We start from the raw sequence: 89,271 nt of genomic DNA, 5'->3' as shown, positions 1-89,271 counted from the left end.
CCACTCCGTCGAGCTTCGCTCGACACCTCTCCCCCGATCAACGGGGGAGAGGAAGGGCTCCCTTCCGCAACCGCTGCGGAGGATGGGCAGGCAGGTGAGGGGCAGCGCAAACGTCCGCAGGAGATTCAAACCCTGAAGCGCTGCCTTAGACCGATATGCGAGATTGATCCGAGCTGGCGCGCCAGCGCCACTTATGTCCAACACGGTACGAATCCGGCCGATGCAAAATCGTTACCTGCCCTATTTATTGACCTTGCCCAGCCTGTTTCTGGCCGCAGTCGTCATCTTCTGGCCGGTCTGGGACCTGATCCAGATATCGACGCATGATGTCAGCCGTTTTGGGCAGCTGCGGGACTTCAACGATTTCGCCAATTATTCCGCCTTCCTCGCCGATCCCGATTTCCTGGCGGCACTCTGGCGCACCGGCCTGTGGACCGTGCTGGTGGTCGGCGGCGCGCTGCTGTTGTCCGTCCCCGTGGCGATGATCCTCAATACCGATTTCTACGGCCGCGGCATTGCCCGCGTCATCATCATGCTGCCCTGGGCGGTGTCGCTGACGATGACGGCGGTGGTCTGGCGCTGGGCGCTCAACGGCGAAAGCGGGATGCTGAACTCGGCGCTGATCGGGCTTGGCCTGATCCATGAGAACATCCAGTGGCTGGCGCGCGCCGAGACGGCATTCCCGATGCAGGTGCTGATCGGCATATTGGTGACGGTACCGTTCACCACGACCATCTTCCTCGGCGGCCTGTCGTCGATCCCCGACGACCTCTACGAGGCGGCGGCCCTGGAGGGGGCGACGCCACTGCAGCAGTTTCGCGAGATCACCTTTCCGCTGCTGAAGCCGTTCATCAACATCGCCATCGTGCTCAACACCATCTACGTCTTCAATTCCTTCCCGATCATCTGGGTGATGACGCAGGGCGGGCCGGCCAACTCGACCGACATATTGGTCACCCATCTCTACAAGCTGGCCTTCCGCATCGGCAAACTGGGGGAAGCATCGGCAGTGTCGCTGCTGATGTTCGCCATCCTTTTGATCTTCACCATGATCTATGTGCGCCTCGCCATGCGGGAGCAACGCGCATGACGCCCAAGCTGAAGCGCACGATCATTGCCTGGCTGCTGCTTTCGCCGCTGCTCGTGGTGACGATCTTTCCGTTTGCCGTGATGTTTTTGACCGCGGTCAAGCCAAGGCAGGAGGTGCTGTCGCCGACCTGGTGGCCAAGCGAATTCGACTGGTCGAATTTTGCCGACATGTGGTCGGCGACCGGCTTTGGCCAGGCGCTGGCCAATTCGCTCTATGTCTCTGTTATCGCCACCGTCGGCGCCATCCTGATCTCGGTGCCGGCCGCCTATGCCATGTCGCGGTTTCGCTTTGCCGGCTATGGCGCCTTCCGCCAGTTCCTGCTGATCTCGCAGATGATCTCGCCGATCGTGCTGGTGCTCGGCCTGTTCCGGCTGATGGCGGCCTGGGGTCTGATCGAATCCACGACCGCGCTCGGCGTCATCTACATGGCTTTCAACGTCGCCTTCACCGTGTGGATGCTGCAAAGCTATTTCGACACCATCCCGCGCGATCTCGAGGAAGCAGCGTGGATGGAAGGCGCCGGCCGATGGCTGACCTTGCGAAAAGTGTTTCTGCCGCTTTGCCTGCCGGCAATAGCGGTGACCGCCATCTTCACCTTCATCAACGCATGGAATGAGTTCGTCGTCGCGCTCACAATGCTGCGCAGCCAGGAAAGTTACACGCTGCCGATCCAGGTGTTCTCGCTGGTCGCCGGCCGCTACACGATCGAATGGCACCATGTAATGGCGGCGACGCTGCTGGCGACGCTGCCGGTGGCGATTCTGTTCATCTGGCTGCAGCGCTATCTCGTCCGCGGGCTGGCGCTCGGGGCGGTCAAATAACGGCGCCATTCACAACGGAGCTTTCATGCGCATCTTCACCGCCTCGCTGGCGACCGAAACCAACACCTTCTCGCCGGTGCCGACCGACCGGGCGTCGTTCGAGATGGCGTTCTATGCCGGGCCGGGCAAGCATCCAGACACGCCGACCTTGTGCTCCTCGCCGATGGTCGCGCTGCGCCGGCGTGCGGCTGCCGAAGGGCTGACCGTCATCGAAGGCACCGCCACCTGGGCGGAGCCGGGCGGGCTGGTGCAGCGGCAGACCTATGAGGCGTTGCGCGACGAGATTCTCGGCCAGTTGAAGGCAGCCTTGCCGGTCGACGCCGTCATCCTCGGCCTGCACGGCGCCATGGTGGCGCAAGGCTATGACGATTGCGAAGGCGATCTGCTGGAACGGGTTCGCGCAATCGTCGGGCCCGACGTGGTGATCGCGGTCGAGCTCGACCCGCACAGTCATCTGACCCCAAAGCGCGTCGCGGCATGCAATGTCATGGCCTATTTCCTCGAATTCCCGCACACCGACTTCTATGAGCGCGGCGAACATGTCGTCGAGCTTGGATTGGCGGCGGCGCGTGACGAGATCAAGCCGGTGATCTCGACGTTCGACTGCCGCATGATCCAGGTGCTGCCGACCAGCCGCGAGCCGATGCGCTCCTTCGTCGACCGCATCAAGGCGCTGCACGGCAAGGACGGCGTGCTGTCGGTCTCGGTCATCCATGGCTTCATGGCCGCGGACGTGCCGGAAATGGGCACGCGCATCCTGGTCGTCACTGACAATGACAAGGCCAAGGGCGATGCGCTGGCGGAGAGGCTAGGGCACGAGCTTTACGCCATCCGCGAAAGGACGGCGATGACGATGCTGAACGCCGAGGACGGCATCGCGCGGGCACTGGCCGTGCGCAAGGAAAATCCCGGCAAGCCGGTTGTGATTGCCGACATCTGGGACAATCCCGGCGGTGGCGTCGCCGGCGACGGTACGGTCGTGCTGCGCGCCATGCTGGAACAGGGCGTGGACAATTTTGGCGTGGCGACGATCTGGGACCCGATTGCTGTCACATTTTGCCAGGCGGCAGGCGAAGGCGCCGTCATCGACCTGCGCTTCGGCGGCAAGGCCGGGCCGCTGGCCGGCGAACCGATCGATGCGCGCGTCAAGGTGTTGAAAGCCGTCCCCGAGGGCTGGCAGAGCTTCGGGCCAAGCCGGGTGACGCTCGGGCCGACGGCGCTGGTGCGGCTCGAAGGCACCGGAATCGACATCATCCTCAACACCAACCGCACGCAGACCTTCGAGCCGGATATTTTCTCCAACATCGGCGTCGATCCGTTGTCGAAGGACATATTGCTGATCAAGTCGACCAACCATTTCTACGCCGGCTTTGAACCGATCGCGGCGGAGATTATTTATGTCTCGGCGCCGAGTTCGTATCCGAGCAATCCGGCGGTGACGGATTACAGGAAGCTGACGCGGCCGGTGTGGCCACGGGTGGCTGACCCTTGGCGCTGGTGATCTCCCCGCTTGAGAGGGAGATGTCGCCAAAGGCGACAGAGGGGGTCCTCGCGCGTGAAGCGCCGACCTTCATCTGCCGCAGGAGGTCGAGCCCAGTCGGACCGACCCCCTCTGGCCGCTTTGCGGCCATCTCCCCCTCGAGGGGGGAGACAAGGCGGCGCTATAGCAATCCCCGCTTCACCATCATCGCTTCCGGCGAAGGCATCTTGCCGCGGAACGCCGTGTACAGCTCCTCCGGATCCTTCGACCCGCCGGCGGCATAGATATTCTTCCGAAGCCGTTCCGCCAGCGCCGGGTTGAAGGGATCGCCGGTCTCCTCGAAGGCGGCGAAGGCGTCGGCGTCGAGCACTTCCGACCACATGTAGGAATAGTAGCCGGCTGAATAACCGTCGCCTGAGAAGATATGGCCGAAATGCGGGGTGCGATGACGCATGGCGATGGTGCCGGGCATATCAAGCTTTTCCAGCGTTTCGGCTTCGAAACGCAGCGGTTCCGCCGGCGCATCCGGCCGCGCGTGATACGCCATGTCGATCAGCGCCGACGCTGTGAACTCGACCGTGGCGAAACCTGCGCCGAACGTGCGGGCGGCCAGCATCTTGTCGAGCAGCGACTTCGGCATCGGCTTGCCGGTCTTAACATGCAGCGCATGCTTTTCCAGCACTGCGGGCACCGTCAGCCAGTGCTCGTAGAGCTGCGAAGGCAGTTCGACGAAATCGCGGGAAACCGAGGTGCCCGCCACCGACGGCCAGGTGACGTCGGTCAGCATGCCGTGCAAAGCATGGCCGAATTCGTGGAACAGGGTCTTGGCCTCATCGACCGACAGCAGCGCCGCTTCCCCCGCCGGCGGCTTGGCGAAGTTCATGATGTTGTAGATCACCGGCTTTGAGCCATCCCCAAGCTTGTAGCCAGACTTCAGCGCGCTCATCCAGGCGCCAGAACGCTTCGAGGATCGGGCGAAATAGTCGGCGAGGAACAGGCCGCGCTCGCTGCCATCGGCGTTCTTCACCACGAAGACGCGCGCGTCGGGATGCCAGGCGGCGATGCCCTTCTTCTCCTCGAAAGTGATGCCGAACAGTTTTGTGGCGACGTCGAAGCAGGCGTCGATGACCCGGTCGAGTTGCAGATAGGGTTTCAGTTCCGCCTCGTCGAAGTCGAATTTTTCGGCGCGCAATTTCTCCTGGTAGAAGCGCCAGTCCCAGGCGGCGAATTTTTCGTTGCTGCCTGCCTTGGTCGCCAGCCGCTCCAGCTCCTTCTGGTCGGCGGCGGCCTTCTCCAGCGCTTTCTCCCAGACCGGGTCGAGGAGGTCGTGCACCGCCTTCGGCGTCTTGGCCATGGTGTCGTCGAGCTTCAGCGCGGCGAACGAGGCATAGCCGAGCAGCCTGGCCTTTTCGGCGCGCAATTTCAGCATGTCGCGCACCACTGCGGTGTTGTCGCTGGCGCCACCGTTCTGGCCGCGCATGGTGAAAGCGCGGAAGGCGGTCTCGCGCAGGTCGCGGCGTTCGGAGAAGGTCGTGAACGGCTCATAGATAGAGCGCGACAAGGTGACTGCGTAGCGGCCTTTCTGGCCGCGCGTCTCGGCGGCTTCGGCCATCGAACTCTTCACGAAGTCCGGCAGGCCCGCAAGATCAGCCTCGTCGAGGAAAAGCGCCCAGTCGCGCTCGTCGGCCAGCACGTTCTGGCCGAAGGTCGTGCCGAGCGAGGACAGCTCCTCGCTGATGTTGGCCAGCCGCTTCTTGCCGTCGGCGTCGAGTTTTGCGCCCGATCGCACAAAGCCTTTCCAGGTCTTCTCCAGCACCCGCAGCGTCTCGACGTCGAGTTTTAGCGTCTCCCGGCGCTGGTAGAGGTCGTCGATGCGGGCAAACAGTTTCTCGTTCATCGAGATCGCCGAGAAATGCCGCGACATCTTCGGCGAGATCTCACGCTCCAGCGCCTGGATCGCATCGTTGGTGTGGGCGCCGGCCCGGCACCAGAAGATCGACGAGACATGGTCGAGCGGCTCACCGGCGAGCTCGAGGGCTGCCAGCGTATTCTCGATGGTCGGCGCATCCTTGTTGCCGGCGATCGCATCGATTTCGGCCTCATGTGCCTTCAGCGCCGCGTCGAACACCGAGGAGAAATCGTCGTCGCCGATGCTGGCAAAATCCGGCAGGCCGAGCGGCCCTTGCCATTTGGTCAGCGGATGGGCGGCGAGATCGACGGTTTTCGTGGACGGCATGGGGGATCTTTCGATGATTGGCGGAGCTTGCTGACCGATGTAGGGCGATGACTGGCGCGGCGCAACAGCGCGGCCGTTCCAGCCCGCGTCAGAAGCCGTCGCAATTTTCCGCGATCGCCGCTTGCGAACTGGCGGTGATGCGGTTGCCGGTGACGCCGAACGTCTCCTGCATCAGCATGTCATTGTTGGGGAAATCATAGCAGGCGATGACAGTGGTGACGCCGGCCTCGCTCTTTTCGACGCGATGCCGGATTTCGGCGCCGGCGACCGCGCCCTTCCATTCGTCGATCGACGCGATGAACTCCTGCTTCGACTGCACGACGCCGAGATCGTCGAGCTTGATGCGGACATCGTCGGCGAGCAGGTCCGACAATTCGGTGCGATCGGCGACCAGCAGCGCCGAATACCAGCGGTCGATAATGGCGCCGTCATCGGAGCGGGCAGGGACGAGCGAAATCAGCAGCGCCGCTACGGCGAAAGCGATCGCAGGCCAAACCCGCATTCTTGCCTCCTCTTATTTGACCATGCCCTTATCCGAAAACCGGTTCCCACTTTTCGGGATCATGGGTCTACGTCAAATCCGGCCGCTCGAAGTCGCCAGTGTCCTTGTTCATCACCCAGAGCTCGCCGGTCGAGATGTCGAACCAGGCGCCATGCAGCGACAGCCGCCCCTTGCCTTCGAGGATGGAGACGCAAGGGAAGGTCCTGAGATTGGCGATCGAATAGCGGATGGAAATCCGCTCCAGCGCCGTCTGCCGTTCGGTTGCCGTCATGAACGTGCTGGACGAAACGGTTTCGGCCGCCGGCGCGATCAGGCTCATCCATTTGCCGATGAAGTCGCCGGGCGACAGCGGCGCCGAATTGGTGTCGAGCGCGGCGCGGATGCCGCCGCAGCGGCCATGGCCCATCACCACGATGTTTTTCACCTTCAGGCTCTGCACGGCGAATTCGAGCGCGGCCGAGGTCGAGTGGAACTCGCCGTCCGGTGCATAGGGCGGCACCAGATTGCCGACATTGCGCAGGACGAACAGTTCGCCCGGACCGGCGTCGAAGATCGCCTCGGGGGCAGAGCGGGAATCGCAGCAGGCAACGATCATGGTTTCGGGCGCCTGCCCTTCGCGGGCGAGCTCGCGATAGCGTCCGCTCTCGGTGAGATAGCGGCCATTCATGAAGTTGCGGTAGCCGGTCCAAAGATGTTCGGGGAGATGGGGCATGGGCTAGGGATGAAGCCTTTCGGGGTTAGCGACGGCAGCTCATTTCAAGTTAGAAAGGCTCTAACGGCAAATGCCCGTCGCGGGCAATGCCGAATTGCGGATGGCTTCGTCGCAAATCGCCATGCCGCACGCATGGCTCGCCGCTTGCCTCACGCCCAGATCGCCAGGGGAATGCCCAAACGGTCGGCAAGCGGCGGGTCGGGAAACGGCTTTGCCTCGCCGCCGGCAATGCGTCCGGCAATCAGCATCATCGCTGCGGCGTCGAGGAAATCGTCGGCGGCAGCACCGCGTTGCGGCGGCTGGTCAAGGAAAGCTCTGGTATAGCCGTGCCGGCAGAGCAGTGCCTTGCGCTCTTCCATCCCGGCAGGATTGACTGCGCCCTTGATCTTCTTCGGCAGCGTCATCGGTTTTTCGCCGTTCAGCCGGCAGAAGGCCACTTCGGGGTGCGATTCGAAGACGCGGCGGCGCAGTTGCGGACGTGCGATCAGCAGCGCGTCGATCTCGCGTATCTTGGCAAAGATGCCGAAGGCCTGGATCGAGACGCCGCGTGGCGGATCGGAGGTCGCCCTGGCCACCTCGCTGGCGCGCCGATGCGCCTCATACCAGGCCTCGACCGTGGTGAAGTCGCTGATGTCGGCGTAGAGGGCCGCGCCGGACGGGATAGAGAAGACGCTGGATTGCCGTGCTCCGAGCATTGGCCGTACCAAGGTCTCCGGCCCGCGCCCGCCTCTTTGCGAGACGTCCGGCAGGCCGATCGGCATGTCGACGGCCACTGTCGCATCGGCGGGCAAGGCGTCGAGCAGGGCCGCAAAGCTGGGAAAGACGCGGACTGACGGCGCGGCATCCAGATCGCGGCGGACGGCGATCCAGCCGGCCTTGCAGCCGTCGGCGCCGACGACCACGGTCGACGTCACGCCCGGCGGTCCCGCCCCGGATGCGTGAGGTGGCGCAGCTGCACCATCGCCATCGGGTGCGACAGGCTCTGGGCATCGGTTTCAAGCTGCAGCTCGTCGCCGCCACGCTTGGCGGTTCGCGCCAGGATTTCGTAGACGGCGGCGGTGGTCGATTGCAGCGCCTTGATCGGCGGCTGCCCCGACAGGATGCGGGCGAGGTAGACGGCCGCAGTCAGGTCGCCGAGGCCATTCGGCGGCTTGTCGATGAGGCGGTGTTCGGCCAGCAGCGCCTGGGTGCCGTCAAGCAGCAGATTGCCGGTGCCGCCGGTCATCATCGACTGTGCCGACGTCACCAGCATTGTTGACGGTCCGGCATGGAGGGCGGCCGAGATCACCGATTTCAGATCGGGCAAAGGCGCGCCGGCCATCCACTCCAGCTCATAGCGGTTGGGGGTGGCGATGTCGGCGATCGGCATCAGTCGATCACGCATGGCGGCGGCCGTCAGCTCGGGCACGTAGAGCCCGCCGGAATCGCCCATCACCGGATCGCATATATAGATCGCGTCCGGCGTCTTGGCCTTGACTGCCGCAACCAGCGAGGCGACGGCCTCGGCCTGGCCGGCCTCGCCGAGATAGCCCGACAGCACCGCGCCCACCTCGCCCAGCCAGGGCGCGCGCTCGAGATCGGCCATCAGCGCCTTGAACTGGTCGAGCGGCGGCACGATGCGCGTGGCGCGGCCATGGCCCGGATGCCAGGGCAGGATGACCGTCGGCACCGCCCACACCGGAAAGCCCAGCGTCTCCAGCGCAAACACGGCGGCGCGGTTACCGACCGAGCCGCGGGCGACATGGCTGGAAATGACGATGACCGCGCGCGGCGCGTCGGCTTTTTCGCTGTTCATGGAAAATCCTAGATACGGATAATTTTTCGTTGAATCGTCATCCTGATCTATCTCTTTGGTTGGAGCATGATCTCCGGACAAAACGGTTCCCGCTTGTCCGAGAAAACCGGTTCCCACTTTTCAGGATCATGCTCTAGCTGCCCCGGGAGACGTAGTACACGAGCCAGATCAAAAGGCCGAGGGCGACGATGAGCCCAAGTGTGCGGCCGATGCGGGTGCCCCAGACCTCGATCGGATCGGATCGGTCGGCCTCGGCTGCGGTAACATGATCGCGGGCGCCTTTCGCTGCCCGTGACACCAGCGATGCGCCGCCAAGGCCGCCCTCGTTCGCCACGCGCTCGATAATGCGGCGCGATTCGCTGTCATCGTCGCGGCGTTCCGCCATGATCCTGTCCTGTTTGCCGGCAACCATATCGTGTTCGCGCGATCAATCACAGGGCTTCGCCGGCGCATGAATGCGCGCCAGGAATGCGCGCCAGCGGCAGACATTTTCTTGAGCGCGGATTGTGCTAATGCTTCGCATGCAACTTCTGTCGAGGGACCTCACCATGTTTGCCCAGCGCCTTGCCTTCCCTTTCCGCAGTCTGCCGGCCGTGCTGATGATGGCCGTCGTGCTGCCTCTGCTCGCCGGCTGCGGCTTCAACACCATCCCGACGGCGGAGGAAAACGCCAAGGCGGCATGGAGCGAGGTGCTGAACCAGTATCAGCGTCGGTCCGACCTCATTCCCAATCTGGTCGAGACGGTGAAGGGCTATGCCTCGCATGAAAAGGACACGCTCGATGCGGTGGTCGAAGCGCGCGCCAAGGCGACGCAGATCACGGTGACGCCGGAAACGCTGAAGGACCCCGAAGCGCTCAAGAAGTTCCAGGATGCGCAATCAGGGCTGACCAGCGCGCTGTCGCGGCTGATCGCGGTGTCGGAGGCCTATCCCGACCTCAAGGCCAACCAGAATTTCCTGGCGCTGCAGGCGCAGCTCGAAGGCACCGAGAATCGTATCGCCGTGGCGCGGCGCGACTACATCCTGGCGGTCAAGGATTACAATCTGACGCTGAGGACCTTTCCGTCGGTGCTATGGGCAACCTTCTGGTTCCGCAGCAACGAGCCCTTCGCCAACTTCACCGTCGAAGAAGACAAGATGCAGCCGCCGAAGGTCGATTTCGGCACGAAGCAGGGCGGGTGATGACGTCTGGGTGAGCTTGGCCTTTGCCAGCCTTGCGTTCCTTCACACCCCCCTCTGTCCTGCCGGACATCTCCCCCGCAAGGGGGGAGATCGGCTGTCATTTTGGCTTTCGCCAATCGCCAACGTTTGAAGGGATGGGTCGACGAGGAAGCTGCCAATCTCCCCCCTTGCGGGGGAGATGCCCGGCAGGACAGAGGGGGACGCGAAGGAACGCCAACCTTGGTGTTCTTCTCGCCTTTCTGGCCGTCTTCCTGCCCCTCACCGCCTTCGCCGCCGACCTCCCCGCGCTGACCGCCCGCGTCGTCGACAATGCCGGGATCATCGATGCAAGCACCAAAGCCGCGCTCACCCAGAAACTCGCCGACTTCGAGACCAGAGGCTCCGACCAGATCGTCGTCGCAACCATCCCCAGCCTCGACGGCGAGGAGATTGAGCCTTACGCCAACCGGCTGTTCCGCTTCTGGAAGCTCGGCCAGGCCAAGGAAAACAACGGCGTGCTGCTGCTGGTGGCGCCGAACGACCGCAAGATGCGCATCGAGGTCGGCTATGGGCTGGAAGGCACGCTGACCGATTTGCACACCAAGCTGATCATCGAAAACGACATGGTGCCTGCGTTCCGCGCCGGCGATTTCTCCGGGGGCATTTCCAAGGCCGTCGACGACATGGTGATGGTGCTGGAAGGCAATCCGGAGGAATTGGAGGCGCGCGGCGAGCGCAACCAGAAGCCGCCCATCAATACCGACAATCTGTTCTTCGGCGTCTTCATCAGCATCTGGGCAATCATCTTCTTCGGCAGCATGGCCGCCTCCATCCTGCCGCCGATCTTCGGCCAAAAACTCGGTCCCGGCCGCTATCGCTGGCTCGGCATGACATTCGAGCCGGGCCGGCGGTCGTCCAGCGGCGGCTGGTCTTCGGGCGGGGGCGGCTGGTCGTCGGGTTCAAGCGGTGGTGGCGGCTTTTCCGGCGGCGGCGGTTCGTCCGGCGGCGGCGGCTCCTCGGGAAGCTGGTGACGAGATGACAACACGCATCGCCAATCCCTGGCATGGCCGCTTCGCCACGATGACCGGCGCTGCCTTGCTGGTCTTGCTCGTCAGCGTCGCGGCGCTGGCAGCGGAGCTGCCCGCCCTCGCGGGACGCGTGGTAGACAATGCCGACATCATCGATGCCGCGACCGAGGCGGCGCTCACCCAAAGACTGGCCGATTTCGAGACCAAAGGCTCCGACCAGATCGTCGTCGCCACGATCAACAGCCTCGACGGCGAGGAGATCGAATCCTACGCCAACCGGCTGTTCCGCTTTTGGAAACTCGGCCAGGCCGGCGAAAACAACGGCGTGCTTCTGCTGGTGGCCAAGAACGACCACAAGATGCGCATCGAGGTCGGCTACGGGCTGGAAGGCACGCTGACCGACCTGCACACCAAACTGATCATCGAAAACGACATGGTGCCGGCGTTCCGCGCCGGTGATTTCTCCGGCGGCATTTCCAAGGCCGTCGACGACATGGTCATGGTGCTGGAAGGCAACCCGGAAGAACTGGAGGCGCGCGGCAAGCGCAACCCGGCCGACCGCAGCACGCCCATCGATCCCGTCGTCGCGGTCTTCCTGATCCTGTGGGCGGCGATGTTCTTCGGCGGCCTGGCGATGGCCTTCCTGCCGCCGATCTTCGGCACCAAGCTGTCGCCGGGCGTGTATAAATGGCTGGGCATGACCTTTCGCTACGGCCAGGGGCCGAGCGGATCGTCCTCGGGCTCCAGCAGCTGGACAACAAGTTCGTCGTCGGGCAGCGGATGGTCATCGGGAAGTTCGGGCAGCAGCTGGTCTTCGGGCTCAAGCAGCGGCGGGTTTTCAGGCGGCGGCGGTTCGTCTGGCGGTGGCGGGTCTTCAGGGAGCTGGTGAGAGAAGATGGCAACACGACCGATCAGCCCACAGGACCATGAGCGCATCGCCACCGCGATCCGCGCGGCCGAGGCCAAAACCGACGGCGAGATCTACTGCGTCGTTGCGCATGCCAGCGACGGCTATTTCTTTCCCGCCGCCTTCATGGCGACATCGGGCATGCTGATTGCCAGCCTCGCCGTCGCTTATGGGCTGGAAGCCTGGTGGCTGTCGATCCGGCTGCCGCATTTCGTCATTGTCCAACTGCTGGCACTGGCCTCGGTGTTGGTGCTTTTGTGGGCGCTGCCGGGCTTGCGCATCCATCTGGTGCCGCGCCGGCAGCGTTATCAGGCGGCACATCACAATGCGCTCAGGCAGTTCCTCGCCCGCAATGTCCACCGCACCACGGCGCGCACCGGCGTGTTGGTCTTCGTGTCGATCGCCGAGCGTTATGCCGAAGTGGTCGCCGATTCGGGCATCGACAGCAAGGTCGGCCAGCATGTCTGGGACGGCGTGGTGCGCGATCTCCTGCAGCATGCCGGTGACGACCGGCTCGCCGACGGCTTCGTCAAGGCGATCGGGCAGGTCGGCGCGGTGCTGGCCGAGCATTTCCCGGTGACGTCGGGCGACGCCAATGAGCTGGACGATCATCTCGTCGAGATCTGAAGAGCCTGCACGCGCTACCCGGACGGACGCCTGACCGCGCCGGCTGGGCGCGTTTTCCAGGCAGGCTTTGCCCATTGTCAGCAGTGTCGCGATCGGCTGTGAGAAAGCGGTCGGCGGGCTGACCTCGACTCTTGCAAATGGCCGATGCGGGTTTATGGTTAACAAATCATGAATACGCTGAGCATCGACATCAGGAAAGCCGAACCGCGCGACGCCGGCGCCATTGCCGACGTGCACCAGCTGGCCTGGGAGGGCGCCTATTCCGGCATCATCCCGCATCGCTCGCTGACCTCGATGATCAACCGCCGCGGCGCCGACTGGTGGGCCAACGCCATCCGCCGCGCCGCCACCGTTCTGGTGGTCGAGATCGGCGGCACCATCGCCGGCTATGCCACGATCGGCAAGAACCGCGCCCGCGAGCTGAAGCAACAGGGCGAAATCTACGAACTTTACCTGCGTCCGGAATATCAGGGCATCGGGCTCGGCAGCCGGCTGTTCAAGGCGGCGCGGGCGCGGCTTGCCGACCACGGGCTGAAGGGAATGGTGGTGTGGGCGCTGGAAGACAACCAGAACGCACTTTCCTTCTATGCCGGCGCGGGTGGCCGTGACGTCGCCGAAGGCGTCGAGATTTTCGAGCAGAGGGCGCTCAAGAAGGTCGCCTTCGTCTGGGAATGACCGGTCTCGGTTACAAATCATCATAAACCGTGCGCTTCCGTTAGCGCTTCGCACCAATCGCCGCATTGCACCATGCCGCGCCGCCCGCTATCGATCTTGGACATCGAGAGAGGGATTTAAGCCATGCGAATCGAAGCCATTGCCATCGGAAAGAACCCGCCCGAGGACATCAACGTCATCATCGAGGTGCCGATCGGCGGCGAGCCGATCAAGTACGAGATGGACAAGGAGGCCGGCACGCTGTTCGTCGACCGTTTCCTGCATACGTCGATGCGCTACCCCGGCAATTACGGTTTCGTGCCGCACACGCTGTCGGGCGACGGCGACCCGATCGACGTGCTGGTCTGCAACACGCGCGCGCTGGTGCCGGGCTGCGTCATCAATGTGCGGCCGATCGGCGTGCTGGTGATGGAAGACAATGCCGGCCAGGACGAGAAGGTCATTGCCGTGCCCTCGCCGAAGCTGACGCTGCGCTACGAAAACGTCACCGAATACACGCAGCTGCCCGAGATCACCCGCGACCAGGTCCAGCACTTCTTCGAGCACTACAAGGATCTCGAGCCCGGCAAATGGGTCAAGATCGAAGGCTGGCACGATTCCAAATACGCCAAGAAGATGATCGTCGACGCGATCGCACGGGCGAAGGCGGCGAAGTAGCGCCGAGAGAGGCCTGCGTCTCGTTCAAGTAAGCGGCAAACGCCAGCGCGAGGCACCCCCCTCTGGCCTGCCGGCCATCTCCCCCTCAAGGGGGGAGATCGGATGTCGCAACGGCTTTCGTCAATTTTCAGCGCCGAAAGAAAAAGCGCCGCCAGCGAAGCTGCCAATCTCCCCCCTTGAGGGGGAGATGCCCGGCAGGGCAGAGGGGGGTGCCTTGCACCCACGTGGCTAGTTATCCACCCGACCAAACGCCGGCACGTTGCCGATGACGGTGTGCTTGTCCTTGCCACAGGCGAAACTCTTCGCCTTTTCGTCCGCCAGCTTGCGCGCCTGGTCGTTGGCCTGAGGGTTGCCGGTGGCGAGCACGAGGCCGATGGTGCAGCCGTCGCGGGCTTCCATCTGGGCGACCTTGGCGACGAGCAGCACTTCGGTCGGCTTGTTCTCATCCTCGGGATTGCTGATCGAGCGGCGGTGGATCACCGCGAAGGGAACGGCAACGTCGCCCTTGGTCTCGATGCGCCATTCGACCTTGGCGCCGGACGAGTTGAAGCCGGAAAAGCTCTCCCAGACCGAGGTCATCTCGCCGCCGGGCGGAAACCCGTAGAATAGCGATTCACGCGCATCGTCGTAGGCGATCAGCACGGGATAGCCGCGATAGCCGGAGCAGGCGAGTTCGGCCCAGTCGCCGTCACCTTCCTCGGCCTGCGCATAGGTGACGCAATCCTTTTGCGAGTCGAGGTCGGTGTAGACGCTGGATATTCCGTCGGCATGGGCGGTTTGGGATAGGGCGGCGAGGGCGAATGGAACAAGCAGCAGGGTTCGCATGCGGACGTCTCCCGTGAAGTTCGCCCCAGCCTATCGCCAAATCTGCGGCCGGCCTAGCGTGCCAATCTCAACGTTGGCGCCACCCACATCGCCCTGCCGGGCAATTCTCCCCCTGAACGGGAGAAAGTGGCCGGCTGCGCCGCTGGCGACAACCTTGCAACGCTGGCAATTGGCGAAATGGTGATGAGAGCGTTCCTCGCCCCATTTCCGGGAAAGGATGCCGGCAGGTGAGGGGCGGCGCCAACGTTAGAAAATGCTATTTCTTCAAGCTCGCTTCGATCAGCAGGTCGGCGTTGCGGGCCACCGATTGCGCCGGGCCGCCGAGGCCGAAGAGCTGGCCGCTGATATAGGCGCCTTCGATCAACAGCAGCAGGCCGTCGCCGAGCGTGTCAGGGTCTTTAGCGCCCATCGCTGCGGCCATCGCGCGCAGGCGGTGGCGCAACTCCTGCTTGTTGGCCTCGCTGACGACGCGCGCCGGATGGCCATGTTCGGGATATTCCACCGCCGCGTTGGTCATGCCGCAGCCGCGATAGTCCGGCTTTTGCGTGCGCTTGCCGACGCGAGTCAGGAAAGCCCTGAGCTGTGCCCGCGGGTCGCCGGGATGGGCAGCCACGGCTTCGTCGAAACGCTCCCAGTACTCACGGTCATATTGCCTGAGATAGGAAGCGGCAAGCTCGTCCTTGGAGGGAAAGCTGCGGTAGAGGCTGGGCTTGGTGACGCCGGCGCGCTTGACGATCTCGTCGACGCCGATCGCCCGAATGCCGCGGCGGTAGAACAGGTCGTAGGCCACGTCGAGGATTTTCTTGGCAGCCTTGGGCGGTGCGGCTGCATGACCGTCTTTGATGGTCAGTTCAATATTTTTGTCCGTTGGCATGGTATGACTCGATTGACGTGTTACCGATCGGTACGTATACATGTCCTCACCCTGCAACGTACCGGTCAGTAACATGATAGCTCAATCCCATCCCTTTGGCCAGCGCTACGCTTTCGTCGTGGTTGGCGTCATCTTCCTCTGCTTGTTGATCGCGGCCGGGCTTCGTTCCGCACCCTCGGTGATGATGCTGCCGTTGGATAAAAGCTTCGGCTGGGGGCGCGATACGGTTTCGATTGCCGCCGCGATCGGCATCTTCCTTTACGGCCTGACCGGGCCGTTTGCCGCCGCATTGATGGAGCGTATCGGCTTGCGCCGCACGCTGCTTGCCTCGCTTGTGATCATGTCGGGCTCGACCGCGCTCAGCCTGCTGATGACCGAGCCATGGCACCTGTTCCTCACCTGGGGCGTGTTTTCAGGTATCGGCTCCGGCGCGGTCGCCACCGTGCTCGGCGCCACCATCGTCAACCGCTGGTTCAAGACCAATCGCGGCTTGGTGATGGGGCTGATGTCGGCCTCCAGCGCCACCGGCCTCTTGGTGTTCCTGCCGCTGCTGGCATCACTCGCCCAGTCGGGCGGCTGGCAGCCCGTCGCTACCGCCGTCTCGATCGCCACCGCCTGTCTTCTGCCGCTGGTCTGGCTGTTGGTTCCGGAGCGTCCCGCTTCGATCGGCATGGTGCGCTATGGCGCCGGGGCCGATGACGTGCCGCCGGTATCGCCGGCATCGCAAGGCAATTTCCTGGCGCATACGCTCAACACGCTTCGCCGCGCCGCCGGCACCCGCGTCTTATGGTATCTGTTCGCCACCTTCTTCATCTGCGGCTTCACCACCAACGGGCTGGTCGGCACGCATCTGATCTCCTTCTGCGGCGACATGGGCATCCCCGAGGTACAGGCGGCCGGCCTGCTGTCGCTTATGGGCATTTTCGACCTGATCGGCACGACTTTGTCGGGCTGGCTCACCGACCGTTTCGACCCGCGCAAGCTGCTCGGCGTCTACTACGGCATTCGCGGTCTGGCGCTGATCTATCTGCCCTATTCCGGCTTCTCGGCGACCAGCCTGATCATCTTCGCCGTGCTCTACGGTCTCGACTGGATCGCCACCGTGCCGCCGACGCTCAGGCTCGCCAACGAGGCCTTCGGTGACCGCAGCGGCCCGATCGTGTTCGGCTGGATCGTAGCCGGCCACCAGGTGGGGGCCGCCACCGCCGCTGCCTTCGGCGGCACCATGCGCGAATTGCAGGGCAATTACGAACTGGCCTTCCTGATCGCCGGCTTGACGGCGATCGTGGCTGCGTGTCTGTCGCTGCTGATCAATACGAGCAGGCCGGCTTTCGATCCGGAGCCGCAAGCGGCGTAAGGCGCGGTACTAATCTCCCCCCTCAGGGGGGAGATGGCCGCGAAGCGGCCAGAGGGGGTCCGTGCGACCGGACTCAGCCTCTTGCGCATAGGAGGTCGGCGCTCCAAGCGAGGCGACCCCCTTCTGTCGCCTTCGGCGACATCTCCCCCCTCAAGGGCGGAGATCACCTGTCGATTGTTATCAAAGTTTCATCTTCCCGAGATGTGGCTGAAACATTGAAGCTGGAGCTTGCTGGCACCGTTCGAAGCCATCAGGAGACAGCCATGAACAAGATCTCGTTGACCCGCCGCGCTTTCGTCACCTCTGCCAGCGCCGCCGGTCTGCTCGGCGCATCGGGGCTCGCTTTGCCCTATTATTCGCGAGCCAGCCAGCGCCCGGCCTTCACCCATGGCGTCCAGTCCGGCGATGTCGATGCCTCAAGCGGCATGGTGTGGACGCGCACCGACCGGCCTTCGCGCGTCATGTTCGAAGTGTCGTCGACGGAAAACTTCGCCAATGCGACGCGGCTGGCGCCGCTCGATACCTCGCCGGCCAGTGACTTCACGGTCAAGCGCCTGCTCACCGACCTCGCCTCCGACCAGGATATCTTCTACCGGATGACTGCCGCCGACCTGTCGGATATCAACGCCGTTTCCGAACCGATCGTCGGCCGTTTCCGCACAGCACCCGCCTCGAAGCGCGACATAAAATTCGCCTGGTCGGGCGACACGGCCGGCCAGGGCTGGGGAATCGATGAGACCGGCATGAAAACCTACGCCACCATCGCCAGGCACACGCCGGATTTCTTCCTGCATTCCGGCGACACCATCTATGCCGATGGCGCCATGAAGGACGAGGTAGACCTGCCTGGCGGCGGCAAGTGGAAAAACGTCGTCCTGATCGACGGCAAGCGCAAGGTGGCCGAGACGCTGGATGAGTACCGCGACCAGTGGAAATACAACATGATGGACAAAAACGTTCTGGCCTTGAGCGCCATCTGCCCGACCTTCTACCAGTGGGACGATCACGAGGTGCTGAACAACTGGTCGGATTCGAAGAATCTCGGCGCCGACAGCCGCTACACCGAAAAATCCGTCCATGTGCTCGCGGCGCGTGCGGCGCGCGCCTTCCATGAGATGACGACGATCCGCTACGAGCCGTCCGAGCCCGGCCGCGTCTACCGCAAGATCGCGCATGGGCCGCTGCTCGACGTGTTCTTCCTCGACATGCGCTCCTATCGCGGCCCGAACGGCCCCGACATGCAGGAGGACATGACGCCGCAGTCACGCATGCTGGGCGAACAGCAGACGAAATGGCTGAAGCGCGAGCTGACGAATTCCAGGGCGACCTGGAAGATCATTGCCGCCGACATGCCGCTCGGCCTCGTCGTCTGGGACGACGGCGCCAAGAAGGTCGGCGCGGAAGCCATCAGCAATGGCGACAATGGCCTGCCCAAAGGCCGCGAGCTCGAGATCGCCGACCTGTTGCGCTACATCAAGACTGCCGGCATCACCAACACGGTCTGGTTGACCGCCGATGTCCACTACACGGCGGCGCACTATTACAACCCCGACAAGGCGCGGTTCCAGGATTTCAATCCTTTCTGGGAATTCGTCTCGGGCCCGATCCACGCCGGTACCTTCGGTCCCAATGATTTCGACATGACCTTCGGCCCGGAGCTGAAATTCATCAAGGCGCCGACCACCGAACAGGGCCAGAACCTGCCACCCTCGGCCGGCCTGCAGTTCTTTGGCCTGGTGGACATTTCAGGGGCGACAGAGCAGCTGACCGTGCGGCTGATGGATCGCGACGACATCGAGCTTTACAAGGTGACGCTCGATCCGGTGCGGTCGGCGTAAGCCTTTGGGTCGGTGCGAAGGATCGCTATGCCTGGAATGGGCAGCCGTCAGTCCGGGTAGCAAACCGTCGGAATCTTCGGCCACACCGCGCTGTCGCAGCCTGCAACCTGCTGCCTCTGCTTGAAAGAGGCGCTGACCGGGCCGGTGACCACGGGGTCGACGCCATCAGGGGCGTCGGCAAACATCTGCTCGGCCGTCCGGTCGGACGACGAAGCCGGATTGGCTTCCTTCACCGTGGCGGCCGATTGAGCGGCATTGGCCGCCAGCACGGCAGCGAATGCGACCGAAGCGATGAGGGGCCAAAATCGGTTGAGTTTGTCGGTCATGAATTTCGAACTACCCGGGCCCAGAAAGGTTCCCGCCTTGGTTAACAAAACCATCTCACACCGAGATGCTTAAGATTTGATGAGTATTTGGTGGTGCGCCTCCTCTTTCGCAATTGCGAAAAACCCTGTATGAGCCGCGCAACCGAAAGAGGCGGCGCCTTTTGGCCTGCTGCCTGCAACGCTCCCGAGACCACAAAATGAAAATTCGTAATATCGCGATCATCGCGCACGTCGACCATGGAAAAACCACCCTCGTCGACCAATTGCTGCGGCAATCCGGTTCCTTCCGCGACAATCAGCGCGTCGCCGAGCGCGCCATGGATTCCAACGACCTCGAAAAGGAACGCGGCATCACCATCCTGGCCAAGGCGACCTCGGTCGACTGGAAGGACACCCGCATCAACATCGTCGACACACCCGGCCACGCCGATTTCGGCGGTGAGGTCGAGCGCATCCTGTCGATGGTGGATTCGGCGATCGTGCTGGTCGACGCCGCCGAAGGCCCCATGCCGCAGACCAAATTCGTCGTCGGCAAGGCGCTCAAGGTCGGCCTGAAGCCGATCGTCGTCATCAACAAGATCGACCGTCCGGACGCCCGCCACGTCGAAGTGGTCAACGAGGTGTTCGACCTTTTTGCAGCGCTTGACGCCACCGACGAGCAGCTCGACTTCCCGATCCTCTACGGTTCTGGCCGCGATGGCTGGGTCTCGGAAAATCCGGAAGGCCCGAAGGACCAGGGCCTGGCGCCGCTGTTCGACCTCGTCATCAAGCATGTGCCGGAGCCGACCGTTCATCCCGGCCCGTTCCGCATGATCGGCACCATCCTGGAAGCCAATCCGTTCCTCGGCCGCATCATTACCGGCCGTATCGAGAGCGGCACGCTGAAGTCCAACCAGGCGGTCAAGGTGCTCCACCATGACGGCACGCAGATCGAAACCGGGCGCATCTCCAAGATCCTCGCGTTCCGTGGCCTCGAGCGCCAGCCGATCGAAGAGGCGCAGGCGGGTGACATCGTGGCAATTGCCGGCCTGTCGAAGGGCACTGTCGCCGACACGTTCTGCGACCTGGCGGTGACCGAGGCGTTGCATGCGCAACCGATCGATCCGCCGACCGTGACCATGTCTTTCCTGGTCAATGATTCGCCGCTCGCCGGCACCGAAGGCGACAAGGTGACCAGCCGCGTCATCCGCGACCGCCTGCTGCGAGAAGCCGAAGGCAATGTCGCGCTCAAGATCGAGGAATCGCCCGACAAGGATTCGTTCTTCGTTTCCGGCCGCGGCGAATTGCAGCTGGCCGTGCTGATCGAGACGATGCGCCGCGAAGGCTTTGAAATCGCCGTGTCGCGTCCGCGCGTCGTCATGCAGAAGGGCGAGAACGGTGAATTGCTGGAGCCGGTCGAGGAAGTCGTCATCGACGTCGACGAGGAGCACGCCGGCATCGTTGTGCAGAAGATGTCGGAGCGCAAGGCCGAGATGGTCGAGCTGCGGCCTTCGGGCGGCAACCGTCAGCGCATCGTCTTCCACGCGCCGACGCGCGGACTGATCGGCTACCAGTCGGAACTGTTGACCGACACGCGCGGCACCGCCGTGATGAACCGGCTGTTCCACGCCTACCAGCCCTACAAGGGCGAACTGCCGGGCCGCACCAACGGCGTGCTGATCTCCAACGAACAGGGCGAGGCAGTGGCCTATGCCATGTGGAACCTCGAAGACCGCGGCCCGATGGTCATCGACCCGGGCGTCAAGGTCTATCAGGGCATGATCATCGGCATCCATAGCCGTGACAACGACCTCGAAGTGAACGTGCTGAAGGGCAAGAAGCTGACCAACATCCGCGCCGCCGGCAAGGACGAGGCGGTGAAGCTGACGCCGCCGATCCGCATGACGCTGGAGCGCGCGCTGGCCTGGATCCAGGACGACGAGCTGGTCGAGGTGACGCCGAAGACCATCCGCCTGCGCAAGCTCTATCTCGACCCGAACGAGCGCAAGCGCTTCGAGAAGTCGGCCAAGGTTGTGGGCGCGGCGTAATCGTCTGATTGTCTAAATTCGAGAGGGGCGAAGCACCGGTGCTTCGCCCCTCTTGTCATTCACCCACGGCAGCCGAAATGATGGCTTCACGATCCGGCTCGTCGGCCAGGTCAATGCGAATCGCCGTGCCGTCGCGGGCCGGCTTGCGCAAAGCTCTGGCGCCTTCGGGAACAACAACCAGCAATCGTTTCTCCTCCAGCGCCTGAAGCCTTGATCGGGAGATGCCGAGTTCGCCGGCGAGCAGACGGTCGAGCCGCAGCGATGTCGGCATTTCCAGCCCAAGCCTGATTTCAAGCGCGGCTGCGGGTCGGCCTTCGCCGCCGAGCCGGTGTTTGTGAACGGCGACATCGGGAAACTCCTCGACGCGTCCGACCCGGTTTCGCAACGCCACGACATCGAAGGCATGGCGGCGGGCGAGGGCCGGATCGTTGCTTTCGAGCGCTGCCAGCAGCGCGGGTTCGATGTCGCGGCGGTTGCAGCGTTCGAAAATGCCGAAATTCCACGAATTGTCGCAGTCGATGCAGCGATAGATCAGCCAGACATCAATGCGTTTGCCATTGGCGTTGACGCGGAATTTGTCGCTGCAGCGATAGGCTTTCACGGCGCTGCAGCGGTTGCAGTGGACCAGGGGTCGAGGCGCGATTTCGGGCGTGATTGCCCAGTGGATAGCGAGATGTTGGGACAAGCCGGAAGACCTTCCAGTGTGGAAGTTCTTCAGGTCGGCAATGGCGAGATGCCCATGCGGGCACGGCGTGGCGAGAGCTAGCTATGTCGGAAATCAGCTGTCACGGGCGGCAAAGCGCGCGACAACGGTTCAGCAGTGCCAAACCGGTCTCGAACCGCCGCCTGAGGAACACGTGAAATGGAGCAGGCACCGCTTAATGCGGCGCCCTGCCAAGTGTGATCAGGGGAGTTGGCGAGACCGGCGGTTACTGAGGCAAAATGAAGCTCGAAATGAATGTCGGGACGGTTCTTCTAGCGGCAAGATGCCGAGCGGGCAAGGTTCATAGGGTGTCTCGCCGTGCTCAGGCGAAGGCGATCTGTACCTTCATCGATTTGTTGCGGTCGCCGGCGATCTCGAAAGCCGCAACCGCCTCGTCCATTGGATAGATGCCGGTCAGCAGCGGCTTAACGTCGACGCGACGGTTGTTGATCAGATCGACGGCCAGCGCGAACTCGTCATGGAAACGGAAGCTGCCGTGCATCTCGATCTCCTTGGCGACGATGAGATTCTGCGGCAGCGACATATCGCCGCCAAGGCCGAGCTGGACGAGCACGCCGCGCGGCTTCAGCACGTCGAGCCCAGCCCGCACCGCGCGTTCATTGCTGGAGCACTCGAACATCACGTCGAAACTGCCCTTCTCGACATTGTAGGCGGCGAGGCTGGCGCCGTCGGTGGCGACGTTGATGGTGCGGTCGGCGCCGATCTCGTTGGCCTTGGCCAGAACCGCGTCCATGACATCGGTGACGACGATCTCGCGCGCGCCGTGGACGCGCGCGGCCAGGATGCAGAGCGCACCGATCGGCCCGCTGCCTGTGACCAAGACCCGCTTGCCGAGCAGCGAGCCGGCGCGGTTGACGGCATGCAGCGTTACCGCGAACGGCTCGGCAAAGGCGGCTTCGTTGATGGAGACATGGTCGGCGATCTTGTGGCACTGCCAGGCCTCGGCGACGAGGCACTGGCGGAAGGCGCCCTGTATATGTGGCATCGGCATAGCGCTGCCGTAAAATCGCATGTTGAGGCATTGGTTCTGCACGCCCTGCAGGCAGTACCGGCACGCATTGCACGGCCGGCTGGGCGAAATCGCGACGCGGTCGCCGACAGCGAGGCTGGAGACGCCGGCGCCAAGCACCTTCACCGTGCCGGCGACCTCATGTCCGAGGATCATCGGCTCGCGCAGGCGCACCACGCCGAAGCCGCCATGATTGTAGTAGTGCAGGTCCGAGCCGCAGATGCCGCCGGCCTCGACCGATATTTCGACCTGTCCGGCGCCAGGCGCGCCCGAATCGGTCTCTTCGATGCGCAGATCTTTTGCGGCGTGGATGACGATTGATTTCACGGCCGCGATCCTTTCTCAAACCGCTGGCACGGGCAAGTCCGATCTCCGAAATGTGTCGCGTTCGTTGGCCCATCAGGCAGAGGGGTGCCAAATTGACGCCGATCGGATATTCTTCGCCATCCAACGCTCGAAGGCTCCGTCATGCACCTCACCTCGCTCCTGATCTTCGCCGCCGCTTTGTTCGTCGCCGCCGGTTCGCCCGGACCGTCGATCGCAGCCCTTGTCGCCCGCGTCATCTCGAAAGGCTTTCGCGACGTGTTCCCGTTCCTGCTTGCCATGTGGATCGGCGAGGGCATCTGGTTGTCGCTGGCGGTGTTCGGGCTGGCGGTCGTGGCGCAGACGTTTCATTTCGCCTTCGTCGTCGTGAAATGGGTGGGCGTCGCCTACCTCGCTTACCTCGCCTGGAAGATGTGGACGGCGCCGGTCGAGGCCAGGGAAGGCGAGATGCCGCGTGAGGATTCGCCGCTCAAGCTCTTCTTCGCCGGCATGGCGGTGACGCTCGGCAATCCCAAGATCATGATGTTCTATCTGGCGCTGCTGCCGACGATCATCGACCTCGCTTCGGTGAGTGTCATCGGCTGGGTCGAACTGACGGCGACGATGGCGGTGGTTCTGATCGCCATCGATCTCGCCTGGGTCGTCGCGGCCTCACAGGCGCGCAAACTGTTGAAGAGCAAGCGTGCGATGAAGATCGCCAACCGCATCAGCGCCACGACGATGGCCGGCGCTGCCGGGGCCATCGCGGCGCGTTGACCTCTCCTACGAGGAGAAGGAAACTTTCACCTCGCCATGGCGTGGTATTCGTCGTTCGGCCGCATGTCGATGGCCGCCGCCACGCGGTTCGACATGTTGAAGAAGGCGGCGGTCGAGGCGATGTCCCAGATGTCGCGGTTGGTGAAGCCGGCGTTGCGCAGTGCTTCCCTGTCCGCCTCGACGATCTTTGCCGGCTCTTCCGTCAGCTTGACGGCGAATTCGAGCATCGCCGTCTGTTTCGGTGAAAGATTGGCAGCGCGGAAGTTCATCACCATCATCTCGCCGAGAGCCGGGTCGCCGGAGAGCTGGCGCACCGCCGCGCCATGCGCGGTCAGGCAATAATAGCAGTGATTGATCGAGGAAACGACGACCGCGATCATCTCCCGTTCCAGCTTCGACAGGCCGGATTCACCCAGCATCAGATCATTGTAGGTGTCGGTAAAGGCGCGCAGCTTCTTCTCGTCGAAGGCATAGGCAAGAAGCACGTTGGGAACCAGGCCGAGCTTTTCCTCGCATTTAGCGAAATAGGCTTTTGTCGCCTCGCTCAGTTCCGCGATACCGAGGTCAAGTGCGCTGATTTTGCCGGACATGGGGTCTCCCTCCTGGTTCACCGCCGCCTGACCGTCGAATTCCTGTAATTCTTATCGAGCCGTCAAACCTTTGTCGCCAAACAGCGGTCATCTGCTACCATAGTCGTAAAAGCATGTGACGGGAGGACAACATGGCGAGCGTGAAATCCGCAGCTAAGCCGAAGAAAACAGCCACTGCCGGGGTGAAACCCGACGGGAAGCCGGCCAGGCTCGCCGACTATCTGCTGGCCCGCGCGCCGGCCGAAGACATTGCCGCCTATGACGCCGCCGACCTGGAGCGCGCCGCCGACCTGGCAGGACGTGCGGTCGCCGCCCACAAGAAGGGCCAAAGTGTCGTCGCCGTCGATGCCGGGTCGGGCGTCTCCCGCGAGGGCCGCCCGATGACGATCATCACCGTCGTCAACGACAACATGCCGTTCCTGTTCGATTCGATCCTCGGCGAGATCACAGAAACTGCCGGCGAACCGACTTTGGTCACCCATCCGGTCATCGTCGTGCGTCACGGCAAGGCCGGCGTCGACGAGATCCTCGGCGACGGCAGCGCCCTCAAGGACGATGGCAATCACGACCGCCTGAGCGTCGTCCATGTCCATATTCCGCGCCTGACGGCGGAGCAGGCCGACGCGCTGGCCGACCGCCTGCGCAAGATGCTCAACCAGGTGCGCGCCGCCGTCAGCGACTGGAAGCCGATGCTCGCCCGTCTCGACCAGGCGATTTCCGAATTCCGCTATTCCGCCGTGCCGCTCGACAAGAAGAGCGTTGCCGAGGCCATCGCCTTCCTTGAATGGCTGCGCGACGACAATTTCACTTTCCTTGGCATGCGCGAGTTCAAATATTCCGGCGGCGCGGAGAGCGGCAATCTGGAGCGCGCCGACAAACCCGGTCTCGGCATCCTCGCCGACCCGGATGTGCTGGTGCTCCGGCGCGGCACCGAGGCGGTGACGACGACGCCCGAAATCCGCGCCTTCCTGCATGGGCCGGAGCCGCTGATCGTCACCAAGGCCAACGCCAAGTCGCTGGTGCACCGCCGCATTTATCTCGATTATATCGGCGTCAAAACCTACACCGCCAAGGGCACGCTTGCCGGCGAGTTGCGCATGGTCGGCCTGTTCACCTCGACTGCCTACACGCGCTCGGTGATGAAAATCCCGTATCTGAGGTCAAAGGCCGAGACCATCATTGCCAAGTCCGGCTTCGACCGGCACGACCATTCCGGCAAGGCACTGATCAACGTTCTGGAGAGCTATCCGCGCGACGAACTGTTCCAGGTGCCGGTGCCGATCCTGAAGAAGCACGCCGCGGCCATTCTCGGCCTGGTCGAGCGGCCGCGGGTGCGGGCGCTGGTGCGCGCCGACCAGTTCGACCGCTTCGTCTCGATCCTCGTCTTCGTGCCGCGCGACCGCTATGACAGCGTCGTGCGCGAGAAGATCGGCACCTATCTCAAGACCGTCTTCGAAGGCCGTTTGTCGGCTTACTATCCGGCTTTCCCCGAGGGCGGGCTGGCGCGTGTGCATTTCATCATCGGCCGCTCCGGCGGCAAGACGCCGAAGGTCGAGCAGGCGGTGATCGAAGCGGCGATCCGCGACATCGTGCGAACCTGGGACGACGCGCTGGCCGAAGCTGCGGAAGCCGTCGGCGGCGATCCATCGCTGAAGGCGATCGCCGCGCGTCTGCCTGAGAGCTATCGCGATTCCTTCAGCGCGGCCGTCGCGCTGAAGGATGCGGGGCGCATCGCCGGCATCAGCACCGCCAACCCGATCGCCATCGACTATTACCGCCATGCCGAGCAGAAACCGCATCAGGCAGCGCTGAAGATCTACCACCACGGCAGCCCGGTAGCGCTGTCGCGTCGCGTGCCGGTGCTGGAAAACATCGGCTTCCGCGTCATCAGCGAGCGCACCTTCGAGGTTGGCGAGGACGGCGGCGACACCGTCTTCGTCCACGACATGGAGCTGGAGAACAGCTACGGCAAGCCGATCGACCTCAGCGATGGCGGCGCGCTGTTCGAGGACGCGTTCCTGTCGGTCTGGCGCGGCGACATCGACAATGACAGCTATAACGGGCTTGCCCAGACCGCCGGCCTGTGGTCGGGCGAAGTCAGCATTCTGCGCGCCTATGGCCGCTACCTGCAGCAAGCCGGTATCCCGCAGAGCCAGGATTTCATCGCGGCCGCGCTCAACCGCTATCCCGACATTGCGCGCGGCCTGCATGCACTGTTCGTCGCTCGTCTCGGCCCGACCGCCGAGACGGAAGGCGTCATCACCGCCAAGCACCTCAAGGCCAAGATCAAGGACGCGCTGGAGGAAGTCCCCAACATCGATGACGACACCATCATCCGCCGCTATCTCAACCTGATCGAAGCCTCGTTGCGCACCAATCATTTCGTTGCGGGAACGAAGGAGCGGGGCCAGTCACTGGCGATCAAGCTCGATTCGCAGGCGGTCGAAGGATTGCCGGCGCCGCGGCCGTGGCGCGAGATCTTCGTCTACGGTTCCGAGGTCGAAGGCGTGCATCTGCGCTTCGGCCCGGTTGCGCGCGGCGGCCTGCGCTGGTCGGATCGCGCCCAGGATTACCGCACCGAGGTGCTCGGCCTGGTCAAGGCGCAGCAGGTCAAGAACGCCGTCATCGTGCCGGTCGGCGCCAAGGGCGGCTTCTATCCGAAGAAGCTGCCGATGAGCGCCGGCCGCGACGCCATCTTCGAGGCCGGCACCTCGGCCTACAAGAATTTCGTTTCCAGCCTGCTGTCGATTACCGACAATATCGGGCTCGATGGCGTCATACCCCCAGCCGGTGTCGTCAGGCGCGATCCTGACGACCCCTACTTTGTCGTCGCCGCCGACAAGGGCACGGCAACCTTCTCCGACACCGCCAATGCCATTTCGGAGAAACACGGTTTCTGGCTCGACGATGCCTTCGCCAGCGGCGGCTCGGCCGGCTACGACCACAAGAAGATGGGCATCACCGCCAAGGGTGCCTGGGAAGCGGTCAAGCGGCATTTCCGCGAGATCAACCGCGACATCCAGACCACCCCCTTCACCGTCGTCGGCGTCGGCGACATGTCGGGCGACGTGTTCGGCAACGGCATGCTGCTGTCGCCGCAGACCAGGCTGATCGCCGCCTTCGACCATCGCGACATCTTCATTGATCCCGATCCAGACAGGGTGGCGTCGATGGCCGAGCGCGAGCGCATGTTCGCGCTGCCGCGTTCGTCCTGGCAGGACTATGACAAGACCAAGCTGTCGGAAGGCGGCGTCATCGTCTCGCGCAGCCAGAAGTCGATCACGCTGCCTGCGGCAGCGGCGGCGGCGATTGGCCTCGCCAAGACCACCGCGACACCGGCCGAGATCATGACCGCCATCCTCAAGGCGAACGTTGACCTTCTGTGGTTCGGCGGCATCGGCACGTATTTACGGGCCTCGGGCGAAACCAATGCCGAAGTCGGCGACCGCGCCAATGACGCCATCCGCATCACCGCGCTCGATGTGCGGGCCAAAGTGATCGGTGAGGGCGCCAATCTCGGCGTCACGCAGCGTGCCCGCATCGAATTCGGTCTCGCCGGCGGCCGCTGCAATTCCGACGCCATCGACAATTCTGGCGGCGTCAACTGCTCCGACGTCGAGGTCAACATCAAGATCGCGCTGGCGTCCGCCATGCGCAAGGGATCGCTGACCCGGCCGGCGCGCAACAAGCTGCTGGCCGAGATGACCGACGAGGTCGCCGGCCTCGTGCTGTCCAACAATTACGAACAGACGCTCGCGCTCTCCATCGCCCGCAAGCGCGGCCTTGCCGACATCGCGCACCAGAGCCGGTTCATGGCGGCGCTGGAGGCTCGGGGCCTGCTCGACCGCGCTGTCGAGACGCTGCCGTCGCCGGCCGCCCTTGCCGAGCGCGAGGCGCGTGGCGAGCCGCTGACCCGGGCGGAGCTTGGCGTGCTGCTCGCCTATGCCAAGATCGTGCTGTTTTCCGACATCGTCGCCAGCGACGTGCCTGACGACGCGCATTTCGACCGCGACCTGATGGGCTATTTCCCTGACCGGATGGCGAAGAAATATGCGGCCGAGATCCATGGCCACCGGCTGCGCCGCGAAATCATCGCCCGCGTCGTCGCCAACGATCTCGTCAATCGCGGCGGACCGTCATTCGTCAACCGGCTGCAGGAAGCCACGGGGCGCAGCGCGGCCGACGTGGTGCGCACCTTCGCCGTGGTGCGCGACGGCTTCGCGTTGCCGGCGCTCTATCGGGAGATCGATGCGCTGGACAGCCACATCGACGGCCAGGCGCAGCTCGATCTCTACCAGTCCGTCAGCCGGCTTATCTTCGTGACCAGCGGCTGGTATCTGAAGAACGATGCCGGCACCGCAGCGCTCGGCCAGCGCATTGCCGAACTGCAAGAGGCGCGCATGGCGCTGGAGCCGAAGCTGCTCTCGCTGCTACCGGCCTTCTCGCGCGAGCGGGTCGAGGAGCAGCGGCACGGCCTCTTCAAGGCCGGCGCCCCGGAAAAGCTCGCCGGGCAGCTGGCAATGGCCGATGTGGCGGGACTGATCCCGGACATCGCACTGACGGCGCGCACGGCCAATGCCGACGTCGTCGCCTCGGCCAAGGCGTTCTTCGCCGTCAGCGATGCCTTCCGCATTCCGCGCGTCGAAGAGGCGGCGCGTTCTATCACGCCGTCGGACTATTACGACCAGCTGGCGCTGTCGCGCGCCACCGACACGATCGGCGCGGCGCGGCGCGGCATCGCGGTGGCGGCTCTCGCCGGCCATGCCGGGACGGCGGATCCTGTGGCGGCCTGGCTGGAAGCCGGCGGCGAGCGCGTGGCGCGCATTCGCGAGCGGCTGCAGGCGCTGACCGAAGGCGGGGATATCACCGTGTCCAGGCTGTCGGTGGCTTCGGGGTTGATGAGCGATCTGACGGGGATGTGAGGCTCGGGACTTTACCCTCCCCCTTGTGGGGAGGGTCGCTGCGAAGCAGCGGGGTGGGGGTGCGGCACCGACCCCACCCGGACCTTCGGTCCGACGTCCCCACAAGGGGGAGGTAGAGGCGCGGCGCCTTTCTTCGCGTCTCTATGCAGGTAGACAGCGGCGACATCCAGGTGAGGGGCAGCGCGAATCTTTGGCGGTTTGCATGAGCATTCGAAACATGCAGACATGGCGTCCGACAAGCGCGGTGTCCGGGGGAATCATCATGGCGGCGGTAGAAACAGTGCAGCGGGCATCCGGGCGCGGCATCTGGGGATGGATGTTCTTCGACTGGGCGGCGCAGCCGTTTTTCACCGTCGTCACCACCTTCATCTTCGGGCCTTATTTCGTCTCGCGCATGGCGAGCGATCCGGTCTCAGGCCAGGCGGCCTGGGGCTACGGCATCGCTGTTGCGGGCCTGGTCATTGCCGTGCTGTCTCCCATCCTCGGCTCGATTGCCGACCAGACCGGGCCGCGCAAGCCGTGGATTGCGTTCTTCGCCTCGATCAAGATCATCAGCCTTTGCCTGCTATGGTTCGCCGCTCCCGGCTCGAACCTTTTCCTGGTGGTGCTGTTCTTTTCTCTCGCTTCGGTCGCGGCGGAATTCTCGACCGTGTTCAACGATTCGATGATGCCGCGCCTGGTGCCGAAGAGCGAGATCGGCCACGTCTCCAACATTGCCTGGGGACTTGGTTATCTCGGCGGCATGATCGCGCTGATCTTTGTCGTCGCCTGTCTGGCGGGTTCGTCGGAGACCGGCAAGACGATAATCGGCATCGACCCGCTCTTTGGGCTCGACCCGAAACTCGGCGAGGACGCGCGCGCCACCGGGCCGCTGTCGGCTGGCTGGTATTTCCTGTTCATCCTGCCGATGTTCTTCTTCACGCCGGACGCCATCAAAGGCATTCCGATCGGGCCGGCGGTGCGCGAGGGGCTGTCGGAACTGAAGTCGACGCTGACTGAAGTGCGCCGGCGCAAAGGCATCTTCCGCTTCCTTGTCGCCCGCATGATTTATCAGGACGGCGTCAATGCGCTGCTCGCTTTGGGCGGCACCTTTGCGGCAGCGATGTTCCATTGGTCGATCACCGAGATCGGCATGTTCGGCATTATTCTCAACGTCGTCGCCATCGTCGGCTGCCTGGTTGCCGCATGGCTGGACACCGCGCTTGGCTCCAAGACCATCGTGATGATTTCGCTCGTCCTGCTCAGCATCGCCACCATCGGCATCGTTTCCACCGGGCCAGGCTACACGCTGTTCGGCGCCTGGATGATGCCGGGAGCCGGTAGTGGCGGCCTGTTCGGCACGGCGGCGGAAAAGGCCTACATTTTCTATGGCCTGTTGATCGGGCTGGCGTTCGGACCGGTGCAGGCGTCGTCACGCTCCTACATGGCGCGCAGCGTGACCGCAGCCGAATCCGGCCGCTATTTCGGCATCTATGCGCTGGCCGGAAGGGCGACGAGTTTCCTGGCGCCGTTCATGGTGGCGTCGATCACGCTCGCCAGCGGCTCGGCGCGGCTGGGCATGGCGGCAATCGTGCTGTTCCTCGGCGTGGGGATCGCGATATTGATCTGGACGCCGTACCCGGCGGATCAGCCGGTGGAATAGCGCGGCTCTTCCTTCTCCCCTTGTGGGAGATGGTGTCGCCGCAGGCGACGGATGAGCGGTGTTCCAGAAGACACCAACGTCTCACTCCGCTGAAACACCCCTCATCCGCCTCGGCGCCTAATGCCTAAAATGCCTCACGCCCGCAAACACCATGGCGATGCCATGTTCATCCGCGGCGGCGATGACGTCGTCGTCGCGCATCGAGCCGCCGGGCTGGATCACCGCCGTGGCGCCGGCTTCGATGGCTGAGATCAGCCCGTCGGCGAAAGGGAAGAAAGCGTCGGAGGCGACCACCGAGCCCTTGGTCAACGGCTCCGCGAGGCCAGCTGCTTCCGCCGCGTCGAGCGCCTTGCGGGCGGCGATGCGCGAGGAATCGACGCGGCTCATCTGGCCGGCGCCGATGCCAACCGTGGCGCCGTCCTTGGCGTAAACGATGGCGTTCGACTTGACGTGCTTGGCGATGCGGAAAGCGAATTTGAGGTCGGCCATCTCGGCCGCCGTCGGCGCGCGCCTGGTCACCACCTTGAGCTCGAGATCGTCGACCACCGCGTTGTCGCGGCCCTGGACGAGCATGCCGCCAGCGACGGATTTCACAGTGATGCCGCCGGCGTGCGGATCGGGCAGACCGCCGGTGACCAGCAGTCGCAAATTCTTTTTGGCGGCGATGATGCGGACAGCGTCCTCCGACGCGTCCGGCGCAATGATCACCTCGGTGAAGGTTTTTACGATCTCCTGAGCCGCTTCGGTATCGAGGATGCGGTTCATGGCAACGATACCGCCAAAGGCCGAAACCGGGTCGCAGGCCAGCGCTCTCGCATAGGCAGCAGCCAGCGAAGCGTCCTCGGCGACGCCGCACGGGTTGGCGTGCTTGATGATGGCAACGGCGGCGCAGCGGTTGGGATCGAACTCGCCGACCAGCTCGAAGGCGGCATCGGTGTCGTTGATGTTGTTGTAGGACAGCTGCTTGCCCTGCAACTGGCGAGCCGTGGCGACCCCGGGCCGCTTGTCGCCATTGACGTAGAAGCCGGCGCTCTGATGCGGGTTCTCGCCATAGCGCATGACGCTTTCCAGCCTGCCGCCGAAGGCGCGCCAGGTCGGGTGCTCGATCTCAAGCGTTTCGGCGAACCAGCCGGAGATCGCCGCATCGTAGCTGGCGGTGCGGGCAAAGGCCTTGGCCGCCAGCTTCTGGCGGAAATCCAGCGACAGCGAGCCGATGTTCATCTCCAGCGCGTTCAGCACCGAGGCGTAGTCGCCGGGATCGGTGACGATGGCGACATAGGCGTGATTCTTGGCCGAAGCGCGGATCATCGCCGGGCCGCCAATGTCGATGTTCTCGACAACAGCGGCATAGTCGGCGCCGGAACGGCGGACCTCCTCGAACGGGTAGAGATTGCAGACGAGCAGATCGATCGGCTCGATGCGGTGATCGTGCATCGCCTTGGCGTGTTCGGGATCGTCGCGCACGCCGAGCAGTGCGCCATGCACCGACGGGTGCAGCGTCTTGACGCGGCCGTCCATGATCTCGGGAAAGCCTGTCAGTTCCGAGACGTCACGCACCGCCAGCCCCGCCTCGGCGATCGCCTTTGCCGTACCTCCGGTCGAGACCAGCTCGACGCCGGCCGCGACCAGCCCTTTGGCGAAGTCGGTCAGGCCGGTCTTGTCGAAGACGGAAAGCAGGGCGCGGCGGACCGGAACGAGGTCGGGTGCCGGAATGTTCTTGGCGGCGACGGCCATGGGCTGGCGGCCTTTCAGGGCTGATTGGAGAGCGTTGCCGGGCCGTAGCACATGAGGTCAGGAAATCAAGCCGGAAGCTCGATCAAGCCGGCGCCGGCAACGACGCTCAGCTGTTCTCGGGATAGCCGGCGATGCCGGTGCGCGTGAGCTGCCAATGCACCTCGGCGATCTCCGAGGCCTTGAAGGCGAGCACGATCTGGCGGCTGCGGCGCGGGCCGCCAAGGCCGGCGAAATAGATCGATTCCTCGACCTCCGGCACCACTTCGGTGCAGGTGAACACCCAGGTGTCGGCCTGGTCGGCGGTCAGCACCAGGCGGTCATGCTCGTCCTGCAAAAGGTTGATATCAGGGTGGATGTGGAAGCGCACCACGACGAAGTCGCGGCCATTGTTGCGGATCGCCGCACCGCCCGGGCGGAGGAAGCGATCCCTGCCGGCGAGCACATTGCCCTCGCTCGACAGTTTCAGCTCGCGCTCATGCAGGAAGCCGAAGCGCTGCACATAGCCGTCATGGCGGGCGATGAAGCCTTGCGTGCCCTTCTGGTCGATGCGCTTGCAAGGCACATGCTGCGGGCCGCCGAGCAAGGGTGAGCCGAGCAGGTCGTTGACGCGCAGCGAATGGGAAAACCGCGCCGACGAGGTGTCGTTGATGGTGGCGGTCGAATGCGCCGCGGTGGCACGGGCCAGCGGTCGGAACTCGGCGGCGCCATAGGTGTCGATGCCGGCATTGACGATATAATGCTGGCGACCGGACGAGAGTTCGAAGGCCAGGCACCCGGCATGCGCGGCGTTGGACACATCGACGGCCGGCGACGGGCCGGTATCGGCAATCACCGTCACGCCGCCCATCGACAGGCGCTCATAGCCGGAATGCGGCGCGTGCAGCAGCGGCGCGCCGGCGGTGTCGTCGTGGCGCAAGATGGTGGCAATGCGGTCGTGGATGGTCGCGCCCATGCCGTTGAAGCGGGCCAGGCTGCCATCCTGATGGCGGAAGAAACGGAGCGCCGGCAGCATGCGGTCGATGGCGCCCATCAGGGCTGCCGGTGGCGTTTCGGCCTGATTGGCATAGGTCTGACGCAGCGGCAGGAGATCGGCGAGCAGTTCGAGCACCGCCATCGGGTTGCGCGAAATATGGCCGCCGTCGGGAAGGATCTGGCGGTCGAGTTCTTCCGCCAGGTTGCGGGTGGCGCCGCGCAGTGCGGAGGCCGGCGCCGGCAGCGACAGCGCGGCGAAGGCAAGCGCGATGCGAGCGCGCAGCCTGTCCTTGCCGTCCGGCATCTCGCGCGCCATCGAGCGGAGATAGCGGATCTGCACGGCGAGCGATTTCAGGAAGGCGCGATAGAACGGAAATTCGGCCCCTTGTAGGACAACCGAGGAGTGTTGCAACCAGGCAATGACTCGCTTGGCGGTGGTGCCGGGCTCCCAGGCTATGCCGGAAATCTGGTTGCCATGCATGGCGATCCAGTCGGAGACAAGCGCGCGTGCATTGGCGGCGGCCAGCTCGGTGCCGGCGGCGCGCATATGGCGCAGCCAACGAAAGCCGTGCAGCGTCTTCACCCAGCCGCGATTGGCGACATCGATCTGGAATGGCGATTTGCCGCCGGTCTCGACGAGGTGTCCCGACAGCGGATAGCGGCCATAGTAGATCTCGAGCGCGATCTGCGGATCGGCGAGCCTGAGGTCGGGCGGTGCAATCAGGACGCGTTCGGGCGTGCGCCCGGAATAGCGCCAGCGATAAACTGGCCCCGCGCGAAGGCGCCGGCGCGTCTTGCGCCAAAACTCCTTAGCGACAAGCGTCCACAGACGTGTCGTGCTGCCGGCAGCCAGTGCCAAAACCCCTCCTCGTCGCCTGGAGATAGAGCATGCTGTCGCCCGAAAACCGCGTCACACTTTTCGGCATCATGTTCCGGTACCCCAGCACAAGCTTATATGATTCAAGAACTTATGCGAAGTCGAATTCCGCCGACGTGAAGCGCCTCACGCTGCCGGCCACCGACCCACCCCGAAAAAAGTCAAGCGCTTCGCGGGTTTAAGCCCGGCAATCCTGCACTCACTTGCGGTTGTGGCGAGACCGAAATTCGCTGGGCGAACAGTTTTCGCGGTCGCGAAACAGACGGGAGAAATAGAAGGCGTCGTGGATGCCGACGGCGGCCGCAATGGACTCGATGGGCGAATCGGAGGCGGCCAGCATCTGTTTGGCGCGGTCGAGCCTCGTGCGCAGTTGGAAGGCCTTGGGCGACATGCCGGCTGCCCGCGCAAATCTGCGCCGCAAGGTTGCCGGCGACATCGAGAACTTCGCGGCGAAGGCATCGAGATCGACCGGGTCGCACGCGCAGCGGCGCAATTCGTCGACGATGGGCTGCATGTCGGTGGCATCCTGGAGGCTGGGGTTTCGTTGACGGTTGTTCCAATCCATTGCCTGGCGGGCAGCACGCACGACGATGCGATGCATCGTGGCGGCGGCTTCTGCCTGGCTCAGCATCGTATCGAGCGACAGCTCACTATGCAGCCTGTCGAACAGCCGCTGCATTTTGCCGAGGTCGCGCAAGGGGACGACAGGGGCGTCCTCGGCGATCAGCCGCAGCCGGGTGAAATCGCGTATCAAGGCCCCGTCGAAGAGCGCCCAGCGTTCGAGCCAGCCCGATGCGTCCGGCCCGTAGGAATGCATCCTCCCGGGAAGCAGCCAGAACAGGGCCGGCGCTTGGATCGTCTGCATGCCGGCAGTCCTGGTTTCAAGCCAGCCTTGACCGTTCTCAATCAGCACCACGGCGAATTCCGGCAATTTGCGCGCTTGGATCGCCTGCGTGACGCGATGCCGACCAATCCCTGTAACCGACAGGCCGCCGGCCGCGGCCGGTGCGGATCTGTAGAGTGCGTAAGAGAGATCGTTCGTGAGCGAAAAGTCCATGGCTTCGTTCTGTCCATGGGCGAGTGTGCAAACAGTATGGCATTTCCAGCTAAGGATGGAAAATCGCAGGTGGCTGAAATGTCAAGCTCAACAGGTGGCACGCAACGACGGATTCCTGTTGCATCAATCGATCTGAACGCCAACGGCAAGACATTATCGATGGCGCCGAACCGGTTGGGTCATCTCGTGCCAACCGACGCCGGGGTCGGCATCGATGCCATTCGCGGCCTCCTTGCCGAGCAAGGCTATGTCTGGCTGAAAAGTATGCTGCCGCGCCGCGACGTCATCGATTTTCGCGGCTGGGTGTTTTCATATCTGGCCGACACCGGCTTGCTGCAGCCCGGGTCCGATCCCGCGCTTGGCCTGGCGGCGGCCGCCGGCACGTTCGACCGTCAGCTCGCCGATCGCCGCTTGATGGCGCTGGTTCGCTCCACCGCCTATGAAGGGTTCTGCGCACAGCCCCTGATGGCTCGGCTGATGGATGCGTTCGTCGGCGGGCTGTCCTATTTGCACAAGCGCAAGATCATGCGTTTCACCCAACCGGGCACCACCGTGGCGACGCCGGCGCATTACGACCTCGTCTATCTGCGCGGCGGCACCAGCCGCATCGTCACTGCCTGGATCCCGATCGGCGACGTTCCCGTCGACATGGGCGGCCTGGTCTATCTCGAGGGATCGCACGCCATCGGCCTCGACATGGAGGCCCGGTTCGCCAGGGAAAATGCCGGGCTGAGCCCGCAGGAGCGCATCAGCGCCTACAACAGGAACATGAGCGAGGGCGGCTGGGTGTCGAAGGACCTGCCCGACATGGCGGAGCGGTTCGATACACGCTGGCTGATCGCGGATTTCGAGGCCGGCGATGTCGTCCTCCACTCGCCCTACATGATCCACGCCTCGACGACCAACCAGAGCGCGGAGGGGCGTATCCGGCTCTCCACCGATATCCGCTACCAGAATGTCGATGATGAGATCGATGCAAGGTGGGGGAAGCACTGGTCCTTGGACGACATGCTTTAGGCATGTCGTCGCGTCGGAGTCAGGCCAGTCGTCGCATGCGGGCGGCGAAGAAGCCGTCCAGGCCGGAAACCCCTGGCGAACCAAGGTCAAGATCGGCGGGTGTGGTGCGCAGCGTGCCTTGCGGGGTCAGGAAGGCGTCGATGCCAGCGATTTCGCCGGGCTGCAGCGGATCGTCGGCGACGGTCTTGTTGCCGGCCAGAAAGGCGCGATACAGATCCTCGCCTTCGATCGGGTCCAGCGAACAGTTGGAAAAAACAATCCGGCCGCCCGGTTTGACCAAAGTGACGGCGCGGGCGAGCAGCTTTGCTTGCAGATCGGCTAGCTTTTCGACGTCGGCTACCGTCTTGGTCCATGGCACGTCCGGGTGGCGCCGAACCGTGCCGGTGGAAGAGCAGGGCGCGTCGAGCAGGACGGCGTCGAAAAGCTCCGCCGGCTGGTATTTCAGCAGATCGGCCTGCACGATCTCGGCGGACAGCCCAAGCCGTTCGAGGTTCTGCGTCAGCCGCGCCAGCCGGTTCTTCGAGGTGTCCAAGGCGGTGACTTTGGCGCCGGCAAGGATAAGCTGAGCGGTCTTGCCGCCGGGGGCGGCGCAGAGGTCGGCGACGCGTAATCCTTTGACATCGCCGAACAGCCGCGCCGGAAAACTGGCGGCGGCGTCCTGGACCCACCATGCGCCTTCGCTGAAGCCCGGCAGTTCGGTGACGGAGGCGTTGAGCTTTTCCACTCGCACCGTGCCGGTCGGCAGCACGATGCCGCCGAGCTTTTCGGCCCACAGTTCGGGATCGGCCTTGACCGTGAAATCGACCGGCGCCTCAACGCGATGCGCCGCCAGGATCTGTCTGGTCATCTCGGCGCCATAGGCGGCCTTCAGCCGGTCGGAGAACCATTTTGGCGCCTCGTCGGTGGCGGCAAAAGCTGCCGGCAGTTCGGTCTCCTTGGCCCGCACCAAAGTGCGCAGCACGCCGTTAACGAGGCCGGAAAAGCGCTGCGTGCGTGGGTCCGACTTGGCGTGGGTCACAGCCAAATCGACGGCGGCGCTGTCGGGGATGTCGAGGAACAGGATCTGCGCCGCCGCAACATGCAGGATGTGCGACAGCGCTGTGGCGTTGGGCGGCAGCGGCTTTTCAAGGCGGCGGGCGAGGAGCCCGGCAATGGTCATGCGGTAGCGCAGCGCGGTTACCAGTATGGCGCGCACCAGGCCGCGGTCGCGCAAGTCGAGCACCTTGTATTGCGGATGGCCGTTCTCGTGGTCCGTCAGCCCGTCGAGCGGCGTCTTGGCGTCGATAACGGCGGCCAGGAGCCGCGCCGCTGCCTTGCGCGCGGCGAGGCCGGCGACGAATTCGTCCGAGCTGTTTTCGCGAACGCCTGAATGTGCGGGCCGGGGTCTGGCGCCGCTCACGACCACGGACCTTTGGGTCCGGTCGGGTTGCGGCCCCACGGATTGGCTTTCGGCTTGGCCGGTTTGGTCGGCGGCGTGGGTTGTGCTGCCTTGCCCCACGGGCCTTGCTCGACATCGGCCGGGAATTCTTCTGTTTGCCCGGGCGTCGGCGCCTGGCGCGGCGCCGGCTGGCGGCCTGCCATGTCGCGCGCCATCGCCTGCAGCGCGGCGATGCGGTTGTCGGTGTTCGGGTGGGTCGAAAACAGGCTGTCCATTCGCTCGCCGTGAAGGGGATTGATGATGAAGAGATGCGCGGTCGCGGGATTGCGTTCGGCATCCGGGTTGCGGATGCGTTCGGCGCCGCGGGCGATCTTGTCAAGCGCTGATGCCAGCCAAAGCGGATTTCCAACGATTTCGGCGCCGCGCCGGTCGGCTTCGTATTCGCGGGTGCGGCTGACCGCCATCTGCACGATCATGGCGGCGAAGGGCGCGACCAGCATCGCCACCAGCACGCCGACAAAGCCGAACGGGTTGTTGTTGTCGCGGCTGCCGCCGAAGAAGAAGGCGAAATTGCCGAGCATCGAGATGGCGCCGGCGAGTGTCGCGACAATGGTCATGGTCAGCGTGTCTCGATGCTGGATGTGGGCCAGCTCATGCGCCATGACTGCCGCCACCTCCTCATGCGACAGGCGCTCCAGCAGCCCGGTCGAGGCCGCGACCGCGGCGTTCTCGGGATTGCGGCCGGTGGCGAAGGCGTTCGGCTGCGGATTGTCGATCAGATAAGTCTTGGGCATTGGCAGGCCGGCCTGCTTGGCCAACGCCTCGACGATGGCGTGGAATTCGGGCGCGTTCTTCGCGTTGACCTCGACGGCGTGGTTCATCGACAGCACCATCTTGTCGGCATTCCAGTAGCTGAACAGATTGGTGCCCGCGGCGACCAGGAAGGCGATCATCATGCCGCCGGTGCCGCCGATCAGAAAACCGACGCCCATGAACAGCGCCGTCATCGCGGCCAGGAGCATGGTGGTGCGTAGCGTGCTCATCATCTGCTCCCTGTGCGGCCGTGGCAAAAAAAGGTCGATCGGGGTGAACTCATGGCTATATGATGGGAAACGCCGCCCTTCGTTTCAATCCGCCCGGACTATCGCATGACCGACCAACCCAGCAAAGCTGATGCCGACCGGGAGAAGGACCTGACGCCGGCGGCCAGCCGGGCGCTGGCTGAAGCCGAGGCGCGCCGTGAAGCGTATCGCCAGAAGGAAGCTGCGTTGCCGAAGGAAATCGGCGGCCGGGGCGGCAAGGAACCCGGCCGCTACGGCGACTGGGAAGTGAAGGGACTGGCTAGCGATTTCTAGGGGTTCAGGAACGGAAGAACTGGGGAACTGGTGAACTGAAGAGTTGAAGAAAAAGGCGCATAGCAGTCCTCCAGTCCTCCAGTCCTCCAGTCCTCCAGTCCTCCAGTCCTCCAGTCCTCCAGTTCCTCAGGCCGCGCTGCGCTGTGCCCCCAGCGTCATCCAGCCGCTGTCATCGATGGCGATGGAGACGGTTTCGTAGCCGCCAATCGAGTTGTGCTGAGTCGTCATTGGATGCTGGTGAGTGGCGCTGATCACCATCACCGACGCGCCCGCTGCTTCCGCCGCCGCGATACCGGCCGGTGCGTCCTCGAAGACCAGACAGTCGCCGATATCGACGCCGAGCCGTTTTGCCGCCAGCAGGAAACAGTCGGGCGCCGGCTTGCCGTGCGACACATCCTCGGCCGCGACCACCAAGGCGGGAACCGGGATGCCGGCGGCCCGCATGCGCAGCAGCGCCAACGGGCGCGGCGCCGAGGTGACGATCGCCCAGCGCTCTGGCGGCAAAGCGTTGAGGAACGGCACGGCGCCGGCGATCGGCAGCACGCCTTCGACATCGTCCGACTCGGCCTGCAACAGCACAAACGCCTCATGAACAGGGTCGACGCCGGGAAGCGCCAGCCTGGTGATGGTCTCGACCGCCCGCACGCCATGGATCGTCGGCAGGAAGGCTTCGACGTCGAGACCTTGCTTAAGCGCCCACGCCGCCCAGACGCGCTCGGCCGAGGCGATCGAATTGAGCACCGTGCCATCCATATCGAACAGGAACGCGGCGAATTTTCTGCCTGCAAACATCAGGTTTTCCACGGGGTTAGGGATCGTTTCGGGAGGGTCAAAACATGTCGTGCGACCGTAACGTCGCCACGCCTGCCTGGGAAGCTGCGGGAGAGCCTTTTCGATAGTTCCAGGGAACCATGGTCCCGCCTCTGGCGTTTTGAGCATATTGTTTTCCACGGGATCGAAGGGGCAATCATTGTGCTGATCCGGCTCGGCTACGAAATCGCCATTGAATGCGTCGGCGCCACGCCGGTCATCTCGCTGCTTGATATCCACAGGGATCGTCAGGCCGACATCAAACGGCAGACGCGCGTGCTGACGTCGCCTTCAGTGCCGAGCAAGGTCTATCACGATCTGTTCGGCAATACCTGCCGCCGCTTCACCGTACCCGCCGGCAGTTTCCGCATTCTCTATGACGCAGCCGTCGAGGACAGCGGCGAGCTTGACGCGGTCAACACGCTGGCCAGGGAAGTGCCGGTGGCGGAACTGCCGGACGATGTGCTCGGCTACCTACTCGGCAGCCGCTATTGCGAGACCGATCATCTGAGCAGTCTGGCCTGGCAGCTTTTCGGCCATGTTCCCTCCGGCTGGGCGCGGGTGCAGGCGATCGTCGACTATGTCCACAACCGGCTGTCCTTCGGCTATGGCTATGCGCGGTCGACGCGCACCGCAGCCCAAGCGAATGAGGAACAGGTTGGTGTATGCCGCGACTTCGCCCATCTGGCGATCACGCTCTGCCGCTGCATGAACATCCCGGCCCGCTATGTGAACGGCTATCTCGGCGACATCGGCGTGCCGGCCGACCCGGCGCCGATGGATTTTTCGGCCTGGATGGAAGTGTTCCTCGACGGCAAATGGTACACGTTCGACCCCCGTCATAATCGTCCGAGGATAGGCCGCGTCGTCATCGCGCGCGGTCGTGATGCCACGGATGTGCCGCTGCTGCACAGCTTCGGCCCGCATCAGCTCTCGCTGTTCAAGGTCTGGACCTATGAGCAGGAAGGCAATCTGTTCAACCCGCCCTATCACGGCGTCGACAAGACCGTCAGTGCGCGGATGCTGGCGTGACCGGATTCTGATCCGCTTCGACACACAATCCGGAAATGGAAAAGGCCGCCGCTTCTTGACGAAGCCGGCGGCCTTCCGTGTTTCCGTCCGTGGCGCGGCCAATGGCGGCGACCGAGGTCACCCGCCGCGCTTCGCGCGCCTTAACGGGAAGACTGCTTCCCGAAAGTGCAATCCGCTGAGGCCACGTTCTGGAAAACGAAATCACTCGACATCGGATCACCTCCTTTCGATTTGTTGAACACGTACAGATGATGGGGTGCGTTGCAGCAAAAAACAAGATGCCGATTTGAAATAGCTGGCGAGCCGCCTTTTGCGCCGGGTTGCGAAGAGCCGCGAGGGCGGGCAAAATCCATGCAAGGTGGATTGTCAGGACTCGGGAGGATGGCCATGGAGGCAGCCGAGAAGGCCGCGCGCATCGTGCGAACGGTGATCGAAACGCTGAAGCCGGGTTTTGCGGTCAAGCTGTGGACCGGCGAGCGGATCGGTCCCGCCACCGGGCCCGTGCTCACCATCAACGACCAGGACATCGTCTGGCAGGTGGTGAAGCGGCCATCGTTGTCGACGCTGATCGAGATGTGGATTTCCAAGACGATAGACATCGAAGACGGGACGATTTTCGATTTCTACGCACTGCCGTCGCAAGGCAAGCTCAGGACCAAGCTCAAGTCACTGCCGAAGCTGGCGATCCTGCGCGACCTGCCGGCGGTGCTCCTGTCACGCAAGCAGATGAGTGCACGCACCGATCTGTCGGGTCGCAACCCCTATGTCAGCGGGTCGAGCCAGGAGGCGATCCAGCATCACTACGACATTTCGAATGCCTTTTACCGGCTCTTCCTCGACGAGCGCATGGTCTACAGCTGCGGCTACTTTACGGATTTCGCCAATGGCATCGACCAGGCGCAGGCCGACAAGCTCGACCATATCTGCCGCAAGCTCAGGCTGAAATCGGGCGAAAAGCTGCTCGACATCGGCTGCGGCTGGGGCGCCATGCTGATCCATGCGGCCAAAAATTACGGCGTCGTCGGCCATGGCGTGTCGCTGTCGCAGGCGCAGACCGATCTCGCCCGCGAGCGCATCCGCGCCGAAGGGCTGCAGGACCGCATCACCATCGAGATCAAATCCTATGCGGAACTCAAAGGCTCCTTCGACAAGATATCGTCGATCGGCATGTTCGAGCATCTCGGCCTCGCCAACCACGCCAGCTATTTCAAGACCATCCATCGCTTGCTGAAGCCCGGCGGCATCTATCTGCACCACGCCATCACCAGGCGCAGCAAGGGCGACTTGAAGAAAACCTTGCGCAAGGGGCCGGAGTTCAAGGCGCTGCTCAAATACATTTTCCCAGGCGGCGAACTCGACACGATCGGCATGACGCTGGGCAATCTGGAGGCGCATGGCTTCCTGGTCTACGACGTCGAGAATCTGCGCGAGCACTATGCGCGCACCTGCCGGCTGTGGGCCGAGCGGCTGCAGGCTCGCTTCGACGAGGCGGTCGCCGAAGTCGGCGATGCCAAGGCACGGCTGTGGCTGCTTTATCTCACCGGCTGCTCGATCACCTTCGAGCGCGCCTCGGCGCAGATTTTTCAGACCGTCGTCACCAAACGCGCACGCGGCCCGAGCGGGCTGCCGCCGACACGGGCGGATCTGTATCGGTAGAGATAGGATTCGGGGCCGAACCCCACGCTTTCCAAGGTCTGCGATTCGCTGCCTCGCGGTAGAGGCCTACACGAACCGCATCGGCGCGCCGATCTCGACGCGGGCAGGCCTGTCCACAGTGCAATAGACGCCGAGATTATGGGCGTTGTGGCGGACCAGATTGCGCAGGATGCCGGGATCGTGGTCGAAGCCGTCCTGGCTGATGATGGTGAAGCCGCAGCGGCGGCACGGCTCCGAGACGGTCACCAGCAGGTCGCCGATGGCAAGCTTGCGGCCAATCCATTCGGTCTCGGGAAACGAGCTTTCGACCGCCGCCATGTCGATAACGATGTTGGGGCGGAAGCGGCGCGGATCGGGAATGCCTTCGGGGTGCAGCGCCTTGAGCCGCGCCAGCGATGCGGTGGTCAAGAGATGGATCGGCGCTTTGCGGTAGCGCGCCGCGGTGAGCGGGCCGGTGTAGCCGGGGGCGTTGTCCTGGCTGAACGGCCGGATCGAGGCGGCGAAGCCGAGATAGGTCGAGACGGCGCTGTCGCATTCAGCGCCCGGCGCTACCAGCCAGTCGCCGTCGGGAACGGCGATCTCCAGCTTGCGGTCCTTGCTCAGCCGGGTGCGGATGCGCGGCACCTTGTGCCACTTGGCGTCGCGGTCGGGCCGCGCGATCTCATTGTCCGAGACATCGACAAGGCCGAACAGCCGGTCGCCGTCGATGGTTTCAAGGCCGACCGAAATGGCGTCCTGGCGTTCGCCGGCAAGCGAACTTGCGGGGTAACGCCAGAGCTCCGTGACTGCGCCCAGTGCAGCCATCAAATCCCCTCAGCCCTTCTTGTTCTGGCGGTTGGCGATCAGATCATCGACCACGGCCGGATCGGCCAGTGTCGAGGTATCGCCGAGCGCGGAAAAATCGTCCTCGGCGATCTTGCGCAGGATACGGCGCATGATCTTGCCGGAGCGGGTTTTCGGCAGTCCGGGCGCGAATTGCAGCTTGTCGGGCGAGGCGATGGCGCCGATCTCCTTGCGGACATGGGCCACGAGCTCCTTGCGCAGTTCCTCGCTCGGCTCCACGCCTTTCATCAAGGTAACGTAGCTGTAGATGCCCTGGCCCTTGATGTCGTGGGGATAGCCGACGACAGCTGCTTCCGACACCTTCTCATGGCTGACGAGCGCCGATTCGACCTCGGCCGTTCCCATGCGGTGGCCGGAAACGTTGATGACGTCGTCGACGCGGCCGGTGATCCAGTAATAGCCGTCGGCGTCGCGGCGACAGCCGTCACCGGTGAAGTATTTGCCCTTGTAGGTGGAGAAATAGGTCTGCACGAAGCGGTCATGATCGCCATAGACCGTGCGCATCTGGCCGGGCCAGGAATCGGCGATGCAGAGATTGCCGTCGGCCGCCCCTTCCAGCACCCTACCTTCGCCGTCGACCAGCTGCGGCCTGATGCCGAAGAAGGGCCGCGTCGCCGAACCAGCCTTGAGGTCGGTGGCGCCGGGCAGCGGCGTGATCAGGATGCCGCCGGTCTCGGTCTGCCACCAGGTGTCGACGATCGGCACCTTGCCGTTGCCGACGATGTTGAAATACCACTCCCAGGCTTCCGGATTGATCGGTTCGCCGACCGAGCCCAGCACGCGCAGCGACTTGCGCGAGGTCTTCTTCACCGGTTCGTCGCCGGCGCCCATCAGCGCGCGCAGCGCCGTCGGCGCGGTGTAGAAGATGTTGACCTTGTGCTTGTCGATGACTTCCCAGAAGCGCGACTGCGAGGGGTAGTTCGGCACGCCCTCGAACATCAGCGTGGTGGCGCCGTTGGCGAGCGGGCCATAGACGATATAGCTGTGGCCGGTGACCCAACCGACATCGGCGGTGCACCAGTAGATATCGCCATCATGGTAGTCGAAGACATATTGGTGGGTCATCGCGACATAGACGAGATAGCCGGCGGTGGTGTGCAGCACTCCCTTCGGCTTGCCGGTCGAGCCTGAGGTATAGAGGATGAACAGCGGATCCTCGGCCTTCATCTTCTCCGGCTTGCAGTCGCCTTTCACCGTGGCGATCTCGTCATGGTACCAGATGTCGCGTCCCTGGACCCAGCCGGTCTTGCCGCCGGTGCGACGAACGACGACCACCTTATCGACCTTGGTGCCGGCCTTGGCGGCGATTTCGATCGCTCTGTCGGTGTTTTCCTTCAGCGGGATCGGCTTGCCGCCGCGCAGGCCTTCGTCGGCGGTGATGACGAAGGTCGACTTGCAGTCATCGATGCGGCCGGCCAGCGCGTCCGGTGAAAAGCCGCCGAAGACGATCGAGTGGATGGCGCCGATGCGGGTGCAAGCCAGCATCGCGTAGGCCGCTTCCGGGATCATCGGCATGTAGATGGTGACGCGGTCGCCCTTCCTGACGCCGTGCTTCTTCATCACATTGGCGAGCCGGCAGACATGCTCGTAGAGCTCGTTATAGGTGATCTTCTTGTCGTCGTAGGGATTGTCGCCTTCCCAGATGATGGCTGTCTGGTTGCCGCGCTTCTTCAAATGGCGGTCGATGCAGTTGTAGGAGACGTTGGTTTCGCCGTCCTCGAACCATTTGATCGAGACCTTGCCCTCGAAGGAGGTGTTCTTGACCTTGCTGAACGGCTTGAACCAGTCGATGCGCTTGCCGTGCTTGCCCCAGAACTTGTCCGGATTCTTCACGCTGTCGGCATACCATTTGAGGTAGGTGTCGTTGTCGATCAGCGCATTCTTCTTCCACGCCGGCTGGACGCGGTGGATCTTCACCTCGGACATGTCTTCACTTTCCTCCCAAACCACCCCGCCGGCTTGACCACAGCCAGGATCACGGCGACGCAGCCGCGAATTCGGCGGCATTATTAACAGTTCCGCGCTGACGGCAACATTAGACGTTGGATTCGCGTGGCGCGATGCCGCAGCTCCCGTTTCGGTTGTATCAGCACTCGGCAGCGGTCGCTGCTAACTGCATGTTTTCGTGCATAAAACCCGACTGGGATCAGGAAAATCATAGACAGTTAAGGAACGGCGCGCACAATTCGGTGTTGGGAGGAATGGAGAATCAACTAGGCCAAGGGGCTGTCATGCGCGATCATTCCGAAATGGACCTGATGCTCAAGGGGTATGGCCTGACCACGGCCAAGATTCTGTACCATTTTCCCGACCACCCGCATCTGCTGCAGAGCTTCATCTGGCAGGATTACGATCTGGCGCCGAAGTTTCCGGTGCTGATCAAGTTCATCGAGTTCTGGAAGGCCAGGCTCGACGGGCCGCTGCATTCGATCAGCTACACGCACCAGAAGCTGATCGCGCCGAACGAATGGCGGAAGGTGGATGGGGAGTTCGTGCTGCACTGAGCGGCAGTATAGCTGATCTCCCCCGCAAGGGGGGAGATTGGCAGCTTCAACGTCGTGCGATCACACCGCAGGCGGGTTCAGTCGGGCGAAACCTTCCTGGCGGCGATAAGGGAAGTACGGGTAGGGCGCGGTCACTTCGCTTGCGGCGTCGAGCTTTTTGACCTGCTCCGGCGTCAATGCCCAGCCGACGGCGCCGAGGTTCTGGCGCAGCTGTTCCTCGTTGCGGGCGCCGATGATGACCGAGGACACGGTCGGGCGCCGCAACAGCCAGTTGATGGCGATCTGCGGCACGGTCTTGCCGGTCTCTTCAGCCATCGCATCAAGCGCATCCATGACCCGGTAGAGATGTTGGTCCGCGACCGGCGGGCCGAAATCGGCGGTGTCGTGCAGCCGGCTCTTTTCCGGCAGGGGCTGGCCGCGGCGGATCTTGCCGGTCAGGCGGCCCCAGCCGAGCGGGCTCCACACCAGCGCGCCGATGCCCTGGTCGATACCGAGCGGCATCAGCTCCCATTCATAGTCGCGACCGACCAGCGAGTAGTAGACCTGATGCGCGGCGTAGCGCGGATAAGCATGCTTGTCAGCTTCCGCCAGCGATTTCATCACCTGCCAGCCGGAGAAGTTGGAGACGCCGACATAGCGCAGCTTGCCGGCGCGCACGAGGTCGTCCAGCGTCGACAACACCTCCTCGATCGGCGTGCCGGCATCGAAGGCGTGCAGCTGCAACAGGTCGATGTAATCGGTGCCCATGCGCTTCAGGGCGGCGTCGACGGCTTTGATCAGCCGCGAGCGCGACGAGCCGTAGTCGGCCGGTCTGTCGCCCATCGGCAGCGAAGTCTTGGTCGAGATCAGCACCGCGTCGCGGCGGCCTTTGATGGCTTCGCCAAGCACTTCCTCGGAGGCGCCGTTCGAATAGACATCGGCGGTGTCGAACAGATTGACGCCGGCCTCGAGGCAGATGTCGATCAGCCGCCGCGCTTCCTTGGCATCGCTGTTGCCCCAGGCCCCGAACAGCGGCCCGGAGCCGCCGAAAGTGCCGGCGCCGAAAGAGAGTGCGGGCACTTTCAGGCCCGATGCGCCGAGACGTCGATAATCCATTTTATGCTCCTTGATGATGTCGAAGAAGGATTGCGCGTGATGCTCATGACTGGGCGCAGACCGGCACCCCGATTGTGGGGGCGCGATCGAGGCGCAGCGCCAGGGCAGCGACGCCAAGAGCCGCGACCGGCAGCAAAGCGGCGATCCAGGTTAGTGAGCCGAGGCCGAGGTCATGGGCAATCACCGCGCCGCCAAGCCAAGCGCCGGCGGCATTGCCGAGGTTGAAGGCGGCGATGTTGAAGGACGAGGCGAGGCTCTGGCCCGCGCCTTGCGCCTTTTCCAGCACCCACATCTGCAGCGGCGCCACGGTGGCGAAGGCGGCGGCACCAAGCAGGCCGACATAGATGACGGCCAGGATTTGGCTGTGGACGGCGAAGGTCATTGTGGCCAGCACCAACGCCAGCACCACGAGGCTGCCGAGCACCGCCGGCACCAGCCAGCGGTCGGCGACCTTGCCGCCAAGCAGATTGCCGGCGATAAGACCGCCACCGAAGACGAGCAGGATCGGCGACACGGCGGCTTCCCCAAAACCGGTGATCTCGGTGAGCAGCGGGGCGATGTAGGTGAAGACGGCGAAGACGCCGGCATAGCCGAGCACGGTGGTGGCGAGGCCGAGCAGCACCGGCGTGCGGCGCAGCACTGCGAGGTCGGCGCGCAGATTGGTCTTCTCGGGCGCTTCCTTGCTGCGCGGCACCAGAAGCAGGATGACGGCAAAGGCTGCCAAGCCGACCAGGGTTACGGCCCAGAAGGTGGCGCGCCAGCCGAAGGTCTGGCCGAGCCAAGTGCCGAAGGGCACGCCGAGGATGTTGGCGATAGTCAGGCCGGTGAACATCAGCGCGATCGCCGAGGCTTTCTTGTTGGGCGCGACCAGGCCGGTGGCGACCACCGAGCCGACGCCAAAGAAAGTGCCATGGGCAAAGGCGGTGATGATGCGGGCGCCCATCAGCGTCCAGTAGTCGGGGGCGATCGCACAGGCGAGGTTGCCGAGCGTGAAGATCGCCATAAGGGCCAGAAGGACGGTCTTGCGGGGCCAGTTGCCGGTGGCGATGGTCAAAAGCGGCGCGCCGATGACGACGCCCAACGCGTAGCCCGAAATCAACTGGCCGGCGGCCGAGATCGAGACTCCGAGATCTTTGCTGACATCGATCAGCAGCCCCATGATGACGAATTCGGTGACACCGATGCCGAAGGCGCCGGCAGCGAGGGCGTAGAGAGCAAGAGGCATGGCGGTTTCCAGTTCGAACTCGATGAACGCGACCAGACCCGCGCCCCGACCGCAGAGATCGTGTTGCCATGCCTTGTGAACCAGACTTGCCTTGGGCATATTTCCTGTGAAATAGATTCACAAATGGCCAGACCCGATATCAACCGTTCCGGCGAGATCGAAGTGTTCGTCCGCGTCGTCGAGGCGGGCAGTTTCTCGGCTGCGGCTCGTTCGCTGCGTATGACACCGTCGGCGGTGAGGAACTGATCGCGCGACTGGAGGCAAGGCTCGGCGCGCGGCTGGTCACGCGCTCGACGCGCAAGCTGCAGCTGACGCCGGAAGGGACGGCGTTCTATGACAGCGGGGTGCGCATCCTGGCCGATATGGCGGCGGCCGAGCGCGAGGCGGCCGTGGGTGCCGCGCCGCGCGGACGGCTGCGCGTCAACTCCTATGTGCCCTTCGGGGTGCATCGGCTGATCCCGCTGCTGCCTGATTTCCTCGAACGCTACCCCGGGATTTCGGTCGATCTGGTGCTGACCGACAGCGTCATCGATTTGATGGCTGAGCGTGCCGACGTCGCCATCCGCGCCGGGCCGCTCGGCGAGTCGCGGCTGGTGGCGCGCAAGCTCGGGCAAAGCCGGATGACAGTCGTTGCCGCACCGTCCTATCTCAAGACGCATGGCACGCCGCTGGTTCCAGCAGATCTCGACCGGCACAATCGCATGGCTTTCGGCTTTGTCCGGCATGTCGATGGCTGGTCGTTTGTCGATGCAACCGGGAACGCCGTCATGGTGCCGATCACCGGAAACACGCTGGTCGGCGATGGCGAGTCGATGCGGTTGATGGCGGTCGGCGGCGCCGGCATCGCCCGGCTGGCACACTGGCATGTGGCCGATGACATCGCGGCGGGGCGGCTGACGGCGCTGCTGGAGGATTTCAATCCGGGCGACGAGGAGCCTACCCACGCCGTCTATGTCGGCCAGGGCCGGCATTTGCCCGCACGGGTGCGGGCGTTTCTCGACTTTCTGGTCGAGAGCGTGCGGATGAGCTGAAAAGACGTTGGGGAGCCAGATGACCCCCCAAGCATCAGGCGACAGCGATGACTATTTCTTCGGGGTGAACGGCGCCGGGCGGCGACCGGCGCCCTGACGCTCCAGCATCCAGCCGGGATATTCGGCCGGCAGCGCGCTGACCTCATCCAGTTTGGCGAGATCGTCGGCGTCGAGCTTCACCTCGGCCGCGGCTAGGTTCTGCTCGAGCTGCTCCATGCGGCTGGCGCCGATGATGACGCTCATGACGAAAGGTTTGGCCAGGACATAACCGAGCGCGACCGTAGCGACGCTGACATCGTGCTTTTTGGCGATGTCGCGCATGACGGCGACGGCTGCCCAGGCGCGGTCCTCATCGACCGGCGGGAAGTTGAAGGCGGCGCGGCGGCCCTCGCCATTGCCGGGCGCGCCGGGACCGTATTTGCCCGACAGCAGGCCGCCGGCCATCGGCGACCACACCATCAAGCCGAGCTTCTCCTCGTTGATGAGCGGCACGATCTCACGCTCGAGATCGCGGCCGGCGATCGAGTAATAGGACTGGATGGTCTCGAAGCGGGAGAACCCCTTGCGCTCGGCAATGCCCAGAGCCTTGGCGATGCGCCATGCCTGCCAGTTGGAGACGCCGACATAGCGAACCTTGCCGCTGGCAACCAGGTCATCAAGTGCCCGTAGCGTCTCGTCGATCGGCGTCACCGTATCGGTGCCGTGCAACTGATAGAGGTCGATATGGTCGAGCTGCAGCCGCTCCAGGCTGCCCTCGACCGAATCCATGATGTGGCCTCGCGAAGAGCCGCGCTCGTTCGGGCCCTGGCCCATGGCGCCATGCACCTTGGTGGCAATGACGACGTCCGAGCGCTTGACGCCGAGATCCCTGAGCGACTGGCCGAGCAGGCGCTCGGACTGGCCGAAGGAGTAGACGTCGGCGGTGTCGAAGAAATTGACGCCGGCGGCGATCGAACGGCCAACGATGTCGTTGACGCCCTTCTGGTCGAGGCTGGCGATCAGACCCCATTGGGCATTCTCGCCGGCGGCGCCGAAGGTCATTGTGCCGAGGCAGAGTTCGGAGACGAACATCCCCGTATTTCCGAGTTGATTGTAGCGCATGGTGGCAGCTCCAGAAGATTTGGTGATTACGCAAAGCAAATAGGAACGGTACGTTTCGTTTCCAGTGGTGGCGTAATCGACCGGATGCATCTGGCCCCATAGAACTCGTCAACCGTGGCGAGATGCGCGAGGCGATGTTTGTGTCGAAAATCTATCAGAATTCCACGGGTCGGATCATCGTCTCTGAGCGGCGGTTGACCTCCTCGACGAAATCGTCGTCCCATGCGGGACCGGAGAGGAGATATTCCGCAAGCGAAGGCTTTGCGCCGATCAGTTGGTCATAGTCATCAGGAGACAACACGACGGCAGCTGGCTTTCCGCGCAAGGTGATGGTTTGCGGCCCTTCTTCGCGCGCCTGTCGCACAAGCTTCGAAAGATTGTTTCGTGCGTCCCTGAGGTGCCAGTCCAAGAAGAATAGTCCTCGCTAACTCGGCCGGATGTGCTCGATACATTAGCTCGAAAAATCGGGGATCGACAGGTGTCTCGCGAAGCCGACGACTACCGGCTCCCAAAAATCGCCGAGCCGACCCGGACGCTGGTGGCGCCGAAGGCGATCGCGGTCTCGTAGTCGCCGGACATGCCCATCGACAGTTTGGCGACGCCGGCCTCCTTGCCGAGCTTTTCCAGCAGGGCGAAATGCGGGCCGGGATTCTCGTCCGCCGGCGGGATGCACATCAGGCCTTCGATGGCGAGGCCGTGGACATCGCGGCAGCGGGCAACGAAGGCAACGGCGTCGCGCGGCTCGATGCCGGCCTTTTGCGGCTCCGAGCCGGTATTGACCTGGACATAGAGTTTTGGTGCACGGCCTTGCCTAGCGATCTCCTTGGCGAGTTCGGCGGCGATCTTCTCGCGGTCGACGGTCTCGATGACGTCGGCGAGCGCGACGGCTTCCTTCGCCTTGTTCGACTGCAGCGGGCCGATCAGATGCAGCTCGATGTCGGGGAATTCAGTTTTCAGCGCCGGCCATTTGCCTTGCGCCTCCTGCACCCGGTTTTCGCCAAAGACGCGCTGGCCGGCCTCGATGACCGGGCGGATGGCGTCGGCCTCAAAAGTCTTCGACACAGCAACCAGCGTCACGGAGCCGGCGTCGCGGCCGGCCTCGCGCTCGGCGGCAGCGATCCTCGTCCTGACGGCGAAAAACTGTTCGACGGCGCTCGCCATGCCTATATCCTGCCTGTCTTTCTAGCCCTCGCCGGCTCACCGCAGTTGACGGGTCCGGCAATCCATGGTGAACACCGCCACGACATTTACCTTGGCCACCGGGCCTTGTCCGGCGGTCTGCGCCTGCTTTTAAGTGAAAATCATCCGATGGCAACCGAACGATACAATCCGCGCGCGTCAGAGCCCAAATGGCAGAAGGCCTGGGCCGAAAAGAAGCTGTTCGAAGCGCAGAACGACGACCCGAAGCCGAAATACTACGTGCTGGAGATGTTCCCCTATCCCTCGGGGAAGATCCATATCGGCCACACCCGCAACTACACGATGGGCGACGTGGTGGCGCGCTACAAGCGGGCCAAGGGTTTCAACGTGCTGCACCCTATGGGCTGGGACGCTTTCGGCATGCCGGCCGAAAATGCGGCGATGCAGAACAAGGTCCATCCCAAGGAATGGACCTACGCCAACATCGCCGCCATGCGCGAACAGCTCAAGATGATGGGCCTGTCGCTGGACTGGACGCGTGAGTTCGCCACCTGCGACGTCGACTATTACCACCGCCAGCAGATGCTGTTTCTCGATTTCGTCGAGAAAGGGCTGGTGACGCGCAAATCCTCCAAGGTCAATTGGGACCCGGAGGACATGACGGTGCTCGCCAACGAGCAGGTCATCGACGGGCGCGGCTGGCGCTCGGGCGCGCTGGTCGAACAGCGTGAGCTGACGCAGTGGTTCTTCAAGATCACCGATTTTGCGCAGGACCTGCTGGACTCGCTGGACGGCCTCGGCGAATGGCCGGAAAAGGTCAAGCTGATGCAGCAGAACTGGATCGGCCGCTCGGAAGGGCTGCTGGTCCGCTGGCCGCTGGCTGCTCCGGTTGGGGACACGCACGAGCTGGAAGTCTACACGACCAGGCCCGACACCATTTTCGGCGCCTCCTTCATGGCTGTCGCCGCCGACCATCCGCTGGCCAGGAAGGCCGCCGAGACCAATGTCGAACTGGCCAAGTTCATTGACGAAATCAGACATATGGGCACCTCGGTGGCCGCGCTTGAGACGGCGGAGAAAAAGGGCTTCGACACCGGCATCCGCGTCGTTCATCCGTTCGACGACTCGTGGACGCTGCCGGTCTATGTCGCCAATTTCGTGCTGATGGAATACGGCACCGGCGCCATATTCGGCTGCCCGTCGGGCGACCAGCGCGACCTCGATTTCGCCAACAGATACGGCCTGCCGGTGATCCCGGTGGTGATGCCGGAAGATGCCGACGCCAAGACCTTCCAGGTCACGGAAGAGGCCTATGTCGATGACGGCGTGATGATCAATTCGCGTTTCCTCGACGGCCTGAAGCCGGAGCAGGCGTTCGACGAGGTGGCAAAGCTCCTGGAGCAGAAGACCATCGGCGGCCGGCCAATGGCGGAGCGCAAGGTGAACTTCCGCTTGCGCGACTGGGGCATTTCGCGTCAGCGCTACTGGGGCTGCCCGATCCCGATGATCCATTGCGAGGATTGCGGCGTCGTGCCGGTGCCGAAGGCCGACCTGCCCGTCAAGCTGCCCGACGACATCGAGTTCGACCGTCCCGGCAATCCGCTCGACCGCCACCCGACCTGGCGGCATGTGAAGTGCCCGCAATGCGGCAAGGATGCGCGCCGCGAGACCGACACGATGGACACGTTCGTCGATTCGTCCTGGTATTTCGCGCGCTTCACCGCGCCCTGGGCCAATGAGCCGACGGAGCCCAAGGCTGCCGATGACTGGCTGGCCGTCGACCAGTATATTGGCGGCATCGAGCACGCGATCCTCCATCTGCTCTATTCGCGCTTCTTCACCCGCGCCATGCGCGCGACCGGGCATCTCGACCTGGCCGAGCCATTCAAGGGCCTGTTCACGCAAGGCATGGTGGTGCATGAGACCTACCGCGTCGGCGGTGCGTCGAACAATGGCCGCTGGCTGTCACCGGCTGAGGTCAAGATCGAGGATGTCGGCGGCAAGCGCCGCGCCATCGAGATCGCCACCGGCGAAGAGGCGGCGATCGGCTCGCTCGAAAAGATGTCGAAGTCGAAGAAGAACACGGTGAGCCCGGAAGACATCACCGACGGCTACGGCGCCGACACCGCGCGCTGGTTCATGCTGTCGGATTCGCCGCCCGAACGCGACGTGGAATGGACCGACGATGGCGCCGCCGGCGCGCACCGTTTCATCCAGCGTGTCTGGCGCCTGGTGTCGATCGCCGCCGAGACGCTCGATGGCGTCAAGCCACAGGCGGCGCAGGATGGCGAGGCCGGTGCCGTTTCCAAGGCCGCGCACAAGATCCTGAAAGCGATCGGCGAGGATATCGAGAAGCTCGGCTTCAACCGGGCCATCGCCCGCATCTACGAACTTGCCAATGCCTTGAACACGCCGCTCAACGACGTTGCCGAGGGCAAGGCCGATGCGGCGCTGAAAGGCGCCTGCCGCGAGGCGGTGGAGATCCTTGTGCATGTGGTCGCGCCGGTCATGCCGCATCTGGCCGAAGAGTGCTGGCACACGCTCGGCGGCACCGATCTGGTCGCCGAACGGCCATGGCCGGTCTACGACCCGGCGCTGGTGGTCGACAACGAGATCGTGCTGCCGGTTCAGGTCAACGGCAAGAAGCGCGGCGATTTGACAATTGCCCGCGACGCGGACCAAGGTGCGGTCGAAAAAGCGGTTCTGGCTCTCGACTTCGTGCAGAAAGCGCTGGAAGGTAAGGCGCCCCGCAAGGTGATCATCGTGCCGCAGAGGATCGTCAATGTCGTTGCCTGATTTCAAAAAGACGGGGCTTGACTTCGGAAAGACGACGCATGTGCTGCGCCGCACCGCGCTCTGCGGGCTGGTGGCCTCGATGACGCTGGTTTCGGCCTGCACGGTCAGGCCGCTCTATTCGAGCGCGCCGCTGACGGCAGGCTCGACTGTCAGCGCGTCGGCGGAGCTTGCCTCGATCGCGGTCAAGCCGGTCAAGACCCGCTATGCCCAGCAGGTCCGCAACAATCTGATCTTCGCCTTCGGCCAGGGTGCCGGCGAAACGACGGCACCGGTCTACATGCTCGATCTCGGCGTCACCGAACTGGTCGAATCGGCCGCGGTGGTGCAGATCCAGACCGACGAAGACGAGCCGACGGCAGGCACGGTGACGCTGACCGCAAACTATGTGCTGACCGATGCCAGGACCGGCGTGGTGATCGCAACCGGCAAACGGTCGATCCCATCATCCTTCGACAAGCCGACGCAGGAGTTCGCCTCCTACCGGGCACAGCTCGACGCCGAGAACCGCGCCGCGCGTGAACTGGCTGAAATGGTGAGCCTGTCGGTCGCCCAGGACTTGGTCAGGCACGGCAAGAAGGCCTGAGCATTCCCTGGCGCTGCCAACTAGACTTTTAGCAGTCCGCAACAAAAAGGCCGGTTTCCCGGCCTTTTTTCGTTTGTATCGAACCGATCTCAGCCGATCTTCTGGCCGGTCTTGGCCCAGTCGGCAGCGAACTGATCCAGGCCCTTGTCGGTCAACGGGTGCTTGACCAGCGCCTTCAGCGTCGCGGCCGGCGCGGTAACGACATCGGCGCCGATCAGGGCTGCCTGCTTGACGTGGTTCACGGTGCGAACCGAAGCGACGAGGATCTCGGTGTCGAAATCGTAATTGTCGTAGATCTGCCGGATCTCCTGGATCAGTTCCATGCCGTCCGCGCCGGTATCGTCGACGCGGCCGACGAAGGGCGAGATGAACGAGGCGCCGGCCTTGGCCGCCAGCAGCGCCTGGTTGGCCGAGAAGCACAGCGTTACATTGACCATGCGGTTCATCTCGGTGCGGATCGTCTTGCAGGCGCGCAGGCCGTCGAGCGTCAGCGGCACCTTGATGCAGACATTGTCGGCGATCTTGGCCAGGATGTTGGCCTCGGCCATCATGTCCTTGTATTCGACCGCAACAACCTCGGCCGAAACCGGGCCCCTGACGATGTCGCAGATCTGCTTGGTGACCTCGGCGATCTTGCCGCCGGATTTCAGGATCAGCGAGGGATTGGTGGTCACGCCGTCGAGCAGCCCCAGGTCGTTCAGTTCCTTGATGTCCTTGATGTCAGCGGTGTCGACAAAAAATTTCATGGGGGTCTCCTGAAAGATTTCCATGTGCATGCCATGCACATTCGAGGTTGCCCTTTGATCTAGACCAAAGTCGGGGCAAGGTCACGCCCGATGATCGAAGATTCGCCCTTTGTCGCAGCCGCGCCGGTGCTGGTGCCGATGCCGGCCGAACGCCCCTACACCTACGCTGTGCCTGCCGGCGTGCGCGTGGTGCCGGGCTCGATCGTGCGCGTGCCGCTCGGTCCGCGCCAGGTTGCCGGCATCGTCTGGGATGGTGCGGTCGAGAATATCGACGCCAAAAAGCTGCGCCCGATCGAACAGGTCTTCGACTGCCCGCCGATCGACCGCGGCATGCGCCGCTTTGTCGACTGGCTGGCGCAGTACACGCTGTCGCCGCCCGGCATGGTGGCGCGCATGCTGTTGCGCGCGCCGGAGGCGTTCGATCCCGAACCATGGATCGAGGGCCTGCAGCGGACCCTCGTCATGCCCGACCGGATGACGGATGCCAGGACGCGCGTGCTGGAGACGGCGGAAGGGGGGCTTGCCTGGACGCGATCCGGCCTGGCGCACGCGGCGGGCGTGTCGTCGACGGTGGTCGAGGGGCTCAAGGCGCAAGGCGTGTTCGAAACGGTGATGATCCCGCCTCGACCGGTGGTCGCCGCGCCCGATCCCTCCTACGCCATGCCGGAGCTGATGCCGGACCAGGCAGACGCGGCCGCCATGCTGCGCGCCAATGTCGCGGCCGCTGCTTTCAACGTCACGCTGCTCGACGGCGTCACCGGTTCAGGCAAGACGGAAGTTTATTTCGAGGCGGTGGCGGCAGCCCTCGACCAGGGCAGGCAGGTGTTGATCCTGCTGCCGGAGATCGCGCTGACGCATACCTTCCTCGAACGCTTCCAGCAGCGTTTCGGCGCCAAGCCGGCGGAATGGCATTCCGACCTGCCGCCCCGAATGCGCGAAAAGGTCTGGCGGCAGGTGGCGGAAGGCGGCGTGCGCGTCGTTGCCGGGGCGCGTTCGGCGCTGTTCCTGCCGTTCCGCGAGCTCGGGCTGATCGTCGTCGACGAGGAGCACGACCCCGCCTACAAGCAGGAGGATCGCGTCTTCTACAATGCGCGCGACATGGCGGTGGTGCGCGGCCATATCAGCGGCTTCCCGGTGGTGCTGGCGTCGGCGACGCCATCGGTCGAAAGCCGGGTCAATGCGCAGCAGGGCCGCTACAGCAGGGCGGTGCTGTCGGCGCGCTTTGCCGAAGCCGCGCTTCCCGATCTCAAGACGATCGACATGCGGCGCGCGCCGCCGGCCCGCGGCGGCTTTCTGTCGCCGCTGCTGATCGACCAGATGCAACGTACGCTGGAGAAGAAGGAGCAGTCGCTGCTGTTCCTCAACCGGCGCGGCTATGCGCCGCTGACGCTGTGCCGTGTCTGCGGCCACCGCTTCGGCTGCCCGGTTTGTTCGGCCTGGCTGGTCGAGCACCGCTTTCGCGGCCAACTCGTCTGCCATCATTGCGGGCACAATGAGAAGCGGCCGGAGGCTTGCCCGGAATGCGGCACGCTCGACCATCTGGTCGCCTGCGGGCCTGGCGTCGAGCGGATAGCTGAAGAAGTCGTGGCGCATTTCCCCGACGCGCGCACGATCGTCCTGTCATCCGATTTGATGGGTGGAGTGCGCCGGCTGCGGCTGGAGCTCGAGGCCATTGCCAATGGCGAGGCCGACATCGTCATCGGCACGCAGCTGGTCGCCAAGGGCCATAACTTTCCCAACATGACGCTGGTCGGTGTCGTCGATGCCGATCTCGGCCTCGCCAATGGCGATCCCCGCGCCGCTGAGCGCACCTTCCAATTGCTCAGCCAGGTGACCGGCCGCGCCGGCCGCACCGGCAAGAAGAGCCTCGGCCTGCTGCAGACTTTCCAGCCGGACCATCCGGTGATGCGGGCGATCGTCTCGGGCGATGCCGAGGCCTTTTACGAACGCGAGATCACTGAGCGCGAACGGGCAGCCCTGCCGCCCTTCGGCAGGCTTGCCGGCGTCATCGTCAGTGCGGTGACGCGGGCCGAGGCCGAAGGCCACGCGCGCGGCCTGCGCCGTGCAGCACCCCAGGCCAGCGACCTGTTCGTGCTCGGTCCGGCCGAGGCGCCGCTGTCGCTGCTCGGTGGGCGCCATCGTTTCCGTTTGCTGATCCAGGGTGAAAAGCGCGCCGACATCCAAGGCTTCATCCGCACCATGCTGGCCGAAGGGCCGAAGCAGCGCGGCTCGGTCCGCGTGCAGGTCGACATCGATCCGCAGAGCTTCTTGTAAGCACAAAGGCTGACGCCGCCGCCGGCCGCCCGTAAGCCGTTTGTCAAGAAAACTCAGCATCTTAGTGCCGGCTAAAATGCGCGCCGTTCATGTACCCGGCTCTCATCCGTTCGCTGACTAATCCTGATTTGAAAAGCCACAAAATAAATGTTGACTCGTTTTATCATGAATTATAACTGGGCCTTTCCGCTCTGGCGCTGGGGACCAGGGCATGGATGGGGACAGCATGCGCAGATTTTTCAGTACGCTTCTTTGGTCATCGGGTTTGGGTTCGTCGATTATGGCAGGCGCGGCATTTGCCCAGGAAACCGCTCCGACAGACCAGCAGGGAGCCACCGTGCTCGACCAGATCCTGGTCACCGGCCGCAATGAAAGGTCGATTTCCAGCGTCGCCCAGTCTGTCCAGGTCGTGGAACAGGAACAGGTCGAGGAAGCAACGCAGGAAAATATCGACGCCGCGACCCTGATCAGCCGCATCGTCCCCGGCTACGCGCCACGCAACCAGACCATTTCCGGCGCTTCGGAAACCTTCCGCGGGCGCAGCGTTCTCATCATGGTCGACGGTGTGCCGCGCAACACACCGCTGCGGGACGTCTCACGCATCCTGTCGATGATCGACCTGAATTCGGTCGAGCGCATCGAAGTCATCAATGGCGCGTCCAGCCTTTATGGCGCCGGGGCCACCGGCGGCACGATCAACTTCATCACCAAGCGCGGCGATAGCGACAAGCCGAAGGTGACAGTGCGCACCGGCGTCACCGCCTTCACCGAGAATCCCGGCAAATCGGCCGGGCCCAGCACCAGCGTCTCGGTCGAGGGCAAGAAAGGCGATTTCGACTATTTCTTCTCGGCGTCCGGCGATCTGTCGCGTCGCACCTATGACGGCCACGGCAACGAGGTGGCTTCGGACGCCATGCTTGGCCAAGGCGGCGGCGACCGCACCGGCACGGGCAATCTGTTCGGCGTGGCCGGCTACCAGTTCGATTCCAGGCGCTTCGAGGCCAGCGTCGACTGGACCTATGCCAACCAGAAGCCGGACTGGTTCACCGATTACACGACCAATCCCGTCTCCCCGGATTTCGGCGATCCCTATGAAGGCAAGCCGCTGAAGGAAGATTCGAAATATCTGACCGCCAAATACACCGACAGCGACTTCGCGCTCGGAAACCTCGAGGTCAAGGCGTTCTACAACGACATCTTCAAGCAGTCGCCCTTTACCAAATTCTCGGCCGTCAACAGCCAGGTGTATTTACCGACGAACCCGACGCGGCCGGTGATCCTGCCGCCGGGTACGGACCCGACCGCCGACTTCAACCAGACGGCGCTGCAATCGCGGCGCAGCGGCGTCAACCTGACCGTCAACACTCCGATGGACTTTATCACTCAGGGCAGCACGCTGACCTGGGGCGCCGACCACGTCTTCGATGCCACCGATCAGCAGCTGACCAACGGCCAGGACGCCATCTCGCCCACGACCCAGAACTCGGTCGCCTTGTTTGCGCAGGGCGAAATTCCGGTGACGGATCGCTTTCGCATCAGCGGCGGCGCGCGCTACGACCAGTTTTATCTCAACGTTGAAGACTTCACCCGGCCTGCCGCTGCCGTTCTGCTAGGCCGGAACATTATCGGCCTGCCGGCGATCCAGGTGACCGGCGGCTCGTTCGACTACGACGCCGTCACCTTCAACGCCGGCGCCGTCTACGATCTGACCGAAAGGATGCAGCTTTTCGGCAATTTCTCGCAAGGCTACAGCCTGACCGACATTGGCGGCTTCACCCGCCGGGCCGGGTTGAACTCCAACGCCGAAACCTGCGACGCCTATGGCACCGCCATCCGGCCGCTGCTGCCGTGCACCAACGCGCCGGATTACGCGATCAGCTATGCCGATATCGCGCCTGAACCCCAGCTGGTGAACACCTGGGAAGCCGGTCTGCGCGGCGACTGGGGCGACTATCGCGGCGGCGTCAGCGCCTATCTGTCGACCTCGGACAACGGCGTCAGCTACGACATCGTCAACAACCGGGTATCGCAGCAGAAGGAACGCATCTGGGGCGTGGAAGCCAATCTCGAGGCAGATCTCAGCGGCATGTTTACGCTGGGCGGATCGGTCGGCTATGTCGAAGGCAAATACGATGCGGATCACGACGGCCACATCGAAGCTAACGAGTATCTGCCGAACAACCGTATCCCCTCGACCTACAAGGGCCTGGTCTATCTCACCACCCGTTTCGAGAACGAGCTGACCCTGCGCAGCGAGTTGGAGCTGTTTTCCGGGCGCGACCGCATCGCCACCCAGGACCTGGACGGCGCTGCGCTGGTCAATCTCGCCGTATCGAAGACGTTCGCCAATGAAAGCGTGCTGAACCTTGCCGTGCGCAATGTGTTCGACACCTACTACATCAACCCTTCCGCATCGGCGACGCGCGGCGCCGACGTTCCGGGGCTGGGGCGTTCGGTCGCTCTGTCCTACCAGATCACATTCTGAGGGCGGCGATGGCGGTGTCTCTCCAACGAAACGGTGCATTGGTCTCGCTGCTGGCAGAAGCGCCCGCCGATCCGGCGGATGGCGCGCGCTATATCGAGGCGCTCGGCCGCCTTTCGCAGGAACTAGAGCCGTTCGTGCTGCTGGTCGATATCGGCATCGAGATCGCGCTGAGCGACGCCCAGCGCAAGGCGCAAAACCTCTGGTACAAGGCGGAACGCGAGCAGCTCGAAAAGATCTGTCGCGCCTGCGCACTGGTGCGCACCGCCGCCGACGAGAACATGCAGCGCGTCTGGCAAAGCCTGTTCGGCTTTCCAGTGCTCGTCACCCGCAGCCGGGCGGAGGCCGGCGCCTTCCTGAACGGTTACGCACCGAAGGACTATGTCAAATGAGCGGCGACACAGACCGGCCGGCGCCCGCCGGGCTTTCGCGCCTGCGGCTTTTCGTCGTTCTCGCCTGCCTTTATCTGGCGCAGGCCATCCCGAGCTATCTGTTTGCCGCGACGATCCCGCCGATCCTGCGCGAGCAAGGCGTGTCGCGCACCGCCATCGGCATGATGGCGCTGCTGATGCTGCCGCTGGTGCTGAAATTCCTGTGGGCGCCGCTGGTCGATCACTTTCGGCCAGTGGCCCGCGCCCATCGCGCCGGCTGGGTCATCATCACCCAGATCGGCGTCATCGCCGGCATCGCGGCCATGCTTTGGATCGAGCCGACCGATGTCGCCGGTATCTTTGCCGTCGGCCTTGTCGTGAGCCTGTTGATGTCGACCCAGGACATCGCCACCGACGGCTACGCGGCCAAATATCTCGACCCGAAGGACAGGCCGATCGGCAATGCGATCCAGGGCGGCGCCGTCGCGCTCGGCGTCGTTCTCGGCGGCACGCTCGGCCTGTTGGTTTATCATCATGCCGGCTGGCAAACCATGGTGGCCATGGTGGCCGCGCTGTCCGTCATCCCGCTGTTTGCTGCCTTCGCCATGCGCGAGACCGATCCCGTCGCCAGCGCGCTGCAGGCGGCCATCGACCGCCCCTCGATCCTGCGTTTCCTGCGCCGGCCCGAGGCACGCCAGATCCTGTGGATCGCGCTCATCTACCGCGCCAGCGAGGGGCTGGTGAAGTCGATGGAAGGCTCCTATCTCGTCGATGCCGGCGTGCCGCTCGACATCATCGGTTATCTCTCGGGCGGCGCCGCGCTCACCGTCGGGCTCGGCGGCTCGGCGCTGGCGGCATGGCTGCTGCACAAAAGGGGCGCCGCCTCGGTGCTCGGCCTGCTCGGCGCGCTGCGCACCATCTGCTTCCTGATCTTTGCACTGCATGCTTTCGGCGCTATCGCCGGCTTCTGGCCGATCTTCGGCGCCTCGTTCCTGCAGACGCTGGTGCGCTACATGGAGATCGTGGCGCTCTATAGCCTGTTCATGGCCGTGACGTCGTCGGACCAGCCGGGCACCGACTTCACCATCCTGTCCTGCGCCCAGCTTATCGTCTACCTCGTCGGCTCCATGCTTGCCGGGCGCCTCGCCGACATGCTCGGCTACTCCGCGCTGTTCACCCTGGCGACCGTGCTGTCGGGCATCGCCGTGGTGGCGACCTATCGCATGTTGAATGCCCATTTCGCCGATACCGCAAAAGCCCAACCGGGTACTCCGATGCCGCCATTGCCGGAGCTCGCCGAATGAGCGCGGTTTGGCTAGTGCTTGCGAACCATGGCAGCGAGACAGGCAGCGGCCAGCGCCAGCGCCGCGCAGTCGGCCAGCGGCGCAAAGGGCCAGAGCGTGAAGGCAAAGCCGCCGGCCAATGCGCCGATGCTCTGGCCGAGCACATGGGTGCTGGTGAGCCAGCCGGCCGCCGCGCCCTGCTCGCCGGGCTCCAGGCGCTTCATCAGCCAGGCGGTGTAGCCGGGTGTCGCCAGGGCAATGCCGGCCGCCGCCACCACCAGAGACGCTGCCGAGGCAACATGGCTGGCCGTGACGGCCAGCGCCGTCATGCCGACGCAAACCATGAGACAGCCGACGACGACGCTGTTGCGCTCCGCCAGCCGCAGGCGCGCCATGAGCAGTCCCTGGACCAGAACCATGACGATGGCGACCAGCATCAGGGCCAGGCCGGTCACCGTCGTGGCCTGCGTCGCACCAAGGCCAAAACGCTGCTGGGCCATCGGGCCGAGCATCATCTGCACCTGTCCGAAGCCGAGCGTCAGGCACAAGCCCATCGCCAGGCAAGGCAGAGCGCGGCGATCGAAGGGCGATATTCCACGGCCAACGTCGGCCGCCCTGCCGTCGGTCCGTCCGCCGGCTTCCCCTTTGCCCCGCGCGAGCCACAGCAACAGCGGGCTGAACAGGAACAGGATGGGCGGCAGCAGCGGCGACAGGACGGCAGCCGTTGCCGCCAGCGCGCCGGCCAGCCGCCCCATGCTGACGCCGGCGCCAAGCAGTCCCAGCGCGGCCTGTCGCCTGTCATCGGCAACCGAGCGGCTGGCCCAGACCTGCGCCGTCGGCATGACGCCGGACGCGGCAAAACCGTACACGGTTCGCGAAAGCATCAGCAAAGCGATGCCCAGCGCGGCTCCCGTGCCGGCTATCAGCAGAATGGCGAACACCGCCTGGCCGGCCAGCATGGCGAGGCCGAGCAAGCGCAGCAGCCTGGCATGGCCAAGCCGCTCGCCCATGCGACCCCACAGCGGCGAGCCGACCAGAAAGGCCGCCGCGCCGACAGCAGTTGCCGCGCCGATGGCAAACGTGTCGAGCCTCAGCCGCTCCATCACCAGGGGAACGAGCGATACGAAGGCCGACTGGCCGAAGCCGATTGCCGAGACCGCGATCGCCAGGCGGCGCAGAAGCGAAGATCGATTTTTCATACCGGTCGTCATAAGACTAAGCTTATTTCTTGTTTATAATAGTTAATCAACATAAATGTTTAAAGACGACGACTTATAGATGTAATCTGCAGTATTATTAGGATTTATCGAGATGCACATGGAACAAGTAGGACCAGAATCTTCCTCTGCATTAAGCCCGTTACTCAACGCGTTGCTGCGGGAATGGAATGGCTGGGAATTCGTCGACGCCAGGCAAACCGCGCTGTTTCGGCCGCAGGCAGCCGTGCTGCGTCTGAATTTCCCTGCCTCGCGCGCGGCGGTGCTCGTCGAAGCGCGGCATCGCTCGAAGGTCGGTTACCACGATTTAGCGATGCCGCTCTGGCGCCTCGATAGTAACGAGGGGGCCGATGGCGAAGCGACCGAGATCGACCTTTTCAGCCTTTTGGCGCTGATCCTGGCGGATCCCGACATTGCCGGCCGGGCGACAGCGAAAAGCCGACTGACCTTCCTGCGCCGCAGCCTGGCCAGCATCGCCGCAATCGCTGACGCGACTGCGGCGCGTGGATCGTCGCGGCCCTTCTCCGAAGGCGATCCTGATTTCATCGATGCCGAAAGCGCCCTGCGCTTCGGCCATGCCGTGCATCCGGCGCCGATGAGTCGCGAAGAGTTCACGCACACGGATTCCGCGCGCTTCGGGCATGAATACTGCAATGCGTTCAAACTGCGCTGGTGGGCCGTCGACCCGACCATCCTCACTGGAGGCAGCGTCGAGCCGCTAGATGTCACCGAGATGGTCCGCGGGCTTGCCGCCAGCGATCCGCAGCTGCTTGCTCGGGCTGGCAAGCAACAGGGCAAGGTTCTCGTTCCGATGCATCCGTGGCAGGCCGTACGGCTCGTGCTGGAAGACCCCGTCGAGCGCCTGTTTCGCGCCGGCCGTATCGTCGATGTTGGGCTCGGCGGACCAGCGTGGCGGGCCACGACCTCGCTGCGCACGGTTCATTCAGCTGAAGCCGAGTGGATGCTGAAATTCTCGCTCAGCCTGCGCCTGACCAATTCCAGGCGCATCGTCGAGGAGCATGAGTGCCGGCGCGGCCTTTCGGTGCACCGGCTGGTCAAGGGCAAGCTCGGCTATGCCTTGCAGCGGCGCTGCCCGACCATGACGGTGCTGGGTGAGCCCGCCTGGTTCGGCCTGCGTGACGAAGACGGCCGGCTGATGACGGATACCATCGTCTCGTTTCGCGAAAATCCGTTTCGCGGCACGGGCAATCCGTCGGCTGCCGTTCTCGGCGCGCTTTGCGAGCGCCATCCCGGCCGTACCGAAAGCCATCTGTCCGACCTGGTCCACCGTATCGCCCGCGACGAGAAGCGACCTGTCGAGGAAACGGCGCGTTTGTGGTTCGAGCGTTTCCTTCATGCTGCCATCGAGCCGTTTATCGTTGCCTTCTCGGAATTCGGCCTGCTGTTCGGCGCCCATCAGCAGAACCTCGTCGTCGGCCTCGCCGGCGGCTGGCCGAATGCGCTCTATTTTCGCGACTGCCAGGGCACCGGTTATGTCGAGGAATTCCTGCCCAGGCTGCGCGAATTCCTGCCCGAGGCCGGTCAGGCGGGCGATCATGTCTTCCCAGCGGAAGCGGCCGCGAAGCTGTTCGGCTACTATCTGGTCGTCAATGGCGCTTTCGCCGCCGTCGCAGCCCTTGCCGCCGCTGGCCTCACCAACGAAGACGATCTGCTGGCGATATTCCGCCGCTCGCTCGAGCGGCTGGCCGCCACGCCGATGGCTGACCGGTCCTGCGTCGACTATTTGCTCAACGCGCCGACGCTGGCTGCCAAGGGCAATTTCCTGATCGCGCTGCGCGACATCAATGAGAACACCGAGGTGACCGATCCGCTGGCCGGTTACGTCGAGCTTCCCAACCCCCTGTATGTGAGAGAATACGCATGAACATCGAGGCTGCGAAAAACTGGTCACCCGCCACCGTCGCCGGCAACGAAGGATGGCAGCATCTGGCCTCGGCCGCGGAGCCGCTCGCCATTTGTGCCGGCGATGGCCATGTCAGCCTGGTCAACGCTGAGGGAACAGCGGTGGGACAGGCCCGCATCTCCATCGCGGATGGCCGCCTGCTCATCGATGACGTCGCGTTCACGGGAGGCCGTCTCGATCAGCCGCAGGTCCTGGCGGGCCTCGTCGACGCGGCACTGTGCCTGCATCCTACCTTCGACCGCGCCTTCCTGCCGGCGGCCAAGACGCTGTGGCCGGTTTCGGCGCTGGCCACCGAGACGGCCGCAGGCGAACCGGAGCGCGCCGTCATTCATCGCTCGGTCCTGCGCCAGCTGCCGCTGCTGTGGCGCAGCCAGGCCTCGCATGTCACCTATCCGGCATTGACGACCGCTATCGGCCCGGAAGACCGGCTGCCGCCATTGCGCCAACCGCGCCCCTGCGGCCCGATGTACGAACGCTGGATTCCGGAAATCGGCCTCACCGTGTCGCTGCGGCCGATCGACCGCCGGACCGATCTCGACCTCTTCCATCGCTGGATGAACGATGGCCGCGTCGCCTTCTTCTGGGAACTTGCCCAGAGCCATGAGGATCTCGACAAATATCTCGCCGAGCAGGAAAGCGATCCGCATATTTTCGGCGTCATCGCCAGCTTCGACGGCGAGCCGACCGGCTATTTCGAGTTCTACTGGGCCAAGGAGGACCGGCTCGGGCCCTATTATGAGCCGCACGACTGGGACCGCGGCTGGCATGGGCTGATCGGCAATATGCGCCATCTCGGCCGGCCGAAGACGCTGTCACTGTTCCGCTCCGTCACCCACTATCTGTTCCTCGACGAGCCGCGCACGCAGCGCGTCGTCGGCGAGCCACGCGCCGCGCACCAGAAGATGCTGAGCTATTGCGCCGGCGCCGCCTACGACAAAGTCAAGGAGTTCGACTTCCCGCACAAGCGCGCGGCGCTGGTCTGCTGCGAACGCGAGCGCTTCTTCCGCGAGGTGCCGCTGTGACGGTGCAGCAACCGATTGCCAAAGCGGGGGAGGCGACACGCTGGGCCGCGATCAACCGCGACGCCGTCGCCAAGGCCATTTCCGAACTGACCTTCGAGGAGTGCCTGTCGCCGCGCGAGCTTTCGCCCGGCCGATGGGAGCTGACGCCCGGCCCCGGCGTGACCTATCGCTTTGCCGCGACGCGGCGCCTGTGGGGCCAGATCGCCATCCGTCCGGAGACGCTGACTCGCGACGCCGGCATCGAGCTGCCGGTCGACGATGCGGTCGCCTTCTTCGCCGACGCGCGCGAGACGCTCGGCATGTCGCCGGCAACATTCTGCACCTATGCGAAGGAGCTTTACAACACGCTGATGGCCGACATGCGGATCGCCAAGGCACGCGGCAATCGACCGGCCGCCGATCTAGCCGCGCTGCCGGATACCGAGTTGCAGGCATTGCTCGACGGCCATCCGAAGGCCCCTGCCAACAAGGGACGGCTTGGCTGGGGACGGGACGACTTCGAGCGCTACGCGCCAGAATCGGCCACCGCATTCCAGCTCTTCTGGCTTGCCGCCGCCAGCGATCGCTGCCTGCTGGCGCTTGACTGCGGGCTCGACGAAGAGGCGCTGCTGCAGGCCGCACTCGGCGACTACGAGCGCGCAAGGCTCGAAGCGGCTTTCAGCGCCGCCGGGATCTCGCGATCGACGCATAGGCTGCTGCCGGTCCACCCCTGGCAGTGGCAGGCGATGATCGCCTCGCAATATGGTAGCGAGATCGCCGCCGGCCGGCTGGTGCCGCTTGGCCAGTTCGGCGATCCGTTCCTGCCCTTGCAGTCGCTGCGCACGCTTGCCAATGTGGCACGGCCCGAGGCGCTGCACGTCAAGCTGCCGCTGACCGTCCTCAACACCTCAGCGTGGCGCGGCGTGCCGGGCAAATACATGGCGATCGGCGCCGATCTGTCGCGCTGGCTGGCCACGGTGGCGGCCGCGGACCCGGTGCTCAAGGACGTCAAGGTCTTGCAGGAAGTCGCCGGCGCCTTCTATCCGCATCCGCACTATACCGGCGTTGAAGGCGCGCCCTATCAGTTTTGCGAGATGCTGGGCGCCATATGGCGCGAAAGCCCCGAAAAGGATCTGACAGCGGGCCAGCGGCCGATGATGATGGGCGCCCTGCCGCAGCGCGACGCGCATGGCAGGCCGATCGCCAGCGCCCTGATGGAGCAGTCCGGCCTTGGTCCGGAGGCATGGCTCGATCGCCTGTTCTCCACGGCCTTCGTGCCGCTCTACCACTTCATGTGCCGTTACGGCGTCGGCTTCATCGCCCATGGCCAGAACGTCACCATCATCCTCGACGGAGCGACGCCTCTCGGCGTGGCGGTCAAGGATTTCCAGGGCGACCTCGATCTCGTCGACCAGCCGTTTCCCGAACTGGCCGGCCTCGACCCCAAAATCCTGTCGACGCTGAAGCGCCGGCCGCCGGCACATCTTCTCCAGCATCTGCAAACGGGACACATCGTCAGCGTTCTGCGCTTCCTATCCGAGGCGCTGGCCGCCTATGACCGCTTCGACGAGAGGACTTTCTACGCCATCCTGGCCGCCGCCATCCGGCGCTACCAGGCGCAGAACCCGGATCTGTCGGAACGGTTCGCGCTCTTCGATCTGTTTGCTCCGAAGATCCCACGCATCGCCATCAACAAGGTGCGCTTCGCCATCGGCTACGGCGACAGCGGCGAACGCCCTCTGCCCGACCTTGGCACACCGCTCGACAATCCGCTTAACCCCGAGTCAGCCCGGCGATCTCCCATCAGCCCAGCCAGCTCCATAAGGAGTTCGCCATGACCCATACGCTTGACCTCGCAGGCATCGGCATCGGGCCGTTCAATCTCAGCCTCGCCGCCCATCTCGATGCGGTGGACGGCGTCGAAGCGCGCTTCTTCGATCGGGCGACGCGGCTCGAATGGCATCCGGGCATGATGCTGCCGGGCGTCGAACTGCAGACATCCTTCCTCAAGGATCTCGTCACCGCGACGCATCCGACCAGCCCATGGTCGTTCATGTCCTATCTGGTCGCGCAGAAGCGGTTCTATGAATTCCTCAACGCGGATTTCTCAGCCATCCCGCGGCCGGAATTCGCCCGCTATCTCGGATGGGTCGGCGAGAACTTGTCTTCGCTGCGCTTCGCCAGCGCCGTCGACCGGATCGACTTCGACGGAACGAATTTCAGGCTGCGTATCGGCCGCGAGCAGGTGAACGCGCGCAATCTCGCCATTGCCGTCGGGCTGGTGCCTAACATCCCCGCCTGGGCGCGGGCGGCGGCCTCCGATCAATGCTTCCACAACGCCCAGGCCGCCAACCGCCTCGATCGCCTGAGCGGACAGCGTGTCGCCGTGATCGGCGGTGGCCAGAGCGGCGCCGAAGTGCTTCTGCATCTGATCTCCTCCGACGGCTTCGCCGGCCGCGAAATCGAGTGGATCTCGATGCGGCCGAATTTCCTGCCACTGGACGACTCGCCTTTCACCGACGAACTCTTCACGCCGGGCTATGTCGAAAACTTCCATCGGCTGCCGCAAGGGCGGCGCGAGACGATCCTGGAACAGCAGCTGCTTGCCGGTGACGGCGCATCGACGAGCACGCTGAAGGCGATCTATCGCCAGCTTTACACGCTGCGGCACCTCTCGGAGGAAACGACGGCGGTCAACATGACGCCGCACCGCGAAGTGCTGAACGTGACGCGGGAAGGCAGCGAATACCGGCTGATCATGCGCAACGGCTTCGACGGCGCCATCGAGACGCGCACCGTGGATGCGGTGGTTCTGGCCACCGGCTATGCCTTTGCCATTCCTGATTGCATGGCACCGCTCATGAACAGGATCGCGCTGGACGAGCGCGGTCATTACAGGCTCAACGCCAGCTTCGAGGTCGAATGGGACGGGCCCGACGACCGCCGGATCTACGCGCTCAATGCCGGCCGGCTCAGCCATGGCATAGCCGAGCCGCAGCTCAGCCTGATGGCTTGGCGCAGCGCCAAGATCGTCAATTCGCTGCTCGGGCGGGCACAGTTCGATCTCGATCTGCCCGATCCGCCGGTTGCCTGGAGTTCAAGGCACACGATACAAAGCCTGCATCATCTCGGCGCCAATGCGAGGATGACCGAATCGGGCGCCCGGTGATGTTTGTGGAGGCGGGCCGAAGAGCGTGGTACGGCGCGCGTTAAGGTTGACATCGACCCGTAAAGCTTTTCTGTGAGAGAGATCGTTCGGTCCTGCTGGAGGCTCAGCGCATGAAAACCCTTGGCCTCATCGGCGGCATGAGCTGGGAATCGACGGCGATCTATTATCGCCTGCTCAACGAGATCGTGCGCGAGCGGCTGAGCGGGCTGCATTCGGCAAAGCTGTTGCTCTATTCCTTCGACTTCGCCGAAATCGCCGACCGGCAGCATCATGGCGACTGGGACAGTGCGGGCGTGCTGCTGGCGGATGCCGCGCGCAAGCTGGAGGCGGGCGGCGCAGAGGGGCTTTTGATCTGCACCAACACCATGCACAAGCTCGCCGACCGGGTGCAGGCGGCGGTGTCGATCCCGCTTATCCACATTGCCGACGCCACGGCCGTCGCGGTCAAGGGCGCCGGCGTCAAGCGGCCGGCGCTGCTGGCGACCCGCTTCACCATGGAGCAGGATTTCTACAAGGGCCGGCTGACGGAGAAATACGGGCTGCAGCCCGTGGTGCCGGACCAGGCCGGGCGCGACATGGTGCACCAGGTAATCTACGACGAGCTTTGCCGGGGCATCGTCAACGCGGCATCGAAGGCGGCCTATATCGACGAGGTCGCCCGTCTGCGGCGCGATGAGAAGATCGATGGCGTCATCATGGGCTGCACCGAGATCACCATGTTGATTGGCGAGCGCGATTTCGACATTCCGGTGTTCGACACCACGCGCATCCATGCTGAGGCGGCGGTCGCATTCATGCTGCCCTGAAGGGTCAAAACAAGGATCAGGGCTGGGCAGCCACGGCGACATTGCCGCTGCCGGCCACTTTCAGCTTCCATCGATCTGCTTCCGTGCCGGCCAGATTGAGGTGCCCGGTCAGGAAATAAAGGCGACCGGTGTCGGGGCCTTTGGCTGTGCAAAACCGGTCCTGCAGATAGGAGGGAGGCGTCGCCTGATAATACAGGTTGGCCACGATGCTGGCCGGACGCGTGCGCGGCCTAAACAGCCTTCCGCTCCTTCACGAATTGCGCGCCGAAACTGCCGCGCGCTTGACTTCTTTTTGCAGCGACATTCAATGCATCCGGCATTGCTGTGAGGGGATGAAAGCAAGATGGAATTCGCGTTTCCGTGGCCGACCAGCCAGGGCGAATGGCTGGCTTGGTCCAGCGCCGTCGTCACCTTGGCGCTCGGTCTGCTGTTTTTCCTCGCGCCAGGGCTGGCATTTCGGATTCTGCGGCTGCAGGTCCGGCCCGAAAGGGCAGCGGCAATCGCGGAAGGGCGCGGCCGCATGTCGGGCTTCTATCTCGGCGTCAGCCTGTGCTGCATTCTGTTGGCGCAGCCGTGGCTCTATATGGCACTCGGCTTTTCCTGGCTGTTCACCGCTTTTGGCCGTTTGCTGTCGATGATGTCGGACGGCGCCAACACGCCTTTCAACTGGGCGTCGATCGTCGTCGAACTCGTCCTGGCCGCGTTGCCGCTTGCCTTCGTCTTCGGCTTTCTGCCCTGAATCGGCAGCCAATCCAAAGGCTTCGGTTGAACTCTGCGGCCGGATGCGACAATAGTGCCCGAAAAGCATGCGGGACGACGCATTGCGGTCTTAAAATGCCTGTGCTAGACGGCAATCGACTTTCGGCCGGGGATAGCGGAAGCCGCGCCTCCGTGCTTGGAAAAACTTAGTAAGGTCAAAGATTTAGCCAGAGTTTTTGCTCGCGCCAACAATCTGCGGCCCCTCAGACAAGAGAAAAGACGGTCCGTGGCTCAATCGTCATCGCCAATCTCAGGTGTCGCAGAACGCTACGCGGGTTCGCTGTTCGAACTTGCGCGGCAGTCGAATTCAGTGGCCAAGGTCGAGGCCGACCTCAACAGTTTCGCCAAGATGCTGGATGACAGCGTCGACCTGACGCGCCTCATCAACAGCCCGGTGTTCTCCAGCGAGGACCAGGCCAAGGCAATCGCGTCGATCGCCGACAAAGCCGGCATCACCGGCCTGACCGGCAATTTTCTGCGCGTCGTCGCCCGCAACCGCCGGCTCTTCGCGGTGCCCGGCATGATCAAGGCTTTTCGCAAGATCGCCGCCGAACAGCGCGGTGAGACATCAGCCGAGGTCACTTCGGCGCATGAACTGACGGCTGCCCAGCAGACCGAACTCAAGGCCGCGCTGAAAGGCGTCGCCGGCAAGGACGTGGCCATCACTGTTACCGTCGATCCGTCGCTGCTCGGCGGGCTGGTGGTCAAGATGGGCTCGCGCCAGATCGATACGTCGCTCAAAACCAAACTCAATTCGCTCAAGCTTGCACTGAAAGAGGTCGGCTGATGGACATCCGCGCCGCGGAAATTTCCGCAATTCTCAAAGACCAGATCAAGAATTTCGGCAAGGAGGCCGAGGTCTCCGAAGTCGGCCAGGTGCTGTCCGTCGGTGACGGTATCGCTCGCGTCTACGGCCTCGACAATGTCCAGGCCGGCGAAATGGTCGAATTCCCCGGCGGCATCCGCGGCATGGCGCTCAACCTCGAAGCCGACAATGTCGGCGTCGTCATCTTCGGCGCCGACCGCGACATCAAGGAAGGCGACATCGTCAAACGCACCGGCGCCATCGTCGATACGCCTGTCGGCATGGGCCTGCTCGGCCGCGTCGTCGACGCGCTCGGGAATCCGATCGACGGCAAGGGCCCGATCAAGGCGACCGAACGCAAGCGCGTCGACGTCAAGGCGCCAGGCATCATCCCGCGCAAGTCGGTCAACGAGCCGATGTCGACCGGCCTCAAGGCCATCGATGCGCTGATCCCCGTTGGCCGCGGCCAGCGCGAGCTGGTCATCGGCGATCGCCAGACCGGCAAGACCGCGATCATCCTCGACACGATGCTCAACCAGAAGGCCGTGCACGACAACGGGCCGGAAAAGGAAAAGCTCTACTGCGTCTACGTCGCCATCGGGCAGAAGCGCTCGACGGTCGCGCAGTTCGTGAAGGTTCTCGAAGAGCGCGGCGCCCTTGAATATTCGATCATCGTCGCCGCCACAGCTTCCGATCCGGCGCCGATGCAGTTCCTGGCGCCGTTCACCGGCGCCACCATGGGCGAATATTTCCGCGACAACGGCATGCATGCGCTGATCAGCTATGACGATCTGTCGAAGCAGGCCGTCGCCTATCGCCAGATGTCGCTCTTGCTGCGCCGCCCGCCGGGTCGCGAAGCCTATCCGGGCGACGTGTTCTACCTGCATTCGCGCCTGCTCGAGCGCGCCGCCAAGCTCAACGACGATCTGGGTGGCGGTTCGCTGACCGCGCTGCCGATCATCGAGACGCAGGCCAACGACGTGTCGGCCTACATCCCGACCAACGTGATCTCGATCACCGACGGCCAGATCTTCCTCGAAACCAACCTGTTCTTCCAGGGCATCCGTCCGGCGGTCAACGTCGGCCTGTCGGTGTCGCGCGTCGGTTCGTCGGCGCAGATCAAGGCGATGAAGCAGGTCGCCGGCTCGATCAAGGGCGAGCTCGCGCAGTACCGCGAAATGGCTGCGTTCGCGCAGTTCGGCTCCGATCTCGACGCCGCCACGCAGCGCCTGCTCAACCGCGGCTCGCGCCTGACCGAACTTCTGAAGCAGCCGCAGTTCTCGCCGCTCAAGGTCGAGGAGCAGGTCACGGTGATCTTCGCCGGCGTCAACGGCTATCTCGACAAGCTGGCGCTGAACCAGGTCGGCAAGTTCGAGCACGGCCTGCTCAGCCATATGCGCTCGGCCGGCAAGGACGTGCTGGACGGCATCCGCAAGGAAAAGGCGCTGTCGGACGATCTGCGCGCCAAGCTGAAGGCCGAGATCGACGCCTTCGCCAAGACCTTCGCTTGAGAAGAAGCCGGACGCTCGGGATCAGGTTTGAAGCATGCCTTCATTAAAAGACCTTCGTAACCGTATCGCCTCGGTCAAGGCGACGCAGAAGATCACCAAGGCGATGCAGATGGTCGCCGCGGCGAAGCTGCGCCGCGCGCAGGAAGCAGCGGAGGCGGCGCGTCCCTATTCCGAGCGGATGGGTGCGGTGCTGGCCAATATCACGCAGGCGATCGGCGGCGGCGGCGATGCCCCGGCGCTGATGACCGGCACCGGCAAGGACGATGTGCATCTGCTCGTCGTCTGCACCGCCGAGCGCGGCCTGTGCGGCGGCTTCAACTCGCAGATCGCACGTCTGGCCCGCGACCATATCCGCCGGCTTCTGGCCGACGGCAAGCAGGTCAAGATCATCTGCGTCGGCAAGAAGGGTTTCGACATTCTGCGCCGAGACTATGCCTCGCTGATTATCGACCGCGTCGACCTGCGCGATGTCAAGAAGCTCGGCTTCGTCAATGCCGATGCGATCGCCCGTAAGATCATCCATCTGTTCGGCGAAGGCGGCTTCGATATCTGCACGCTGTTTTATTCGCAGTTCAAGTCGGTGATCAGCCAGATTCCGACCGCGCAGCAGATCATTCCTGCCGGCGTGGCTTCCGCTCCCGCCGAAGCGACCGCCGGTGGCAATGCCGTCTACGAATACGAGCCGGAGCCGGGCGAGATCCTCACCGATCTCATTCCGCGCAACATCTCGGTCCAGATCTTCCGCGCGCTGCTCGAAAACGCAGCCGGCGAGATGGGCGCCAAAATGAGCGCCATGGACAATGCAACGCGCAACGCCGGCGACATGATCAACAAACTGTCGATCACCTATAACCGCCAGCGCCAGGCGCAGATCACCAAGGAACTGATCGAAATCATTTCGGGCGCCGAAGCGCTCTAGGCGCGACCGCCAGGAGGTCATCGACCTTCTGATGGAGCGTGAGAAACAAAGGACGAGAAGGGTAAAGACGATGGCGAAAGCAGCGACCCCCGCGAAGACGGCCCCCAAGGCGGCCACAAAGGCTCCGGCAGCAGCGGCGAAGGCCGCTCCGGCCAAGAAGGCGGCCGCGCCCGCCAAGGCCGCGGCCCCCGCAGCGAAGACGACGAGCGTTGCCGTCAAGAAGACCGGCGCCATCGGCAAGGTTCGCCAGGTCATCGGCGCCGTCGTCGACGTGCAGTTCGGCGATCATCTGCCGGCCATTTTGAACGCCATCGAAACCTCCAATGTCGGCAACCGCCTGGTGCTCGAAGTTGCCCAGCATCTGGGCGAAAACACCGTGCGCTGCATCGCCATGGATTCCACCGAAGGCCTGGTTCGCGGCCAGGACGTCTATGACACCGGCGCGCCGATCACCGTTCCGGTCGGCCCGGGCATGCTCGGCCGCATCATCAACGTCATCGGCGAGCCGGTCGACGAAGAAGGCCCGGTCGACGGCATCGAGATGCGCGCCATCCACCAGCCGGCGCCTACCTATGTCGAACAGTCGACGGAAGCGCAGATCCTGATCACCGGCATCAAGGTGCTCGACCTTCTGGCGCCCTACGCCCGCGGAGGCAAGATCGGCCTGTTCGGCGGCGCCGGCGTCGGCAAGACGGTTCTGATCCAGGAGCTGATCAACAACGTCGCCAAGGCGCATGGCGGCTTCTCGGTGTTCGCCGGCGTCGGCGAGCGTACCCGCGAGGGCAACGATCTTTATCACGAGTTCATCGAGTCCGGCGTCAACAAGAAGGGCGGCGGCGAAGGCTCCAAGGCGGCACTGGTCTATGGCCAGATGAACGAACCGCCGGGCGCGCGTGCCCGCGTCGGCCTGACCGGCCTGACGGTCGCCGAATATTTCCGCGACCAGGGCCAGGACGTGCTGTTCTTCGTCGACAACATCTTCCGCTTCACGCAGGCCGGTTCTGAAGTGTCGGCGCTGCTCGGCCGTATTCCTTCGGCCGTGGGTTACCAGCCAACGCTGGCCACCGACATGGGTGCGCTGCAGGAACGCATCACCACAACGACCAAGGGTTCGATCACTTCGGTGCAGGCGATCTACGTGCCGGCCGACGATTTGACCGACCCGGCGCCTGCGACCTCGTTCGCCCACCTGGACGCGACGACCGTGCTCAACCGCGCGATCTCGGAAAAGGGCATCTACCCCGCCGTCGATCCGCTCGACTCGACCTCGCGCATGCTCGATCCGCTGGTCGTCGGCGAGGAGCACTATGCCGTCGCCCGCCAGGTGCAGTCGATCCTCCAGCGCTACAAGTCGCTGCAGGACATTATCGCCATCCTTGGCATGGATGAGCTGTCGGAAGAGGACAAGCAGACGGTGGCCCGCGCCCGCAAGATCGAGCGCTTCCTGTCGCAGCCGTTCTTCGTCGCCGAAGTGTTTACGGGTGCGCCGGGCAAGCTGGTCGACCTCGCCGACACAATCAAGGGCTTCAAGGGCCTCTGCAACGGCGACTACGATCACCTGCCGGAAGCCGCCTTCTACATGGTCGGCGGCATCGACGAAGCGGTCGAGAAGGCTCAGCGCCTGGCGGCTGAAGCAGCGTAATCAAGGCAATAGGGAGTAGTCAGTAGTCAGTAGTGAATAGCGGCCGGGTGATCAGGACAGCTGTCCTCTCCCTACTCCCTACTCACTATTCCCTACTCACTAAATTGACATGGCTGAAGCTTTCAAGTTCGAACTGGTCTCGCCGGAGCGCCTCCTGGTTTCCGAGCAGGTCGAGTCCGTCGTCATTCCAGGCGCCGAAGGTGAAATGACAGTCATGGCGCACCATGCGCCAGTCATGACCACGATCAAGCCGGGCGTCGTCACGCTGAAGACCGCCGGCGGCAAGGAAGAGCGCTATGTGGTGTTCGGCGGCTTTGCCGACATCGTCCCTGCCGGCTGCACGCTGCTCGCCGAATCGGCGGTCGCCGTCGGCGATATCGACCGCGCCGATCTCGCCCGCCGCATCCAGGAAGCCAAGGAAGACGCCGCCGACGCCAAGGACGACCAGAGCCGCAGCAAGGCGGAGCAGTTCCTTAGCCAGCTTACCACGCTCGAAGGCGCGCTGCTGCCGGCGTAAGCCGCAGAATGACTTGAAGAAAAGGCCGGGCTCAGCCCGGCTTTTTTGTTGCGGCCGCCATCCTGGATCGTCTCGCATAGGCGCAGGGCCTTGGCGGGATTTCAGGGCGGGCAGCCAGCATGATCAGATCGGGTGGCGGCATGCCGGCTGCCAGTCAGGGCGAGATGAGCTTGTATTAGGCGATGGCGCCGGCGGAACCGCGATTTGGCTGCGGCGGTACAGTCGGATCGGGGCTTGCCCCTGCTTTCTGGTTGTTCGACAGTCCGGCTGTCTATCGATTTGGGGTGGCCGATGACGAAACAGACAACGCAACCGGAAGCGGCCTCGCGATCCCGGTGGACGACGGCGCTGATCGCGGCCTTTGGCGGTCCGTTCGGCGGGTTCCTTTGGATCGGCGCCGGCCGGCCGGCGGTTGCCAGCCTGGTGGTGATCAGCGCCATAAGCATTGCGCTGACATATGTGGGATTCCCGGTTCTGCCGGGGGTCGATCTCGCCTGGCTGGTGGATCTCTCCAGTTTAGGTCTCATGGTCCTGTGGGTAGCGCTCGTCGTGCCTTTCGCGTCACGATACAGACCGAACCGGTGGTATTCACACGGCCTTTCGGTGCTGTTGGCCGTGCTGACCTCCTACGGAGCCGCGTTAGCGATCCGCACATTCCTCTTCCAGCCGTTTTCGACCCCGGCAGGCAGCATGACACCAACGCTGGAACTCGGCGACTATTTCTTCGTCTCGAAGTTTGCCTATGGTTACAGCCGCTACAGTGTTCCTCTTGGGCTGCTGCCCTTCGAACGCCGGATCTTTGCCGCCGAGCCGAAGCGCGGAGATATTGTGGTGTTCAAATTTCCAGCGGATCCGAGCATCGACTACGTCAAGCGGGTCGTTGGACTGCCGGGCGACAAAATCCAGATGGTCGACGGAATCCTTCGCATCAATGGTGTGGCGGTCAAACTCGAGGATGTTGGTCCGTACAGCTCCGAGGACTCTCCCCAAAGCGCCAGACTGCAACGTGAAACCCTCCCCAACGGCGTTTCCTATTCCGTCATCAGTCTTACGGACAATTCAATAACCGACAACACGCGGGTGTTCGACGTGCCCGAAGGCCACTATTTCGTGCTTGGCGACAACAGGGATAATTCCTCCGATAGCCGGCTCAGTGTCGGCTTCGTTCCTGCCGAAAACCTGGTCGGTAAGGCAGTGCGACTGTTCTGGAATTCGCAAGGCACGGAGTATTCGTCGCGGCAGAGGCTGGACGCTCCGGCGGGACAATAGGCTTGAAATGGGCGGTTCCGGACCAGCTTCAGCCTACGTTTGTCGGCTCCGGTATGCCGAGCGCTGAGAGCGCAAGCACGATCCCGCCTTGCAGGATATGCTCGCGATGAGCGGCGACCAGTTCGATCAGCGTCTGCCGCTCGGGCTTGCCGCTGCCGAAGCCGGCCCAGTCGAACACCGCCGCTACTCGTTCCAGCATCCGTCGTTCGTCGAGCGCCGCCAGCGCCGCGTCGAGCGGATCGGTAAAGTGGGCTTCCGGCAGGTCCTTGCCGCGCGCCTCGCAGGCGGCGATCCAGGCGGCGATCACCAGCGTCAGATGCTCCGGGACCAGGCCGGCCTGGATGCATTCGATGGCGGTAGCGACAATGCGCTGCGGCAATTTCTGGCTGCCGTCATTGGCGATCTGCGCGGTGCGGTGGGCCAGCGCGGTGTTGGAGAAACGTTCGGCAAGTTCGGCCGTATAGGCTGACGTGTCGAGCCCGGCATCCCCAGGCAATGTCGGGATGGCCTCGGCCCAGAGCCGGTCGACGAACGCGCGGATCGCGGGATCCGCGAAGGCGCGGTCGACGGTGACGTGGCCGCTGAGCAGGCCGATATAGGCGATGCCCGAATGGGCGCCGTTGAGCAGCCGAAGCTTCATGTCCTCGAACGGCCGGACATCCTCGACCATGGTGACGCCGAATTTCTCCCAGGCCGGCCGTCCGGCTGGAAACCTGTCCTCAATCACCCATTGCCGGAATGGCTCGGTCATCACCGGCCAGGCGTCCTCGAGGCCGAGTTCGACCGCGATGCGCGCCCGGTCGGCATCGGTGGTTGCCGGCACGATGCGGTCGACCATGCTCGATGGGAATGCAACGTCATCGGCTATATGACCGGCGAGGGCAGCGTCGCCTGAAGCAGCAGCGCCGGCATCGCGCAGTTTTGCAAACCCGACCAGCAGCCGGTGCAGCGTGGCGCCATTGGCCGGCAGGTTGTCGCAGCAAAGCACGGTGAAGGGCGGCGTGCCGGCGGCCCGGCGTCGCACCAGCGCTTCCGCCAGGAATCCATGCGCTGTCCTGGGAGATCCGGGATTGCCCAGATCGTGGACGATATCGGGATGGTTTTCGTCGAGGCTGCCGTCGGCGGCCCTGAGATAGGCCTTTTCGGTGATGGTCAGGGTGACGATGCGGGTGCGCGGGTCGGTCAGCGCGGCCAGCACCGCGCCGGGGTCTTCCGGCGCGACCAGCATCGACTGGATCGAGCCGATAATGTGCAGCGCTTCGCCATCGCTGCCGCGCACCGCCAGCGTGTAGAGCCCGTCCTGTGGCGTCAGCGCATCGCGCGTGTCGGGGCTGCGCAGCGAGACGCCGACAATGCCCCAGCCGGTCTCGCCGGCCGCTAGGCAGTCATCGACATAGGCGGCCTGATGGGCACGGTGGAAGGCTCCAACGCCGAGATGGACGATGCCTGGAGCGACACTGGCGCGATCATAGGCGGGGACGGCGACCGAGGCCGGCAAGGATTGCACTGTTGCGTTGGAAAGGCGTCTGCTGGTCATGGCGCGGCTTGTCGCTGGATGGTGTGCGGGGCGGGATCTGCTAGCGGCGTAACATCCGCTCTTCCGCCGCACAATGACCTGACGCCGGTTAAAAGTCATCATACAACAATCCAGTTTTTGTATGTTGACATTATTTCTTTCCAATCCTACCGATATCGCCCCCTGGGAGGAACGACGTGGCGGGACTGACCGATCCGGATCTGCTTTTTGCCGCCGAAGGGCGCGCGCTGTCGATCGCGCGCGATCTCCATGCCGGCATCAAGGACCTGCCGATCATCAGCCCGCACGGCCACACCGATCCGCGTTGGTATGCGCTCAACGAGCCATTCCCCGATCCCGCGCAATTGCTGGTGGTGCCCGACCACTACATTTTCCGTATGCTGTTCAGCCAGGGCGTGCGGCTGGAAGATCTCGGCGTCCCGACCCTCGACGGCTCGCCGGTCGAGACCGATCCCAGGGCGATCTGGCGGCGCTTCGCCGAGCACTATTACCTCTTCCGCGGCACGCCGACGCGGTTGTGGCTCGACCATGTGCTCGAGCATCTGTTCGGCATCGAAGAGCCGCTCAACGCCAGCACCGCTAGCCGCCATTACGACACCATCGCGGCGCTTTTGCAGCGCGACGATTATCGCCCACGCGCGCTGTTCGAGCGCTTCAACATCGAGGTCATCGCGACGACCGAGGGCGCACTCGACGATCTCCAATGGCACAAGACGATCCGCGACAGCGGCTGGCAGGGCCGCGTCATCACTGCCTACAGGCCGGATGCTGTCGTCGATCCCGACTTCGAAGGATTTTCGGCCAATCTCGATCGTCTGGGCGAGATCGCCGGCTGCGACACCGGCACATGGGCCGGCTATCTCGACGCGCATCGCAATCGCCGCGCTTTCTTCAAAAGCTTCGGCGCAACCTCATCGGACCACGGCCATCCGACGGCCGAGACCGCCAATCTTTCCGATGCGGCGGCGGAAGAGCTGTTCAACCGCATCCGCCGCGGCTCGGACGACGAGCGCGAGCGCAAGCTGTTTCGCGCCCAGATGCTGACCGAAATGGCCAAGATGAGCCGCGACGACGGGCTGGTCATGCAGATCCATCCCGGCTCCTGGCGCAACCACTCGCCTGGTGTTTTCCAAAAATTCGGCCGCGACAAAGGCTTCGATATTCCGACCCGCACCGACTATGCCGCGGCGCTCAAACCCTTGCTCGACTGCGTCGGGCTGGAGCGCGACCTCTCCATCATTCTGTTCACGCTCGACGAGACCAGCTACGCGCGCGAACTGGCGCCGCTGGCCGGCGTCTATCCGGCGTTGAAGCTCGGGCCGGCCTGGTGGTTCCACGACAGTCCGGAAGGCATGCGCCGGTTCCGCGAGATGACCACCGAGACCGCCGGCTTCTACAACACCGTCGGCTTCAACGATGACACCCGTGCCTTTCCGTCGATTCCCGCCCGTCACGATGTGGCGCGCCGGGTTGACTGCGCCTTTCTCGCCCGTCTCGTCGCCGAGCACCGGCTGCGTGAGGACGAGGCGCATGAGCTGGCGCGGGAGCTTGCCTACACGCTTGCCAAGAAGGCGTACCGGCTGTGAGCCGGGCGCGTGGAATTTTAAAAGGGAGGAAGACAGTCATGTTGCATTTTTCAAAACTGATGGCAGCCACATTCGCCTTCGGCTCGCTGATGATCGGCGTTGCCGGCGCCCAGACCGTACTGCGCTCGGCTGACACCCATCCGGACGGGTATCCGACCGTCGAGGCGGTCAAATATCTCGGCGAGCTCATCAAGGAGCGCACTGCCGGCCGCTATTCGGTCGAGGTCTATCATTCGGCGCAGCTCGGCGAGGAAAAGGACACGATCGAGCAGACGCAGACCGGTGTCATCGATCTGAACCGCGTCTCGATGGGTCCGTTCAACGGCATCGTGCCGGAAACCGCGGTGCCGTCGCTGCCCTACATGTTCCGTTCGGTCGAGCACATGCGCCATGTCATGGACGGGCCGATCGGCGACGAGATCCTCAAGGCCTTCGAGACGCATGATCTGGTCGGCCTTGCCTTCTACGATTCCGGCGCCCGTTCCTTCTACAACACCAAGAAGGACATCACCTCGATCGCCGATCTGAAAGGCATGAAGTTCCGCGTCATCCAGTCCGACGTGTTCGTCGACATGGTCAACGCGCTTGGCGCAAATGCCACGCCGATGGCCTATGGCGAGGTCTATTCGGCGCTCGAAACCGGCGTCATCGACGGCGCCGAGAACAACTGGCCCAGCTTCGAATCCGCCAAGCACTACGAAGTCGCCAAGCACTATACCGTCGACCAGCACCAGATCGTGCCGGAAGTGCTGGTGATGTCGAAATCGAGCTGGGACAGACTGACGCCGGAAGACCAGGCGATCGTCAAGCAGGCGGCCAAGGATAGCGTCGTCAAGATGCGCGAATTGTGGGACGCGCAGGAGAAGAAGTCGCGAGAGATCGTCGAGAAGGCCGGCGTCAAGGTCAGCGAGATCGACAAGCAGCCGCTGATCGATGCGATGAAGCCGGTCTACGACAAGTATCTGAAGACGCCGGAGCTCAAGGACCTCGCGACGCGCATCCAGGCGACCAAGTGATTTTCTGGCGGGGCGGCATGGCGCCGCCCCGCCAATCGCTTTTAGGGGACGGAAAGACCGGGAGGATCGGATGACTGCGGGAACGGCCAGGAGCGGAGCGCCACCGCGCTTCAGCGCGGTGCTTTCGAAGATTTGCGACGGTGCGCTCTATCTCGCGGGCATCGGGATGGTCGCCATGACCGCGCTTGTTGCCTACCAGGTGTTTTCCCGCTTCGTGCTCAACGCGTCACCGAGCTGGACCGAAGTCACCGCCATCATGCTGATGAACTGGTTCATCTTCCTGGGCGCTGCCGTCGGCGTGCGCGAGAATTACCATATGGGCTTCGACGTGCTGCTCTATATCCTGCCCAAGGGCAGCAAATGGGCGCTGCGCACCCTGTCCGACCTGATCGCGTTTGGCTTCGGCTTCGGCATGGTCTGGTACGGCTGCAAGCTGGTCGGGCTGACCTGGCACACTGTCATCCCGGCGCTCGAACTTCCCGGCGGTTTCGACTATCTGCCGCTGGTTGCCGGCGGCTTTCTGATCTGCCTGTTCTCGGCCGAACGCATCGCGCTGCGCTGGTCCGGCGCCGACATCGACAAGGATATCAATCTCGAAGAAGTGCCGGAAATGCCGGCCGTGCAGGAGGCCTAGATGGAACTCTGGATCCTGTTTGGCGTCTTCACGCTTTTGATGTTTGCCGGCACGCCGATCGCCTTTTGCCTGGGTGCGGCGTCCTTCGCCACCGTGCTTTATCTCGGCCTGCCGCCCCTGGTGGTGTTCCAGCAATTGAAGTCGGGCATGTCGGCGTTCTCGCTGATGGCGATCCCGTTCTTCATCTTTGCCGGCGACCTGATGGTGCGCGGCGGCATCGCGCAGCGCATCGTTTCCTTTGCCGGCTCGCTGGTCGGTCATGTCCGCGGTGGGCTCGGTCAGGTCAACATCATCGCCGCGACGTTGTTCGGCGGCATTTCCGGCTCGGCTGTGGCGGAAGCCGCTGCCGTCGGCGGGCTGATGATCCCGCAGATGAAAGCGCGCGGCTACGGCGCCGACTATGCCGTCAACGTCACCTCGATGGCGGCGCTGATCGCGCTGCTTCTGCCGCCGTCGCAGAACATGATCATCTATTCGATCGCCGGCGGCGGCAAGATTTCGATCGCCGACCTGTTCACCGCCGGTATCCTGCCTGGTCTGCTGTTCGCCGCTTCGCTGATGGTCACCGCCTATTTCGTCGCCCGCAGCCGCGGCTACCCGGTCGAGGCTTTTCCCGGCTTCTCGCGTGTCGGCCAGCTGGCGGTCATCGCCATCCCCGGACTTCTGCTCATCGGGATCATCTTCGGCGGCGTTCGCTCGGGCATTTTCACGGCGACGGAAAGCTCCTGCATCGCCATCATCTACGCTTTGCTGGTCACCGTCTTCGTCTACCGGTCGATGGCCTGGGGCGATTTCGTCCATGCCACAAAGGGCGCGGTGCGCACGACCTCAATGGTGCTGCTGATCATCGGCACGGCGGCCTCGTTCAGCTGGCTGATGGCCTATCTCAAAGTGCCGGTGCTGCTGATCGCAGGCATGAACGCCATCTCCACCGATCCGCTGGTGGTGCTGCTTCTGCTCAACGTCCTGATGCTGCTGCTCGGCACCTTCATGGACATGGGGCCGATGATCATCATCTGCACGCCGATCTTCCTGCCGCTGGTCACCCATTACGGCGTCGACCCCGTGCATTTCGGCGTCATCACCATCCTCAATCTCGGCATTGGGCTCAACACGCCACCGGTCGGCACGGTGCAGTTCGTCGCCTGTGCCGTCGGCAAGATTACGGTCTGGGAAGCGATGCGCTCGATCTGGCCGTTCTATGGCGCGGGCATCGTGGTCCTGGGGCTGGTGACCTATATTCCGGCGATTTCGCTCTGGTTGCCGAGCGTGTTCAAATAGGGCGTCTTCAAATAGACGTCTTCAAACAGGGGTGCGATATGGCATCGGATAGCGCTGTTGATCTCAGGGTCGAGAGAAAACCCAAACTGTCGGAGACCGTCGTCGCAGCGATCCGCAAGCAGCTGCAGGCGGGCGAGATCCTGCCCGGCCACAAATTGCCGACCGAAGGACAACTGACCGAGACCTTCGGCGTCAGCCGCACCGTCATCCGCGAAGCGCTGGCCAAGCTCGCCGCCGACGGGCTGGTCGAGGCGCGCCAGGGCGCAGGCGTGTTCGTCACCGAGCACATCTCAACGATGTTCGGCGCGCTCGCCGCCGACATGGGCAGCAAGGATTCCATCGCGCTCAATGTGCTCGAAGTGCGCCTGGCCGTCGAAATCGAATCGGCCGGGCTCGCCGCCATTCGCCGCAACGCCGCGCAGGAAGCAGCGATCCAGGAAGCGTTCTTCGAATTCGAACGGCTGCTTCTTAACAGTGAGCCGACCGGTCCGGCCGATCTCGCCTTCCACCGGGCAATCGCCAGCGCCACCAACAACCCGTTCTATGTCGAGATGCTCGATGTGCTCGGACGCCGCGCCATTCCTTGCGACGTGACCTCGCCCTGGTCGACCGAACTGGTGCAATCCGACAGCTATCAGCGAGGGCTGCAACGCGAGCATCTGGTGATCCTGAATGCGATCACCTCAGGCGACGCCGAAGCCGCGCGCGAGGCGATGCGCGCTCATCTCACCGCCAGCCAAGAGCGCTACCGCGAGCGGCTGCACGCCCGCCAGGTCTACTACGCCGACTCGGTCAAGGCGTCGGCAACCAAATAGCCATTCATTCAGCTGGAGCAGCAATGACTCAAAGTCACCCGCATACCGATTTCACCTCGCGTTTCGCCATCGACCCGGTGGCCGCTGCTTCCATGGGCACCGACGAACTGCGTCACAATTTCCATATTGACGACCTGTTCCAGCAGGGACGCATCAGCCTGACCTACACCCATTATGACCGCATGATCGTTGGCGGCGCCGTGCCGGAAGGGACAGCGCTGCCGCTGGAGGCGATCAAGCCGACGGGGACCAAGAATTTTCTCGACCGCCGCGAGCTGATCATCGTCAACATCGGCGGCGCCGGCTCGGTGACGGCAAATGGCGAGACCCACCAGTTGCAGGCACGTGACATGCTCTATCTCGGCATGGGCAGGACCGACGTGTCGTTCGCGTCGGCCGACGCGGGCGCACCGGCCAAATTCTACCTGCTCAGCGCGCCGGCGCATCATACCCATCCGAGCCGGCTGATCCGCATTGGCGATGCCAAGCGCCTCGATCTCGGCAGCAAGGAAACCTGCAACGAACGCTCCATCTTCCAGTTCATCCATGCCGATGGCGTCAAGACCTGCCAACTGGTGGTCGGTATGACCCAACTGGCGCCGGGCTCGGTGTGGAACACTATCCCTTGCCATGTGCATGACCGGCGCATGGAGGCCTATCTCTATTTCGACCTGCCGGAGAGGGCGCGCGTCTTCCATTTCATGGGCGAGCCGGACGAAACGCGGCATCTGGTGATGGCTAACGAGGAGGCGGTGCTGTCGCCGGGCTGGTCTATCCATTCCGGGGTCGGCACCTCGAACTACGCCTTCGTCTGGGCGATGGCCGGCGACAATGTCGACTACACCGATGTCGACCCGGTGCCGCTGGGCGAACTGCGTTGAGCGGCCATTCCTCCTTCAGCCTGGCCGGCAAGCGCGTCCTGGTCACCGGCGCAAACACCGGCATCGGCCAAGGCATCGCGGTCTCGATCGCGCGCGCCGGCGGCACCGTCATCGGTGTCGGCCGCTCGGCGATGGACGACACGGAAAGACAAGTCGCGGAAGCCGGTGGCCAGTTCGAGGCGGTGCGATGCGATCTTGCCGACCATGCGGCCGCCAAGGCGATGCTCGACCAGGTCTGGGAAAAGACCGGCCCGATCGACGGGCTGGTCAACAATGCCGGCATCATCCGCCGCGCCGATGCGGTCGATTTCTCCGAGGCCGATTGGGACGACGTCATCGACGTCAATCTGAAGACGCTGTTCTTTCTCAGCCAGGGTTTTGCCAGACACGTGCTGGCCGATCCCAGGCGGCGCGGCAAGATCGTCAACATCGCCTCGGTGCTGAGTTTCCAGGGCGGCATCCGCGTCGCGTCCTATACCGCGTCGAAACATGGCGCGCTCGGCGTGACCCGGCTGCTGGCCTGCGAATGGGCGGCCAAAGGCATCAATGTCAATGCCATTGCGCCCGGCTATATTGAAACCAGCAACACCGAGGCGTTGCGCGCCGATCCCGACCGCAGCGCCGCTATATTGGCGCGCATCCCGGCCGGGCGCTGGGGCGGACCGGAAGACATAGGCGACGCCGCTGTCTTCCTGCTGGCCCCCGCATCCGACTATATGCACGGCGCCGTGATCCCGGTGGATGGCGGCTGGCTGGCGCGATGAGGAAACAGTCATGATCGAGCATAAGATTTTTGCCCAACCCGGCGAGAGCGCCTGGACGCCGACGCCGGACGGCAACAGACGCCGCGTTCTCGTCTCCACCGATGAGCTGATGATGGTCGAGTTCGGCTTCGACAAGGGCGGCGTCGGCGCACTGCATTCGCACCCGCATGTCCAGGCCAGCTATGTCGCCGAAGGTCGCTTCGAGGTGACCATCGACGGCCGCACCGCGACGATCGAGACCGGCGGCAGCTTCATCGTGCCGTCCAATCTGGTGCACGGCGTCAAGGCGCTGGAGGCCGGGCGCCTGGTCGACAGCTTTACCCCGCACCGCGCCGATTTCCTGGCCTGAACCTCTTTCGGCAATTCCAGAAACAGGAAACCCGCGCCTCCTGGGGAGGCGCGGGCTGTTGCCTGTGCGCTCGTGGCGCAGCGGTACTCGAAACATCGCCGCAGGGTTGGACGGTGCCGCAACATGGTGAAGATAGGTTTAACGATGCCAATCAGGTCGATCGCCGGTGGGGTGTTGCTGCTGCTTGTTGTGGTCACGCAGGGGCTGCGCTAATCGTTCTGTCCACGCCGCTGCTTCGGGCGGCCGATCGAAAACATCAGTGATGCAGATATCAACGACAAGCGTACCGACGCACGATCCCAAACGGCGCGTCCTCAAGGACGTGTTCGGTTTCGACGATTTCCGTCCCGGACAGGCCGCGGTGATGGAGGCACTGCTTGGCGGCCGCCACGTGCTGGCCGTCATGCCAACGGGTGCCGGCAAATCGCTGTGCTACCAGGTTCCGGCGCTGGTCAAGGGTGGGCTGACCATTGTCGTTTCGCCGCTGGTGGCGCTGATGCAGGATCAGGTCGCGGCACTGCGCCTCGCCGGCGTCGCCGCCGATACGATCAATTCCTCGATCGACCGTGATGCCAATGTCGCGGCATGGCGCCGCGTCGCGTCGGGCCAGACGCGGCTGCTCTACCTCGCGCCGGAACGGCTGATGACCGAGCGGATGCTGGATGCGCTTGCCAGGCTCGATGTCAGCCTGATCGCCATCGACGAGGCGCATTGCATTTCGCAGTGGGGGCCGGCGTTCCGGCGCGAATATGAAGACCTGTCGCAGCTGCGTGGCATCTTTCCCGACGTACCGATCATTGCGGTGACGGCGACGGCGGACGAGACGACGCGGGCAGACATCGAGAGACGGCTGTTTGGCGGGCGTGTCGAAACGCAGGTGCTTGGCTTCGACCGGCCCAACATCAAGCTTGCCATCGAGCCCAAGCAGGACAGCAAGCGGCAGTTGCTCAACTTCATCGAGCGCCATCAGGGGCGCAGCGGCATCGTCTACTGCCTGTCGCGCAAGAAGACCGAAGAGATGGCGGCATTCCTCGAAAAGAACGGCGTGACCGCGCTCGCCTATCACGCCGGGATGAGCAAGGAGGCGCGTGATGCCAACCAGAACGCCTTCATGACCCTGTCGGGCGTCGTCATGGTGGCGACCATCGCCTTCGGCATGGGGATCGACAAGCCTGATGTCGCCTATGTCTTCCACACCGACCTGCCGGGCAGCCTCGAAGCCTATTACCAGGAAATCGGCCGCGCCGGTCGCGACGGCCGGGCGGCGGAGGCGCATATGCTTTACGGCCTTGGCGACATCCGCATGCGCCGCATGTTCATCGACGACGAGGACGCCGCTGTCGAACACAAGCGCCGCTCGCATGGCCGGCTCGATACGCTGATCGGCTATTGCGAGACGGCCGAGTGCCGCCGCCAGGTGCTGCTCGGTTATTTCGGTGAAGAGGCGGTCCCTTGCGGCAATTGCGACAATTGCCTGGAACAGGCGCCGCGCGCCGACGGCACCGCCGAGGCGCGCCTCATCCTGGCGGCGGTGGCGCAGAGCGGCGAGCGCTTCGGCGCCGGCCATGTCATCGACATCCTGATCGGCCACGAGACTGAAAAGATCGCGGCAAGGGGGCATCACAGGCTGGCAGCCTTCGGCAATGGCGCCGCGCACAAGAAGGATTTTTGGCAATCTATGATTCGCCAGCTGGTCGCGAACGGTTTCCTGATGCCGGACCCGGCCGGCCATGGCGGGTTGGCCATCGCGGACAAGGGCCACGCACTCGGCCGGGGCGAGGTGCCGTTCCAGTATCGGGTCGAGATGCGCACGCGCGCCGCGCGCCGCGCGGCTCGTGCCGGGCAGAGCCCCCAGAGCGAAAATGTAGATGCGTCGCTGCTCGCGACGCTGAAGACGCTGCGGCTGCGTCTGGCCAAGGAACGCCAGGTGCCGGCCTATGTGGTGTTTTCGGATCGTACACTGATCGACATGGCCGAGCGTCGTCCGCAAGACCTCGACGATTTTGCCGGGGTCAACGGCGTAGGTGCGGCCAAGCTCAAGGAGTTCGGCGCGATTTTTGTCAGCGCCATTGCCGCGCACCTTTCCGAGACGCCAGGCTGAAAGGGGTTTTGCTGGACCAAAGCCCGATCCGGCATCAGTACGCCTTCAACTTGCCCGCCCGCTTATCCTTTCATTTTGGCGCTACCCTGCCGTAGGGGAATGGCCTTCCAAATTGTATGGAACCGTGACGACAACACACATTCCTGAATCTATGCGGTCGATTCTTCGGATGTAGCCGTGACTATGGAAACCCGCTGTTGCGCGCGGATGGCGGTTTTCTGGTTGTGTGCGTCAAGTTCTGCAAAATGGGGCGGCCATGATGCTGGTCATGCGGCTTGGCGCAGAGCGAGCTTCTTGTGCTCGCGCAGATCATCCATGTTGATATAGCGGTTGGCCTCCATCCAGTTTTCATTGGTCTCGACGGCCAGCGCCCTGACCAGGCGCAGGCAGCTTTCGGTGTTGGGGAAGATGCGCACGACATAGGTGCGCCGGCGGATTTCCTCGTTGAGCCGCTCCAGCATGTTGGTGGATTTGAGATGCTTGTGGTGCTGTCTCGGCAGCC

At 63.9% G+C, this 89,271-nt stretch carries 77 protein-coding genes and 1 pseudogene; 48 read left to right on the top strand and 30 right to left on the bottom strand.

Features of this window, described 5'->3' with window-relative positions; translation table 11 throughout:
* Positions 1 to 220: 220 nt before the first annotated feature.
* From NKH54_RS28830 to NKH54_RS28820, 3 genes are read left to right on the top strand one after another with little or no spacing between them, the layout of a single operon-like run.
* The gene (locus NKH54_RS28830) at positions 221 to 1,090 is read left to right on the top strand and encodes a carbohydrate ABC transporter permease (protein ID WP_023726098.1); all 870 of its coding nucleotides are present in this window, start codon (positions 221 to 223) and stop codon (positions 1,088 to 1,090) included.
* Positions 1,087 to 1,911, top strand: coding sequence for a carbohydrate ABC transporter permease (locus NKH54_RS28825; protein WP_023755954.1), 825 nt, complete (start codon positions 1,087 to 1,089; stop codon positions 1,909 to 1,911). The genes NKH54_RS28830 and NKH54_RS28825 overlap by 4 nt, the downstream gene beginning before the upstream one ends.
* A gap of 25 nt (positions 1,912 to 1,936) precedes the next feature.
* On the top strand, positions 1,937 to 3,412 hold the full coding sequence (locus NKH54_RS28820) for a M81 family metallopeptidase (protein ID WP_353029468.1): 1,476 nt from the start codon (positions 1,937 to 1,939) through the stop codon (positions 3,410 to 3,412).
* A gap of 160 nt (positions 3,413 to 3,572) precedes the next feature.
* Here NKH54_RS28820 and NKH54_RS28815 read toward each other — a convergent pair whose 3' ends face one another.
* From NKH54_RS28815 to NKH54_RS28790, 6 genes are all read right to left on the bottom strand, one after another.
* Complete coding sequence (locus tag NKH54_RS28815) at positions 3,573 to 5,627, bottom strand: M3 family metallopeptidase (RefSeq protein WP_353029467.1); 2,055 nt, start codon at positions 5,625 to 5,627, stop codon at positions 3,573 to 3,575.
* A gap of 88 nt (positions 5,628 to 5,715) precedes the next feature.
* Positions 5,716 to 6,129, bottom strand: coding sequence for a hypothetical protein (locus NKH54_RS28810; protein WP_023737935.1), 414 nt, complete (start codon positions 6,127 to 6,129; stop codon positions 5,716 to 5,718).
* 67 nt (positions 6,130 to 6,196) lie between these two features.
* The gene (locus tag NKH54_RS28805) at positions 6,197 to 6,841 is read right to left on the bottom strand and encodes a carbonic anhydrase (protein ID WP_023681438.1); all 645 of its coding nucleotides are present in this window, start codon (positions 6,839 to 6,841) and stop codon (positions 6,197 to 6,199) included.
* Positions 6,842 to 6,990: 149 nt separating this feature from the next.
* Positions 6,991 to 7,755, bottom strand: coding sequence for a DUF429 domain-containing protein (locus NKH54_RS28800; RefSeq protein WP_353029466.1), 765 nt, complete (start codon positions 7,753 to 7,755; stop codon positions 6,991 to 6,993).
* Positions 7,752 to 8,636 carry a pyridoxal kinase PdxY gene (pdxY, locus tag NKH54_RS28795; protein ID WP_352653421.1) on the bottom strand — a complete coding sequence of 295 codons (885 nt, stop codon included), beginning with the start codon at positions 8,634 to 8,636 and terminating at the stop codon, positions 7,752 to 7,754. The genes NKH54_RS28800 and pdxY overlap by 4 nt, the downstream gene beginning before the upstream one ends.
* Before the next feature lie 133 nt (positions 8,637 to 8,769).
* Entirely contained in the window at positions 8,770 to 9,021 is a 252-nt protein-coding gene (locus tag NKH54_RS28790) for a hypothetical protein (RefSeq protein WP_023732941.1), read from the bottom strand.
* 163 nt (positions 9,022 to 9,184) lie between these two features.
* Between NKH54_RS28790 and NKH54_RS28785 the strand changes: the two genes are divergently transcribed.
* The 6 genes from NKH54_RS28785 (at position 9,185) to ppa (ending at position 13,690) form a co-directional block, all read left to right on the top strand.
* The gene (locus NKH54_RS28785; protein WP_023681434.1) at positions 9,185 to 9,817 is read left to right on the top strand and encodes a LemA family protein; all 633 of its coding nucleotides are present in this window, start codon (positions 9,185 to 9,187) and stop codon (positions 9,815 to 9,817) included.
* 167 nt (positions 9,818 to 9,984) lie between these two features.
* The gene (locus NKH54_RS28780; protein ID WP_353029465.1) at positions 9,985 to 10,827 is read left to right on the top strand and encodes a TPM domain-containing protein; all 843 of its coding nucleotides are present in this window, start codon (positions 9,985 to 9,987) and stop codon (positions 10,825 to 10,827) included.
* 49 nt (positions 10,828 to 10,876) lie between these two features.
* Positions 10,877 to 11,713, top strand: a complete 837-nt coding sequence (locus tag NKH54_RS28775) for a TPM domain-containing protein (protein ID WP_502907578.1) — start codon at positions 10,877 to 10,879, stop codon at positions 11,711 to 11,713.
* Between the two features lie 6 nt (positions 11,714 to 11,719).
* Entirely contained in the window at positions 11,720 to 12,358 is a 639-nt protein-coding gene (locus NKH54_RS28770; protein ID WP_023668621.1) for a TPM domain-containing protein, read from the top strand.
* A gap of 168 nt (positions 12,359 to 12,526) precedes the next feature.
* The gene (locus NKH54_RS28765) at positions 12,527 to 13,033 is read left to right on the top strand and encodes a GNAT family N-acetyltransferase (RefSeq protein ID WP_023688843.1); all 507 of its coding nucleotides are present in this window, start codon (positions 12,527 to 12,529) and stop codon (positions 13,031 to 13,033) included.
* Positions 13,034 to 13,156: 123 nt separating this feature from the next.
* Positions 13,157 to 13,690: an inorganic diphosphatase gene (gene ppa, locus NKH54_RS28760; protein WP_023668623.1), complete on the top strand. Its 534-nt coding sequence runs from the start codon at positions 13,157 to 13,159 to the stop codon at positions 13,688 to 13,690.
* Between the two features lie 228 nt (positions 13,691 to 13,918).
* Here the strand turns inward: ppa and NKH54_RS28755 are convergent, their stop codons facing one another.
* Both NKH54_RS28755 and NKH54_RS28750 read right to left on the bottom strand, forming a co-directional pair.
* The gene (locus tag NKH54_RS28755) at positions 13,919 to 14,515 is read right to left on the bottom strand and encodes a hypothetical protein (RefSeq protein WP_023693212.1); all 597 of its coding nucleotides are present in this window, start codon (positions 14,513 to 14,515) and stop codon (positions 13,919 to 13,921) included.
* Between the two features lie 256 nt (positions 14,516 to 14,771).
* The gene (locus NKH54_RS28750) at positions 14,772 to 15,389 is read right to left on the bottom strand and encodes a TetR/AcrR family transcriptional regulator (RefSeq protein WP_352499954.1); all 618 of its coding nucleotides are present in this window, start codon (positions 15,387 to 15,389) and stop codon (positions 14,772 to 14,774) included.
* A 73-nt stretch (positions 15,390 to 15,462) separates the two neighbouring features.
* On the opposite strand from NKH54_RS28750, the gene NKH54_RS28745 reads away from it, so the two are divergent.
* The gene (locus NKH54_RS28745; protein WP_353029463.1) at positions 15,463 to 16,746 is read left to right on the top strand and encodes an MFS transporter; all 1,284 of its coding nucleotides are present in this window, start codon (positions 15,463 to 15,465) and stop codon (positions 16,744 to 16,746) included.
* Positions 16,747 to 17,009: 263 nt separating this feature from the next.
* Positions 17,010 to 18,584, top strand: a complete 1,575-nt coding sequence (locus NKH54_RS28740) for an alkaline phosphatase D family protein (protein ID WP_023830139.1) — start codon at positions 17,010 to 17,012, stop codon at positions 18,582 to 18,584.
* Positions 18,585 to 18,631: 47 nt separating this feature from the next.
* Here the strand turns inward: NKH54_RS28740 and NKH54_RS28735 are convergent, their stop codons facing one another.
* Positions 18,632 to 18,910 carry a hypothetical protein gene (locus NKH54_RS28735; RefSeq protein ID WP_023753187.1) on the bottom strand — a complete coding sequence of 93 codons (279 nt, stop codon included), beginning with the start codon at positions 18,908 to 18,910 and terminating at the stop codon, positions 18,632 to 18,634.
* A gap of 197 nt (positions 18,911 to 19,107) precedes the next feature.
* On the opposite strand from NKH54_RS28735, the gene typA reads away from it, so the two are divergent.
* Entirely contained in the window at positions 19,108 to 20,937 is a 1,830-nt protein-coding gene (gene typA / locus NKH54_RS28730) for a translational GTPase TypA (RefSeq protein WP_023681424.1), read from the top strand.
* 55 nt (positions 20,938 to 20,992) lie between these two features.
* Here typA and NKH54_RS28725 read toward each other — a convergent pair whose 3' ends face one another.
* Both NKH54_RS28725 and NKH54_RS28720 read right to left on the bottom strand, forming a co-directional pair.
* A complete protein-coding gene (locus NKH54_RS28725) occupies positions 20,993 to 21,622 on the bottom strand; it encodes a DUF1062 domain-containing protein (protein WP_023807703.1) in 630 nt (209 codons plus the stop codon).
* Positions 21,623 to 21,962: 340 nt separating this feature from the next.
* Entirely contained in the window at positions 21,963 to 22,997 is a 1,035-nt protein-coding gene (locus NKH54_RS28720) for an L-idonate 5-dehydrogenase (protein WP_353029462.1), read from the bottom strand.
* A 141-nt stretch (positions 22,998 to 23,138) separates the two neighbouring features.
* On the opposite strand from NKH54_RS28720, the gene NKH54_RS28715 reads away from it, so the two are divergent.
* Positions 23,139 to 23,750 carry a LysE family translocator gene (locus tag NKH54_RS28715; RefSeq protein WP_353029461.1) on the top strand — a complete coding sequence of 204 codons (612 nt, stop codon included), beginning with the start codon at positions 23,139 to 23,141 and terminating at the stop codon, positions 23,748 to 23,750.
* Between the two features lie 26 nt (positions 23,751 to 23,776).
* On the opposite strand, the gene NKH54_RS28710 is transcribed toward NKH54_RS28715, so the two are convergent.
* Entirely contained in the window at positions 23,777 to 24,340 is a 564-nt protein-coding gene (locus tag NKH54_RS28710; protein WP_023681420.1) for a peroxidase-related enzyme, read from the bottom strand.
* Between the two features lie 131 nt (positions 24,341 to 24,471).
* Between NKH54_RS28710 and NKH54_RS28705 the strand changes: the two genes are divergently transcribed.
* On the top strand, positions 24,472 to 29,262 hold the full coding sequence (locus NKH54_RS28705; RefSeq protein ID WP_353029460.1) for an NAD-glutamate dehydrogenase: 4,791 nt from the start codon (positions 24,472 to 24,474) through the stop codon (positions 29,260 to 29,262).
* Positions 29,263 to 29,524: 262 nt separating this feature from the next.
* A complete protein-coding gene (locus NKH54_RS28700; RefSeq protein WP_353029459.1) occupies positions 29,525 to 30,904 on the top strand; it encodes an MFS transporter in 1,380 nt (459 codons plus the stop codon).
* 117 nt (positions 30,905 to 31,021) lie between these two features.
* Here NKH54_RS28700 and purH read toward each other — a convergent pair whose 3' ends face one another.
* The 3 genes from purH to NKH54_RS28685 all read right to left on the bottom strand — a co-directional run bounded on the left by purH (position 31,022) and on the right by NKH54_RS28685 (position 35,544).
* On the bottom strand, positions 31,022 to 32,638 hold the full coding sequence (purH, locus tag NKH54_RS28695; RefSeq protein ID WP_023728703.1) for a bifunctional phosphoribosylaminoimidazolecarboxamide formyltransferase/IMP cyclohydrolase: 1,617 nt from the start codon (positions 32,636 to 32,638) through the stop codon (positions 31,022 to 31,024).
* Positions 32,639 to 32,744: 106 nt separating this feature from the next.
* Positions 32,745 to 34,469: a heparinase II/III family protein gene (locus NKH54_RS28690; protein WP_353029458.1), complete on the bottom strand. Its 1,725-nt coding sequence runs from the start codon at positions 34,467 to 34,469 to the stop codon at positions 32,745 to 32,747.
* Positions 34,470 to 34,686: 217 nt separating this feature from the next.
* Positions 34,687 to 35,544, bottom strand: coding sequence for a helix-turn-helix transcriptional regulator (locus NKH54_RS28685; RefSeq protein WP_353029457.1), 858 nt, complete (start codon positions 35,542 to 35,544; stop codon positions 34,687 to 34,689).
* Positions 35,545 to 35,622: 78 nt separating this feature from the next.
* Here NKH54_RS28685 and NKH54_RS28680 point away from each other — a divergent pair, with 78 nt between their 5' ends.
* The gene (locus tag NKH54_RS28680; RefSeq protein WP_353029456.1) at positions 35,623 to 36,561 is read left to right on the top strand and encodes a phytanoyl-CoA dioxygenase family protein; all 939 of its coding nucleotides are present in this window, start codon (positions 35,623 to 35,625) and stop codon (positions 36,559 to 36,561) included.
* A 19-nt stretch (positions 36,562 to 36,580) separates the two neighbouring features.
* On the opposite strand, the gene NKH54_RS28675 is transcribed toward NKH54_RS28680, so the two are convergent.
* Positions 36,581 to 37,966 (bottom strand): RsmB/NOP family class I SAM-dependent RNA methyltransferase, encoded by a 1,386-nt coding sequence (locus NKH54_RS28675; protein ID WP_502907577.1) that lies wholly within the window; start codon positions 37,964 to 37,966, stop codon positions 36,581 to 36,583.
* Entirely contained in the window at positions 37,957 to 38,982 is a 1,026-nt protein-coding gene (gene htpX / locus NKH54_RS28670; RefSeq protein WP_353029454.1) for a zinc metalloprotease HtpX, read from the bottom strand. Before htpX ends, NKH54_RS28675 begins: the two co-directional genes overlap by 10 nt.
* Before the next feature lie 105 nt (positions 38,983 to 39,087).
* Between htpX and NKH54_RS28665 the strand changes: the two genes are divergently transcribed.
* Complete coding sequence (locus NKH54_RS28665; protein ID WP_023688862.1) at positions 39,088 to 39,294, top strand: DUF1674 domain-containing protein; 207 nt, start codon at positions 39,088 to 39,090, stop codon at positions 39,292 to 39,294.
* 126 nt (positions 39,295 to 39,420) lie between these two features.
* On the opposite strand, the gene NKH54_RS28660 is transcribed toward NKH54_RS28665, so the two are convergent.
* On the bottom strand, positions 39,421 to 40,086 hold the full coding sequence (locus NKH54_RS28660) for an HAD-IA family hydrolase (RefSeq protein WP_353029453.1): 666 nt from the start codon (positions 40,084 to 40,086) through the stop codon (positions 39,421 to 39,423).
* Positions 40,087 to 40,266: 180 nt separating this feature from the next.
* Here NKH54_RS28660 and NKH54_RS28655 point away from each other — a divergent pair, with 180 nt between their 5' ends.
* Together NKH54_RS28655 and NKH54_RS28650 are read left to right on the top strand one after the other, a co-directional pair.
* Positions 40,267 to 41,136 (top strand): transglutaminase-like domain-containing protein, encoded by an 870-nt coding sequence (locus NKH54_RS28655; RefSeq protein ID WP_353029452.1) that lies wholly within the window; start codon positions 40,267 to 40,269, stop codon positions 41,134 to 41,136.
* Between the two features lie 387 nt (positions 41,137 to 41,523).
* The gene (locus NKH54_RS28650) at positions 41,524 to 42,792 is read left to right on the top strand and encodes a class I SAM-dependent methyltransferase (protein ID WP_023747329.1); all 1,269 of its coding nucleotides are present in this window, start codon (positions 41,524 to 41,526) and stop codon (positions 42,790 to 42,792) included.
* Between the two features lie 66 nt (positions 42,793 to 42,858).
* On the opposite strand, the gene NKH54_RS28645 is transcribed toward NKH54_RS28650, so the two are convergent.
* Both NKH54_RS28645 and acs read right to left on the bottom strand, forming a co-directional pair.
* Positions 42,859 to 43,596 (bottom strand): MOSC domain-containing protein, encoded by a 738-nt coding sequence (locus tag NKH54_RS28645; RefSeq protein ID WP_023698245.1) that lies wholly within the window; start codon positions 43,594 to 43,596, stop codon positions 42,859 to 42,861.
* A 9-nt stretch (positions 43,597 to 43,605) separates the two neighbouring features.
* Positions 43,606 to 45,561, bottom strand: coding sequence for an acetate--CoA ligase (acs, locus tag NKH54_RS28640; RefSeq protein WP_023688866.1), 1,956 nt, complete (start codon positions 45,559 to 45,561; stop codon positions 43,606 to 43,608).
* Positions 45,562 to 45,866: 305 nt separating this feature from the next.
* Here acs and NKH54_RS28635 point away from each other — a divergent pair, with 305 nt between their 5' ends.
* Entirely contained in the window at positions 45,867 to 46,139 is a 273-nt protein-coding gene (locus NKH54_RS28635; RefSeq protein WP_023668649.1) for an usg protein, read from the top strand.
* Between the two features lie 60 nt (positions 46,140 to 46,199).
* On the opposite strand, the gene NKH54_RS28630 is transcribed toward NKH54_RS28635, so the two are convergent.
* Both NKH54_RS28630 and NKH54_RS28625 read right to left on the bottom strand, forming a co-directional pair.
* The gene (locus tag NKH54_RS28630; RefSeq protein WP_023688867.1) at positions 46,200 to 47,234 is read right to left on the bottom strand and encodes an aldo/keto reductase; all 1,035 of its coding nucleotides are present in this window, start codon (positions 47,232 to 47,234) and stop codon (positions 46,200 to 46,202) included.
* A 43-nt stretch (positions 47,235 to 47,277) separates the two neighbouring features.
* Entirely contained in the window at positions 47,278 to 48,459 is a 1,182-nt protein-coding gene (locus NKH54_RS28625; RefSeq protein ID WP_286458483.1) for an MFS transporter, read from the bottom strand.
* 123 nt (positions 48,460 to 48,582) lie between these two features.
* On the opposite strand from NKH54_RS28625, the pseudogene NKH54_RS28620 reads away from it, so the two are divergent.
* Positions 48,583 to 49,490: pseudogene (locus tag NKH54_RS28620) on the top strand (LysR family transcriptional regulator).
* Between the two features lie 51 nt (positions 49,491 to 49,541).
* Here NKH54_RS28620 and NKH54_RS28615 read toward each other — a convergent pair.
* The 3 genes from NKH54_RS28615 to NKH54_RS28605 all read right to left on the bottom strand — a co-directional run bounded on the left by NKH54_RS28615 (position 49,542) and on the right by NKH54_RS28605 (position 51,752).
* Positions 49,542 to 50,591 carry an aldo/keto reductase gene (locus tag NKH54_RS28615; RefSeq protein ID WP_023700208.1) on the bottom strand — a complete coding sequence of 350 codons (1,050 nt, stop codon included), beginning with the start codon at positions 50,589 to 50,591 and terminating at the stop codon, positions 49,542 to 49,544.
* A gap of 154 nt (positions 50,592 to 50,745) precedes the next feature.
* Positions 50,746 to 51,000 carry a type II toxin-antitoxin system Phd/YefM family antitoxin gene (locus NKH54_RS28610; RefSeq protein WP_023700209.1) on the bottom strand — a complete coding sequence of 85 codons (255 nt, stop codon included), beginning with the start codon at positions 50,998 to 51,000 and terminating at the stop codon, positions 50,746 to 50,748.
* Positions 51,001 to 51,089: 89 nt separating this feature from the next.
* Positions 51,090 to 51,752, bottom strand: a complete 663-nt coding sequence (locus tag NKH54_RS28605) for a YggS family pyridoxal phosphate-dependent enzyme (RefSeq protein WP_023700210.1) — start codon at positions 51,750 to 51,752, stop codon at positions 51,090 to 51,092.
* A 147-nt stretch (positions 51,753 to 51,899) separates the two neighbouring features.
* Here NKH54_RS28605 and leuS point away from each other — a divergent pair, with 147 nt between their 5' ends.
* Together leuS and NKH54_RS28595 are read left to right on the top strand one after the other, a co-directional pair.
* Complete coding sequence (gene leuS / locus NKH54_RS28600) at positions 51,900 to 54,527, top strand: leucine--tRNA ligase (RefSeq protein WP_023700211.1); 2,628 nt, start codon at positions 51,900 to 51,902, stop codon at positions 54,525 to 54,527.
* Positions 54,514 to 55,110, top strand: a complete 597-nt coding sequence (locus NKH54_RS28595; protein WP_023698237.1) for an LPS assembly lipoprotein LptE — start codon at positions 54,514 to 54,516, stop codon at positions 55,108 to 55,110. Before leuS ends, NKH54_RS28595 begins: the two co-directional genes overlap by 14 nt.
* An 89-nt stretch (positions 55,111 to 55,199) precedes the next feature.
* Here the strand turns inward: NKH54_RS28595 and fsa are convergent, their stop codons facing one another.
* The gene (gene fsa / locus NKH54_RS28590; protein WP_023698236.1) at positions 55,200 to 55,856 is read right to left on the bottom strand and encodes a fructose-6-phosphate aldolase; all 657 of its coding nucleotides are present in this window, start codon (positions 55,854 to 55,856) and stop codon (positions 55,200 to 55,202) included.
* A gap of 90 nt (positions 55,857 to 55,946) precedes the next feature.
* Here fsa and NKH54_RS28585 point away from each other — a divergent pair, with 90 nt between their 5' ends.
* The 4 genes from NKH54_RS28585 (at position 55,947) to NKH54_RS28570 (ending at position 62,287) form a co-directional block, all read left to right on the top strand.
* Complete coding sequence (locus NKH54_RS28585; protein ID WP_023704948.1) at positions 55,947 to 58,130, top strand: primosomal protein N'; 2,184 nt, start codon at positions 55,947 to 55,949, stop codon at positions 58,128 to 58,130.
* Positions 58,131 to 58,410: 280 nt separating this feature from the next.
* Positions 58,411 to 60,615, top strand: a complete 2,205-nt coding sequence (locus NKH54_RS28580) for a TonB-dependent receptor (protein WP_353029451.1) — start codon at positions 58,411 to 58,413, stop codon at positions 60,613 to 60,615.
* A gap of 8 nt (positions 60,616 to 60,623) precedes the next feature.
* Positions 60,624 to 61,004 (top strand): hypothetical protein, encoded by a 381-nt coding sequence (locus NKH54_RS28575; protein WP_155923622.1) that lies wholly within the window; start codon positions 60,624 to 60,626, stop codon positions 61,002 to 61,004.
* Positions 61,001 to 62,287 carry an MFS transporter gene (locus tag NKH54_RS28570; RefSeq protein ID WP_352514889.1) on the top strand — a complete coding sequence of 429 codons (1,287 nt, stop codon included), beginning with the start codon at positions 61,001 to 61,003 and terminating at the stop codon, positions 62,285 to 62,287. Before NKH54_RS28575 ends, NKH54_RS28570 begins: the two co-directional genes overlap by 4 nt.
* Before the next feature lie 11 nt (positions 62,288 to 62,298).
* Here NKH54_RS28570 and NKH54_RS28565 read toward each other — a convergent pair whose 3' ends face one another.
* Positions 62,299 to 63,465, bottom strand: a complete 1,167-nt coding sequence (locus tag NKH54_RS28565) for an MFS transporter (protein ID WP_352514888.1) — start codon at positions 63,463 to 63,465, stop codon at positions 62,299 to 62,301.
* Positions 63,466 to 63,583: 118 nt separating this feature from the next.
* Here NKH54_RS28565 and NKH54_RS28560 point away from each other — a divergent pair, with 118 nt between their 5' ends.
* The 5 genes from NKH54_RS28560 (at position 63,584) to NKH54_RS28540 (ending at position 70,383) form a co-directional block, all read left to right on the top strand.
* A complete protein-coding gene (locus NKH54_RS28560) occupies positions 63,584 to 65,368 on the top strand; it encodes an IucA/IucC family protein (RefSeq protein ID WP_353029450.1) in 1,785 nt (594 codons plus the stop codon).
* Positions 65,365 to 66,429 (top strand): GNAT family N-acetyltransferase, encoded by a 1,065-nt coding sequence (locus NKH54_RS28555; protein ID WP_023726132.1) that lies wholly within the window; start codon positions 65,365 to 65,367, stop codon positions 66,427 to 66,429. The genes NKH54_RS28560 and NKH54_RS28555 overlap by 4 nt, the downstream gene beginning before the upstream one ends.
* Complete coding sequence (locus NKH54_RS28550) at positions 66,426 to 68,246, top strand: IucA/IucC family protein (protein ID WP_353029449.1); 1,821 nt, start codon at positions 66,426 to 66,428, stop codon at positions 68,244 to 68,246. The genes NKH54_RS28555 and NKH54_RS28550 overlap by 4 nt, the downstream gene beginning before the upstream one ends.
* Positions 68,243 to 69,577, top strand: a complete 1,335-nt coding sequence (locus NKH54_RS28545; RefSeq protein WP_023668667.1) for a lysine N(6)-hydroxylase/L-ornithine N(5)-oxygenase family protein — start codon at positions 68,243 to 68,245, stop codon at positions 69,575 to 69,577. Before NKH54_RS28550 ends, NKH54_RS28545 begins: the two co-directional genes overlap by 4 nt.
* Before the next feature lie 110 nt (positions 69,578 to 69,687).
* Positions 69,688 to 70,383: an aspartate/glutamate racemase family protein gene (locus tag NKH54_RS28540; RefSeq protein WP_023684097.1), complete on the top strand. Its 696-nt coding sequence runs from the start codon at positions 69,688 to 69,690 to the stop codon at positions 70,381 to 70,383.
* Between the two features lie 16 nt (positions 70,384 to 70,399).
* Here NKH54_RS28540 and NKH54_RS28535 read toward each other — a convergent pair whose 3' ends face one another.
* Entirely contained in the window at positions 70,400 to 70,588 is a 189-nt protein-coding gene (locus NKH54_RS28535; protein WP_023698227.1) for a hypothetical protein, read from the bottom strand.
* A gap of 138 nt (positions 70,589 to 70,726) precedes the next feature.
* On the opposite strand from NKH54_RS28535, the gene NKH54_RS28530 reads away from it, so the two are divergent.
* From NKH54_RS28530 to lepB, 7 genes are all read left to right on the top strand, one after another.
* Positions 70,727 to 71,122, top strand: a complete 396-nt coding sequence (locus NKH54_RS28530) for an AGROH133_08824 family phage infection protein (RefSeq protein ID WP_023684099.1) — start codon at positions 70,727 to 70,729, stop codon at positions 71,120 to 71,122.
* 246 nt (positions 71,123 to 71,368) lie between these two features.
* The gene (locus NKH54_RS28525; protein WP_023698226.1) at positions 71,369 to 71,929 is read left to right on the top strand and encodes a F0F1 ATP synthase subunit delta; all 561 of its coding nucleotides are present in this window, start codon (positions 71,369 to 71,371) and stop codon (positions 71,927 to 71,929) included.
* Positions 71,929 to 73,458, top strand: coding sequence for a F0F1 ATP synthase subunit alpha (atpA, locus tag NKH54_RS28520; protein ID WP_023684101.1), 1,530 nt, complete (start codon positions 71,929 to 71,931; stop codon positions 73,456 to 73,458). Before NKH54_RS28525 ends, atpA begins: the two co-directional genes overlap by 1 nt.
* Positions 73,459 to 73,492: 34 nt before the next feature.
* Complete coding sequence (locus NKH54_RS28515) at positions 73,493 to 74,377, top strand: F0F1 ATP synthase subunit gamma (RefSeq protein ID WP_023698225.1); 885 nt, start codon at positions 73,493 to 73,495, stop codon at positions 74,375 to 74,377.
* 70 nt (positions 74,378 to 74,447) lie between these two features.
* Positions 74,448 to 76,019, top strand: a complete 1,572-nt coding sequence (atpD, locus tag NKH54_RS28510) for a F0F1 ATP synthase subunit beta (RefSeq protein ID WP_023700228.1) — start codon at positions 74,448 to 74,450, stop codon at positions 76,017 to 76,019.
* 109 nt (positions 76,020 to 76,128) lie between these two features.
* The gene (locus NKH54_RS28505) at positions 76,129 to 76,536 is read left to right on the top strand and encodes a F0F1 ATP synthase subunit epsilon (protein ID WP_023668674.1); all 408 of its coding nucleotides are present in this window, start codon (positions 76,129 to 76,131) and stop codon (positions 76,534 to 76,536) included.
* A 525-nt stretch (positions 76,537 to 77,061) separates the two neighbouring features.
* Entirely contained in the window at positions 77,062 to 77,805 is a 744-nt protein-coding gene (lepB, locus tag NKH54_RS28500; protein ID WP_353029469.1) for a signal peptidase I, read from the top strand.
* 28 nt (positions 77,806 to 77,833) lie between these two features.
* On the opposite strand, the gene NKH54_RS28495 is transcribed toward lepB, so the two are convergent.
* Positions 77,834 to 79,342: a mannitol dehydrogenase family protein gene (locus NKH54_RS28495; protein WP_353029448.1), complete on the bottom strand. Its 1,509-nt coding sequence runs from the start codon at positions 79,340 to 79,342 to the stop codon at positions 77,834 to 77,836.
* 176 nt (positions 79,343 to 79,518) lie between these two features.
* Between NKH54_RS28495 and uxaC the strand changes: the two genes are divergently transcribed.
* From uxaC to recQ, 9 genes are all read left to right on the top strand, one after another.
* Complete coding sequence (gene uxaC, locus NKH54_RS28490) at positions 79,519 to 80,928, top strand: glucuronate isomerase (RefSeq protein WP_353029447.1); 1,410 nt, start codon at positions 79,519 to 79,521, stop codon at positions 80,926 to 80,928.
* Between the two features lie 38 nt (positions 80,929 to 80,966).
* Positions 80,967 to 81,944 carry a TRAP transporter substrate-binding protein gene (locus NKH54_RS28485; RefSeq protein ID WP_023684104.1) on the top strand — a complete coding sequence of 326 codons (978 nt, stop codon included), beginning with the start codon at positions 80,967 to 80,969 and terminating at the stop codon, positions 81,942 to 81,944.
* 70 nt (positions 81,945 to 82,014) lie between these two features.
* Positions 82,015 to 82,578, top strand: coding sequence for a TRAP transporter small permease (locus NKH54_RS28480; RefSeq protein ID WP_023668678.1), 564 nt, complete (start codon positions 82,015 to 82,017; stop codon positions 82,576 to 82,578).
* Positions 82,579 to 83,859 carry a TRAP transporter large permease gene (locus tag NKH54_RS28475; RefSeq protein ID WP_023684106.1) on the top strand — a complete coding sequence of 427 codons (1,281 nt, stop codon included), beginning with the start codon at positions 82,579 to 82,581 and terminating at the stop codon, positions 83,857 to 83,859. It abuts the gene before it with no gap.
* A 38-nt stretch (positions 83,860 to 83,897) separates the two neighbouring features.
* Entirely contained in the window at positions 83,898 to 84,674 is a 777-nt protein-coding gene (locus tag NKH54_RS28470; protein WP_023700229.1) for a FadR/GntR family transcriptional regulator, read from the top strand.
* Between the two features lie 23 nt (positions 84,675 to 84,697).
* The gene (kduI, locus tag NKH54_RS28465) at positions 84,698 to 85,555 is read left to right on the top strand and encodes a 5-dehydro-4-deoxy-D-glucuronate isomerase (protein ID WP_353029446.1); all 858 of its coding nucleotides are present in this window, start codon (positions 84,698 to 84,700) and stop codon (positions 85,553 to 85,555) included.
* Entirely contained in the window at positions 85,552 to 86,319 is a 768-nt protein-coding gene (gene kduD, locus NKH54_RS28460; RefSeq protein ID WP_023818242.1) for a 2-dehydro-3-deoxy-D-gluconate 5-dehydrogenase KduD, read from the top strand. The genes kduI and kduD overlap by 4 nt, the downstream gene beginning before the upstream one ends.
* Positions 86,320 to 86,329: 10 nt before the next feature.
* Positions 86,330 to 86,668, top strand: a complete 339-nt coding sequence (locus tag NKH54_RS28455) for a cupin domain-containing protein (RefSeq protein WP_023728679.1) — start codon at positions 86,330 to 86,332, stop codon at positions 86,666 to 86,668.
* A gap of 262 nt (positions 86,669 to 86,930) precedes the next feature.
* Complete coding sequence (recQ, locus tag NKH54_RS28450) at positions 86,931 to 88,769, top strand: DNA helicase RecQ (protein WP_023815261.1); 1,839 nt, start codon at positions 86,931 to 86,933, stop codon at positions 88,767 to 88,769.
* Positions 88,770 to 89,035: 266 nt separating this feature from the next.
* Here the strand turns inward: recQ and NKH54_RS28445 are convergent.
* The coding region (locus NKH54_RS28445; protein ID WP_352544348.1) for a transposase at positions 89,036 to 89,271 on the bottom strand (236 nt) is incomplete at its 5' end.

Origin of the sequence: Mesorhizobium sp. M1004 (assembly GCF_040318795.1) — a bacterium.
GTDB lineage: Bacteria > Pseudomonadota > Alphaproteobacteria > Rhizobiales > Rhizobiaceae > Mesorhizobium.
Note: the sequence above shows the minus strand (reverse complement) of the source record. Positions and strands in the feature narration are given on the sequence as shown.

What these genes read in the sequence shown, in the direction of transcription:
- NKH54_RS28830 (WP_023726098.1), top strand. Translation starts at nt 221, where the DNA reads ATGCAAAATCGTTACCTGCCCTATTTATTGACCTTGCCCAGCCTGTTT.
- NKH54_RS28825 (WP_023755954.1), top strand. Translation starts at nt 1,087, where the DNA reads ATGACGCCCAAGCTGAAGCGCACGATCATTGCCTGGCTGCTGCTTTCG.
- NKH54_RS28820 (WP_353029468.1), top strand. Translation starts at nt 1,937, where the DNA reads ATGCGCATCTTCACCGCCTCGCTGGCGACCGAAACCAACACCTTCTCG.
- NKH54_RS28815 (WP_353029467.1), bottom strand. Translation starts at nt 5,627, where the DNA reads ATGCCGTCCACGAAAACCGTCGATCTCGCCGCCCATCCGCTGACCAAA.
- NKH54_RS28810 (WP_023737935.1), bottom strand. Translation starts at nt 6,129, where the DNA reads ATGCGGGTTTGGCCTGCGATCGCTTTCGCCGTAGCGGCGCTGCTGATT.
- NKH54_RS28805 (WP_023681438.1), bottom strand. Translation starts at nt 6,841, where the DNA reads ATGCCCCATCTCCCCGAACATCTTTGGACCGGCTACCGCAACTTCATG.
- pdxY (WP_352653421.1), bottom strand. Translation starts at nt 8,636, where the DNA reads ATGAACAGCGAAAAAGCCGACGCGCCGCGCGCGGTCATCGTCATTTCC.
- NKH54_RS28790 (WP_023732941.1), bottom strand. Translation starts at nt 9,021, where the DNA reads ATGGCGGAACGCCGCGACGATGACAGCGAATCGCGCCGCATTATCGAG.
- NKH54_RS28785 (WP_023681434.1), top strand. Translation starts at nt 9,185, where the DNA reads ATGTTTGCCCAGCGCCTTGCCTTCCCTTTCCGCAGTCTGCCGGCCGTG.
- NKH54_RS28775 (WP_502907578.1), top strand. Translation starts at nt 10,877, where the DNA reads ATGACCGGCGCTGCCTTGCTGGTCTTGCTCGTCAGCGTCGCGGCGCTG.
- NKH54_RS28770 (WP_023668621.1), top strand. Translation starts at nt 11,720, where the DNA reads ATGGCAACACGACCGATCAGCCCACAGGACCATGAGCGCATCGCCACC.
- NKH54_RS28765 (WP_023688843.1), top strand. Translation starts at nt 12,527, where the DNA reads ATGAATACGCTGAGCATCGACATCAGGAAAGCCGAACCGCGCGACGCC.
- ppa (WP_023668623.1), top strand. Translation starts at nt 13,157, where the DNA reads ATGCGAATCGAAGCCATTGCCATCGGAAAGAACCCGCCCGAGGACATC.
- NKH54_RS28755 (WP_023693212.1), bottom strand. Translation starts at nt 14,515, where the DNA reads ATGCGAACCCTGCTGCTTGTTCCATTCGCCCTCGCCGCCCTATCCCAA.
- NKH54_RS28750 (WP_352499954.1), bottom strand. Translation starts at nt 15,389, where the DNA reads ATGCCAACGGACAAAAATATTGAACTGACCATCAAAGACGGTCATGCA.
- NKH54_RS28745 (WP_353029463.1), top strand. Translation starts at nt 15,463, where the DNA reads ATGATAGCTCAATCCCATCCCTTTGGCCAGCGCTACGCTTTCGTCGTG.
- NKH54_RS28740 (WP_023830139.1), top strand. Translation starts at nt 17,010, where the DNA reads ATGAACAAGATCTCGTTGACCCGCCGCGCTTTCGTCACCTCTGCCAGC.
- NKH54_RS28735 (WP_023753187.1), bottom strand. Translation starts at nt 18,910, where the DNA reads ATGACCGACAAACTCAACCGATTTTGGCCCCTCATCGCTTCGGTCGCA.
- typA (WP_023681424.1), top strand. Translation starts at nt 19,108, where the DNA reads ATGAAAATTCGTAATATCGCGATCATCGCGCACGTCGACCATGGAAAA.
- NKH54_RS28715 (WP_353029461.1), top strand. Translation starts at nt 23,139, where the DNA reads ATGCACCTCACCTCGCTCCTGATCTTCGCCGCCGCTTTGTTCGTCGCC.
- NKH54_RS28710 (WP_023681420.1), bottom strand. Translation starts at nt 24,340, where the DNA reads ATGTCCGGCAAAATCAGCGCACTTGACCTCGGTATCGCGGAACTGAGC.
- NKH54_RS28705 (WP_353029460.1), top strand. Translation starts at nt 24,472, where the DNA reads ATGGCGAGCGTGAAATCCGCAGCTAAGCCGAAGAAAACAGCCACTGCC.
- NKH54_RS28700 (WP_353029459.1), top strand. Translation starts at nt 29,525, where the DNA reads ATGGCGGCGGTAGAAACAGTGCAGCGGGCATCCGGGCGCGGCATCTGG.
- purH (WP_023728703.1), bottom strand. Translation starts at nt 32,638, where the DNA reads ATGGCCGTCGCCGCCAAGAACATTCCGGCACCCGACCTCGTTCCGGTC.
- NKH54_RS28685 (WP_353029457.1), bottom strand. Translation starts at nt 35,544, where the DNA reads ATGGACTTTTCGCTCACGAACGATCTCTCTTACGCACTCTACAGATCC.
- NKH54_RS28680 (WP_353029456.1), top strand. Translation starts at nt 35,623, where the DNA reads ATGTCAAGCTCAACAGGTGGCACGCAACGACGGATTCCTGTTGCATCA.
- htpX (WP_353029454.1), bottom strand. Translation starts at nt 38,982, where the DNA reads ATGAGCACGCTACGCACCACCATGCTCCTGGCCGCGATGACGGCGCTG.
- NKH54_RS28665 (WP_023688862.1), top strand. Translation starts at nt 39,088, where the DNA reads ATGACCGACCAACCCAGCAAAGCTGATGCCGACCGGGAGAAGGACCTG.
- NKH54_RS28660 (WP_353029453.1), bottom strand. Translation starts at nt 40,086, where the DNA reads ATGTTTGCAGGCAGAAAATTCGCCGCGTTCCTGTTCGATATGGATGGC.
- NKH54_RS28650 (WP_023747329.1), top strand. Translation starts at nt 41,524, where the DNA reads ATGGAGGCAGCCGAGAAGGCCGCGCGCATCGTGCGAACGGTGATCGAA.
- NKH54_RS28645 (WP_023698245.1), bottom strand. Translation starts at nt 43,596, where the DNA reads ATGGCTGCACTGGGCGCAGTCACGGAGCTCTGGCGTTACCCCGCAAGT.
- acs (WP_023688866.1), bottom strand. Translation starts at nt 45,561, where the DNA reads ATGTCCGAGGTGAAGATCCACCGCGTCCAGCCGGCGTGGAAGAAGAAT.
- NKH54_RS28635 (WP_023668649.1), top strand. Translation starts at nt 45,867, where the DNA reads ATGCGCGATCATTCCGAAATGGACCTGATGCTCAAGGGGTATGGCCTG.
- NKH54_RS28630 (WP_023688867.1), bottom strand. Translation starts at nt 47,234, where the DNA reads ATGGATTATCGACGTCTCGGCGCATCGGGCCTGAAAGTGCCCGCACTC.
- NKH54_RS28625 (WP_286458483.1), bottom strand. Translation starts at nt 48,459, where the DNA reads ATGCCTCTTGCTCTCTACGCCCTCGCTGCCGGCGCCTTCGGCATCGGT.
- NKH54_RS28615 (WP_023700208.1), bottom strand. Translation starts at nt 50,591, where the DNA reads ATGCGCTACAATCAACTCGGAAATACGGGGATGTTCGTCTCCGAACTC.
- NKH54_RS28605 (WP_023700210.1), bottom strand. Translation starts at nt 51,752, where the DNA reads ATGGCGAGCGCCGTCGAACAGTTTTTCGCCGTCAGGACGAGGATCGCT.
- leuS (WP_023700211.1), top strand. Translation starts at nt 51,900, where the DNA reads ATGGCAACCGAACGATACAATCCGCGCGCGTCAGAGCCCAAATGGCAG.
- NKH54_RS28595 (WP_023698237.1), top strand. Translation starts at nt 54,514, where the DNA reads ATGTCGTTGCCTGATTTCAAAAAGACGGGGCTTGACTTCGGAAAGACG.
- fsa (WP_023698236.1), bottom strand. Translation starts at nt 55,856, where the DNA reads ATGAAATTTTTTGTCGACACCGCTGACATCAAGGACATCAAGGAACTG.
- NKH54_RS28585 (WP_023704948.1), top strand. Translation starts at nt 55,947, where the DNA reads ATGATCGAAGATTCGCCCTTTGTCGCAGCCGCGCCGGTGCTGGTGCCG.
- NKH54_RS28580 (WP_353029451.1), top strand. Translation starts at nt 58,411, where the DNA reads ATGGCAGGCGCGGCATTTGCCCAGGAAACCGCTCCGACAGACCAGCAG.
- NKH54_RS28575 (WP_155923622.1), top strand. Translation starts at nt 60,624, where the DNA reads ATGGCGGTGTCTCTCCAACGAAACGGTGCATTGGTCTCGCTGCTGGCA.
- NKH54_RS28570 (WP_352514889.1), top strand. Translation starts at nt 61,001, where the DNA reads ATGAGCGGCGACACAGACCGGCCGGCGCCCGCCGGGCTTTCGCGCCTG.
- NKH54_RS28565 (WP_352514888.1), bottom strand. Translation starts at nt 63,465, where the DNA reads ATGAAAAATCGATCTTCGCTTCTGCGCCGCCTGGCGATCGCGGTCTCG.
- NKH54_RS28560 (WP_353029450.1), top strand. Translation starts at nt 63,584, where the DNA reads ATGGAACAAGTAGGACCAGAATCTTCCTCTGCATTAAGCCCGTTACTC.
- NKH54_RS28555 (WP_023726132.1), top strand. Translation starts at nt 65,365, where the DNA reads ATGAACATCGAGGCTGCGAAAAACTGGTCACCCGCCACCGTCGCCGGC.
- NKH54_RS28545 (WP_023668667.1), top strand. Translation starts at nt 68,243, where the DNA reads ATGACCCATACGCTTGACCTCGCAGGCATCGGCATCGGGCCGTTCAAT.
- NKH54_RS28540 (WP_023684097.1), top strand. Translation starts at nt 69,688, where the DNA reads ATGAAAACCCTTGGCCTCATCGGCGGCATGAGCTGGGAATCGACGGCG.
- NKH54_RS28530 (WP_023684099.1), top strand. Translation starts at nt 70,727, where the DNA reads ATGGAATTCGCGTTTCCGTGGCCGACCAGCCAGGGCGAATGGCTGGCT.
- atpA (WP_023684101.1), top strand. Translation starts at nt 71,929, where the DNA reads ATGGACATCCGCGCCGCGGAAATTTCCGCAATTCTCAAAGACCAGATC.
- NKH54_RS28515 (WP_023698225.1), top strand. Translation starts at nt 73,493, where the DNA reads ATGCCTTCATTAAAAGACCTTCGTAACCGTATCGCCTCGGTCAAGGCG.
- atpD (WP_023700228.1), top strand. Translation starts at nt 74,448, where the DNA reads ATGGCGAAAGCAGCGACCCCCGCGAAGACGGCCCCCAAGGCGGCCACA.
- NKH54_RS28505 (WP_023668674.1), top strand. Translation starts at nt 76,129, where the DNA reads ATGGCTGAAGCTTTCAAGTTCGAACTGGTCTCGCCGGAGCGCCTCCTG.
- lepB (WP_353029469.1), top strand. Translation starts at nt 77,062, where the DNA reads ATGGTCCTGTGGGTAGCGCTCGTCGTGCCTTTCGCGTCACGATACAGA.
- NKH54_RS28495 (WP_353029448.1), bottom strand. Translation starts at nt 79,342, where the DNA reads ATGACCAGCAGACGCCTTTCCAACGCAACAGTGCAATCCTTGCCGGCC.
- NKH54_RS28485 (WP_023684104.1), top strand. Translation starts at nt 80,967, where the DNA reads ATGTTGCATTTTTCAAAACTGATGGCAGCCACATTCGCCTTCGGCTCG.
- NKH54_RS28480 (WP_023668678.1), top strand. Translation starts at nt 82,015, where the DNA reads ATGACTGCGGGAACGGCCAGGAGCGGAGCGCCACCGCGCTTCAGCGCG.
- NKH54_RS28475 (WP_023684106.1), top strand. Translation starts at nt 82,579, where the DNA reads ATGGAACTCTGGATCCTGTTTGGCGTCTTCACGCTTTTGATGTTTGCC.
- NKH54_RS28470 (WP_023700229.1), top strand. Translation starts at nt 83,898, where the DNA reads ATGGCATCGGATAGCGCTGTTGATCTCAGGGTCGAGAGAAAACCCAAA.
- kduI (WP_353029446.1), top strand. Translation starts at nt 84,698, where the DNA reads ATGACTCAAAGTCACCCGCATACCGATTTCACCTCGCGTTTCGCCATC.
- NKH54_RS28455 (WP_023728679.1), top strand. Translation starts at nt 86,330, where the DNA reads ATGATCGAGCATAAGATTTTTGCCCAACCCGGCGAGAGCGCCTGGACG.
- recQ (WP_023815261.1), top strand. Translation starts at nt 86,931, where the DNA reads ATGCAGATATCAACGACAAGCGTACCGACGCACGATCCCAAACGGCGC.